This is a genomic window from Serratia symbiotica (assembly GCF_000821185.2).
Taxonomy (GTDB): domain Bacteria; phylum Pseudomonadota; class Gammaproteobacteria; order Enterobacterales; family Enterobacteriaceae; genus Serratia; species Serratia symbiotica.
Genome location: NZ_CP050855.1, coordinates 1,378,035 through 1,491,465, shown reverse-complemented (window position 1 = coordinate 1,491,465; position 113,431 = coordinate 1,378,035). Strand labels below are relative to the sequence as shown.

Below are 113,431 nucleotides of genomic sequence, written 5' to 3'. Positions count from 1 at the left end.
ATCCTGCTGCATTGGCAGCAGGCCAAAATCTGGCGGTTGGGTGTCTCGCTGGACGACTTCGGCTCAAAAAGCACCGGGCGTTATCAGGGGGCATTGACCCTATCGCTGGATAACCCATTATCGCTCAGTGATCTGTTCTACATTTCCGGCACCCGTGCGCTGCAACCCGGTAATGACAAAGGCAGCAAAAACGTCACCGCCCACTATTCGGTGCCGTTCTGCTACGCGATGCTGTCGGTCACTGTCAGTGATGTTGATTATCACCAGACCGTGGCCGGGGTGAGTGGGGATTACCGTTACCACGGTGACAGCCAGAATCTGACGGTACAACTGGGCCATGTACTGCACCGTAACGGTACCCAGAAAACCAGCTTTAGCTACGATATCCTGATACGTAGGTCGAAGAATTATATCAATGACACTGAAATAGAAGTGCAGCGCCGCCGCACAGTGGGTTGGCGTATAGGCTTGCAACACCGCCACTTTATTCAACAGGCGACGTTGGACGCCGGGATCAGTTACCAGCGTGGCACCCGCTGGTTCGGTACGCTCCCCGCGCCGGAAGAGTCCTACGGCGCAGCGACCGCGCTGAGCAAGATTATCCAGCTCTCCAGCCAGTTGAACGTGCCGTTTGCGCTGGGTAAACAGACATTCCGTTACAACCTGAACTATCAGCGCCAGATGAGCTACACCCCGCTGACGCCGCAGGATCAGTTTGCCATCGGGGGACGCTTTACGGTGCGGGGTTTTGATGGCGAACACACCTTGAACGCCAACGGCGGCTGGACGGTGCGTAATGAGCTGGCCTGGACGACGCCAGTGCCGAATCAGGAACTGTATCTGGGGGCTGACTATGGGCATGTCAGCGGGTATGGTACCGATAACTTGGTCGGAACCCACCTGGCCGGTAGCGTAATCGGTGTACGTGGCAGCGCCTTCAGCAGCCGCTACGACCTGTTTGCCGGTGTGCCGCTCTCAAAGCCTGACGGTTTCAAGACCAGCCCGGTGACGCTGGGTTTCAACCTGAACTGGAATTTCTGAGGCACCGACGATGCAGATAGGGACTTATGATGTGCATGCCCCGCTGATATTGGGCGGCGACCGCAGTGAAGCCGAAGTATTGGGGGCCGCCGTGTGGTTGTGGATGCATTCATCCCAGCATCGGGATTTCCCGCTGTATACATTGCCCACGGTGCTGCTGCCGATTATCAAGCACCAGCACTATATGTTGGTCAGTCGTGATGCTAACCCCCTATTTTTTATAAGCTGGATGTGGTTGAACGACCAGGCTGAACAGCGCTATCTCACCAGCGCAGAGGTGCAAATACGGGAAGGCGACTGGGCAAGCGGTAACCGTTTATGGATCCGGGACTGTATCGCTCCGTTTGGTGAAATACGCGCCATGAGTCGCCTGGTCACCGAAACGCTGTTCCCCGAACACTGTTTTCGTTCCCTTTATCACCGTGGAGCACAACGCGGTAAACGCGTGATGAATTTCAAAGGTGACCAGGTCAGCCACCAACAAGCCCGCGCCTGGCGTATGGCCCACCCATTATCTGTTTCTCTTCCCGAATACCCGCAAGACCGGTCAAGGATGTTACCGTGAACAAGAATCTCTATCGCATCGTTTTTAATACCGCCCGTGGCATGCTGATGGTGGTGCCCGATATCGCCGGGGCTGGCCGCGCGGGGGCCGCGTCATCGCCCTCCGGTAGCGGCCACACCCTCAGCCAGGTGATCGGTAAAGTTCATGGCGTGTGCTTTGCGTTGCTGCTGGCCCTCGGGGCCATCCAGTCGGTGCAGGCGGGGATCGTTGCCGATGGTAGTGCGCCGGGCAACCAGCAGCCGACCATTATCAGCAGTGCCAATGGCACGCCGCAGGTCAATATCCAGACGCCCAGTGCAGAGGGAGTTTCCCGCAACGTCTACAGCCAGTTCGACGTTGAGGCCAAAGGTGTGGTGCTCAACAACAGTGCCCTCAATTCCCAGACCCAGATCGCCGGGATGATCACCGCCAATCCCTGGTTGGCGAAGGGTGAAGCCAAAGTGATCCTCAATGAGGTTAACGCCCGCGATCCAAGCCAGCTAAACGGCTTTATCGAAGTGGCCGGCCAGAAAGCTCAGGTGGTGATCGCCAACCCGGCAGGTATCACCTGTAGCGGCTGCGGTTTTATCAACGCCAACCGCGCCACCCTGACCACCGGCCAGGCGCAGATGCTGAACGGCCAACTGACGGGTTACAACGTCGAACGCGGCGAGATTGTGGTGCAAGGCAACGGGCTGGACAGCAGCCTGCAAGATCACACCGACCTGATCGCCCGCTCGGTCAGAATCAATGCTGGGGTGTGGGCCAATGACCTGGCAGTAACCACCGGACGCAACAGCGTGGATGCCGCACATCAGTCGGTCAGCGCTAAAACCACCGACGGCAGCCCCCGCCCGTATGTCGCTGTGGATGTGTCCCAACTGGGCGGAATGTATGCCAATAAAATCCTGCTGCGCGGCACCGAGACTGGGGTGGGCGTGCACAACGCTGGGGTGCTCAATGCCATCGCCGGTGATGTGGTGGTCAACGCTGACGGTACCCTCACCAACAGCGGAGCGATGACGGCCTCTCAGACAATCCAGGTGACGACCACCGGGGATATCAATAACAGCGGTAAACTGTACGCTGGAACAGATACCCAGGTTCAGAGCCGTGGCGCACTGACCAACAGCGGGATCATCGCGGCAGCGCAAAACACCACGCTGACTTCTGCCACCCTCAACAGCACTGCACAAGGAGTGCTGGCGGCAGGCATGGCCAGTGATGGCAAACTTGGCACCAGTGGCAATCTGACGCTGAACAGCCAGGGGCAGCTCACCGCCAATGGCCAGAACTCGGCGGCGGGCCATCTGTCGGCCAGCGGCACGGCGCTGGATTTCAGCGGCAGCCAGACCTATGGCAACAATATCGATCTTCAGGCCACGGTAAGCGATATTCGCACCGCCAGGGCCAATCTGGCAGCGACCCAGACACTCGCTGCGCGTACTGGCGGGATGCTCAATAACGACGGCGGCAAACTCAGTGCTGACCAGCTTTCACTGACCGCCAAAGCACTGTCCAACCAGCAGGGCACGGTGCAGCAGCTTGGCCAGCAAGACCTGATGCTAAGCCACGCCGGGGGTATCAACAACCGAGCGGGTACGATTGCCAGCAATAGCAAAAACCTGACGCTCATTACCGCCAACCTCAACAACCAGCAGGGCACCATTGTGCATGCTGGTGACGGTACGCTGGTCATCCAGGCAGCACAGATGAACGGTGATAAGGGTGCGGTACTGTCCAACGGCAGTCTGGCGCTCAGCGGTACCCGGTTGCAACTGGATAACACCACCACCCAGGCGGGAAATATTACCCTCAACGCCGGTAGCCTGTCGCACCGGGACGGGCAGATGACCCAGACCGGCAGTGGCACGCTGAACCTGAACGTCACCGACCTGTTCGACAATCTGCATGGGAAAATCTTCTCCAACGGGGCGTTATCGCTGACTGCCGGAACACTCAATAACCAGCAGGGCCAACTGATTGCCGCCGATAAACACGATCTGACGCTGACGCTTAACGGTGCGCTGAACAACCGGGACGGCCTGATTGCCGCCGATGGCCGTTTGACCTCGCTCAGCGGAGCGGTGGATAACACCGGTGGGCTGATGCAGGGCGGTTCCACGTTGAGTCTCGACAGTCGCGGTGCCGAAGTGCTGAACCGCAACAGCGGCGCACAGGGCGGTATGGTTAGCGCAGGTGATATACAGCTTTTGACCGGGAACCTCGACAATAGCCATGGTCAGATTGCGGCCAACACCCTGAATGCCCAAACCGGCACTATCAATAATGCCGCAGGCAAGATCGTGGCAGATAACGGACTGATGCTCAGTAGCGGCGCCCTCAACAACCAGGCAGGCAGCGTGCAGTCCGGCGCAGCGCTGACACTGAACACCCACAGCCAGACGATAGACAACTCAGCCAGTGGATTGATTGGGGCAACAGGGGCGCTGTCGCTCTCCAGTGGCGCGCTGGATAACCGGCGGGGCAAGCTGGTCGGTAGCGGTAACACCGCGTTACACACCGGGTTACTGGATAACCGTGGCGGTCAACTAGCCTCTCTCAGTAACCTGTCACTGCTGAACACCGGCCTGCTCAACGATGATGGGGGCCTGCTGCAAAGTGCCGCTGATTTGCTGATCGATACCCAGGGTGGGAAACTCAGTAACGCCCACAGTGGCGACCAAGGCAAGATCACCAGCCAGGGCAATCTGACGCTGAAAACCGGCGCATGGGATAACCAGCAGGGGGTGCTTATCAGCAACCAGCAACTAACGCTCATTGCTGGGGCAGTCGATAATCGGGAAGGCCAGATTGTGGCGCTCGGCAGTATCCATGCCGTGACGCAGGCGCTGAATAACGCCTGGGGGACGTTGCAGTCCGGCCAGACGCTACAGTGGAATACCCAGGGTTATGCACTCGATAACCAGAACGGCACCCTGAGTGCGCAGCGTGACCTGTCGCTGGCCACCGCCGATGTGAACAACCAGCAGGGGCTGCTGGCTTCCGGCGGGGCGATGTCACTTAATACCACCGTGTTCGATAACAGTCAGCAAGGCAACCTGTTCAGCAAAGGCACATTGGATCTCACCGCCAGCCAAATCAACAGCCAGCAGGGGCAGCTCCAGGCGCTGGGCAATATGACGCTTAACGCCGCCCAGGCGGTGATCGATAACAGGGCCGGGCGGATCCAGGGGGCGCTGAATGTCACCCTGAACGCCGCCACCATCCTAAACCAGAATACCCTCGGCGCACAAAGTGGTATCCAGGGCGGCAGCCTGATGCTGAATGCGGTGGATGTCGATAACAACCGGGGTGCGCTGCGCGTCGATGATGCGCTAATGCTCAATCTCAGCGGTAATCTGAACAACACCTCAGGACTGTTGAGTGCGCAGAACCGCCTGCAAACCCAGGCTCAGCAGGTCATCAACAGCGCCGGTGCCATGGAAGCGGGTCAGCAACTGACTCTCAACAGCGGTACTCTGACCGGGGATGGTTCGCTGCTGTCGCTGGGGGACATGTCGCTCACCCTGACACAGGACTTCTTCAACACCGGGTCAGTCCAGGCGAACCATGACCTGAGCTTGACCACCCAGGGCAATCTGCGCAACCAATCACTGATCCAGGCAGGCAATCAACTGGATCTGACGGCCACTAATCTGCTCAACAGTGCCACTGCTGAAATCAGCGCGGGTACCACGCAGGTAACGGCAACCCAGACCCTGACCAACTACGGCCTGATTGACGGTTTTTATACCCGGATTAACGGGGCTACCGTCAGCAATATCGGCAGTGGTCGCATTTACGGCGATGCGCTGGCGATAGGGGCTGGGACGCTGAACAACCTGGCGGAAAACGGCCAAGCCGCCACCATCGCTGCCCGACAACGGCTGGATCTCGGTGTCGGTACCTTGAATAACCGTGACCATGCGCTGGTTTTCAGCAATGGGGCGTTGGCGATTGGCGGTACCCTAAATGGCGATTATCAGGCCATCGGCCAGGGCGGTGTGCTCAACAACCACAGTGCGACTTTCGAGTCCGCCGGGGATATGGCGCTCAACATCGGGAAAATCAACAATATTAATGATCATTTCTCGGTGGAAAAAAACGTACTGGTTTCCCAGGAGCACATTTCCGAATACGAAGTGGCATACCTCAATAATGGCGTGCGCTATAGCGACAAAGACTACCGCATCTACATCTACCAGTCTGAAGTTAACATTCTGTGTATTGAAGGGGTGATCTGCGGCACCAGCGACGCTGATGGTTTTACCCATTACGACTATCTGCGCACCATCACCGAAGATCGCGTCAAAGAGAGCGACCCGGGCAAAATCATTGCCGGGGGCAATCTTGGCATCAATGCCAACAGCGTACTTAATGACAAGAGCCAGATTATCGCGGGCGGGTCACTGGCGTTGCAGGCCGGGTCGCTGGATAACGTTGAGGTGGCAGCCAACCGTCAGATCAGCGACGTGGGTAATGCCATCAACTATTGGCGTGAACACCATAAAGGTGCGGATGAAGGCAAATCGGACACAACCGATTACCAGCCACCGACGGTGATCCAGGGGATCACTCTGAAGCTGAGTTCACTGCTGGAATACACTCAAGGACAAGGTAGCAATCGGGTGATCGAGGGTCAGCGGAAGGCCGAGATCAATGGTGATATCCAAGGCGCGGATCCTCTGACGAACGGATCGATTGCCGGGCCGGTCGCGGGCAATCTGCTGCCAGTCGTGCCGGGGGCCATTACCCTGCCTGCGGGTAAAACCTTCGAGGTGAGCCTTGGGGGTTCGGGCAAGGTGGTGCGCCTGGTCGGGCCGAACACTCACCTGCCAGACAACAGCCTGTTCCAGACCCATCCGCAAAGCAGCCACTACCTGGTGGAAACCGATCCGCGCTTCACCAACCAGAAACAGTGGCTGGGTTCGGATTACATGATGCAGGCTCTTACCACCGACCCGGACAACGTACTGAAACGGCTGGGGGATGGTTATTACGAACAACGACTGATCCGTGAGCAAGTGATCGCCCTGACGGGCAGTCGCTACCTGGCCGGTTTCCAGAGTGACGAAGAACAGTACAAGGCCCTGATGAACAGCGGGGTGGAATTCGGCAAGAAATACAACCTAACCCTGGGTGTGGCGCTCACTGCCGAACAGATGGCGCTGCTCAGTGGCGATATCGTCTGGCTGGTGGCCAAAACGGTGACGCTGCCGGACGGCAGCACCCAACAGGTGCTGGTGCCACAGGTGTATGCCACCGTCAAGGCGGGTGACCTGGACGGCAGCGGTGCGCTGTTGGCAGGGAAAAATGTCGGTTTGAAGTTGAGCGGCGATCTGACCAACAGCGGGCGCATCAACGGCCAGCAGAGTACGCAGATCCTGGCGGAGAACATCAATAACCTGGGCGGGTTGATCCAGGGTAACGATGTGGCCCTGAAAGCGCGTACCGATATCAATAATGTTGGTGGAGTTATCGCCGGTCAACAGAGCCTGGCGGCCACCGCCGGGCGGGATATCAACGCCACCACCACCACCCGCAGTGCCGAGAGCGCCGGGGGCGATTTTGCGCGTAACACGCTGGATCGCGTCGCCGGGCTGTATGTGCAGAAAGCAGACGGCACGCTGGCGTTGCAAGCCGGGCGGGATGTGAATCTGACGGCGGCGCAGGTGGTCAACAGCGGTGAAGGCGGCAGCACTACCCTTGCCGCCAGGCGCGATCTGAACCTAAATACCGTTACCACTGGCAGCAAGGACAACCTCAACTGGGGTGACAACTGGCAGCACCATGCCAGTAGCCAGCAGCTCGGCAGTGAAGTTGTCGGCGCGGGTAACGTGCAACTGGGCGCTGGACACGACGTGAATATCACCGCTGGCAAGCTCTCTGCTGGGCAACAGCTTGGGGTGTTAGCAGGTAACGATACCAACATTCAGCATGGCAATGACACCGCCACACTGGATCAGCACTACAAAGCTACTGGCAGCAGCGGCCTGCTTTCCAAAACGACCACCGAATCACGGGATACCCTTAGCCAGCAAACCGCCACGAGCAGCCAGTTGAGTGGCGACAGTGTAAAAATGCAGGCCGGACACGACCTGACGCTGAGTGGCAGCAGCGTGGTCGCCACCCAGGATGTCACCCTGAGCGCAGGCAACAACTTGAATCTGCAAGCCGCCCGCGAACAGCGTGAAGAAACTCACCAGCTACAGGAGAAAAAAAGCGGCTTGTCCGGCACTGGTGGTATAGGCTTTAGTTATGGTACCAGCAGTGTCAAAACCACTGACGACGGTAAATCTCAGAGCAGCATCGGCAGCACGGTGGGCAGCACCCAGGGTAATGTCACCCTGAATGCGGGTAATAAGCTGGCGGTGCAAGGATCGGAGGTGCTGGCAGCCAAAGATATCAACCTGACTGGCAAGGAAGTGGCTATCCTGGCGGCCGAGAACCCGAGTATCCAGAAACATCTGGTGGAACAGAAACAGAGTGGGCTGACACTGGCGCTGTCCGGCACAGTGGGCAGCGCGGTGAATGCGGCGGTCTCCAGCGCTCACCAGGCCAGCAAAGAAAGCAGTGGTCGCCTGGCGGCGTTGCAGGGGATGAAGTCGGCACTGAGCGGGGTACAGGCTGTTCAGGCGAATCAACTGCGCGAAGCTGGGGATGAAAAAACCAGCGTGATAGGGCTAAACCTGTCGTATGGTAGTCAGTCGTCGAAATCTGAGCAGAGCACCACCCAGTCACAGAGCCAGAGCAGCCGCCTGACGGCGGGCAACAATCTCAACATTCACGCAACCGGCACCGATATCAACGTCCAGGGCAGCCAGTTACAGGCCGGGAAGGATATCAACCTGAATGCGGCGCGGGACGTCAACCTGCATTCTGCCCAGAACACCCAGACGGTGGACGGCAAGAACGAAAGCCACGGCGGTTCCGTGGGTGTGGGCGTGAACTTCGGCCAGGGCAAAAATGGCCTGACGCTGAATGCCAGCGTCAACAAGGAGCAGGGCAGTGAAAGTGGCAACATCTTGGTGCATAGCGAGAGCACGGTGAACGCTGGTAACCACCTGCACCTCACCAGTGGGCGTGACACCACCCTGACGGGTGCGCAGGTGAGCGGCGACAAAGTGACGATGAATGTCGGCCACAACCTGACATTGACCAGCGAGCGCGATAGCGACAACTACGACTCGAAACAGCAGAATGTAAGCGCGGGCGGTAGCATCGGTTTTGGTTCGGCCAGTGGTTCGCTCAATCTGAGCCGTGACAAAATGCACAGCACCTACGGCAGCGTGCAGGAACAGACAGGGGTGTTTGCCGGCAAAGGCGGGTTTGATATCACTGTAGGTAAGCATAGCCAGTTGAACGGTGCGGTGATCGGCTCGACGGCCAGTGCGGATAAGAATAAGCTCAATACTGGCACCTTGGGCTTCAGCCAAATCGAGAACCAGGCTGATTACCAGGTGGAGCACCAGGGCGTGGGTATCAGCTCGGGCGGTAGCGTTGGCGGGCAGCTTGCAGGGAACATGGCGAACGGGGTGCTGACCGGGGTGAACGGCAACGGCAGCGCCAGCTCGACCACACAATCGGCGGTGAGTGAAGGTAAGATTACCATTCGCGACAAAGACAAGCAGGTTCAGCATGTAGAAGCGCTGAGCCGGGATGTAGAGCATGCGAATCCGGGGCTGGAAAAAATCTTTGATAAGGAGCGTGAGCAGAACCGGCTGCGTGAAGCGCAGTTGATAGGGGAAATCGGCAGCCAGGCGATAGATATTGCGGCGACGCAAGGCAAGCTCCTGGCCACAAAGGCGGGTAAAGCGGAACTGGAGGCGAAAGGCATCAAGGCCCCGGGCAAGGAGGCGACAGCAGAAGAGCGAGCGGCATATGACAAGTTACTCACCCGTTCTTCCGCCTACAAAGCCACGCAAGCGCAATGGGGTACAGGTAGCGCGATCCAGCAAGGCGTTCAGGCGGCGACGGCAGCGATCCAGGGGCTGGCAGGGGGTAATCTGGCCCAGGCGCTGAGTGGTGCCGTAGCGCCATACCTGGCAGAGCAGATCCATAAACTGGCCCCGAACGAAGCCAGCCGAGCGATGGCCCACGCGGTAGTGGGTGCGGTCACCGCTTATGCCAGTGGCAACAATGCAGCGGCAGGGGCTGCGGGTGCCGTCAGTGGCGAACTGATGGCACAGCTTGTCATGAAGCAGTTGTATCCAGGGCGTGACGTCAGCGATCTGAACGAAAGCGAGAGAAAGACGATCAGTATGCTGGGAACGCTGGCGGCAGGGCTTGCCGGGGGCGTGACGGGTAACAGCACCAGCGATGTATTAGCCGGTGCACAGGCAGGTAAGAATGCGGTGGAGAATAACTATCTGAGCCAGAAACAGCAGGCCCAGAAGGATAAAGAAATCGCTGACTGCCAGACCGTGGCCTGTAAAGCCGGTGCGCAGGCGAAATGGACGGCGATAGACCTGGGGCAGGACGGCAGTTTTGCGGCGGGGATGGTGGCCGGGGTGCCGGCAGGGCTGTATGACGCTGTGGACAGCATCGTGAAAACGGCCAGCAGCCCGCAGGAAACCTATGACGCCCTGAAATCGCTGTTTAACAGCGGAGATGTGCTCGGTAACGTATCGGATGCGGTGAAGCAGTCCTACATTGACCGCATCAATCGGATGGAAACGGAGTATCAGAAAGCCGGAGCCAGCGGCTCATTTAATGCGGGCGTTGAAGGCGGTAAGCTGGTAACGGATATCGCTGGGCTGCTGGCTGGCGGTGCCGGGGTGGTTAAAGGTGGCGCGGTACTGACTGAGAAGGTTGTTGCTAAGGTTGCGGGTAAAGCTGAATCAGCGGCCGCAAATACCGGTAAAGTGACCAGCGGTGCGGAGAATGCAGCGACTTATCCGAAGCTGAAAGACGAACTGGTACAGCAGAATCTGAATAATATTGCGAAGCAGGATCCGAGGCTGGCCGCAGTAGTTCAGGGTGACAATGGCAAACTGAATTATGGTGTCGGTTCAGGTTCGGTATCAGAAGCTGATCATCTTGGTAAGATTTGGGTTGGTGATGGGGCAATACCTACAACTGATGGAAAAGGGTTGGTTAGTGTTGATGGTTTAAGGGTATACCGTTACCCTGATGCAAAACCAAATGCTCCAGTACATTTAAACCCAACGGGTACGCAAGCCAACTTTGAAACATACAAAATAAATCCAGCCACCGGAGAGCGGGTGCGCGTTGGTAATGGCCATATGAGTATTAATAAATGAAAGCAGAATTAAAAACATTGGGAAATGATTTATGCGATCTGGATGTCTATTTTCCAGAAGAAATTGATAATTTTATTATGTCATTAACTCTGACAATAGGCCCTGTGAATGAAACAGGAAGCAATTATTTTTATATAAGGGTCTGCACCCCGGAATGGCTCTGTAAGCACCACTGGCTGCCGGAACTGATGCGGCATACGCTTCTGGTACGTAAATATGATCTGGATGAAATCACCAAAACCATCACCGATTATATCGATCAGTGCGAAGGTAACGACTGGATGGAGATAGCGCAAAAGCTCTCCCGCGTCTTTGCCTGGGAATATGAAGATTACCAGCCGTAAATGAAAAATCCCGGCCATCGCGCCTAATGCTTGTCAGTTAAGCTTTTGAGGACGCCGCAACGGGTAACGTTGCGGCTTCTTTTTTACCGCTCTTGGATAATGTCTTTGCCGTCGGGCTGGCAGGACGAAGCTTTCAGCCATCGCCAGGATTTCATTCATCACTTTCGGCACCTTTCCCGGAGCCACCGCTGGCAGTATGCTCAGTTGCGCTGTTAGATACAGTGCAGCCTGTTTAAACCCTATCTGGTAAGGCTCCACGTTTTTCAGGCTGTAAGCCATCTGTGCCATCATGAACCTCAGCAGGTTATAAGCCAGCACTACACCCCAGAGTTCCTGTCTTATTAGCTCTGGCTTTCTGCTTCTCAGCGTCAGTTCATTTTGCAACAGATGCTGTTTCATTTCTCTGAAGCCCTGCTCGATTTCCCAACGCTGCCCGTAAAGGTCAACGATATCAGCTTTAGGGTAACGTAACGGATCGCACATTGACGTCAGGATCTGTATTGTTTTTCCGTTGATTTCTTTACTTATCAACCTCGCCGTCAGTGTTTGAGGCGCATCTTTCCATTTCTTACGGGCCTGAGGGGGTAAGCTGAGTTCGACCAGTTCATGTCCTGCACCCAGCTTCTCGCGCACCTGATACTGCGCGCCTTTGCGCAGTGGGATCATCCAGTGTTTTTCTGTTCCTGATGACCACCAGTGGTGAAGCAACCCGAGTGCATAGAAGCCTTTATCCAGTATCGTCAGTGAGTGGTCCTGCGTCTGCCCGGCCAATTGAGCGGCAAGGTCAACTTCGCTGGTTTCTGACACGCTGCCAAAGCTCACACCGGATAACAGATGACTGGTCACTTCCATCTGACAGACCATACGCAGCTGTGGCCAGTCGGACTGGGCATACTCATTAGCTGTTCGTCCAAAAGCAGCATCATTTTCCGGCGTGTCCGGTGTTCTCCACAGAGTGCCGTCTACAGCCATCAATGTCAGACCGTTCCAGTGGGATAACGGTGTTTTCTCGAACCAGAGTTGGCGTGTTTTCTCGAAAACCAGTCTAACCACATCTTCCCCGAGCCGCTGACGGGCTTGTACCACGGCGCTGGGTGCGACAAAAGGACGCTTACCCGGCAGCATAATATCGAGATGTGAAACCAACTGATTCATGGAAAATGAGCGGAACAAGGACATACCGGCGACAGCCCAGACCATCATCTCCATGGGGAGACGGCGCTTGCGAAGCGTCACGACCCCGGTATCAGCCAGGCACTCATCGATAAGCTCAGGTGAGAGCAAATCAGACAGTGCAGCAAACTCTTTAGGAGAGAATTTAAGAACGGCATCAAGCGCCTGACTCAGTAACATAAAAAAATCCGTAATCTCAGGGAGATTACGGATTTTCACACAGAGGTAGGATCGTTCAAGTGATCCTTAACTGATCGGCATTAGGCCATCGCGCCGGGATTTTTCATTTAATGTTCAGCCAGTTGTCCGCTTCTTCGGTCTGGCCATGACCTGAATCAGTTCCATCAGCTCACGCTGCTTGCGGGCTGACAGCTTCGGGCAGAGCTGGCGCAGGGCCTGTATCACCTCCGGCTCCGGCGAGGGCTTCTTAACGGTCAGAATCAGACAGTCCGGCAGCACCTTCACTTCCAGCGGTGTTCCCGTCTCAAAACCGGCCTGCTCCAGCCAGTGGCCCTTCAGGGTGACAGCCGGTGCCGGTTCAAACGTTCGTGAATCCCGGATATAGCTCACGGTGTAAGCTCGTGTTGTTGTGGGTGTACCCGTCCCTGACTTATGATGCGTGTCAGCCATAATCAACTCCTGTTTAGTTGCCTGTGGTTAGCGGGCTGGGGTGTTCGAGCACCTCAGTTCCGCGTCTGTTAACTACTCTGTTTTACCAATTACGTTATCCAGCATCTCTGAAACAAACTTCTGCTTCGTCATCGGCATCTGGCGGATCGCGTCGATCTGCTGCTCCAGCCGTGACGCCGGACCGCGCTTTGCTGTCCGTCTGGTCGGCAGCCCCAGCATCTCATCCAGCGACAGGTTAAGGATCTGCGCCAGCGGTGGCAGCAGTGAAGCCGAAACCTTGAGCCGCCCGCCTTCATAGTGTGCCATCGTCTGCTGGGCAATCCCCAGCTGTTCGGCCAGTTGCTGCTGGGTCAGTTGCCGTTCTTTCCTTGCCAGCGCGATCCTTGCGCCCAGCTCCCTGAAAAACTGTTCATCTCTGGTGTTCATGGCATTACGCTGCTGTCGGGTGAGTGTTGCCATGATGGTACTCCCTGTTTTAAATAACCCTGTTGACAATACTCCGTTATGGAGTACTCTGCAATGGAGTTATTTTTACTGTTTTCCTATTGACAGGTTTTTGACAGGAGTTGTGACATGCCCCGCATCCCGCAGAGAGAACTGGACGAGTTAAAGCGCAGCGTGTCGTTAGCTGTTGTTGCCGAATCGCAGGGGCATAAGCTGCGAAAGCAGGGGCGTGACCTTGTGCTGCTGTGTCCGTTCCATCAGGAAAAAACCCCGTCGCTGGTTATCAGCCCGGAGAAAAACCTGTACCACTGCTTCGGCTGCGGTGCGGCGGGGTCGGTGGTTGACTGGATGATGAAAACGGAAGGCTTCTCCCTGCCAAAAGCGGTACTGCGGCTGCGCGAGTTCGCCGGATCTGCCGCCTCTTCTTCAGCCGCTGCTCTTCCTGCTCCTTCTTCGCCGCCTGCCCGCCAGACCCTCACTGACCTGGACGATGACGGGCAGGCGCTGCTGCGTCAGGTCACGGACTGGTATCACCGCAACCTGCTGAACAGCCCGGATGCGCTGGCCTGGCTGGAGAAGCGCGGGCTGAACCATCCTGAGCTGGTCAGCCACTTCCGGCTGGGGTTCGCGGGGGCGCACGGTATCGCCGGGGCCTTACCCTCGCCGCACTCGAAGGAAGGAAAATCGCTCCGGGCAAGGCTTACAGGGCTGGGCGTGGTACGGGAAAGCAACCGTCAGGATCACTTCCGGGGCTGTCTGGTGGTGCCGGTGACGGGCTGGCCGGAGAGTTATGATCCGGCTGCCTGTGGGCGGGTGTTGCAGCTCTACGGACGGCGAACCCTGCCGGATCATCAGATTAAAAAGGGATCGGCGAAACACCTTTACCTGCCGTCACCGCTGGCCGGGGTGTGGAATGAAGCGGCGCTGAAAGGCTCGTCAGAGGTGATCCTGTGTGAGGCGCTGATCGACGCGATGACCTTCTGGTGTGCCGGTTACCGCAATGTGATCGCCGCTTACGGGGTGAACGGCTTTACTGGCGGGCATCTGGCTGCGTTGCAGTATCACGGGGTGAAGCGGGTGCTGATCGCCTTCGATCGTGACGAGGCCGGGGATCGGGGTGCGGAGGCGGTTGCCGGGGAGTTGCAGCAGGCCGGGATCGACGCCTGGCGGGTGCGCTTCCCGCAGGGGCTGGATGCTAATGCCTACGCCCTGAAAAGCGGTAACCCGGAGTCTGCGTTAGCGCTGGCTCTTGAACAGGCCAGCCGCATGAACAGCGATGCGGTGACCGCCTCTGAAGCCGTGACGGCCAGCGGTAAAAACCCGTCTTCTTTAGCTGCCCTGCCGGGCGTTCAGGCACCTGCCGTTGCCGCTGAAACCGGTGAACTCACCGCCTCCGGTGAGCTGCTGCTGCGTTCCGGGCCGCGCGTGTGGCGGGTACGCGGCTGGCAGAAAAATACCCTGTCAGACGTGATGAAGGTCAACGTGCAGGTGCTGGACGAAAGTAGCGGGGCGTTCCACGTGGACAGCTTCGATATGTACCACGCGAAGCAGCGGCAGGGGTTCGTGAGCACGGTGGCGTCAGAGCTGTCCTGTGAGCTGGCGGTAATAAAACGCGAGTGCGGCCGGGTGCTGCTGGCACTCGAAGCCCGCCAGGACGAGCAGCAGCGGGCAGCGGAAACGGAGCAGGCCTCCGGGGCGGTGACGGTCTCCGGTGAGGATGAAGCGGCGGCGCTTGAGTTGCTGAAAGACCCGCAGCTGGCGGAGCGTATCGTGAATGACCTCGCGGCCTGTGGCGTGGTGGGGGAAAGTACCAATCTGCTGACCGGGTATCTTGCGGCGACCTCGCGCAAACTGGATAAGCCGTTAGCCGTGTTAATCCAGTCGTCGTCTGCGGCGGGTAAGTCGTCGCTGATGGACGCGGTGCTGGGGCTGATGCCGGAAGAGGAGCGGGTGCAGTACAGCGCGATGACCGGGCAGAGCCTGTACTACCTGGGGGAGACCTCGCTCTCGCATAAAATCCTGGCGATAGCGGAGGAGGAAGGGGTGCGCCAGGCGGCTTACGCGCTCAAACTTCTCCAGTCGGACGGTGAGCTGAAAATCGCCAGCACGGGCAAGAACGAGCAAAGCGGGGAGCTGGTGACGCGGGAGTACAGCGTGAAAGGCCCGGTGATGCTGATGCTGACCACGACGGCCTCAGATGTTGACGAAGAGCTGCTCAACCGCTGTCTGGTGCTTACCGTTAATGAGTCACGGGAGCAGACGCAGGCGATACACGCGATGCAGCGGCGGGCGCAGACACTGGCCGGGCTGCTTCAGTCCTCTGAGAAACAGTATCTGACCCGCTTACATCAGAACGCACAGCGGCTGCTGCGTCCGCTGAAGGTGGTCAATCCGTATGCGGAGCAGCTGACGTTCCTGTCGGACAAGACGCGCACGCGGCGCGACCATATGAAATACCTGACCCTTATCCAGGCGGTGGCGCTGCTGCATCAGTATCAGCGGGCGGTGAAACGGGCTGAACATCGCGGGCAGGTGCTGGAGTATATCGACGTGCAGCCATCGGATATCACGCTTGCCAATGAACTGGCGCATGAGGTGTTAGGCAGAACACTGGACGAGATGCCGCCGCAGACGCGCAAACTGCTGTTGCTGATACAGGAGATGGTGAAAGAGATGGCACAGCGTGAGGGCTGCCAGCCCGCAGAGGTGCGCTTCACACGGCGGGATATCCGGGCATGGACAAACTGGAGCGATAACCAGCTGAAGGTGCACTGTATGCGGCTTGCTGAAATGGAATACCTGCTGCTGCACGGCGGCAGTCGCGGTCATCTGCTGCGTTACGAACTGTTGTGGGACGGCGGCAGCGGTGAGGAAAACCACCTGTGCGGGCTGCTGAACGTGGAAGAAAACGAGGGCAGAAACCGCAAGTTGGACGTTGCGGCAAGCAAGTTGCCCTCAGGTTGGGGTCATGTTGGGGCTAAGTTGGGGGATGAAAAACCGGCCTCAGAGCAGGCAGTACAGGGCTTACAGCCGAAAGTGGTTGGGGTAAACGGAAACGCGGTAATCAGGGAAAAAAAGAAAACGCCGCTGCTGCCCTCGCCCCCGTCAGTCAGTCTTCCTTCTTAGCCGTCTGCCACAGACCGCGCCAGCCCTGACAAGGGAGTGTCACCATGGCTAACCGCAAACCCCGTTCAAACCGCCTTCTCACTGTCGATGATGTCTACCGCCAGCCGGTCGGCCCGGCGTCTCACCCGAAAAGCCTGTACGCGCTGCTGCTGCGGTTCGTGCGGTGGCGGCGTGAGCGTAACTGGTCAGAGACCACGCTGAAGACGCAGACGCACCACAGCTACCGCTTTATCTGCTGGGCGGCGGAGCGCGGGCTGTACCATGCGGCAGAGGTGACGCGGCCGGTACTGGAAAGTTACCAGCGGCATCTGTACCAGTACCGCAAGAGCAACGGCGAACCGCTCTCCAGCCGCACCCAACGCACCACGCTCCAGCCGCTTCAGGTGTGGTTCAGCTGGATGGCAAAACAGGGGCTGATACTGGCGAACCCGGCTGCCGACCTGGAGTTACCGCGACTGGAGAAGCACCTGCCGCGCACGATACTGAGCGTGGAGCAGGTGGAAGACATCGTGAACCTGTGTGACCTGAGCACGTTGCAGGGTATCCGTGACCGGGCGCTGCTGGAGCTGCTGTGGTCAACGGGTATCGGCGGGGCGAGGTGGCGGTGCTGGAGACTATACAGCCCGGACTTTAACCGGAAGATACTCACTATCGTACAGGGTAAGGGAAAGGTGGACCGGGTGATCCCGGTGGGAGAGCGGGCGCTGTGGTGGCTGCGGCACTACCTGAACGGGGTGAGGCCGGAACTGCTGGTCAGCGCGGACTGTAAGGCGCTGTTCCTGGCGATGGACGGTGTGGCGGGCCTGACGGCGAACGGCATCACGAACGCGGTGGTACCGTATCTGAGAGCCGCAGGCATCGATAAAGGGAGCTGTCACCTGTTCCGGCATGCGATGGCAACGCAGATGCTGGAGAACGGAGCGGACTTACGATGGATACAGGCGATGCTGGGGCACCGTAGCGTGGAGAGCACGCAGATATATACGCAGGTGAGCATAAGAGCGTTGCAGGCGGTGCATGCCAGTACCCATCCGGCAGAGCAGGGGGAGAACCCGGAGCCGGAGGTAGCGCCAGAGGCACCGGACAGCCCGTAAGCTCTCTGTGAGTGGAGTTGTTCGCTGTGCGGCAGAGCGCCGCGTCCGTGCGGCGATCTGCCTTCATCAGTTACGGTGTGCGCGGGGGTAAACGGTCACCCGGCCAGCGTTACGCGGTGGTGCTCTCTGGTCGTCAGCGGCTGGCCGTTCGTCCGTTCAACATAATGTGCGGGTATTATGCGAAGCTCGCCGTTCTTCTTCCCCGCACCCCTTCGCCGCGTCCTGCGGCTCGTATCGCACAATACACATTATGTCGTGCGCCCCCGCGTTGTGGTGCGGGGTGTGGCCGCCGTCCCTGGCGGCGTCTTCCTTCCTGGTCGTCTTCAGCAAACGGCAACAGTGTTGTCGGCCTTATGGCCTCCGCTTAAAGGGCTTAATGCCCGCCCGGCTGCGTCTGTCCGTAACGGCTCGCAGTCGTTCCTCCTCGCTCGTTCCCGTTCCGTCCAGCTTCCGCTACCCGCCCCGGCCCGTTGTGGTCATGCAAAATCAAACCCCGGTCAGGCAACGTGCCACATGCGGGCCTCGCCAGCCCGCGCCCGGCAGATGGTTCACCGGACCACAGCGAGCTGTGACCCGGTGAACCGCCGCGCAGCAAAACGGTAATGACAGGTGCGGGAGCGCTGGTTAATATGCGCAGTGGTCTGCTCTTTAACAGTGAAAAAAGGCGCGTCGGGGCAAAAAGTTGCCTGCATAAAAACGCACTGGCAAAAAGGGGTTGTAACCGGCTGACTGCACAGGGAAAAAGCGTGTCCGCTGGCAGGCTGTGCACCGGATAACGTTGTTGTTGAGAATAACCTGATGGGCGGCACTGAGGACGGTCAGGAGAAGTTCGCTAGAGAGCATGGCAAGAATATTGCCTCTTGTGCGGATAATCCGGGTTCAGCGTCTTGCCAGAAAGGTCTGGCGATGCAGGATGCGTTGACGGTAGCATTGCCAGCAGGGCTTGGTGGCGGGATATTAGCTGCGGCCACGCCGGAAATAGCCGCGGCAGCCAAAGCCGCGATACAAGCCTGTGCGGGAAATGTGGTGCTTTGCCTTAACAATGCTGGCATTCAGGTGTCGGAAGCCATAGTGCCTGGAGGAGTCGGTGCAGGTGGCGCAGTTGGGATAGGTAAGACAGCGGCTGAAGCCACGGCAGCGAAAGCAGAGATTGTGGCGGCTAAGAATGCTGGAAAGAGCAGCACCATAAATTCGATTAAAAATACATCTGAAACACAAGTTAGTGTTGATCAAAAATTAGCTAACTATCTGTTAGACAAACAACATCCTGTCGGAGGAAGTAAGGCAGAGTGGTTCGATAGTGCTCTTGGTTTTAATAAAACAAACTCAAATGAGCTTGCGAAACAAATCGTTTTTGACTCCAGTAAAGCCGTTAAAACAGCAGAAACACAGTTTGGCACTAAATATGATCAAGTGATACCAATAACTGGCACTAACGGCAGAACGATTAACGTTAAATTTGGTTGGATCGCGAATAATGACGGTGTAGTTAGGCTCGTAACAGCTATTCCAGCTAAGAAATAAATATATTGGTATTTACTTTATGATCAAAGAATATGATGTAGTTAAAGCCAAAAAAGATTTATCTGATACTGTGCTAAAAGGATGCAGAGGAGCGGTTGTTATAATATATCAAGAACCTACTTTAGGTTATGAAGTTGAATTTGTCGATAATGAAGGTGATACATTAGATGTTTTGACGGTTTCTCCTGACGATATAGAATCATCAGGAGATCGATATTTTTTTAACTAGTTTTATTAAAGATCCCGGCCACAGAGTCGGGATCTTATTACCCGCCGCTTACTCCCCAACCAGCCGGATAATCAATTGCCCCTGCTGACAACTCACTTCAACCTTCCTGCCGGTCTCAAATCCAAGCTCCCCCATCCAGTGACCGTTGAGAATAACTATCTGAGCCAGAAACAGCAGGCTCAGAAAGATAAAGAAATCGCGGAATGCCAGACTGTGGCCTGTAAAGCAGGCACACAGGCAAAATGGATGGCGATAAACCTGGGTCAGGATGGCAGCTTTGCGGCGGGTATGGTAGCCGGGGTTCCGGCAGGGCTGTACGACACGATAGACAGCATCGTGAAAACCGCCAGCAATCCGCAGGAAACCTATGACGCCCTGAAATCGCTGTTTAACAGCGGTGATGTGCTGGGTAACGTATCGGATGCGGTAAAACAGTCCTACATTGATCGTATCGACCGGATGGAAACGGAGTATCAGAAGGCCGGAGCCAGCGGATCGTTTAACGCCGGAGTTGAAGGCGGTAAGCTGGTTACGGATATCGCCGGGCTGCTGGCTGGCGGTGCCGGGGTGGTTAAAGGTGGCGCGGTACTGACTGAGAAGGTTGTTGCGAAAACCACAGGTATGGTGGAAACAGTATTAAAATCTTCGGTTGTTAATAAAATTCTTGAAGCAGATCGAATTGGTAGTGGGCTGAAACCAGATCCTACTCATAGAGGTGCTAGTTATCTGAGCCGTGAGCAGTTAATGGATGGAAAAGTTTTCACTATCAAAGGTGGTGATGGTATAGAAAGGAAATTACTGCAAGCTGAAGGTTCTTTTAACGATAAGAAAGGTATATTTGAATATATCTATGATCATAAAGGAAACGTAACGCACCAAAGATTTATTGAAAGTGGCAGTATTACTGGTACTCCTAATCAACGGCCACCGAAGGTGAAATGATATGAATTTGTATCCAATACCATTTGATTTTATTGAAAAAAACATCGATTTATCATGGTGTGATGTGAGGTGGGGTTATGAAAATAACCTCATTACATCAGAATTGCCAATTAGAAAAGCGGAAAGAAAGGTCTTAACAGGTAGCTACTCTGTTCCTGAACTTGAATTGTCATTCGTCATACCTGATAGTTCGGATCACATAGATCATTTTTTGAAAGAAATATGTTCAGGATTTGAAAAAGAAAATGATGCTACGGTTAAAAATAAGTGGCTTTTTATTGTTCTTAGCTGGCTTTGGAATAATCGTGATCATTTTGAAGACCCATTAAATGAAGTTGAAATAATTTATTCTGATTTTAACTATCCGAGTGAAATAGAAGGTTTTGTTAAATACATGCCTCCTTCTGATGAGTATGACTCATCGGTTCACACTCAGATGGAAAATATTAATCATTTAATGGATAACTGGAAAGAATATTTAGAAAAAGAGTCAGCCATATTTAAGATTTAAAGCATAAATCCCGGCCACCGAGCCGGGATTTGACTTTATAACCCGTCAGTTACACCTTAGCTGCCCGCTTCTGCGGCCCCGCGATCACCTGGATAAACTCCGTTATCTGTCGCTGCTTGCGGGCAGAGAGTTTGTCGCACACCTGGCGCAGCGCCTGCACCACCTCCGGCTCCGCTGAGGGCGTCTTAACCCTCAGAATCAGACAGTCCGGCAGCACCTTCACTTCCAGCGGTGTTCCCGTCTCAAAACCGGCCTGCTCCAGCCAGTGGCCCTTCAGGGTGACAGCCGGTGCCGGTTCAAACGTTCGTGAATCCCGGATATAGCTCACGGTGTAAGCTCGTGTTGTTGTGGGTGTACCCGTCCCTGACTTATGATGCGTGTCAGCCATAATCAACTCCTGTTTAGTTGCCTGTGGTTAGCGGGCTGGGGTGTTCGAGCACCTCAGTTCCGCGTCTGTTAACTACTCTGTTTTACCAATTACGTTATCCAGCATCTCTGAAACAAACTTCTGCTTCGTCATCGGCATCTGGCGGATCGCGTCGATCTGCTGCTCCAGCCGTGACGCCGGACCGCGCTTTGCTGTCCGTCTGGTCGGCAGCCCCAGCATCTCATCCAGCGACAGGTTAAGGATCTGCGCCAGCGGTGGCAGCAGTGAAGCCGAAACCTTGAGCCGCCCGCCTTCATAGTGTGCCATCGTCTGCTGGGCAATCCCCAGCTGTTCGGCCAGTTGCTGCTGGGTCAGTTGCCGTTCTTTCCTTGCCAGCGCGATCCTTGCGCCCAGCTCCCTGAAAAACTGTTCATCTCTGGTGTTCATGGCATTACGCTGCTGTCGGGTGAGTGTTGCCATGATGGTACTCCCTGTTTTAAATAACCCTGTTGACAATACTCCGTTATGGAGTACTCTGCAATGGAGTTATTTTTACTGTTTTCCTATTGACAGGTTTTTGACAGGAGTTGTGACATGCCCCGCATCCCGCAGAGAGAACTGGACGAGTTAAAGCGCAGCGTGTCGTTAGCTGTTGTTGCCGAATCGCAGGGGCATAAGCTGCGAAAGCAGGGGCGTGACCTTGTGCTGCTGTGTCCGTTCCATCAGGAAAAAACCCCGTCGCTGGTTATCAGCCCGGAGAAAAACCTGTACCACTGCTTCGGCTGCGGTGCGGCGGGGTCGGTGGTTGACTGGATGATGAAAACGGAAGGCTTCTCCCTGCCAAAAGCGGTACTGCGGCTGCGCGAGTTCGCCGGATCTGCCGCCTCTTCTTCAGCCGCTGCTCTTCCTGCTCCTTCTTCGCCGCCTGCCCGCCAGACCCTCACTGACCTGGACGATGACGGGCAGGCGCTGCTGCGTCAGGTCACGGACTGGTATCACCGCAACCTGCTGAACAGCCCGGATGCGCTGGCCTGGCTGGAGAAGCGCGGGCTGAACCATCCTGAGCTGGTCAGCCACTTCCGGCTGGGGTTCGCGGGGGCGCACGGTATCGCCGGGGCCTTACCCTCGCCGCACTCGAAGGAAGGAAAATCGCTCCGGGCAAGGCTTACAGGGCTGGGCGTGGTACGGGAAAGCAACCGTCAGGATCACTTCCGGGGCTGTCTGGTGGTGCCGGTGACGGGCTGGCCGGAGAGTTATGATCCGGCTGCCTGTGGGCGGGTGTTGCAGCTCTACGGACGGCGAACCCTGCCGGATCATCAGATTAAAAAGGGATCGGCGAAACACCTTTACCTGCCGTCACCGCTGGCCGGGGTGTGGAATGAAGCGGCGCTGAAAGGCTCGTCAGAGGTGATCCTGTGTGAGGCGCTGATCGACGCGATGACCTTCTGGTGTGCCGGTTACCGCAATGTGATCGCCGCTTACGGGGTGAACGGCTTTACTGGCGGGCATCTGGCTGCGTTGCAGTATCACGGGGTGAAGCGGGTGCTGATCGCCTTCGATCGTGACGAGGCCGGGGATCGGGGTGCGGAGGCGGTTGCCGGGGAGTTGCAGCAGGCCGGGATCGACGCCTGGCGGGTGCGCTTCCCGCAGGGGCTGGATGCTAATGCCTACGCCCTGAAAAGCGGTAACCCGGAGTCTGCGTTAGCGCTGGCTCTTGAACAGGCCAGCCGCATGAACAGCGATGCGGTGACCGCCTCTGAAGCCGTGACGGCCAGCGGTAAAAACCCGTCTTCTTTAGCTGCCCTGCCGGGCGTTCAGGCACCTGCCGTTGCCGCTGAAACCGGTGAACTCACCGCCTCCGGTGAGCTGCTGCTGCGTTCCGGGCCGCGCGTGTGGCGGGTACGCGGCTGGCAGAAAAATACCCTGTCAGACGTGATGAAGGTCAACGTGCAGGTGCTGGACGAAAGTAGCGGGGCGTTCCACGTGGACAGCTTCGATATGTACCACGCGAAGCAGCGGCAGGGGTTCGTGAGCACGGTGGCGTCAGAGCTGTCCTGTGAGCTGGCGGTAATAAAACGCGAGTGCGGCCGGGTGCTGCTGGCACTCGAAGCCCGCCAGGACGAGCAGCAGCGGGCAGCGGAAACGGAGCAGGCCTCCGGGGCGGTGACGGTCTCCGGTGAGGATGAAGCGGCGGCGCTTGAGTTGCTGAAAGACCCGCAGCTGGCGGAGCGTATCGTGAATGACCTCGCGGCCTGTGGCGTGGTGGGGGAAAGTACCAATCTGCTGACCGGGTATCTTGCGGCGACCTCGCGCAAACTGGATAAGCCGTTAGCCGTGTTAATCCAGTCGTCGTCTGCGGCGGGTAAGTCGTCGCTGATGGACGCGGTGCTGGGGCTGATGCCGGAAGAGGAGCGGGTGCAGTACAGCGCGATGACCGGGCAGAGCCTGTACTACCTGGGGGAGACCTCGCTCTCGCATAAAATCCTGGCGATAGCGGAGGAGGAAGGGGTGCGCCAGGCGGCTTACGCGCTCAAACTTCTCCAGTCGGACGGTGAGCTGAAAATCGCCAGCACGGGCAAGAACGAGCAAAGCGGGGAGCTGGTGACGCGGGAGTACAGCGTGAAAGGCCCGGTGATGCTGATGCTGACCACGACGGCCTCAGATGTTGACGAAGAGCTGCTCAACCGCTGTCTGGTGCTTACCGTTAATGAGTCACGGGAGCAGACGCAGGCGATACACGCGATGCAGCGGCGGGCGCAGACACTGGCCGGGCTGCTTCAGTCCTCTGAGAAACAGTATCTGACCCGCTTACATCAGAACGCACAGCGGCTGCTGCGTCCGCTGAAGGTGGTCAATCCGTATGCGGAGCAGCTGACGTTCCTGTCGGACAAGACGCGCACGCGGCGCGACCATATGAAATACCTGACCCTTATCCAGGCGGTGGCGCTGCTGCATCAGTATCAGCGGGCGGTGAAACGGGCTGAACATCGCGGGCAGGTGCTGGAGTATATCGACGTGCAGCCATCGGATATCACGCTTGCCAATGAACTGGCGCATGAGGTGTTAGGCAGAACACTGGACGAGATGCCGCCGCAGACGCGCAAACTGCTGTTGCTGATACAGGAGATGGTGAAAGAGATGGCACAGCGTGAGGGCTGCCAGCCCGCAGAGGTGCGCTTCACACGGCGGGATATCCGGGCATGGACAAACTGGAGCGATAACCAGCTGAAGGTGCACTGTATGCGGCTTGCTGAAATGGAATACCTGCTGCTGCACGGCGGCAGTCGCGGTCATCTGCTGCGTTACGAACTGTTGTGGGACGGCGGCAGCGGTGAGGAAAACCACCTGTGCGGGCTGCTGAACGTGGAAGAAAACGAGGGCAGAAACCGCAAGTTGGACGTTGCGGCAAGCAAGTTGCCCTCAGGTTGGGGTCATGTTGGGGCTAAGTTGGGGGATGAAAAACCGGCCTCAGAGCAGGCAGTACAGGGCTTACAGCCGAAAGTGGTTGGGGTAAACGGAAACGCGGTAATCAGGGAAAAAAAGAAAACGCCGCTGCTGCCCTCGCCCCCGTCAGTCAGTCTTCCTTCTTAGCCGTCTGCCACAGACCGCGCCAGCCCTGACAAGGGAGTGTCACCATGGCTAACCGCAAACCCCGTTCAAACCGCCTTCTCACTGTCGATGATGTCTACCGCCAGCCGGTCGGCCCGGCGTCTCACCCGAAAAGCCTGTACGCGCTGCTGCTGCGGTTCGTGCGGTGGCGGCGTGAGCGTAACTGGTCAGAGACCACGCTGAAGACGCAGACGCACCACAGCTACCGCTTTATCTGCTGGGCGGCGGAGCGCGGGCTGTACCATGCGGCAGAGGTGACGCGGCCGGTACTGGAAAGTTACCAGCGGCATCTGTACCAGTACCGCAAGAGCAACGGCGAACCGCTCTCCAGCCGCACCCAACGCACCACGCTCCAGCCGCTTCAGGTGTGGTTCAGCTGGATGGCAAAACAGGGGCTGATACTGGCGAACCCGGCTGCCGACCTGGAGTTACCGCGACTGGAGAAGCACCTGCCGCGCACGATACTGAGCGTGGAGCAGGTGGAAGACATCGTGAACCTGTGTGACCTGAGCACGTTGCAGGGTATCCGTGACCGGGCGCTGCTGGAGCTGCTGTGGTCAACGGGTATCGGCGGGGCGAGGTGGCGGTGCTGGAGACTATACAGCCCGGACTTTAACCGGAAGATACTCACTATCGTACAGGGTAAGGGAAAGGTGGACCGGGTGATCCCGGTGGGAGAGCGGGCGCTGTGGTGGCTGCGGCACTACCTGAACGGGGTGAGGCCGGAACTGCTGGTCAGCGCGGACTGTAAGGCGCTGTTCCTGGCGATGGACGGTGTGGCGGGCCTGACGGCGAACGGCATCACGAACGCGGTGGTACCGTATCTGAGAGCCGCAGGCATCGATAAAGGGAGCTGTCACCTGTTCCGGCATGCGATGGCAACGCAGATGCTGGAGAACGGAGCGGACTTACGATGGATACAGGCGATGCTGGGGCACCGTAGCGTGGAGAGCACGCAGATATATACGCAGGTGAGCATAAGAGCGTTGCAGGCGGTGCATGCCAGTACCCATCCGGCAGAGCAGGGGGAGAACCCGGAGCCGGAGGTAGCGCCAGAGGCACCGGACAGCCCGTAAGCTCTCTGTGAGTGGAGTTGTTCGCTGTGCGGCAGAGCGCCGCGTCCGTGCGGCGATCTGCCTTCATCAGTTACGGTGTGCGCGGGGGTAAACGGTCACCCGGCCAGCGTTACGCGGTGGTGCTCTCTGGTCGTCAGCGGCTGGCCGTTCGTCCGTTCAACATAATGTGCGGGTATTATGCGAAGCTCGCCGTTCTTCTTCCCCGCACCCCTTCGCCGCGTCCTGCGGCTCGTATCGCACAATACACATTATGTCGTGCGCCCCCGCGTTGTGGTGCGGGGTGTGGCCGCCGTCCCTGGCGGCGTCTTCCTTCCTGGTCGTCTTCAGCAAACGGCAACAGTGTTGTCGGCCTTATGGCCTCCGCTTAAAGGGCTTAATGCCCGCCCGGCTGCGTCTGTCCGTAACGGCTCGCAGTCGTTCCTCCTCGCTCGTTCCCGTTCCGTCCAGCTTCCGCTACCCGCCCCGGCCCGTTGTGGTCATGCAAAATCAAACCCCGGTCAGGCAACGTGCCACATGCGGGCCTCGCCAGCCCGCGCCCGGCAGATGGTTCACCGGGTCACAGACGAGCTGTGCCCCGGCTCCCGCCGCGCAGAAAAGCGGTAATGACAGGAGTGCCAGCGCTGTTAAAATGCGCGGACGGATAGCGCAGGGAAAGCGGGATGATAAAGCTAAGGAAAGCCCTCACGTGGGTGCTGTGCGCGGTGATGGTTGCCGGGGCGGTAGCGTGCGCGGGGGAGAAAGGCGCGTCGGGGCAAAAAGTTAGTGTCCCGGAAGTGCAGCAGGAAAAACGGGTTGTAACTGACGGAAAGCACAGGGGAAAAGCGTGTCCGCTGGCTGACTCCGCAGCGGAAGAAGTTGTTGTGGAGAATAATCATTTGAGCAGTACTCAGGCACTGAACTTTGATAAAGAACTGTCAGATTGCCGTAAATCTGGTGGTGACTGTCAGGGCGTTATTGATAAATGGAAGGCTATTAGTGATAAGCAGAGCGCCGAAACCGATCAGAAGCTGAAGGATAATCCGCTGGAAGCCGTTGTGGTTGATAAAGACAGCGCGCAGGGCAGCGTTGATATGACAGAGCGCCCCGGCTGGCTGGGTAACTTCCCCGGCGTGGACGTAATGACTAGCGATGAAGCCAAAGCTTACGTTCAGCAGTGGAACGGTCAGGACCTGGCGAAAATAGACCAAAATAGTCCTGAATGGATGAAATATGCGGCGTTCGCATCTGATCCGGATAATCAGGCTATGCTGGTCTCCGGTGGGCTGTTGGCGAAAGATATAACCAAAGCGGCTATATCGTTTATGAGCCGTAATACCGCAACTGCTACAGTCAAAGCCTCAGAAGTCGGGATGCAGTGGGGACAGGGAAATATGAAACAGGGAATGCCGTGGGAGGATTATGTTGGTAAATCGCTACCTGCTGATGCCCGTTTGCCCCAGAACTTCAAAACCTTTGATTATTATGACGGTGCGACCAAAACCGCAGTAAGCGCTAAGTCAATGGATACTCAGACAATGGCGAAACTGGCTAATCCGAATCAGGTTTACAGTTCGATTAAAGGGGATATTAATGCTGCTGCGAAATTTGAACAGTCGGAATTATCAGGGCAAGTGCTTAATTCTTCGATGATTGCTAACAGAGAAATTCAAATAGCCATTCCTGCTAGTACAACTAAAACACAGTGGGCAGAAATTAATCGGGCTATTGAATATGGTAAGAGTCAGGGTGTAACCGTTAAAGTGACACAGGTGAAATGATGGAATTTAATCAAGAGCAGGATTACTGGGCTAGTGTGTATTACACAAAAGAGTTTTTGTGTATAGATACCTATTCTGGATTGGGACGAGCGGGGAGAGATCCTGTTTTCCCATCTCGTTTATTATCGCCTGATGCTGAGGATGAACTTGTTGGTGAGCAGATTTTACAGGCATTATCTGATAGTCGTACATTGAATGTTTTGGATGAGCGTGTTGATTTTTTTGATCTCGAAAAAGGCAAAAAGCAATACGCGGCCTGGATAGCTATGTTGATGGAAAAATATGGCTATAAATCTAAAAAAGCACTCTTCAAAGATATGAAGAACTGTGGCATTCATCTGGTAAATGACTCAATCACTATCTCCCCTACACGCCATGAAAAACTGGAAGCCTGGGGACGAACGAAAGGAGATAGTATTGAAGATGTTATTCTTTCTACAGACAGCTCCCCATCTGAAATCGGCGCAGGCTTACGGTTAGCGCTCAGTCGTTGTAAAGGTTAAACAAGAAGATCCCGGCCAACCTGGCCGGGATTATTTTACCCGCCGCTTACTCCTCAGCCAGCCGGATGATCAACTCGCCCTGCTCACAAATTACCTCCACCTTCTTCCCCGTCTCGAACCCCAGATCCCCCATCCAGTGGCCCCGCAGCGTGATCGACGGTGACGGCTGGTGCTTAATATGATCCTTAATGTAACCCACGGTATAGCGCCGGGCTTTGGTTGAGACGTGTTCTGACTTATGATGTTGCGCAGCCATAATAACTACCTCGCTTAGTTGTTGTGGTCAGCGGTCTTATCGTGTTGCAACCACGCTAAGGCCGCGCTAAATCAGGCTTACCCCAGCACCCGCCGGGCCTGATGTTTTAAAATCAGTGCATCCAGAATCGATGTCACTGACTTCAGTTCTTCTTCGTCCATCTGCTTAATCGCCTCGAACTTCAGCTTCAGTTCGTCCTGTGGCTCCCGCTCACCATCCTCAAATATCAGCCAGTCAGCAGAGACGTTAAACGTTACCGCGATGCGCTTGAGAATATCTAAAGAGGGCTGTGCTTCCCCGGACTCATAGCGGCGAACAGCGCACCACGCTCCAGCCGCTTCAGGTGTGGTTCAGCCGGATGACGAAGCAGGGCCTTATCCTGGCGAACCCGGCCGCTGACCTGGAGTTGCCGAGGCTGGAGAAGCGGCTGCCGCGCACGATACTGAGCGTGGAGCAGGTGGAAGACATCATGAACCTGTGTGACCTGAATACGGCGCAGGGGGTGCGTGACCGTGCGCTGCTTGAGCTGCTGTGGTCAACCGGCATCCGGCGCGGTGAGGTGGTCAGCCTTGAGATATACAGCGCGGACTTCAGCCGCCGCATTATCACCATCGTGCAGGGCAAGGGAAAGGTGGACCGGGTTATCCCGGTGGGAGAGCGGGCGCTGTGGTGGCTGCGGCACTGGCTGGAGCAGGTGCGCCCGGCGGTGCGGGTCAGCCCGGAGTGTAAGGCGCTGTTCGTGGCGATGGACGGGGTGGCGGGTCTGACGGCGAACGGCATCACCAACGCGGTGGTGCCGTATCTGAGAGCTGCGGGGATAGAGAAAGGGAGCTGCCACCTGTTCCGGCATGCGATGGTGACGCAGATGCTAGAGAACGGTGCAGACCTCAGATGGATACAGGCGATGCTGGGTCATCGCAGCGTGGAGAGTACGCAAATCTACACGCAGGTGAGCATCCGGGCGCTTCAGGCAGTTCATGCGAGTACGCATCCGGCAGAGCAGCGGGAAGAAGATAAACCTGACAGGCCCGACAATAGTGGTCATAATGACACCACAATTGACACCACAAAAGGAGCGGGGAATGAGCACAATCCACTTCAGAATAGACGATGAAACAAAACGGCTGGCGATACAGGCAGCAGAGCGCCATAAGATAAGTCTGACAGAGCTTATGCGCCAGCGGGCTGAAGAACTGGCAGCAGAAGAACGGCAGTATCAGGATGGTGAGCATGATGTCTGGCTGGAGCAACAGATAACCCTGGCGTTCAGTCGCTATGATGCAGGTGAAAGCCAGTTCATCAGCAATGATGAAATGAACAGCCACATGGATGAACTGAAAGCGCAGGCAGAGCGGGGTAAGCTGTGACATCAGATGTTCAGTGGGAAATACAGGCGCGGGCAGACAGAGAAGCCATCTTCCGCTATCTGTATCAGGAAGCGGGCCTGCCGGTCGCCAGCGCGACAGATGATAAGTTCGTCGGGATGGTCAGTATCCTCAGGGAAAACCCGCTGGCAGGCGTTAAGGCCGGTAGAACCGTAAAACAGCGTAAGCTGGTTGTACCCCGCTTCCCGTTCATCATCATCTATGTTGCAGAAGAAACAGTGGTTCGTATCCTGCGTGTCCTGCATACATCCCGCAAAATAGCGGGCCGTTACAGCAGAAGGTAGAGGAGCACCTCTGTGAGCCGGGTTCAGTGGATGGCAGAGCGCCGCGTCCGTGCGGCGATCTGCTTTCATCCCGTCCTGTGTGCGCGGGGGGTAAATGGCCGTGCAGCGGCACAGGCGGGGCACAACATGGCGGTTCAGGTGTGGCCGCTGCCCGGCCATTAAACATAATGTGCGGCTATTATGCGCAGCCGTCCCGGCTGGCGGCGAAGCCCGGCCCGCCGCTGGCGAGCGGGCCGGGCTTCGCACAATACACATTATGTCGTGCGCCCCCGCGTTGTGGTGCGGGGTGTGGCCGCCGTCCCTGGCGGCGCTGGCCTGTTCATCGTCTGTAAGTAACGTCCAGGCTGTTGTCGGCCTCCGGCCTCCGCTTAAAAGAAGTTCATGCCCGCCCGGCTGCGTCTGTCCGTAACGGCTCGCAGTCGTTCCTCCTGGCTCGTTCCCGTTCCGGCCAGCTTCCGCTGCCCGCCCCAATCCGTGCGGCCATGCAAAATCAACCCCCGGTCAGGCAGCGTGCCACATGCGGGCTTCGCCAGCCTGCGCCCGGCTCCCGCCGCAATGAACAACGGGTAATGACAGAGAGAAGGATGCTGTTAAAATGCGCGGGTGCAGGCATCACGCCACGGCTTGGCGGTAGCGTGTCCGGGGCCGAAAAGTGCGTCGGGGCAAAAAGTGGCTGCACCGGAAGTGCGACAGGAAAACCCGGCTGTAAGCTACGGAAAGGACAGGGTAAAACGGTGTCCGGCGGATAACTTTACAACGGAAGAAGTTGTTGTGGAGAATAACTATCTGAGCCAGAAACAGTAGGCTCAGAAAGATAAAGAAATCGCGGAATGCCAGACTGTGGCCTGTAAAGCAGGCACACAGGCAAAATGGATGGCGATAGACCTGGGTCAGGATGGCAGCTTTGCGGCGGGTATGGTAGCCGGGGTTCCGGCAGGGCTGTACGACACGATAGACAGCATCGTGAAAACCGCCAGCAATCCGCAGGAAACCTATGACGCCCTGAAATCGCTGTTTAACAGCGGTGATGTGCTGGGTAACGTATCGGATGCGGTAAAACAGTCTTACATTGATCGTATCGACCGGATGGAAACGGAGTATCAGAAGGCCGGAGCCAGCGGATCGTTTAACGCCGGAGTTGAAGGCGGTAAGCTGGTGACGGATATAGCCGGGCTGCTGGCTGGCGGTGCCGGGGTTGCTAAAGGTGGCGCGGTACTGACGGAGAAGGTGGTTACGAAGGTTGCGGGTAAAGCTGAGTCGGCAGCAGCAAATACCGGTAAAGTGACCAGTGGCGCGGAGAATGCGGCAACGTATCCGAAGCTGAAAGGCGAACTGGTACAGCAAAATCTGCATAATATTGCGAAGCAGGATCCGAGGCTGGATGCGGTTGTTAAAGGTGATAACGGGAAACTGAATTATGGTGTGGGTTCCGGTACTAAAGCCGAAGCAGATCGATTAGGTAAAATCTGGGTTGGTGATGGGGCAAGATTAACAAGTGATAAAACTGGTTTAATGAGCGCAGATGGAACTCGTGTATACCGTTTCCCTGCTTCAAAAGACAATAGTTCACATGCAATAACTGGTACTCAGGCTAATTTTGAGACTTTCAAAATAGATCCTGTGACAGGGGATAAAACTAAGATTGGCAATGGTCATCTGGATATAAAGTAGGGGATAAACGTGAAAGCTATTTTGAAAAGTATTTCAAACGATGATTACGATCTTGGTATGTATTATCCAAAAGATGAGTGTGTATTTTCTCTCCGGTTGCTACTGCGCATTGGCGCAGAAAATAGCACTGGCGCAGATAATTTTGATCTACGTGTCTGCACCCCCGAATGGTTCTGCAAGCACCAGTGGTTACCAGACCTGATGCGTCACACGCTGCTAGTGCGTAAATATGATCTGGATGAGATAACCAAAACCATCACCGATTATATTGATCAGTGTGAAGGTGAAGACTGGATGGAGATAGCGCAAAAACTCTCCCGCGTCTTTGCCTGGGAATATGAAGATTACCAGCCGTAAATGACAAATCCCGGCTCTTGTGCCTAATGCTTGTCAGTTAAGCTTTTGAGGACGCCGCAACGGGTAACGTTGCGGCTTCTTTTTTACCGCTCTTGGATAATGTCTTTGCCGTCGGGCTGGCAGGACGAAGCTTTCAGCCATCGCCAGGATTTCATTCATCACTTTCGGCACCTTTCCCGGAGCCACCGCTGGCAGTATGCTCAGTTGCGCTGTTAGATACAGTGCAGCCTGTTTAAACCCTATCTGGTAAGGCTCCACGTTTTTCAGGCTGTAAGCCATCTGTGCCATCATGAACCTCAGCAGGTTATAAGCCAGCACTACACCCCAGAGTTCCTGTCTTATTAGCTCTGGCTTTCTGCTTCTCAGCGTCAGTTCATTTTGCAACAGATGCTGTTTCATTTCTCTGAAGCCCTGCTCGATTTCCCAACGCTGCCCGTAAAGGTCAACGATATCAGCTTTAGGGTAACGTAACGGATCGCACATTGACGTCAGGATCTGTATTGTTTTTCCGTTGATTTCTTTACTTATCAACCTCGCCGTCAGTGTTTGAGGCGCATCTTTCCATTTCTTACGGGCCTGAGGGGGTAAGCTGAGTTCGACCAGTTCATGTCCTGCACCCAGCTTCTCGCGCACCTGATACTGCGCGCCTTTGCGCAGTGGGATCATCCAGTGTTTTTCTGTTCCTGATGACCACCAGTGGTGAAGCAACCCGAGTGCATAGAAGCCTTTATCCAGTATCGTCAGTGAGTGGTCCTGCGTCTGCCCGGCCAATTGAGCGGCAAGGTCAACTTCGCTGGTTTCTGACACGCTGCCAAAGCTCACACCGGATAACAGATGACTGGTCACTTCCATCTGACAGACCATACGCAGCTGTGGCCAGTCGGACTGGGCATACTCATTAGCTGTTCGTCCAAAAGCAGCATCATTTTCCGGCGTGTCCGGTGTTCTCCACAGAGTGCCGTCTACAGCCATCAATGTCAGACCGTTCCAGTGGGATAACGGTGTTTTCTCGAACCAGAGTTGGCGTGTTTTCTCGAAAACCAGTCTAACCACATCTTCCCCGAGCCGCTGACGGGCTTGTACCACGGCGCTGGGTGCGACAAAAGGACGCTTACCCGGCAGCATAATATCGAGATGTGAAACCAACTGATTCATGGAAAATGAGCGGAACAAGGACATACCGGCGACAGCCCAGACCATCATCTCCATGGGGAGACGGCGCTTGCGAAGCGTCACGACCCCGGTATCAGCCAGGCACTCATCGATAAGCTCAGGTGAGAGCAAATCAGACAGTGCAGCAAACTCTTTAGGAGAGAATTTAAGAACGGCATCAAGCGCCTGACTCAGTAACATAAAAAAATCCGTAATCTCAGGGAGATTACGGATTTTCACACAGAGGTAGGATCGTTCAAGTGATCCTTAACTGATCGGCATTAGGCTCTTGTGCCGGGATTTTTACTTAACGGTCAGCTACCGCCGCGCTTTTTCGGCTTCGCCATAACCTGAATAACATCCATCAGTTCCCGTTGCTTACGGGCCGAGAGCTTCGGGCAGAGCTGGCGCAGTGCCTGTATCACCTCCGGCTCCGGTGAGGGCGGCTTAACCGTCAGTATCAGGCAGTCCGGCAGCACCCGCACGTTAAGCGGGGTGCCGGTAGCAAACCCCGCCGCTGCCAGCCAGTTGCCCTTCAGGGTAACGGCCGGTAAAGCCTCAAATGTCCGCGAATCCCGGTTGTATCCCACAGTGTAAGCTCTTGTTGTTGAGAATAACTGGCTGAGCGTTCAGGAAGCGGAAAGAAAAGCGGTACTGGAGCGTAAAGAGAAAGCCGGAGCCATCACGCCGGACGAGAGAAATGAGCTGACAACCATCAACAAGACAGACAAAGCCCGCGACCAGGCGATAAAAGCGGTCTGTACGGATGGTAACAAGGGTGGTTCAGGCTGTGGAGCACTGATTGGCCCGGCACAGGAAGTGCTGAAGAAATACGGTGAAAACGTTACTTACTCCCTGGTTTATAAAGATCTGTACCCGCAGGATGCGAAAAACCTGGAAAGTGTATTACAGGGTCTGGATGCAGGAAGTATAAGCCGTGACCAGGCGATTACGGCAATAGCACAGGCATCGGGAGTCAGCTGGGAAACAGCGGCCAGCCGCTATGATACGGCGATGCAGGCCCAGGCGCTGACAGCAGCACTGGCCGGGACTGCTGGGCTGAAAGGTGTGACAGAAAAACCAGCCGGATCCGGTACAACCAAACCATCTCAACCAGCGACACCAAATAAAGGCAACTCTCAGGCAGAAACGAAACCATCTGGTGCGGAAAACGCAATTTCTCAGTCAGAAAGTAAATTACCTTGGAACTCTTGGCAAAATTACCCGAAACAAACAGTTGATGGGCGCCAATACGCTCAAATAGGTGATCGTCTTTACTCTCAACATGCTGTTGACAGAATGCAACTGTCAGGGCTGGGTTCACCAGCTGGGACAAGTGGGCCAGGAAGAAACATTACACCTAATATGGTTGAGCATACAATCAAAACTGGAACGCCGGAAACAAGTATCTCCAATGGTATACCAAGGACAGTTTATTGGAGTGGTGATGTTGGCGTGGTTACTGAAAATAAAAGTAATGTGATAGTCACTATTCTTCGCAGGAGTGGGCAATGAGTGAATGGATTTATCCTGATGTAATTGAAAAGCTAAGACAGTCTTGCGCTGAATTTTTGGACGGGAAGTTATCTGTATCTGAAATTCAATCAGAGATCTATAGTGCAGAAAATAGCATTATTGCGATAGATGAAAAATGGTTGCGACAGATACTGTTTAATGCGGAAAATGAGATAGAGCTTCTAACTTTCACCGTTGACGATGAACAACTGACAGACTCTGTGACTCCTATTATTCAAAATATTATTAACGCAATATCATAAAAGTAATCCCGGCTCTCACGCCGGGATTACTTTAACGGTCAGCCCACCCCCTGCTTCTGGAGACTGTAATTTAAATTGTGTATCTGCCTGTTTTTGATATGTTCACTCCAGTAACGGAGACAGGTAAATTATGGACGAAAAGAAACTTAAAGCCCTCGCGGCTGAACTGGCTAAAGGCCTTAAAACCGACGCAGATCTCAATGCGTTTTCCCGCATGCTGACGAAATTAGGGACAGGCTCGGCTGGGCGGAATCGGCTAACGTTGCCAACTGGGGCCGGGTGGTGCAGTTGTACGGGCGCAGAACGTTAGCGGATAACCAGATCAAGAAGGAGTCGTCCCGGCATCTGTATCTGCCATCACCGCTGGTCGGGGTGTGGAATGAATCGGTGTTGAAAGCGTCCTCGGAAGTGATCTTGTGTGAGGGGCTTATCGACGCCATGACCTTCTGGTGTGCCGGGTTCCGCAACGTGATCGCCGCGTAAGGTTGCAACGGCTTCACCGACGATCATCTGGCGGCGTTACAGTATCATGGCGTGAAACGGGTGTTGATCGCCTTCGATCGGGACGAGGCCGGGGAGTCAGCATCAGAGCGTTACAGGCGGTTCATGCGTCTACTCATCCGGCGGAGCAGGCGGACAGTGAGCAGGTTGATGATAATGAGTAAGTCTGAAATACTAACAATTATTAATTAATAGTAATCCAGATGGAGAAAAGACGATGCCAACCAGTGTGGCCCTGAGCCCCTACTTCGAGGCGTTCATCCGGGAACAGATAGAAAGTGGACGTTACAACAATACCAGTGAAGTTATCCGTGCTGGACTTCGCGCACTGGAGGAACGTGAACAACAGATGAAACTGGCATCACTGCAAAAAGCGGTCAGTGCAGGTATAAGCAGCGGTGAAAGTAAAGAGGCGGAACCGGTGTTCAGCCGCCTGACGCGTAAATACCGACATATGGCAGAAGGTGAGTAGAGCGAATGAAGTTGAGTCTATCGCCACTGGCAGAGCATGATATAGAAACCATCGGCGACTATATCGCCCAGGATAATCCGTTAAGGGCGATGAGCTTTACCGAGGAGTTGTATCAGCAATGCCTGCTGATAAGTGAATCGCCAGCCGTTTACCGCGAGAGGCCGGAACTGGGTCAGAGGATAAGAAGTTGTGCTTACGGACGTTACCTTATCGTGTTCAGCGTTCGTGATGTTGAAGTGAGAATAGAAAGGGTGTTGCACGGAGCCAGAGATATCAGCATGTTGTTCCCGGAGCCGCCGGAGAGTCCGTAAGCTCTGTGTCAGCGCGCCAGCTCGGCAAGGCAGCAGGCGCGCTGTTGAACCTCTTCTTCTCTTCAGCGTCAGCGCGGCGCACCTCCTGCCCTGGTCAGCCACGGCGTGTGCGGGGGTAAATGGCCGTGCGGCAAGCGCTGGGCTAGGGTGTTCTGTGTGGCTGAGGTTGCTTGCCGTCCGGCCATTCAACTGTAGTAGCTCTTACTTTATCTGACCTCTCTTGTTGTATATAAAAAATACCAGAGAGGTGAAAAATGAATCGGCCAGCAAAAATCATTAAACCTAAACTCGGTTTGTGAGAACTGGCACGACAACTGGGTAATGTTCGGGAAGCCTGTAAAATTATGGGCTACAGCAGAGACCGCTACTATCGTTTCAAAACGCTTTACGAACAAGGTGACGAGTTGGCGCTACAGGAAATCAGTCGTAAAAAACCTATCGAAAAAAATCGTGTTGAAGCTCATATCGAACAAGCCGTCGTAAATATGGCCTATGAATTCCCCGCTTATGGCCAGCACCGTGTCGCCAAGGAACTCACCCGGCAAGGAATACTGATTTCAGGCAGCGGGGTTCGTTCTGTTTGGTGACGATATGATTTGGAATGCTTTAAAAAGCGGCTCACTGCGTTGGAAACCAAGATGGTTCAGGAGGGCGGTGTTCTCACCGAGGCTCAGTTGCAGGCACTGGAGCAAGCTAAATCCCAACGAGAAGCTCACGGTGAAATAGAGACACAGTACCCAGGCTATCTGGGTGCACAAGACACCTATTATGTCGGCAATATCAAAGGGATTGGCAGAATTTATCAGCAAACCTTTATTGATACTTATAGCCGTGTTGCTGTTGCCAAAGTCTATACCGAGAAGAATGCATTGATTGCCGCAGAAATGCTCAATGAGCAAGTGTTGCCGTTCTTTGATGAGCAAGGGATAGCGTTGTTACGGATATTGACTGATCGCGGGACGGCGTTCTGTGGCAAAAAAGAGAGTCATGCGTTTGAATTATATTTGAATATTGAAGATATCGAGCATACACGACTCCAGGCTTACAGCCCGCAGACAAACGGCATCTGTGAAGGGTTTCACAAGACAATGAAAACGGAATGCTACGATGTCATGTATCGCCGTAAGATTTACCGTAAATCTGATGAAATCCAGCGAGAACTCAGCCAATGGCTCTATTTTTACAACCGTGAGCGCCCCATTCATGACGATACTGTTATGGAAAAACGCCTTGGCAGACTTGGGAAAGCAGCAAGGGTTTGGCGAAAGAAAAGCAACTTGAGAGTTTATTTATCGCATCGGACAGTCAGACTCAACTGACAAATTTGGGTCTGAAAAATGAGTGAATGTCAGATCAAGTCGCGACTAATACAGATTAAGTTTGAGCTACTACAACTCATCGCCAGCCGCCAGTTCTGGATCGGCATACTCCATTTTTTTGACACATCCTTAATCGCCAGATAAATCACTTTCCGCACTGAGTCGTCTGTCGGGAACACTTTGCGCTTTTTGATGGCTGCACGGATCACACTGTTCAGCGACTCGATAGCCTTGGTCGTGTAGATGGCTTTGCGGATTTCGGCTGGATAGCCGAAGAACGTGTTGAGATTTTCCCAGTGCGCACGCCAGCTTTTACTGCTCTGCGGGTATTTATCGTCCCAGACGCCTGCGAACTTATCCAACTCCATTAGCGCTGCTTCTTCTGTCGGAACCAGGTGCACCGTTTTCAACCCGCTGGTGACGGCTTTGTAGTCCTTCCACGACACGTATTTCAGACTATTGCGCACCCTATGGATGATGCAAAGCTGAATGTGTGTCTGCGGATACACGCTGTTTATCGCATCAGAGAAGCCTTTCAGGCCGTCTACGCAGGCAATCAGGATGTCCTGAAGTCCCCGGTTTTTAAGCTCTGTCAGCACACTGAGCCAGAACTTCGCATCTTCGTTTTCGGCCTGCCGCCGTTGTGGCGGTAGCCGACAATGCACTTGCGGGCTTGGGGTGTGGCGGGTTGTGACTTATGATGTTGCTGCACCTTCAGCCCGCGCTAAAAATCGTCTCGTTTGCTGCCTGTCTCCTGTTGTTGTGCCTGTGCAATAACCGCATCCAGCATTTCTGTCACCATCTTCTGCCGGGCCTTCGGGAGCTGGATTATCACCTCAATCTGCTGTTCCAGTCGGGATGTCGGCCCGCGCTTGCGCGGGGTGTGTTCTGTCTCTCCTCCCAGTAATCTTTCCAGAGAAACCGAGAGTAACTTCGCTACAGCGGGCAGTACGGATAATTGCAACATTAAAATACCATCTTTGGAGGTGCGGACGATTTCCTGGACTCTCAGGAGATTGTTTATGTCTTTGCTCGAAGATCGGCTTCACGCCATTAAGCTTTACTTCAAATAGGGAAAAAAGGCTGCTGCTGTGGTTCGCGAGCGGGGATATCCGACTGTCAGACAACTCAGGCGCTGGGTTCGCGCATGGCAAACGTCCGGTGAGAAAGTCGAAAGTGTAAAACGAAAACCTCGTTATTCGGATGAACAAAAGTTGGCGGCTGTTGAGCATTACCTGAATCATGGCCGTTGTCTGGCCTTCACCCGCAGAACATTAGGCTATCCCAGTGATGTAGTGCTGAATCGCTGGCTGGATGAACGTCATCCCGCCAAGCGACGGCTCATCTCCGGCATACACAAGGAGGTAAAGCGTCAGGCTGTCAGGGAGTTCTGTACTCGCCTGGTGCCTGCCCGTGACATCGCGCAAAAAATGGGTGTCAGCCGCCGGGTGTTGTACAAATAGCAGGATGAGTTTATCGGGGATGAGGTCTACTGCACCATGCGTAAACAGAATGAGCCTTCCCTTGAGGATGAGCGTGATGCTCTTCTGGACGAAGTTGCCCGGCTTCAGCAACAGATAATCCGGGCAAGGCAGGTTGTCGCAGCGGCGACCTGCTCCATTAACAGTATTGAGTAGCGATTTTATCTTTAATATCCTTACCTCTCAGTCGTTCAATTTTAGCCGCCGCTGATAACGCCGTTCATCTGAAATCTGAGCACCAATGCCAGAAAACATCGCGTCCGTTCTGGCGATAATAAGCTCGAAGGGGAACGGCTTTAAACACTAAGCCCTGCATGAAATTGAAAATTAATAGCATGCGAATTAATATTTTAATTTCATGGGAAATTAAATTTACATTAGGATATTTACCTACCGTAAATATGCACAGTCATGATTACTTCTTTATTTTTATGCTATTATATTTTACAAATAGGAAGTTTTTTTTATTCTTCTAAAATGGCACACTGACACCGATGTAATGAATTTGCATTTTAATATTTATTTTTATAAATTAAAAGTGGAAAGTAATAACATGATAATGCAAAAATGAAAAGGTAACTTTGTTTTGCCAGAAGAAAAGAAAGTATCTAAGGATAGTGATGATTTATCTTTGCTCTTAGATGATGAACTCAAAAATTTATCTGATGTAGGGGCTACTCTGGGGTATGGGCGCACTCGTTTTTATCAATGGTGTCGAGGCCGAGGGCTTCTCACGCCGATGAACACCCCTTCAATAGAAATGATCAGCGCGGGATATATGGTGACAGCGCTATCGGATACGGGTTACCCACGGGTATATGTGACTCATGATGGTGTTAACTATGTAGGCAACCTCTTCGAGACAGATATTCAAAAAGGTATGATTAAACTTTAAAAAATAAAAATTTTATCAATTTCAAATTGTTAAACATATTATTTTCCTATGTTATTACTGCTCCATTCGGTGAATTTTAGGAAGGAACCCTATTTTCCTGCCTTTTGATGGGTGAACGCTATAGGAGAAAACGATTCTCTTCTTCTGCAAGCCAAGCTGGCCAGCGATGGCCCTAATGAGCTAGGTTGTTTCCTCTTCACAGTTATCGTCGTCATACTTCAAACTGCCTGTGCGTTAGCTTTCATCGCTCACCCCAGTCACTTACTGGTGTAAGCGACTGGGGATTAATGAGCCTCATCCCTGAAGTTTAAGCTGCGGCCCAGCACAAGCGCTATTCAAATCGGTTCCCAATCGATTTGTCGCTGCGTTGCTGCAACTCAAATTATTTAGGGTATAGATAATTCCGCATTGCAGGGGATAAGCAGTGTGGTTTTGTATTGCAGCCAGGCTGATTTTAGTGGTTCTTTTCTATAAGGGCATCCAGAACATTGCCATTATCCTCATTTGGCATGGTTTAAATGATGCCTATCATCGTCGCCAGAAAGCGCTTGCAAGATCAATCAAGCTGAGCAGAAAGCAGGCTAGTCATCAAGGAAAGCTTGCTTGATGGCTTATTGACGGTAGGTGTGTTTAATTTGCTGGATACTATTTTTGAAGATTTCAGCCTGAATCGGATCCTCGATCTGTGCGATGAAGCGTTCCATGTTGATAATAACCTTCCCCTGTGTATTCTGGCCCAGCGTGGCTTTAAGACAGGCAATTTCAGTCGCCAGCGTTTCCGGGGTTACAGACGTAGTGAAGTCAACCTTGCCCATTTTTTCTCCTGATTTTTGGCGGCTGAAGCCTGAACAAAATGCGTTTTGATGCGCCTCGGTGGCGCTCTTGTCCAGCTTGGCATGCAAGTGTCAAATTAATTTTGGGGCATAAGTATAGCATAATATGTAGCGGCCATCTGCACTGAGTGCATGGGTTGGAGGGCTCATTGGTGTACCCATAATGAAATCGTGCTAGTGTGTGGTTAAATAATTAACAAGATTTTTAACCCGGTTAATAAGTAGTGGCCTGAAAGGAGAAATTGCTAAACAGCCGGAATTATTTTAATTAGCATAGCCGCATCATTCTCACTTTTATCCCGCATTTTGTACTAAATAATTGGTTTTTGCGATAACATTCGGTCGATCTGTGCGCGGAAGTATTCATAAAGAATATAAAAATCAAATAATTAATGTGAAATCATGTTTGTTTTTAACATTCTCCATGTTGCGATTGTTTACACTGATTTTATTACTGTCATGTGATTATCGATGTATCATATGGCGCTAGCCTTGGTACGAAGTTATTTTTACCGTCTGAATATCGGCACAGACGGCCAAAATTCAAAAATCAGCGCTGTTCCGCAAAGTTATTCAGGAGTATGTATTAATCTGCGTTCATTCTTGGCTGAAAAACCAGTAACATCTCTGGCGAAAACAGAGGTTGATTGCGTAACTCCCTTTTTTTGGAGATTTTTCCTTGATCAGCGTTTTTCTTGTTGATGACCACGAACTGGTGCGCGCAGGGATACGACGCATTCTTGAAGATATCAAAGGTATAAAAGTTGCCGGGGAGGCCCAATGCGGTGAAGACGCCGTAAGATGGTGCCGTGGTAACGCCGTGGATATCGTATTGATGGATATGAATATGCCAGGTATTGGCGGGCTGGAAGCCACGCGCAAAATTGTGCGTTACACGCCGGGTGCCAAAGTTATTATGCTAACTGTTCATACTGAAAATCCGTTACCTGCTAAAGTGATGCAGGCGGGTGCCGCCGGTTACCTGAGCAAGGGGGCTGCCCCACAGGATGTGATTAACGCCTTGCGCTCGGTACATGCCGGGCAGCGTTATATCGCCTCTGACATTGCTCAGCAGATGGCGTTGAGCCAGTTGGAACCGCAGACTGAAACGCCGTTCAGTTGCTTGTCTGAACGCGAGTTGCAAATCATGTTGATGATCACCAAGGGGAAAAAGGTTAATGAGATCTCAGAGCAACTGAGCCTCAGCCCTAAGACGGTGAACAGTTATCGCTACCGCATGTTCAGCAAGCTGAACATTAGCGGTGATGTTGAACTGACTCACTTGGCTATCCGACACGGGTTGTTCAATGCGGAGACGTTGTTAAGCAGTGAGTGAGCCTTTTGATGCCAAAACATTTCTAAGCACCCTAACCAGCCAGCCTGGAGTCTATCGTATGTATGACGCCACTGGCACGGTTATCTATGTCGGTAAAGCCAAAGACCTGAAAAAACGTCTCGCCAGCTACTTCCGTCAACAAATCGCTAGCCGCAAAACTGAGACGCTGGTTAAAAATATTGCACAAATAGACATAACTGTGACACATACCGAAACAGAAGCGCTGCTGCTAGAACATAACTACATTAAACAGTACCAACCACGGTACAACGTTCTTTTACGAGATGATAAATCTTATCCGCTTATTTTTCTCAGTGCGGACAGCCATCCACGGCTGGCGATACATCGCGGGGCCAAGCATGCCAAGGGGGAATATTTCGGCCCGTTTCCCAATTCCTACGCTGTACGTGAAACGTTGGTGCTGCTGCAAAAGCTGTTCCCGATCCGCCAATGTGAAAACAGTGTATACCGCAATCGATCACGTCCTTGCCTACAGTATCAGATTAGCCGTTGCCTGGGGCCTTGTGTCGCTGGGTTGGTGAGTGAAGAGGAGTACCGGCAACAGGTGGACTATGTGCGCCTGTTCCTGTCCGGTAAGGATCAACAAGTGTTGCATCAACTGATTGAGCAGATGGAAAACGCCAGCAAACGGCTAAATTTCGAAGAGGCGGCACGCATTCGTGACCAGATCCAGGCGGTGCGAAGCGTGACCGAGCGGCAGTTTGTGTCTGGCGGCAGTGACGATCTGGACGTAATCGGCGTGGCGTTCAATGCGGGTATCGCCTGTCTGCATGTGCTGTTCATTCGCCAGGGTAAGGTGCTGGGTAGCCGCAGCTACTTCCCGAAAGTGCCGGGTGGTACTGAAATCGGTGAAGTCGTACAGACTTTTTTCGGCCAATTTTACTTGCAGGGTAGCCAGGCGCGCACCTTGCCGTCTGAAATTCTGCTAGATTTCAATCTATTGCAGAAGAAACTGCTGGCCGAATCGCTTTGCGAACTGGCAGGGCGTAAAATTCAAATCCAGAACAAACCGCGCGGTGACCGCGCTCGCTATCTGAAACTGGCGCGTACCAACGCGGCGATTGCTCTGGCTAGCAAGCTTGCGCAGCAGTCAACCTTTCATCAAAGGTTGGCAGAGTTGGCAAAGGTGCTGAACCTCTGCGAAATTAACCGGATGGAGTGTTTCGATATTAGCCACACGATGGGTGAACAGACGGTGGCTTCCTGTGTGGTGTTCGACGGCGACGGGCCGCTGCGCTCAGAGTATCGGCGCTATAATATTACTGGCATTACTCCGGGAGATGACTATGCGGCTATGGCCCAGGTGCTGAAACGCCGCTATGGCAAAGCATTGGATGAGAAAAAAATTCCAGATGTCATCTTTATCGATGGTGGTAAAGGGCAGTTAGGCATGGCGATTGAGGTATTTGGTTCATTGAACGTGAGTTGGGATAAAAAAAAGCCGCTGCTAATCGGTATCGCTAAAGGTGCCGATCGTAAAGCCGGGCTAGAAACGTTATTTTTTGTGCCGGAAGGTGAGGGCGTTTCGCTGCAGTCGGATTCACCAGCGCTACATGTTATCCAGCACATTCGGGATGATTCGCACAATCACGCGATTACCGGGCATCGACAGCGAAGGGCAAAAGTAAGAAATACCAGTTCATTGGAACTTATCGATGGTGTTGGGCCAAAACGGCGACAAGTGTTGTTGAAGTATATGGGGGGGCTTCAGCCATTATTGAATGCCAGTATTGAGGAAATTGCAAGAGTGCCGGGTATCTCACAAGCACTGGCAGAAAAAATCTACAATGCATTGAAACACTGATAGCAATGTAGCAACATACTCTTAATTCTCACTCCAGCCAGATATACCCTAGCATGATGCAATTGAATATACCGACGTGGCTTACCTTGTTTCGCGTAGTTCTGATCCCATTCTTTGTGCTGGCATTCTATCTGCCATTCACTTGGGCACCGATGGTTTGCGCCATCATCTTTGTATTTGCTGCTATAACCGACTGGTTTGACGGCTTTTTAGCCCGTCGCTGGAAACAAACTACCCGATTTGGGGCGTTTCTCGACCCGGTGGCGGACAAAGTGATGGTCGCCGTGGCGTTGATACTGGTGGTAGATTACTATCACATCTGGTGGGTCACCCTGCCAGCAGCCACTATGATTGCCCGTGAAATTATTATTTCATCGCTGCGAGAATGGATGGCTGAAATTGGCAAGCGTAGCAGTGTAGCGGTATCGTGGATCGGAAAAGTGAAGACTATGGCGCAGATGGTATCGTTGATCGGGTTGCTTTGGCGTCCTGAGCGTGCTGTGGAGTATGTGGCGTTTGGTCTGTTGTACATCGCGGCGGTGCTGACTTTCTGGTCGATGTTTCAATATTTGAAGACTGCGCGAAACGATCTGATTGAACCCTGATCAAAGCGATGCAAAAATCGGCAAACGAATATGATGGGCCAACAATTTTATTGACTCATCATGTTAGGTAAGTAGAATGCACCGCATTGGATGGCTGCAAGCCACTGCCAAAGATAGCAAAAAAATCAGCAAGTTCTGATTAATGCGGGAATAGCTCAGTTGGTAGAGCACGACCTTGCCAAGGTCGGGGTCGCGAGTTCGAGTCTCGTTTCCCGCTCCAGATTCGATAAAGTCGGTATTTCCGACTCTAACCTGAAAAGGTAAGCAAAGTTAAGGCGCGTTAACAAAGCGGTTATGTAGCGGATTGCAAATCCGTTTAGTCCGGTTCGACTCCGGAACGCGCCTCCATTTCCCCTAGCCCGGGTGGTGAAATCGGTAGACACAAGGGATTTAAAATCCCTCGGCTTATGGCTGTGCGGGTTCAAGTCCCGCCCCGGGTACCACATTGATTTATAAAGATAAATTAAACCGCCGAGAGGCGGTTTTTTTGTGCCTGAAAAAAGGTGAATGGCTCCAAAATGGCTCCAGAGTGGCGATAGCGTTTTTATACTCAAAAGAAAACCCGCCGTTTAGCGGGTGCCTTGATCGCTGCAGTACAGCCATTTTTAACTGTGTGGTACCACATTGTTGAATGGCCACAACAGACATTACCGACTATGCCACGCTTATCCAAACAACAAAGAGGTTTGGCCGTTTTGCTGCGGGTGTGGCTGTACCGGATCTACGTTCTGTGGTTTGCTGATTGTTCGAGTGAAAGTTTCATGGCTAACAAATGTGCACCCACAGTTGATGTTAGTGCACTGGTTGTAACGTTCTTTTGTTGTTGATGTAATGTAACTACTGGATCGAGTGTGCGCGGCCTGGCCGCAAAGTGGACAATGCATCATGGCGGGTTTCTCCGTCACGTCCCGGCTAAGGCCGATAATACTGGTAATTATGCACAAAAACTGGCCGTTTGCATTATTCCATTTCCAGCTCGTCGATTTTAACCTCAAGATCCAGCGACGTCGTAAACCCGCTGCCGTTCAAACTGTGCGTTACTGTGACCAGCGTCCATTTTGCTTCGTCGATCTCACGCTTAAAGCCTTTGACTGTGACAGGTGCCTCCGGGTAAAGCTCTGCACGGCCTCGCGCCAGCTGGATCGAGAAAGTGGCGACGCCGCGCTGTATCCGTTCCCAGTTGGCTTTTGCCGCGCGCTGGGCGTTGTATTTTGTTGCGTAGGTATGGCGTAACACCAGGACGTTTTCATCGCTGCCGACCAAGTATTCACCCTGTTTTTCTTCCTCAACCATTGGCTTTTTCTTGCGGCGGCGCTTGACCTTGACCGGCTCGCTTTTCGCGGCGCGTGTGTTTAACCAGTTCGCCACCACGCCCGTATATGCCCCGCGATCGGTCAACGTGAATTGATGACTGTCGCCCGACTGGCGATTGATTAGCATTTCAGGGATCTGTTTGCCATTGATGGTCTGATTTTGCCCCTGTTTGAAGAACAGCAATTTGCCGTTTTTTACAGCGGCAACCGCGCCATTTTCCTTCGCTAAGCGGGTGATGAAGCTCCCGTCCGACTCGTTGGTTTGGTCGATATGAGGAATGGCGATATCAGCCATATTTTTATTGATGACCGGCGTTAGCTTGTTGCGAGTGGCGACGGTTTTCACGATATCACCCAGAGTTTTCTTGTGATAGGAGTTGTCGCGCTGCACGTTTAGCGTTTGTCGAAAATCAGCGCTGCGTGCCGTAATAGTCAACTTATCCGGCGCGCCAGAATGTCCGATTTCATCCACCACAAACAGCCCTTTATCGATCGTGCCGGTATCTTTCCAGCCGATGGCCACGGCGATGCTGACGCCGCGAGGGGGAAGCATCAGGCTGCTGTCGCTGTCGTCAAGCTCGATCTCGAGCTGGTCAGCCTCAAAGCCCCGGTTATCGGTCAGGGTCAGGCCCAGCAGTTTTTCGCTCACCTTCCCGGTAATATCGACACCGTCAATCTTCAACGTAAAGGCCGGCGTATTGCTGCCGCCGATCTTGTCCAGGGTGTCGAGCAGGCTCATGACAAAAGTCCCCCGACGGTGTCAGATACTTGAGTGGCGAGATCTTCAAATTGCTGGGATAAATCACCGAACATGTCTTTTAACCCTTCATCCGTGCGCTTCAGCGTGATGGTAAACTCTATGCGCCTGGCGGATCCGTCCTGAAAGAAAACGGTTTTGCTACGGGTCAGGCTCTCGATCACGAACATGCCATGAATCGCGCCGCTGCCTTCGATAAGCGACCACGCCTTGCCTGTTTCCGCCATCAGCTGTATCGCCATAAGCGACACTCTGCCGCCGGTCAGCTCCGGCAGCAGGACGCCGCTCAATGTGATTGTTTCATCGTCCGGCCCCAAAAACTGACTTTGTGGCCGAAGCCCGACGCGGCTGTTTGTCGGGTGTCTCCATGCCATCTGGTGCTGAAATTCCTGGTATGGAACGGTTTGAAGCATGAACACGAACATGCCTAATGCCATCATCATAATGATCATCCTCACTCAAAATCGTTATAACTGCTGTTCACCTTGGCGCGCGCCTGACGTTCTCTCGCGTCCAACTGCCTGGCGACTTCCCGCGCTATATCTAACGCGCTTTGTCCTGGCTGCGGATTGATTGTTATCGGTGCGTGGATCTCGACAATTGGCGCGTTGGTGCGCTGATAGGATGCGCTACCGGCGGAGCGGTATTGGTTCCCGGCCAAACTGTGCGGGTGTAGTGGGGCATCCGCTGCTGTTGCGCTATTCATGAATAGGGCGGCAACGGCGGCCATTGCTGCCGTATTTCGGCGGCTGGTGACGTTGGCCGGCCCGTTGACAATCTCCGGGCCGTTCTCGCCAACGATGCCGAATTTTCCCAGTGGGATCGTGCCGCCCGTGTCGTACATGCCGCTAAATCCCATAGAGGGGAAGCCGCCTGGGGGGAGCACTACCTTGCCGTCATTGCCGACGGTTGCATATTTTTGCCGTATGGCCTGAGTTGGCGCTCCGGCTTTTGCCGCTTCCGCATTGACGACGCCAAGCTTGTCGAGTAACCACGAAACGGCAGATTTCAGAGTGTCAAGTGGATGCAGTGCCATGTTGAAGGCGTTCGCTAAAAACTCGCCAAATGCCTTACCGGATGCCCCTGCGCTATCAAGTTCTTCCTTTGTTGACTTCACTGGTGTTAAGAGGTCGGTAAACCATTTCCATAACGCTTTTACTTTGTCGCCAATCCACTCAAATACTGGCATTAGCGGTGCAAATGCCTCTTTTATGGGGGCTGCTGCGGCTTTGAATCCCTCAACAACGCCGACCAAAAACGCTTTAATGGGTTGCCAATATTTGTAAATTACCAACCCAACTCCAGCAAGGGCGATAACAATTAACCCTATGGGGCTTAGCAATGCGCCAAACAGGCCACTAACCCCTGTAATAGCAAAACGCAGGAGTCGTAGTGGTGAAGTTGCCACCCACTTTAAGACGCCACCAATTTTCTGCATCCCTTGGAAAAGTCCCGGCAATGTTCTAATACCCAGCACCTGCATACTGAGTCTTAACATGGCAAAAGGCCCAAGCAGTGCCGCAATAGCCAACATGAGAGCGCCGCTTACTGTTGCCAGTATTGCCATCCCTGCTGCACCCAGAATGAAATATTTAGCCAATTGCGGGTGCTTATCAATAAAGGCTGAAACGCTGGTCAGCGCATGATTAATCAGCGTTAACCCCTTAACATACAGAGGAAGAACATTATCCCCAAGCTGCTTATAGAGATCTCGCTTTTTCGCCTCAAGTATCAGCTCTTGCCCTGGTGCTGTTTTTTCACCATTGTTAATAATGGTGTTCATATCTTGTACTTTCTTACCAGCTGCCATTTGTTTAGTAATGTTTTCGCGCTGGTTGTACATGGTTGCGAACAGATCAGATGCAGTTCTGTTAGAAAACAGATCGCTTATCTTTAACTGTATTCCTTCCTCTGATAAGCCCGGATACCTTTTTTCAATACGAGGTACAACCTCCTCCATTAAGTATTTAAATGGTGCGGAATTGAATTTATCTTGGTTTACCAGATTGAAATCTTTTACATGACCAGTTTTTGAATAGGTAACATTATCGATAAGCCCGATTTTGTCCATTTCATCTTTGCTGCGCTCTTTAATGCGTTTGCTGATCCAGTTTTGGCGCGCTGAGTTCAGGGCGTTACCGGTTCTTTCACCGCCCATTTCTTGGATTAGGTGAGAGAATGCATAAAAATATTCGTCCCGGCTGATATCTTTAGCGGCTAGACCGCCGGTTTTCATAAAATCATTGGTGTCTTTTGGCGTGACGATGGTTTGTGTGACGGCAAACGCCTTTACCGACTCATTGATAAAACTGGCGAATTGCTTTGGATCCTGAATCTCATTACGCAGCTCGGCGTTCTTCAGCATGGCATATGACAGTTCGCTGAAGGCATGGGTTTGTTCTGGCGTTAATAGCCCTTTGGCGCCCAGCATGTTGATTGCTGTTTCGGCTCGCGCCAGTTGTACTGTAGCATCCTGGGTGTGATGTTCATCGCGGGTGATGGCATAAGCCTCGCCATATAGCTTCATCAACTCGGATTGGCTATTACCGATCACTGGGTGGGTTTGGACAAAGCGCTGTGCGTCGTTGATTTGTCCGTTCGTCACGCCCTGAGCACGGAATCGCTCAACATGCTGACTGTATTGTGCCGACTCTTCCAGAACGGGTTTGATTCCGCCCAGCATCACTTTGCCGGATATCAGCATACCTGCGCCAGTACCGGCTAGCTGGTTGCGCACCCCCATTGTATTTTGATACCGTGAACGAGCATCCGAAAGCCGCTTTTGTTGTGCCGCTGCACGTTGCAATCTTTGTTCTTGCTCTTGTAACTGGCGGTTATAACGTCCAGTTTGAGAAGTTATCTGTCGAGTTGCGCCCGCACCATCTTTGACCGAAACACCCATACGGTACATTTCGGCTCTTATTTTATTCAGCTGCGCAACTTCCTTGCCCTGAGCTGATTCAAGTTTGTTAACCGCTGCCCATTGCTCTTCAAGGGCTTTTGTTTGCTTCTTCGTGGGATTTTGCTGCGCGGATAGCTCGCGCGTCATCATCTGCGCTTTTAGGCGCGCACTATCAAGTGCTGATGCAATATTTTTACTCGAAGATTGAAGCGCCTTGAAATTTGCAAGATTTGCCCCTGCTTTATCGAGGTTCTTCAGCTGCTCTTGAGTTGCTTTAACAGAAGCGGCCAGCGCTTTATTGCTGGCCTGCATGGATTTAAACGGGCGGGTGACTTTATCGACCGCGCTCAGTAAAACCTGCAATCGGAGGTTTTTGTCACTCATCACTTGCCCCACTGCGGATTATGGCTTTATGCCGCCACTCCAGCAGCTCGGCCAGCGGCATTGAGTCGGTGACGGTCGGCGGCCAGTGGAAGACGGCGGCAATATCCGCCGTCAGATCTTCTACTGTCAGCTGTTCAGGAAATCTGACCTGACCGAATTCGGTAAGAAAAAAATCGCCACAGCTTGCGACAGCTGATAAAGGTCAGCCGGATCGAGGTTGGCAACCTCAGCCGCCGTCAGGTTCGGCGTGGTAATACGCGGCAATACCCTGATCAGGGAATCTACGTCGGTTTCAATCAGCGCCTGCAAACGGGTGCCGCGCAGCGCGCCGGAATTCGGCTTGTTGATGGTCACTTCGGTGATCTGCGTGGTGCCGCGCACGATTGGAACGTCCAGGGTGATCGGTTGGTTGGTCGCCAGGTCAGCGCCGTCTGTCGTCTGTTTTTCTTTCATCACGTTATCCTAATAATTGGTGCTGTTTAGGCGGCCCCTGCGGGTCGCATGAAATACCTGTCAGCGGGCGATTACAAGCCGATGGCGCGGCGGTGCTCCGCCAGGCGATCAACGCCATCAATGATCTCGACCATGTTCACCGTGTCGATTTCCATCAGGACGCTGCCATCCCATGTCAGCTTGAAATAGGTGTTCTTGGCGCTCAGCTTGGTCTGCGTGTTGTCGCCCTGCTTGTAGTTGCCATGATCAAACTCGGAGAAACGTCCGCGCATGACTACCTCGACGGCAATGATCTCTGCGGTGTCGTCACGCTGGAACGAGCCAGCGAAGCGCAGGAGGACGCCGTCAACCTTGGCGCTCCCCCATTGCTTGTAAATCTGCGCCTCAATGCCGCCGAGCGTGATCTCTGCGTCAAGTGCGCCATCATCCAGCCCCAGATCAACGTTGGCGCTACCGTTCATGCCACCGCCCCGGAATGCCTCCAGCTTTCGCGTCAGCTTCGGCAGGGTGATTTCTTCAATAACGCCCTGATAGCTGTTGGCGTCATTGAACAGATTCAGGTACTTCAGTTTGCGTGGTAAGGCCATCGTGTCCCCCTTAACTGTTCACGTTCTGGGTGAAGTTCATCAGATACTTGTCGGTGATGCGCTGGCGCAGCAGCAGATTTTCGAGCGGCGGCACTGGCGTATAATCGTAATCCAGCACCAGTTTTCCGGCTTTCAGGGTGTCCTTGTCGTTGGCCGCTTCATCAATCCAGCAATTACCGTCAACGATGTAACCCCCGTTTTTCAGCCTGCGGAACTTGGCGTTGATGCCCTCGATAACGTCCTTGGCAAGGGAAGGGTGCAGCGGCTGATCTACGGCCCACATCTGCGCCTCTGCCATCGTGTCGGCCACCACTTGCGCGGTGCGGGTGTAGTTTTCGAACTGGAACAGCGGATCGTCGGAACAGGTGCGCGACCCCCAGAAGCGGAATCCGTCTTTGCGGATCAGCGTGGTAACATCGTTTTGGTTCAGCAAGTTGGCATCGGTGGCCGTATCCTGCAAATCCCAATAGACGTCGGCGCTGATGCCGGTCACGCCGTTAACGCCGACGTTGGACAAGGTTTTGTGCCAGCCGACCTGCTGATCAAGCTTGGCGCGCAGCCCCAGCGCGCGGGCGGTCGCGAAAGCTGTTGCTGATGCATTGGTCGTGGTATCCCAGCTTAGGAAATCCGGCCAAATCAACATCGCTTCGCGCTGGTTGAAGTTTTTGCGGTAGTCGAGCGCGTCGGATACCGTCTTGCAGCCATAGGCGCTGAGGTAGGCGAAGGCTCGGAGGCTTTGCGCCACGGCTAGCAATTCAGAGGCGACGGCTTGGTTATCGTGGCCCGGAACGCCCAGAATGCGGGGTTTAACGCCAAGTTGACTCTGTGCAGCTAACAGGGCTTTCAAGCCTGTTTTTTTGCCTTCGGTGGTCACTCCGCCGACGATATTGGTTGTCGTCTCGGCTTCGGTTTCGCCTTGGTCTACACGCACCACGACTGTGACGGGCTTGGCCTGAGCGGCGATGGCATCCAGAGAGCGGGCGAGAGTGCCGGTTTCGCCGGCCTTGCCGCTGGCGGACAGGACGTCGGTAATTAGTACGGGGGTGTTTAACGGGAATGCTTTCGCGTCGGCGTCGTCACCGGTACAGACCATGCCGACGATGGCGGTGCTGACAGTGGTGATGGTGCGTGTGCCTTCGTTGATTTCCTGCACGCGCACGCCGTGATGATAGTCTTGAGCCATTAGGCGGATCTCCTGTAACGGTGTTCCCCTATGGTGTCGGTAGTGCGCGGCTAATGCATTCGGTGGGCTTTGTGTGGTGGCTGGCACAAGGCGGCAGCTTTCTGGCTGTCATTGAGGCGATAGCCCGCATTGTTTGCAGGCTATCGTTTTTGGGTCAATGATTTTCAGCGTTTATACCGCCAATTGTTGCAAATGACTCATCATCATAAAATTTGCCGTCCTTCTCGTTGTAGAACATGCCAATTTGACAAAGGCCATCCCCATCCACCGTAAATCGAATAAGGTCGTAACCCTCTAAACTTAACGAATCGTCAGCGACAATGATGTTGTCCACCTTAGTCTCGCCGGTTTTAACTACGGCATAGCTTCCCGTTTTCATTATGAAAATTCCTCAATAATGACAATGCCCGATGCACCATCACCACCTTTGTACATCGTTCCGACATAGCTGACGTCGTAAGCGCCGCCGCCACCGGAACCCGGCGCGTTGCCACTAACCCCGCCGCCAGCCCCTGCGCGACCTCCACCCCCAAAATATGAGCAACCGCCGATGCCTGCCATCATGACAGAACCCGATTGTCCATCGGCTCCCGAACCGCCGGTGATGCGGATATCACCGGTGGTGGCGGTTCCTCCACTGCCACCTGCGGTATTTGAAACACCCGGTTTGCCGCCGCCGCCGCCACCTGGTGCCGAAAACAAGGAAGAGAAGGACGATACACCGCCACCTCCCCCGTTAGCTGCTCCCAGTCTTCCCACACCACCACTGCCAATGGTTATTACATAACTGGCTGCGCCAGTCAGCGTAAATTGGGTAATGACCGTTGCACCCGCGCCACCGCCTGCGCCAGAAAAGGTTTCGGTGTTGTTGTGAGACTGGCAGCCACCACCACCGCCGCCGCCACCCGTTAGTGTGATGCGAATAAATTTAGCGCCTAGCGTTGGCTTATAAGTCCCGCTGGCCGTGAACGTCTGCGTATTGAGTAGCAGTCCGGAAGGTTTGTCTTCCGACGTATACACCCGCGACCACTTCACGCCGTTAGCAGGTGTATTTGATGAACCAATAAATGCAATGCCTCCCCCAGATACCGCAACATAGCCAGTAGAAGGCGTCCCGTCGCAAGGAAGGCAAACAACCCCATAATCACCGCCGCCAGGCGTGCTGGTGCTACTGGCATTAATGCGATAAATCTGCGCAATGTTGCTAAAGGCGTCACTACGGTGCTGTGGGCCAACTCCCAGGCCAAAAGCCCCTACCGCCATCACATCACCTAAACTGGTTCCGGTGTTTTTTGTTGCAGCTGTACCCAACTCAAGCGCCTCTCGTGCGGCCGATTTGTCACTAACATCCGTTAGGTTTTTGGCGATTTTTAAAGATTCATCGCTGAAGGATTTTACGCTGATATCAACGTACTCACGCGTTGCAAGCACGACCGAAGGGTCAATTTTTAGGGTGATTGCCGACGTGCTCGACACAATCAAAATCATGCGGATAGTTTGTGTGCGGCCACAGCCTTCCTGTAACTGAGGCTTGTAGGTTTCTGGACAGTTTGCAACGGCAATTAGTATACCTTCGTCGTCATAAAGCCCAATCTCTCGGATCCAAAAGCCGCCTTCGTTTTCGGGAATAATCTGTTCCGCGATAATTTGGCTGGAGTTGTTTGGATCAACTTCTAGAAGATTCAACGGCGCGATGCGCTTTTGGTTGATAAGATTAGTCTGCTCCGGTTCTGGTATCGGCAGCGTTCCATTAGCATCACCTACGGCCATCTTCGTCAGGTTTAGTTTGGTGCCTAGTGCCGTCGCGTTCGCCAGCCTCGCTGCGCCCTGATTGGTTATAATGGCAAAATATTTCGCGGTCATACGTTCACTCTCATGTTATCAATCAAATTGATGGCTGCGGCCGGGTAACATTCACCGCCGACGGTAATTTTTTCCGGAGTGTATGGGTAAACGGTCAGCGCGTCGCCGTGGTAGCATGCTGAACCGACATACAGTTCCCCGGTCGAACTCAGGCTGATAGCCAACCCAGTCAGGTGGCGACTTGCCGGTTTGGCATCATCAATCAGGCGCTCAAGTTCCCGATACATTTCTTCGGTGATACCGCTATCCAGTACGCCAACGACGAGGCGGAATGTGCCTGGCTCCTCGTCAAGTTGCCACCACTCGCGCACCTCAATCAGAAAGCCGAGAGGTTCAACCACCCGACGCAATGCGCTGATGGTGCCTTTGTGCTGATGGACGAAAAATGAGGAAGCAATAACGCTGCGTTTTGTCGCCTCTGTCCACCTCTCATCCCACCTGTCGACTGACAGCGCCCACGCCAGATATGGCAGTAGATTTACCGGGCAGGTGCGCCAGTTCCACAAAGTGCGCAATGGTACTGGTACGCGTTCAATCTCAGAAAGCGCAGCAGCAGCGGCAACTTCCAGTGACGTCGAACCAACGGGTAACAATCGATCATTCATCCGAACCCCCGATAGTTATCCTGTAGCCGGTGCAGTTCGACGCCTGCGATTTATTAAGCACAATGTCTGTTTGCGGTGATGCCAGATCTACACGCTGTACGCCTTCAACATGCAGCGCCGCATAAATGGCTGATAGGCGGATATCACGTCCGAGGCGGTGCTGCGTGCTGATATAGTTCTGTAGCTTTAGCGTCGACGCCCGTCTGATGGGTTCAGACTCGGGGCCTGGGTAAACGTAGAGTGTCGCGTCAATCTGATAAGGCACGATCTCGGCTGACTGGACTATCACTCGGTCGCCCACAGGGCGCACAGTTTCGGCATTAAGTGCCTTCTCAACAATTGCCAACAATTCAGGGCTGGCGGTACCGTCACCATCACGGGATAACACGGAAATTGTCACGTGGGCAGGCAATGGGCTTTCGACCGCGACGTCAGCGACTCGCCCGTCGGCGCTTCGACCATGATATTCATAAGCGCCGACCGGCCCCGCCACACTCAAGCCCTCAAACGCTTGTTGTGCACGTAGCCGTAAATCGGCGTCGGATTCCATGACGGCAGGTGTTGGCGGGATGGTGGTATCATCCGCCGGAGTGACAGTCAGACGTTCGGTATTGTTGTTCCCGGCCATGACGTCGAGGTCATCTTCTAAGGCATAAGCCAGCATGACCGCCTGCGCGGCCTCATTTACCCGCTGGCGCAACAATATTTCACGGTATGCTGATTCTTGCAGGACTTTGACGATCGGTTCTGACTCATAACCCAAGGTGCGGCGCACCGCTTCCCGTTCTTCCTCCGGGTAAAGGCTGATCAGGCGCTCTTTTCGTGCATTAAAGATCGTTTCATAGTCCAGCAATTCAATGACATTGGGGCGTGGTAGCTGACTCAGGTCAATTGTCGCCATTATCGCCCCCTTATCGGTAATGAAAATTCAATGCGGCCGGCGGTATCGGTTCGGTTGCCGACCAGGTCAACAACCATTTTCCCGTCCATGTTCGATGTGATGTTGACGGCGGTCAGGGATATGCGATCTTCCCAGCGCAGCACCGCACAATAAACAGCGGCCATCATCTGAAGCTTGAGCGCCGGATTTTGCGGCTGGTCGATCAGGGCCGACAGCTGAGAGCCGTATTTGCGGCGCATGACGCGGCTACCGACGGGGGTAATCAAAATGTCGCTGACAGACTGGCGGATGTGGTCGATCTCGCTGATAGCCTGGCCGCTGTTACGGTTCATGCCGAGATACATCATGATGTTGGCCCCCCGGTGTTGCCGCTGCCGTTCTGTACGTTGCCGTGATAATGCAGATGGACGATCATGCCGTTGGAATTAAAGCCTCCGCCGGTGTGGGTGATATTTCCGTACATTTCACCGCCGTATTTCAGCAGCAGCGAGCCGGCGATCAGCTTGTTGGTGCATTTCACGACGGGTGCATCCAGCGTGATCATCTGGCCGGCGGTAACGACTACGACGTTTGACGTGGCGCTGATTTTCTCAGCAGCCTGGATATCGGCGTATTTCATGCCGTGCGCCGTTAGCGTGCTGCTCTCTGGTTGGTACTCAATGACCGCGCCGTCGGGAAAATCAATACATACGGCATCGGGTGAAGAGGATGGCGCAGGGTGCTGATCAGAGAACACGGCAGGCAGCACAAAGCCGGTGGTCATCTCACCGAAAATGCTCAACACGATCACTTGTTCACCTACCGACGGGGCCGACCAGAAGCGCACACGGCCGGCGCGTGGCGTCAGCCAGTTCAGCCAATCGGTTTCATTCGCGCCGGTTCGTACGCGGCATAAGCCTTTCGCCGTATCCACGTCGGACACGGTGCCGATGCGCACAATGTTAGCCAGGCGGCGGCGTAGTTCAGGGAGGATTGCATTCATACCGCCAGTGTGACGCGTGCGGGCGCGGGGGGCATGTGATGCGCCTTGTGCCATCGCTGGCACAAGGCGGCGGGGATGTGGTTATTTGGCTATGTGGGTCAAGGCCAGATCCTTGATCCATTCGATATCGTCGTCAGTAAAGCCGAGCAGTTGCCGGCGCTCATAACGCACTGTCGGGCCGTTCCGGCTGACTTTATCACGTAGGCCGTAATGGTGGACGGCGGACAAATTCGCCACGGCGGCGGCGAAGGTAACGGCGGCTTCATCGGGGCCGGATTCCGTCTTCATAAAGCGTGCGGTGCGCAAGCGCGTGAACATCTTGCGGCGGATGCGGCCCTGTTTGTCCCGGCGCTTGTTCTTGCGCGGGACGTAGGGGGAACCGTCCGGTTTTTTTTGCTCTTGAATATGCTTTTGCTGGCGCTGGCGCAATTCTTTCGCCACCTGGAGCGTGAACACGCGCCGCGACTGCGGGGAAAGCTGTTGGAGCAATACAGAAAGTGTATCGTCCAACGTCTGGAAATCGTCTAAGCGGGCCATGCTGTCATCTTCCGGCCCTGCATCCAGATCTCAAACTCGGTGACGTTGTTCGGCGGAGGTGGCGGTTCCTCAGCGTGGCTGACGTGTAGCTTGCCGTTTTCCTCTTTGACGATCACGCGCTCTGTCAGTTTCAAGTCAATGCTGATATCTCTCACCCCGTTATTCAAGAAATCCGCCTCAAAGGTGAAGCCGTCGCCGCGCTTATCCGGGTTCGCCATAATGTCCGGCTGATTGGTGCGCAGCCAATGCAGAATAGGGACGATCAACAGATTGGCGTCATCAGCGTAGTTGGTCACAATCATGTTGAGGGTGTATTGATACTCAAACGACAGCGACGGGGCGAAGGTGCTGTAAATCGTGCCCTTATCAATAAAGATATGCAGAAAATCAGGGTTTTCTCTGATGTGACTGACGGCGTCACCCAAGGCGGCGCGCAGGGAGTCCGGTTTTAACATGGCAGCTCCTACGGTTGCGCCAGGCAGATGTCGCGAATGTAGTCTTGCAGCCCGGCGATCTGTATGTTGGCGGTTTCTATTCGCGTTCTGAGGGTGAAATAATCCCGTTGAGCGGCGTCAGTAAGTCGGGCGGCGGCTGCATCAGCCATGCCGGAGGGGCCGGCGGACGAGCATGAGGCGTGGAGGCGCAGCCGGCGGCGGCCATCATCAACATCGCGTTGCAGATCATCAGTTTTATTTTTTGCATTGGTCAGCTCTCGGCTTCGGTTTTCTTCGATGCTGGCGACGGCTATTTGCATTTTATTCTGCCACTCGATCTGGCCGGCCAGTCTCTTGTTGTCGCTTCGCAACGTTTCGCGTTCCTGGCGCAGCCCCTGATTGCTGTAAACCAGAAACGCCAGCACACAAAGCGCGATCAGTGTGATGCCGGCGGCCAGGCGGGTCATTTTTGCCCCCAGGTGCAGACCTCGTGTTCAATATCGCGGCGATTCATTAAGCCTTTCCACGGCTTACCGCCGGCATAAATCCACTGGCGCAGGCCGTCGCATGCACCTGCATAGTCGCCGGCGTTCAGCTTGCGCAGCAGGGACGAGCGCTCAAAGGCGCTGACGCCCACGTTATAGCTGAAACTGTTCAGGGCGGCTTTTTGATACTCTGTCGCCGGCACTTTTACCGATCGATTGACCAATCGCTCAAAGGGGATCAGGTCTTTATCCAGGATTGCCTTGCATTCCGCCTGGGTATAGCGCTTGCCCGGCACGATATCGGCCCCGGTGTGGCCGTAACACACAGTCAGCACGCCGGCCACGTCGCGATAAGGTTCAAACTTGACGCCTTCAAGCTCAGGGATCATCAATGTGGCGATCGCCAGCGCGCCAGTGCCGGCCGCACCGAACAGCGTTTTACGCAGGGCAGGTGACATCGCCATTATTCGGCTTCCTTATTAAAAAGCCCGCGTTTCGCCGGCGGCTCGGTAATGAGGCCGGCGTTGACGCCTTTCTCATAGGCCCGCGTGCGCCGCCAGTCGAAATAGGTCTGCGTGAGATAGGTGATCAGGCCCAGGAGAAAACCGCCGATCACGGCTACCTGATTCCAGTCAACGTGGCGAAACCAGTCGATCAGCCCACCAGTGCATAAGCCGCCGGCAATGCAGTAGTTAATACCGGCGGCAATCTTTTCAGTCATGAGTTTCATTCTCCACCTCCCGCGCTGGGATTAATCCCACAATTGCAGGGTCTGAACCGATTCGGATTGAACAATGTCCGGTATGTCAACTGGGTAGCCGTGCGGCAATATCGGCCCCTGGTCTGCCAGACCTGGATTATTCAGCAATACTTGCTCGGTCACGTCCTGCGTCTTGCCGTAGTAGCGCTGGCACAGCGCATCAACGGTGTCGCCCTGGTGCGCATACACCTTCATCAGATCAGCTCTACCGTCATGCGCGGCAGCGATTGCAGGTCATTGATGGCCCAATCTGCATCGCGGCGGAGATCATCGATCGACGGTTCGATAGCGTCGGCGCGCTTTGAACCGCATGCCGTGGCGTCGAAGCTGCGAAAACGCTCGGTAACGCTGGCCTGAGTCAGACAGAACACGGCACGGCGATAAAGCTGCACGCGGGTGCTCTCGTCGTCCAGGTGATCGGCGGGAACTTGTTCCAGTTCGCTGTAGCCCGCCGGTTGTTGCTGCTTGCGCCAGTCCGCCAGCCGATCGTTGACTTCGTTGATGGCATTCCGCGCCGCTTCAAGCAGGCGCGGCTGGGTGATGGTGCCGTCCTGCCGCATGTCTTCGCGGTACTGTTTCAGGTCGATATCCGGCCAAAAGTCCGTATTTTTGATGATGGTGGTGGCCGGCGGCGTCGGCTGCTTGGCGATGTCGATTTCCAGCGCGTTGCCGGGCTTTTTGTCGCCGGGTGCGGGTTCTATTGCGATGCTGACCATGCGTTTTCCTGTTAGGTGGGCGGTGGACGGGAGCATTGATGCGGTTTAAACCTGTCGCGGCTCCCGTGCCGCCCTCGCCGGGGGCGATTCGGTTAACTTCCTGCCTGAATGACTTTTTCCAGCTGCTTGATATCCGTTTTTACGCCGGAGTTTTCATCTTTCAGCAGGGCTTTTTTCAGCATGTCCAGTGCCAGCACGGCATCGCCGTCCTGTCGCAATGCATAGCCAACAAACTTGAACAGGCGGGCTTTCACCCGATCAGGCATGTCCTGATTTGCCAGCAGTTGCTGCGCGCGTTGCAGCTGCGCCGTGTTCAGCGGCCGGCCGGCGGAAAGGTCGCGCTGTGCTGCGGCGGCGATCTCTTCAGCGAGCAGGCAACTGGTCGAGCGGTCGAAACCGTCGGGCGCAACAAGATCGTGCCGGATGGCGTATTCGCCGATATCCAGGGCATACTCCAACTCGCCAATATCCAGAATCCAGACCAGCACACGCATCAGGATCGCATCCTGCCGGCCTGCGTTGCTTTGCAGCACACCGGCCACCCACGGCATGTAGGTAGGCAGCATGCCGCGCTTCAACTCGGCTTTGGTTTCGTGGGATTCGACGCCGCTAAGCCGCGCCAGATCCTGATGCATTTTGAACAGCAACAGGTCGTAATTGCCCAGATGGCTCAGGCTTGCCGCCTCATCCAGTGAGGCGGACTGCTGCGCGGCAATGTAGTGCTTGTGTCTGCGTGCCGGGCTGCTCATGGATTAGCCCTCCGTGGTTTCCGTTGGCTGTTGCACTGGCTGCTGGCCGGCTGGTGCAGTGGCTTTCGCCTTCAGGATCTGGATGTTTTCGATCAGCGCCACACCCTCGTAGTCTTCAACGACATAGGCTTCGTTGACGGACTCGTAGTTTTCAATGCGGTCGCGCTTCGGGTTATCGATGATGTGGCGGCGGCGCGTGCCGTCTTGCCAGTAGATCGACAGGTTATCCAGTCGGGTGATGAAAATGGTGTTGTCCGGGAAGAACGGGACACGCACCGCCTGCAAGCCGCCCAAACGCTTCTGGCTGATGATGATATCGGCGGCCAAAGACTCGGTATTTGGCTGCTCCTGGTTGACGAGCGGGAAATACTTGTCCGCCAACAGGGAACGGCCAACAACGGCGACCAGTTCGGTGTCGTCCTGATACCAAGCGGCGATCAACTCGTTGACGGCATCCATCACCAGCGCATCCAGGTTGTGATAGTCGCCATCGGTGCCGATGCGAATTTTTTCCGACACGACGCTGCCATCCTCGCCCAGCACCTTATCCATCACCTGCCCAGGCGCGCCCTTGCGGACTTTTTGCAACCAGCCGATGTTGACGTCCTGCAACAGCTTGTTGAGGGTGATATCCGACGTTCTGGCGCGGCTGGTGCCGTTCCAACCGATCATGATGCGGTCGAGGCCCTGGCGTTTCACGATCTGGTTGCGAATACGGATCTGGAAGTCTTTGAATTTACTCCAGGCGTCCAGCTTGGAATATTTCAGCGCCGTGTCAAAGTTGGTCTGGGTACACACATAGCCCACTTCGTCAAGGCTGGTTGGATCCACCGGCTCACGTTCTTTGTCGTCGGTGTTGGTCGTGCTGGCGACGGGGCGGTCAATCCCCAGGCCGACTTTAGAGCCGCTTTGCTCGTCAACAGGAATGATGTTGACCTTCTTCAGAAAGCCGCTGCTATCCTGAATCTTGTCTTCCAGTCGCTGCGTTACCGTGGGGTCAACGGTGAATGTTGCTGCTACGTCTTCGGGGTCGATGTGGTTCAGGTTCGCAACCTGGCTCAGCAGCATTTTATATTGCTTGCGGGTATTCGGTTTCATTGATTATTCCTTGTTCCGGTCGTTTATGTCGATGCGGTGCTTGTTTTCGCCGACAGTCCGTTAGCAGTCGGTTAAGACGTTATCGCCACCGCCGGTAGACAGGTCGCGGCGGTGCGTGGATCGGTCAGAAGTGCTGAGGGTGCTTTTCAGCGCGGAAAGCTCGGCTTTCGCGTCTTTCAGCTGACTTTCCAGCGATTCGACGGTGGTTTGCAGACCGGAAAATGCTTCGATTTTGGTCTCAAGCCCTTGCTGGCGTTCTGCGACAAATTCCACCGCCTGATGAACGTCGGAAAAACGGCCGTCATCGGAGTGCTGTTTTTTGCTGAACATGGCCTTGATTTGGGTGAGAAGGTTCGGTTTTTCGGCGTCTGGCGCGTCAAACTCCATAACGGTTTCTTCCAGCGCCCCGAAGTGCAGCCCGCTGGTTTGCGCCAGGTTATTGGCGGTGAATTTCATGACTTCGCTACCCAGCGATGCCGGATTGTCGGTAAACGCCAGCCCGGTCAGGTAGGCTTTGCCGGTGTCGGCAAATTGCGGGTAATACTCGATACTGGTGTAAATTTTTTGCCGATCGTTGTTCAGCTTCACCAGTCCATCCGTCGCATCAACCTGCGCCATCAGCGCCAGCTTGCCTTTCAATTGGCCGGAGGTGATTTCCTCCGCCTTCAACGCGACGACGTCGCCCTGGGCCTTAAAGTCGCTGTTTGGAAAAATGCTCAGGTAATGCTCAAGGTTGGCGCGCGCCGGGCGGAATGCTGGCGAGAACGTTTCCGCCATTTCTTCGATATGCCGGCGTTCGATTTTGCGGCCGTCACTGGTCGCGCCTTCAACGGCGACGCGGAAATATTTTGATATTGGCATGGGTAAGCCCCGATCAGTCAGCAGATGGGCCGGTATTGGCCGTGTTTGGCCTATGTTGGCTGGGTCGGGATGACGGGACAACGCGGCGGCTTTGTGTGGTCGATGGCACAAGGCGCTTTAGGGGTGTTGGTTGTGGCGCGTAGGTAGCCTTTCGGTATTGAAACGTTGAAATTCAGGCCGATAAAGCATGAGCGCAATTACTATCAGCACCGATCTGGATCCCCGCCGTCAGGCCATGTACCTGTATTGGCAGGGGCTTCGGGTAACTCACATCGCCGAAATGATCGGGGAGAATCCCGTCACGGTACACAGTTGGAAACGCCGCGACAAGTGGGACGACTACGGCCCGCTCGATCAGATGCAGATCACCACTGCCGCCCGCTATTGCCAACTGATACTGAAACCGGAGAAAGAAGGGCGCGACCTTAAGGAAATTGACCTGCTGGCGCGCCAGGCCGAACGGCATGCGCGCATCGGCAAATACAAAAGTGGCGGCAATGAGGCCGATCTTAATCCCAATATTGGGAGCCGAAACGCAGGGCCGCGCCAGCGCATGCAAAAGAACGTTTTCACCGGCGAACAGCATGCCCGTCTGAAAGAAATCTTTCTCGAACAGATGTTTGCCTATCAACGGCGATGGTACGAGGCGGGGCTGTCGAAAGATTTTCGTATCCGCAACATCCTGAAATCGCGCCAGATCGGCGCGACGTACTATTTTGCACGCGAAGCCCTGATCGACGCCCTAGACACGGGGCGCAATCAGATGTTTGTTTCCGCCTCCAAGGCGCAGGCGCACCAGTTCAAAAACTACATCATCGCCTTTGCGCAAGAGGTCGATGTGGAGCTGCGTGGGGAAACGATCATCCTGCCGAACGCGGCGGAATTGCATTTCCTCGGCACCAACTCCAACACCGCCCAGGGCCGGCCCGGCAACCTGTATCTGGATGAATATTTCTGGATCCCCGGCTTCAAAAAACTGCGCCGCGCCGCATCGGGTATGGCGTCGCAAACCCGCTATCGCTCGACCTACTTTTCCACCCCATCGAGCATGACGCATGAAGCCTATTCCTTCTGGAATGGCACGCTGTTCAACAAGGGTAAGTCCAAGGATCGCCGCCGTGAAATTGACGTTAGCTATAAACGCCTGGCCGACGGCGTGCTCTGTGAGGACAAACAATTCCGCCAGATCGTCACCCTTGAAGATGCGTTGCGCGGCGGATGCGACCTTTTCGACCTCGACGAGCTGCGAGAGGAAAACAGCGATGAAGATTTTGACAACCTGTTTATGTGCAACTTCATCGACGATACATCGTCTGTCTTCCCGATGGGTGAAATGCAGCGCTGCATGGTGGACAGTTGGGAGCACTGGACGGACGTCAAGCCTTTTGCATTGCGCCCGGTAGCGTCGCGTGAAGTCTGGATCGGTTATGACCCCGCCAGTTCTGAAGATGGCGACAGCGCCGGGTGTGCGGTCATTCTGCCGCCGCTGGTTGCCGGCGGAAAATTCCGGGTGCTGGAGCGCCATCAGTGGCGCGGGATGGATTTTGCTGCGCAGGCCCGCAACATCAAGGCGCTGACCGAACGTTACAACGTGAGTTATATCGGTATCGACAACACCGGCCTGGGCCGCGCGGTGTCGCAACTGGTGCGCCAATTCTTCCCGGCGGTTAACGCCATCAACTACAGCCTGGAAATGAAAACCGACCTCGTACTGAAGGCCCGCGACGTGATCCGCTCCGGCCGCCTGGAGTTTGATGCCGGCGCGCTGGATATCGCTCAGGCGTTTATGTCCATCCGCAAGCAAATGACGGCCACCGGCCGGCGGACAACCTATGTCACCAGCCGCGCCGAAGGCGTCAGCCACGGCGATGTGGCATGGGCCGTTATGCACGCCTTATTCAATGAACCGCTCGAAGGGGCAACCGGTAGCAATACAGGTTTTATGGAGATCTACTAAATGAGCAAGCGCAACCGGGGCCGCAAGCATGCCCAGCCAACGACACATAAACAGACTGGCGCGCAACACGTTGAGGCGTTCACCTTCGGCGACCCGATCCCGATGTTGGATCGGCGCGAAATACTGGATTATCTGGAGTGCTGCGTCGTCGATCGCTGGTATGAGCCGCCAATCTCGTTCAACGGCCTGGCGAAGACATTCCGTTCAGCTGTGCATCACACTTCGTCTATCATGATGAAACGCAACATTTTAGTGAGCATGTTTAAACCTCACCCCTTGCTGTCAAAGCAGGATTTTAGCCGCTACGCTCTGGATTTTATGGTGTTCGGCAATGCGTTCATGGAGGCACGTTACAACCGCCTCGGCGGGATAATGAAGCTGGTTCCCAGCCTGGCGAAATATACCCGTCGCGGCGTCAACCCGGACTCATATTGGTTTGTTCAATCGTGGGCGGAGCCGCATCAGTTTGAAGATGGCACCATTTTCCACCTGCTTGACCCGGACATTAATCAGGAGATCTACGGCGTTCCCGAGTACCTTTCTGCACTTAACTCCATTTGGCTGAACGAGGCCGCAACGCTGTTTCGCCGGAAATACTACCTCAACGGCAGCCATGCCGGCTTTATTCTGTACATGAACGATGCCGCGCACAAACAGGAGGATATCGACAACCTGCGAAAGGCGCTGAAGGAATCGAAAGGGCCGGGTAATTTCCGCAATCTGTTTATGTACGCGCCTGGCGGTAAGCCGGACGGCTTGCAGCTTATTCCGCTGGCCGAGGTAGCGGCAAAAGATGAGTTTTTGAACATCAAGGGAGTGACGCGCGACGATCAGCTGGCGTCTCAACGCACGCCACCGCAATTGATGGGGATTGTGCCGAACAACAGCGGCGGTTTAGGGGATGTGGAAAAGGCTGCGCGAGTGTTTGCGATTAATGAAATGTCGCCATTACAGGAACGATTGTGCGAGCTAAACGACTGGGTCGGGGAAGAGGTGATCAGCTTCAATCTGTATGAACTGCTCAAAAATGACCAGTAAGTTGTTAACTTATTAAGTAAGTTGCTTGATGCGTGCAATATGAACCGCCGAAAGGCAGTTTTTGCATTCTTATGCGCTGCTATTCATATCACATCTATTAGCCGTGTGCTGTTGTGACATGTCACAGGCGTTTTTTTTCATTAAAATGTCGCGTCACACGGCTGTTGAAAATTAAAGTGTGACGTGGCAGGTTAACGCAAAGTCGCCCGGCATGCTCAATGTCGGCACTCAACCCGCAATCGCAGTTTTTGCAGAGATCGAAAGTGATTCTTTGCCAAAAAAACGCTGCATATCCTAAGTGCAACAATCCGCATAGTTCATTGCATACCTAATCACCCCTCAAAACCGCACCAGACAAGGCTTTACACACTTTTTCCAACTGCATAAAAAGTGAATTGTTAAGCATGCAGCGTGGGGGCGGGGGGGACGGCACGGAATAGGGGATCGATGGGGATCGTTTTCCCTGCCTATCCGCCGCAAACCTCACACCGCTTTCACCTGCGCATCGCTGCGAGGCGATCAGATTTGATGTGCGATCGTTGGTGCAAAGAAAAAGCGCCTCGATGTGTGGCGTATAGGCGCTTTGGTTGGGGCGGTAATGTTCAGGTTTCTATGCCGCTTAGTTGGTGTCAATCATTTTTGTGAATATTAATTCATTTTAATTGCGTCATTTGTATAGATGAATACTCGGCCTGGCACTCGGATATGGGTGAAGTTTGACGTTATGCCCGCAAGAAATACGTCTGAAAATAGGGCGCTAAATTATCTGGGTTATCAATGGTGATTCAATTACCATTTGGTATCAGCAATAAATTCAGGGCAGTAAGAGGTTACTAATAAATTCAAGAATTGCTTTGATGGTCTAAACAACTGCCTGGATACTAATGCTCCGTCAGGATGTTGCATGTTTGGCTCTTGGCGATCGATATCATAAAAGTTATGAGTGATTTCTTTAGCGTGGAATATTTTGGAATCTAGAGGTGTTGTGGCGAACGGGTTGTAGTAGATATGCAAACCGTCTAAATGTGTTTCTGTCCATTCAGATGAATGGCAAATAATTACATCTGAACCAAAAAATTGCTCATCATGGAAGAAACGTTGAGTGATGAGATAATTGAACCGGCTTAATCTATGAGCCTGCCTACCTTCTTTAGATACGAATTCGTTCACACACATGGTTTTATAACGGGTGGCCCTCACTAGCCTTGATGCGCCACTTTCAACGATGGCTTTATCAAGTGTACCGGTAGTTGAGAATATTACTGCGCTTATTTCTTTATAGGAATCATTCGTAAAAATCCCGACTTCAATAGGTGAACCATTGGGTTTGAAAGTTGAACTGACAGATCTCTGCTTACCAAAAGACAAATCATTCGAGTCAGGTGGCTCGATTCCAAATAGCACTCTGTTAATCATTGTGTTATTTTGGAGTAGAGACATCTTGCTATCAAATGGGGCTATGGCAATAACGAACGGCTTATCTTTCACATGATCCAGTGACGAGTAAGGGTTCTTTTTTTTCTCAGTGCCGATGAAGAGATCCTTCTTATCTTTCAGTTTGCCTATCAGTTTGGTGGTGGAGTGCTGAGCGTAGGTTTCCTCATCCATATACTCCTCTTGTCTAGTTAAAACCTTGCTTTTATCAGAAATAACGGCTTCGACATTGAATTGATAACCTTCAGGTGTAGTTATGCAAAAATCAGGCCTATCCTTTGTATAATCGACTGAATATCCCAACTCTTTGAATGATTTATTTAGATATAATTCCCAAAACGAAGAGTTAAACGTTGTCTGGAATTCGACAACAAATTTACGTTGCTCTCCAGATCTTTCCAGCAGGCCTTCTCCCCACGACTGGAGAACTTTGTGGACAGGTTTATAGTTTGGGTTTTCAAGAATTAACTTAAATTCTTCGCAAAGAGGTGCTTCTGTTTCAATGACATTGAAAATGTTCATTTTATCCCTTATAAGAAAAAGCTAGCAGCACATCTAATATTCTAGATGTAGAAAAGTTAGTTTGCAACTTTAAAAAATTAATGCCGTTTTTATATTTTTTTTCACAAGTGCGTGGCACATTTCCCAAGATGATTCTAGTGCGTACATTGTTTATGTTATTTATCATTAATCACAAGTGATGGATGACCCTAGGTATCCTAGCTAGCATCGACTGAATCGAAGATAGTGAACATCACTCTTCTCAATGATTATTGGGCTGAACGCGCATTATTATACGGACCAACTCGATAAACGTCAGCTTTTGGCGCAAAACTATCATTCAGATTGACTTTGGCCCAGGTTGCAATAACATTAACTCGAACCTAAGCTAAAACATGTCATTTCTTCGGTGCTGCTATTCTCGACTGGTGAAGGTTCTACAGCGTTGCCAGCATCAGCTTTTTGTAGCCGGTGGTCTGCCAACATTGCACATCCCCCTGCATACAACACCCGCCCGGCTCGCCTGGCAACGTGTCGCCGCATTTCCCGCAGCTACTTTTACGCAGCTCGGCAAGCTGTTTATGCAACAGCTTGTTGTCTTGCCGTATGAGGCCAATCAGGTATTCTGTCACATCATATGGTTCCCTCGCGATCCGGCGCTGCTGGCAACCTTCCAGAATCATCGCCATTTCCTGACTATCTAAGCGCAAGGTGATCGTGGTGATACCTGCCTCTTTATCCCGTTGTCGCTGCATGCGCTTACGTTCTGCGGCATTTATCATGTTATTTGTCTCCGTGCTGATGGGTAGATAGAAGGGCGCTCAGGATGGTAACCTGTTCTGATGATGGTAAGGCTCTATAATTATTGGCCCACCTTTCCGCTTTTCTCTTGATACGCTGGCGATCAATATAATCAGTACCCGCGAAGGTGTGACTGTAGGCGGCCCCTTCAGCAAAATTCATCCACAACTGTTCCGTGCGCGGGCCGCCGCGTGTCATTACTTGGAACTGAATAGATCGCCAATCACAAAGCAAATTGTCATATAGTGCCGATGGGTAGCCTGAAATCATCACGCTGGCTGGTATTTGTCGCAACGTGGCGATCAATTGCCGGTGATCGTCTTTGGTGTATTCATGGCGGTAACTAGCACGGCTTGTGCGTGTTTCTGGTAGATAGGGCGGATCAGCATAAATCAGTGTTCTGCCATGATGGCTAAAATCTTCTCGTTGCAAAAATCCAACTGCATCACCGTGGTATAAGTTCAATTTTGGTGGAGTTAACCCCTTATCAAGCCAGCGTGCGCGAGTTAGCCCAAAGGCGTGATCATCAAGATCAATACCTATATTGCATGCTGCTGGCGGCTTGTGAAACATCACCGCGCCGCTACCTAGGTGCGTTTCAATGTAGGTGTCATGCGGTGGCATTTGGCTGATGATCGCTTGATATGCACCACTTGCGGCTTTACTTCCTAAATACCCCATATCGATGAATCTCCATAAGTTGTAAATAACTTGGCTGCAGCACAGCTGTTCTCACCTGGGCCTGTGGCGGTACCACATAGACATAGCTGGCTGTATTGCCTGGTAACACAGTCGCTTTTGCCTATGATCGATACCTAATGGCCACAAAAGACGTTTTCGTCTATGCGAACGGCCAACATAGCTATTAATGACTATCAGCCTTCCGCTGTGCTGCATCTTTCCACCTTTCGATCAGGCTGCTGGTTTCCCTGCGTGATATTGCCTTGCGCCATGGTTCGAATGTTCCGCACCGGATGATCTCCCCGGTGTTGAGGTTGGCGCGGTAGACACTGTCGAGTACGGTCACTTCATTACCTTGGGCAAGCTGCACAGCCTGCGGCTTGCTCACTGGTACCCGCTTGATCTCTGCCCAACGTTGCACCTGTTTAGCCAATACGGCGATCCCGGCTGTAACCGGTTGTTCTGCCTGCCGGATTGTGTGCGCCGCACGTAGATAGCTGTCAGCCCTGCTGCGGTCATAATCTGAACACTCACCACTAACAATGGCTCGCGCCAATGCTTCAAACTCATCAGCAGAAGATTTTTGTCGCCGAGGCTGGTCACTGTGCAAGCTGGCTTGTAGCTGTTTTCGCTGCGCCCTGGTCAATTGACCAAAGGCCAACTGTTCGGGCTGATTATCTGGCGGATGCTCACCACCCGGATCTGTATGTTTTTCGTGCTCAGTACAGTTATTGACAGAACTCCAAGGGGCGGCGCTGCCGCCTGAAAAACCAACGTCAACGACCACGCCGTCAACGCTCTGGTGCTTTGGCACAATTATGTATTGAGTGGTGCGGGTGAATATCAACGATTCGCTGCCCGTCATCGGGCAGTAAATACCGGTAATTCTCTGGACGTCATCGCCGTAGGCATTGCCGTTTTCGGTGGTTTCATAGTTCAGACGGATACGCACATTATCGCGCTCAACCAACGGGCCTCCCTGGGCTAACACGTAGTTATCCCATTCTCCTGCATCAGCAGCCTGCCGTGCGGTTTCCAGTTCAGGGTGTAACACCAGTTCACGATCGCCCAGGCGGCGAAGTTCGCGGTATACCGTGACCGGCGCACCGCCGATCTGCTGAAACTGACGAATAGACCAGCGCGACGCCCACGCGCTAACACGGAGTGACATTTCTTTCAGGTCTTCCCCGGTTTCGTCGTCCTTCTCGCCATCCAGCGCGAAGCCGTCGATATTCTTGGAAATGTATTTCGCTATATATCCGGTAGCGCTGCCGTGGGCTTCATCGATTGGCACAACCTGAAAGCGATTTTCCTGCGCTCCCGGTTCGTGGCCGTCTTCTTTCAGGGCATAGGTACGGAAGATTTCGCGCGCCTGCTCGACGCATTCCGGGCGCATAAAAAGAAGTAAATGCCAGTGTGGCGTTGCATCGTGGTGCGGTTCGACCACGCGGAAACCAAAGACGCGGATCCCTTTTCTCTTCCACGCTGCACGGGTTCTCGCCCAGACCTTGCAAAGATATTGCTGCGTTTCGCGCGGCGACGCGCCACAGTATTTATTATTGCGGCACCCGTTATGCTGCATGGAGTGGTAATGGGAAGGCGCTGTCAGTGTGTAAAAGTCACCGGCCAGCCCTTCCAACTTCGCCAGATCCTCAAATCCGCGCATTCTCGTCATGAGTTCGCGGCGACGGTTGGCCGGATTGGCGACACTACCGGCGACTTTATCGATAAGTGAAATGCGCTCGCCCGTGTCCTGGTCTTCCAGCTCCATAGCCTTAAGGTATTCACGGTTAGCCTTTTTCTGGGCCAACCATTCCGTAAGGCACGGGGTGCTACTGTATGGGGAGGATTTTTTCTGGACGTATCCCGCTGCAATCATCAAATGCTCACGCCAACGGGCATGGATACGGCGCAGGCGGTTTAACCACCACTGTGGTGACTCAAGACGAAGAACCGCGCGTAACGCGTCCTCCGCTTCCAGTTCTTCATTGCAATACGCTGTCCAACTGGGGATCGGCGTTTTCAAATGCACCGCCAGCGACGCAATACGGCCATAGCCAGAAAGCGCCGCGAACTCAGGATCGCCAGTGCGCGCAAGCTGGTGATCGGACTCGCGTATAAACTCGCTCGTAAAGATATCGGAAAGCGTATAAGCCAGTCTTTTTAACTCTTTCTTCCCTGCCCAGAGCATACGGAAAAGCTGATCGCGGATTGTCAGAAGGATGCCAGGCATCACGCTATCAGGCTGGTAAACGCTATTCACGCTATCAATACGCGTTAATACATGGCGCTCAAAGGTGTTAATCAGCCAGTGATCTGCCGCTTTGCGGTCTTTCGCGTCCAGCGCGTCCAGCTTCGCGGCAAAGTGGCGGCGGATATACTGCGGAAGAGAAGCGAGGCGGCGGCGCAACAGCTTGCTTCGCTCCGGCTTTTCGTTCTCTTCGTACAGATTGGCGATATCAATATGCTTGCGGGTGCCGTCCGGCGTCAGGTAATCGAAACCACGGCAAGAAGGAGACAGATCATGGCCAATTGCCTGGCCTGGCTTATTCCATGCGTAAGCATACCGGGTAGTATCAACAGGGCTACCCGGAAAAGGTGGGGGCGAAGAAGGAGCGCAACGGCCACGGGTTACCGTGGTCATTGCACACTGTCCAGATATGAGGCTATGAACGCTTCGGCGACCGGCGCAACGATGGCATTACCGTAGGCGCGTAGTCGTCCCACTCTTGCGGAAGCCCCATCAGCCAGCGGGAATGTGCCGGGTTCAACTGGCCGCCACTTTTCATCCCGGCAGAAGAGCCAGTCAGCATTTCGCCAGAAGCTGTTAGTCGGCAGGGATGTTTGCAGTACACTATCTCGTGTATCTGGTCTTTGAGATTCGAGCAACCGCCTTTCTTCCTCGCTTTCGCTAATGCTTTCCGACATCTCATCGGTAAGATATCCATTGTGTTGGGTGTTGCCCAGCCCGCTAACCTTGCCGCGCCCGCCAGATTTTGAAGCCCCCTTGGCGTCTCCGGTTGTGGATTCGTATTGCATGTCGGTGTTGGCCAGCCGGTCAGCCACACCACTCGCCCCAGCAACGCGTTCAGCGGCACATTTTGGCATTCCTTCCCATCTTCCCGTGTTGTGGGTGTGGGCCACCCAGTAGGCACGGTCTCGGATATGCGGCGCACCGACGCCCGCAGCCGGGAACGGGACAAGCCCGAAGGCGTAGTCCATGGCTTCCAGGTCAGCTTGTACAAGGTCGAACCAAGCGTTCGCGTTACCGCTTGCAACCTGCTCGCCAAAGATGCACTGAGGGCGGCACTCGCTGATGAGCCAGTGAAACGCAGGCCAGAGGTGCCGCTCGTCATCAAACCCATGGCCTTTGCCTGCCGCGCTGAAAGGCTGGCACGGACAAGAGCCTGTCCAGACCGGCTTTTCATCTGGCCATCCGGCGTTGCGCAGGGCATATGACCAGACGCCGATCCCGGCAAAAAAATGGCATTGCGTGAATCCTTTAAGGTCATTTGCAGTAACGTCCTCAATTGAGCGAGTGTCAACGACACCGGGGGCAATATGCTTGGCGTCAATCAGATTGCGCAGCCATTGGGCCGCAAAGGGATCGATCTCGTTGTAATAGGCCGTCACAGTCATGCCCCCTCTGCACACTGCCCGCAGCTTTCACAGATCCCGCAATCGGCCTGATACTCGTCAAGAATGCTGAGTCCCAAAGTGCCGATCACTTCTTTGGCCCTCTGGCGGTTGCTGGTGTCAGTGCTTACAGAGCGCTGCACGTTAATTTCATGCAGGCGGAAGCGGTGGTAAATCTCGCGGGTGGTTTCGGTGTCGCTGTTGGAAATGACAACCGGCACGCCATATTTGCGATTCACTTCCAGCAGATCCGCCGCTAACTGGCGGTGATGGCTCTCTGTGAATGGCTCGGTGTGGTATTGGGTAAAATTGGCGGTATCGCTGGCAGGCAGGTACGGCGGATCACAGTAAACGAGAACGTCGCCACCAGTGACGACCTGTAGGGAACGTTCAAACGGTACGCAAAGAAATATTGCCTTAGTGTCATTGGCCTTTTCGGCAAACAGGCGGATTTCATTATCAGGAAAGTAGACGCTTTTATACTTGCCAAACGGCACGTTAAATCCGGTCTTCTTGCTGTAACGGCAAACGCCGTTATAACAATGGCGGTTCAGATAGAGGAATTGCGCAGCGCGTCCAATATTCTCCAGCGTGTGCGCACACTTACGTGTGGATCGCCTTTGAGTGTTGAAAGCAGTGCGAATTTTGCCGTAGCCCTCGGCATCGTTGAACTTTTCAAATATTTCCTGCGCGGTTTCGATAACCAAATCCATGTAACTTGTTACGCAGCGATACAGGTTAATCAGATCCGGGTTGATATCGGCCAGCACATAGCGGCGGTATTCAGTCGCAAGAAATACCGAAGCGCCGCCTACGAACGGTTCGATCAGGCAGTCAGCTTTAGGAAGGTGTGGCAGCAGATCAGGAAGGACGCGTGATTTACCACCCGCCCATTTGATGAACGGGCGGATCATAATATTGGCTCCTTATCGGCTGTCAGGCGTTGCCAAATCTCCGAAACGTAAGCCACTTGGTGTAACGCATCATCAAGCGCAGTATGCTGAACGCCTTTGAAAATAAGATTATACTTTTGGTCATAACCCAACCCGCGCCCCATTTCTACTACGGTACGAACATCAAGATCCCTCCACCAATCCCACGGTGGCGTAATGCCGACGCGCGCATAGGCGGCGCGTAAAATCACGCAATCGAATGACGCACCATTACCCCAAACACGTAAATGCTTCTTCCCAGCAGGCTGCTGATTATCCTTGATAAACTGGCATAACTGCGATAGCGCCCGGCCAACAGGCAACGCTTCATCGTTAACCAGTTCTGCACGCGCTTCACTGCTTTGCTTCAGCCACCATTTCATGGCGTACCCGTCAGGTTTAGCCCCTAACGCCATATCGCTGGCAAAATCCACGCGAACATAAAAACGGCCCCCGGTGCAGCCCGTTGAAGGCTCAAAAAAAACAGCACCTATAGAAGCTATTGGCGCGGTTGAATCCGTTCCGAGCGTTTCGAGATCGATCATTAAGTGATTCATGGCGGTTAAACTCCGTATGGCGATGAAGGTGGAGCAGGACGCAGCAATGCCGAAGTCAGGCGCTGCCGCATGTCTTGAATGAAACAGGTCACTGAGGGATCTTCGGGGGAGAGCGTTAACTTACCACTCCCGTGGGTCTTGATCGTCAATCCCTCACGCTCAATCGTTGGTAATAAAACGTTCAGGATGAAACTGTATTGGTCACGTTTAGTCATAATTTGAAGCCTCATTAAGCTTAAGCTGCCGCCTTCCAGCAAGAAGCAAGAAGCGAGCGGCATAACTACACACCACTAAAAGGAAATATCGATGGATCAAAGATAAAAAATCATCGAATGCCTCAAATCGCTTGATACTCTGCTAAATGAATCACTTCCAACAACCAGCCACGGAGGCAATAGAGAACTTCGGGGAATACATGATGCGGTAAGCATCAAACTAAAAAAGAAATACCCGTACACACCGATGGATTTTATTGCTGAGCCTTTCTGAACGAAGGCCGGTTATCCGGCCTTAATCGGCTCGTCTCGTAAGTGACTCAAATGTTTTTAATACCTTCGATAAGTGCCATGGCCTGATTGTTTTTCCTAGGCCTCTGACTGACGCTTCAGCCGCTTCCATGAGATTAATAAAGTCTTTTACGGTTAACTCATCCTCAATTGCGGAGACTGCCAGACTGGCATCATTGCTTTGTGCTAGCTGCTCCTTATATTTCTGGCACTTCGGAGTTGCCGGATAGTCAGGTGATTGCGATTCGTTTAGATGCCACTCAATCGCGCGACCTGATTGCTCAATTAAATTATCAAAAAGATCAGATCTAATAGCTGATGCCTTTTCGTTGAAATATGAAAAGGTTGAGCGTGAAAAAAGTTCAGAGGCATTGGCAATCCTGCTACGTATTACTAGCTCCACTGAACACATATGAAAAACAAGATCTGGCTCTTCTTTATCCAGGTCTTTTTCTTTGCTGGACATACTTACCTCCACTAATGGGTGAGTAAATTCGCCATCACTTAACAAAGTGACGACAGGTAGAAAAAGATTTATCTGTTACTTAATGACTACAGCAGTTTTCTAAAAAACCCTGCCAAGTCATTAAATAAACCTTTGTTTATCTTCTTCGTATAAACAAACTTACTCATACCTTTAATGAACCGTACCTTATTTGGCTCTGGCTTAAAGAAACGCCCATCAGGGCATTCTATCCAGCCGCGAGTATTGCGGTAGTGCGTAACCTGACAGCCTTGTTTAAGCAGGCTGGCAAGTGATGGATCGTTACTTTTCATATCGCATACCTGTTACAGTTGCCTGCGTGCCTTGCGTTCTACTTCTTCACGGCGGGCCTTAAATTTAGAGAACGCTTTTAATTTCTGCTGTCTTACTTTTTCACACCGCTGCCTGATTAGAAACTGAATTAAATTAACAATCAGCACAGCAAAAATAAATATGCCGAAAATCATTTCAATTTTCATAACTTTTTCCACCCTTCAGCCTTTCAATTGTTCGCATTGCTTCAGCTAAGGTAAAGTCACGGCCATAATAATTATCGACACCGCCTTTATCGGCCCATTTGTTAATTAAATAACTATCTCTCTTAATAAAATTTCTTGGCGACCTACGGATAGTGAATTCAGCCGTATACACATAAACGTTTTTGCCGACCTGAACCAGCCCAGGAATGCTACCTGCATGTGATCCGTGCTTTGAATAGCGCTTTTTCATTTTATTTAATACTCCATTATGCTCATCGGCTAATTGCTGCATGTTCTGCGCTATGACAAGCTCATCCAGGGTTGTAGCCGATTCAGCGTCACCCGCCGCCTGCGCGGTGCTCAGCAATCCCTCAAGGCCAACGCTCAACCGAAAGGCATAGTCGTTCTGAGAGAATTGGCGCACTTCTTCAGCAACTGCGGTAACGGCGCGCATGTTCTCGCTTTTAAAGCGGTACTGCTGCAACAGATCGTTAACAAGGATGCTGTAGGCAAATTTCATGCTTGCCACCTAGCGTTGTGTGTAGAGTTGTTCGATATAGCCGGTTGCCAGTGCTTGCGCATCGAACAGGCCGAACGACTGATCACCAAGGCTGATTTCATACCGTGAGATCGGATTGGTCGCCGTTCTTGGCCTGTGGGTGATAACAAACCCGCGATAGCGTGACGCGCTGCGGCTTATTTTGGTGATAGCGTGTGTTGTGCTTTGCATGGTTCGCCTCAACTGTTCTCTATCGCGTCTTTGAGCATGGCAACGAGGTTTACTTCTACCCGGTTTTTTGCGCACTTTTTCGGGCGGATAATGATCCGGCCATCCCTTACCATGGCGCGACAGGTGCTTAACGGGATTTTCACCATATCGGCATACGCTTCTAAGGACACATATCCTGTAGGGACTGTGATGTTGATAGTGGTATTACCCATGCGTCCCCCGATTATTCAGAAGCAATTGCTTCCATTCCGCGCAGATGAACCAGGCGCGCCATGCTTGAGACTGAACGGCACTCTTTAGCTGCAAGTGATTCTAATCTTTCGCGTTCTTCGTCTGACAAGCGCATCGGAACGGCTTTTTGTGACGCGATGCCCTTGGGCAGGCGTGACCGCTGATCGTGATTGACTTGTTTCATAGTGCTATATTGTGATCCACTAAGTTCCTGTGCAAATCAATTTAAGGAAGTTTTATTCCTATGTCAACATGCGGAAGGGAATTATTATTCCTCATAGCTGCAAGGCTACGTGAAGAAAGGGAAAAAATCGGCGAGAGCCAAGGTTCTATTGCGGAAAAATTTGGTGTCTCTACTCGCACCTGGGGGAAGTACGAGAGGGGGGAAACCATGCCTGATGCGCTGACCCTTTCGCGCTTAGGTGGAGAATTAGGAATAGATGTGACATACGTACTTACTGGTCAAAAAACACCGCATGCCGTGGATTCAATCTCTATGGAAGAACAAAAACTCATAGAAAATTACCGCGCTATGGATGAGGCGGCGCGTTTAAACATACAGGCGGTTGGTGATGCGTTCGCGCAATCGAAATTAAAGCTGAAAACAGGTAATTAAATAGGGATATTAAATGGAAACCATCTACTTTGTTTATATCAGTGCTGATAAAAAAGTTGCGGCATATGCAGTAAATAACCCCAGCCATTCCGAACGCTATGTACAAGGTTTTTCACCATCTGAATCAGGTTATAGAGCTTTCCGTAAAGATAGGTTTATTAAATCGTTTGAGCGGTTTGATGATGCTAAAAAACATGCTGACTTAATAGCCCCTACTATTGATGCTTCACAATATATTTTTCCAGAAAAAAGACATGATTCATTAAGAAAATATGATGCACCTGTGTTTGATGGTGAATTTGAAATCTACTTCACTGGATTCAAAAAAGCTGATAAAGATCGATTGATTGAGCGTGCAAAGCTGGCAGGCATGATAGTTAGAAGTGAGGTTACAGTAAATCTCCACCTATTATGTTATGGCTATAATGCTGGTACTAAAAAGATGGAGTTAGCGCGTATGAAAGGGACAATAGTACTTAATGAAGATGAGTTATTATCACTGATTGAAACTGGCGAAATACCAGATATTTATTCTTAAATTATGAGGGCCATAAAATGACAGTAACTAAACTGCCATCAGGAAAGTGGCTCTGCGAATGCTATCCCTATGGAAAAGCCGCAGGAAAGCGGGTGCGGAAGCAATTTGCAACAAAAGGCGAGGCGCTTTCGCATGAGCGGAAACTTTTGGCCCAAAGGAATAAAACTGAGGTAGAGATCGGCGCGGTAACATTAGCAGAGTTGGTACAGCGCTGGTATGACCTGCACGGCAAGACGCTTGAATCCGGCGAATCTCGCTTAGCAAAGCTGGAGGCAATTTGTAAACGTTTAGGTGATCCGCTGGCCCACGAAGTTGATAAAAATATGTTTGCTGTCTATCGTGAGCACCGTCTTTCTGGCGAATGGATGGCAAAGGGACGGAAGACCGTGAAAGAAGCCACAGTTAACCGTGAACAGTCATACCTACACGCCGTGTTTTCTGAGTTAAAGCGCCTGGGTGAATGGGAAGGCGGCAACCCGCTTGATGGAATACGCCAATTCAAGGAAGGGGATCAGGAATTATCATTCCTCTATGAGGATGAAATTAAGCGGTTGCTGGCCGCTTGCGATGAGTCGGAAAACAAAAGTCTTGGCCTGATTGTGCGGGTTTGCTTGGCTACAGGTTCGCGCTGGGGTGAAGCCGAAGGCATGAAGCAATCTCAGGTATTGCCTGGACGGATATCGTTCATCAATACCAAGAGCAACAAAAATCGTACCGTTCCGATCTCAAAGCGCTTACAAGAGATGTTGCCTAAAAAGCGTGGTGAGTTGTTTTCGCCTGCATATGATGCTTTCAAGCATGCACTGAAGAGGGCGGGGATCGAACTGCCTACAGGTCAGCGCACCCACGTTTTGCGGCATACATTCGCGTCACATTTCATGATGGGGGGGGGCAATATTTTAGTGCTGCAACAGATCCTCGGTCATAGCACCATCATGATGACTATGCGTTACGCGCACTTTGCCCCAGACCATTTGGAGGCGGCATTATCGCTTAATCCATTTGATAAGGTTTCTGATTAAAAACACCTTGAAAAAGTGGCTCCATAAACCGACAAACAACAATAAATAGCAACTATAGATAATTGTAAGTCACTGACTTCTAATAACTCATTGATTTTAAATGGTTATCGATATTTTTTAAAATCCCTCGGCTTATGGCTGTGCGGGTTCAAGTCCCGCCCCGGGTACCACATTGATTTATAAAGATAAATTAAACCGCCGAGAGGCGGTTTTTTTGTGCCTGCAAAACGCTAAATGGCAGCGTGACGGCAGCAAAGGTTTTCACCCCGAAGACCTTTCATGATCGTCCATGCGTCATTGACTGATACCCGATAGATGCTAACATGTGCTTACGGTATACGCCATTGACGCATAGATGATGATATTTATAGAGACTTCAATTTTTACAGAGGATGTTTTGACGCTGCTCAGCGATGAAGAGTATCGAGAGTTTCAGCTTTATCTCGCTGCAAACCCAACCGCTGGCGATGTGATCTAAGAAACCGGGGGATTGCGCGAGGTACGCTGGGCCTGCGGCGGCAAAGGGAAGCGAGGTGGTGTACGGGTAATTTATTATCACAAGTTGTCCGAGTCTCAGATCCGTTTGCTGGTGATCGACAAAAAGGGCATCAAAGATGATTTATCTGCGGATGAAAGGCGCATCCTTCGCGCATTGAATGAGAGGTGGTAACTATGGACGCTAAACTGTTCGATCGCTTGAAAGAAAGCATGGCGCAAATGAATGAAATTATTGACGGTGAGCGCGCACCTTCTCGTGAGTTTCAGGTTAGCGCTGTGCAAGTTAAAACCATTCGTCAAGCGATGGGGTTATCTCAACCCGTTTTTGCTGCGCTGATTTCTGTCAGTGTCGGGACGCTCAAAAATTGGGAGCAGGGCAGACGTGAACCAACCGGCCCAGCCAAGGCGCTATTGCGTGCGATTGAACGAGATCCGCAACATGTACTGCCGGCACTATCCTCCAAGTGATTTTAACGCCCGCATTTGCGGGCGTTTTTCTTGTGGCTATCCAAAAACCAACGAAGCTTGACCGCCGCTTTGAGGGTGAGGTGAAACAGGATCAACGTTATGCGGTTTTGAAATGACGCGGGTAAAGGTTTCATGGCTCACGAACGTGCATCCACAGTTGATATTGGTGCACTGGTTGTAGCGCTCTTTGGTCGTATTGGTGATGTAGTTCGATGATCTGGTGTGTGCGGCTTGGCCGCATTCAGGACAATGCCTCATGGCGGGGTTCTCCGTCATGTTCCCGGCTAAGGCCGGTATTTCTGGTAATTATGCACAAATGCTGCAAGCGTAAAGGCAATGCCGTATTGACGGTTAATGAGAAGTGAGATCCACTTTCCAGGGCAGAAGTTCAGCCACTTTATTACAGGGCCACTCCGGCATTTAGCGTTAGCCACCGCTGTGAAACAAATCCGTGAGCTTCAGCGCCTTCTGGGTAAGAAAACAATGGAGAACGAGAGCCTGAAAGAAGCGGTGGAGTGCGGTCAGTCGCGAAAATGGATAGCGCATGCGCCCTGGTTACCAAAGGACAAGGAATAGCACAGGTTAGCCGGGCTTTAGGCGTGTCGCGTGCGCAGTTATCCCTTCGGGTCGATCGTCCCGTCGGCTGGCAGGACGGGCGCTGTAACAGACGGAATGAGGAAGCAGATGCACAACTGCTGCCGCGTATCCTCGCGATCATCAGCGATATGCCGGGTTATGGCTATCGACGGGGGTGGGCGATACTGCGGAAACAGTCGCGCAATGAAGGGCTTCCTCCCGTGAATGCCAAACGGGTTTATCGTGTGATGAGTGAGAACCGCCTGTTGCTGCTGCACGACAAACCACAATGTCCGCAGCGGGAGCATAATGGTAAAGTCGCGGTGGCAGAAAGCGAGTTGCGCTGGTGTTCAGATGGCGTCGAGTTCGGCTGTGATGATGGCAAAAAGCTGCGGGTGACGTTCGCGCTGGACTGCTGCGACAGAGAAACCATAGACAGGGCTGCCAGCACAGGGGGTTACGACAGCCGCACGGTACAGGATGTGATGCTGGGTGCAGTGGAAAAGCGGTTCGGTAATCAGTTAGCGGAAAAATCAATCCAGTGGCTGACGGACAACGGTTCGGCTTATGTAGCGCATGAAACTCGCTGGTTCGCGAGGGAACTGAATCTGGAGCCGTGCACAACAGCAGTGAGCAGTCCACAGAGCAACGGTATGGCTGAACGGTTCGTAAAAACGATGAAAAGTGGCTATATCACCTTCATGCCAAAACCGGATGTGAGAACGGCGTTGATAAACCTGGCGGCAGCGTTCGAGCATTACAATGAAAACCATTCACACAGTGCCCTGGGATACCTCTCGCCGAGGGAATACCGGAGCCAGCGGATAACGTTAACTTAGAGACAAAAGCTGTCTGGATATAGCGGGTCAAGATCACACCAATGGCCCTATGCATGGCCGTATGTGGTTTGAAACCCACACACGGGTGGTTAGGGTATGGCGGGGATGCCAGTTACCTTAATTAACTGGCTAGCATTGGATTTTGAATGTCAGAGCGCGTTAGTCCAGTTTAGGGTGCTGATCGACCAACGTCTGTTTTTTATTTTCTAAATCGGCAATTTGCGCATTGATGTCCTCGACCTTTTGTTCGATGTTGTCATAGGTTTCCTGGAGCAGTTCTTTGGCTTCCATGCGATCAGAGGCGGCTGGGGGGGCACCGCGTAGCGGTTTGTTGGCAGTTTCTTTCATATATAGACCGGTAATCAGGCCGATCACTGCCACTACCATCAAATAGTAGGCCGGCATGTAGAGGTTGCCAGTGGATTCCACCAGCCAGGCTACCGCCGTTGGGGTAGCGCCAGCAACCAAGATTGAAATGTTGAAGGAAATCGCCAGCGCGCTGTAGCGAATATTCGTTGGGAACATTGCTGGCAATATGGAGGCCATCACGCCGGTAAAGCAGTTCAGCAGCACCGCCAGCACCAGTAAACCGACAAAAATTAAGCCAATCACGCTGCTGTTAATCAAAATAAAGCACGGGATAGCCAGCGCTACCAGACCAATGCTGCCGCCGATAATAAATGGCTTACGGCCAATGCGATCGCTGGTCAGGCCGATCACCGGTTGCACGAACAGCATGCCAATCATGATGGCGATGATGATCAATATGCCATGATCTTCCGAGTAGTGCAGATTATGCGAAAGATAGCTTGGCATATAGGTCAGCAACATGTAATAGGTCACATTGGTGGAAATCACGATACCTACGCACACCAGCAGACTTTTCCAATGTTTGGCTGCAATTTCTGTGAACGAGATCCTCGGCGGATTTTCGATGGCGTTGCGATCATCCTTCTCCATCTTGTCAACGTGTTGCTGGAACGCAGGGGTTTCTTCCAGTGCATGGCGCAGGTAGAGACCAATAATGCCCAGCGGTGCTGCGATGAAAAACGGAATACGCCAGCCCCAGTCGAGGAAGCGGGCTTCGCCAACGATGCTGGAAATCAGCACCACGACGCCGGCACCCAGCACGAAACCGGCGATAGAGCCGAAATCAAGCCAACTACCCATAAAGCCACGTCTGCGATCGGGTGAATATTCTGCCACGAAAATCGCTGCCCCGGAGTATTCTCCGCCGACGGAGAAACCCTGCGCCAGCTTGGCCAGCAACAGCAGGATCGGTGCCCAGATGCCAATAGCGGCATAAGACGGGATCAGGCCGATGCAGAAGGTGCTCACCGCCATAATGATAATGGTGATGGACAGCACTTTCTGGCGGCCAAATTTATCGCCCATGGCACCAAAGAAGATACCGCCGAGTGGGCGGACTAAGAAAGGCACCGAGAAGGTCGCCAGCGCAGCAATCATCTGTATGCCAGGAGATGCGCCCGGAAAGAAGACTTGTCCAAGGGCATAGGCTACGAAGCCGTATACGCCGAAGTCGAACCACTCCATCGCATTGCCCAACGCGGCGGCGGTAATCGCCTTCTTCAGCTTGCTGTCGTCGATGATGGTGATGTCATTAATGTGCATCGGCTTATGACGTTTTTTTCTTAACTTCATATTATCGTCCCTTAATGAAACATTAGTTGTTCGTGAATTCGCAATCCCCATCCATTTTTCTATGTTGAACCATTAGTTTGGCTAAACATATTGCTGTTCCAGGTGGCCAGCCTTCACTCTCTTCATGAAATGTGAACCGTAAATGCAAGCCCAATTTAAGCGATATCACGCTAGTTAGGGGACTAATTTTTTAGCATTTATAGCTTAACGTTATATCTTGCGGCGATCAAATTTGGTCTTTTTTCTTATAAATTTGCATAGAAATAGATTGACGGTAAGATGCGTAGCCTAAATCAGTACTCAGCGTTTTGGCTTTTGCAAAAGTGAAGGACGCGTTGGTTTCGGTAAAAACCACAGAGCACCATGGGTAAGTAAACAGAGGCAAACGGTATGCTGGATAAAAAACCATGTGTGCTATTAACCATGAGTATAACGACATTATGATGTCAAACCGGCTCGAGCCAGAGCTTAATATCTATCACTATCCAGACCATCTGCGCGCTAGCCTGGATCAACTGCCCAGGTCGCCGGGCGTCTACCTCTTTCACGGCCAGAGCGATCGTCTACCACTGTACATTGGCAAAAGCGTCAATATTCGCAGCCGAGTGATGGCGCATTTTCGCGCCCAGGGGGAAGCCAAACTGTTGCGTCAGACCCAGCGGATCAGCTTTATCACTACAGCGGGGGCATTGGGGGCGCTTCTGCTGGAAGCGCAGCTTATCAAGCAGCAGCAGCCGCTGTTCAATAAAAGGCTGCGTCGTTCAAAACAGCTATGTTCGCTACGCATAGGTGATGGGCGGGTGATGATCGTACATGCCAAAGAGATCGATTTTGCCGTTACGCCCAATCTGTACGGGCTGTTTGCCAACCGCAGCACGGCACTGGCGAAGCTGCGTGTCATCGCCGACGAACAGCGGCTGTGCTACGGTAAGCTGGGGATTGACAAATTGCCGCTAGGGGCAGCCTGCTTCCGCTTCAGCCTAGGTAAATGCGCTGGTGCCTGTTGTGGTGCAGAGTCCGAGCAGCAACATGGCCAGCGTTTGGTCACCGCGCTGGAGCAAATACGCATCAACTGCTGGCCCTACACCGGACGGGTAGCACTGGAAGAGCAGGGTGATTCGCTGCGTCAGTATCATGTGATCGATAACTGGTTTTATCTGGGATCGGTCAGTAGCCTGGAACAGGCCGATGCCTTGCAGCACCCCGCCAGCCATTTTGATAGCGATGGCTACAAGATCCTATGCAAGCCACTGATGGCTGGCCACTACCGGATTATTGAATTGCCGGGCTGAGTAATAACGTGAGACTTGTGTTATTCATTCAAATCGGTGCCAGCTTTTTTGCCTACCCGGCGGTGGAGGGGTCTTTGTTTTTCACCTTTAATCCTTTGCTAAACTGCAAACCGGTAGATTTGCTGCCTGGCAATAGGAGATTGATATACCACAGTCCGAACGGCGATGGGGGGTGTCGCAGCCCTCGCAGCGAGAGAAAAATCGTTGACCGCCGCATCCAATGTCTATCAGTCAATTATCACCACCATGCTTGGCAATTTGGATAAGGCCGATCGTGACTGAATCATTGCGATGATTGACCTGGTGTATGAGATTGCCAATGCCCGTGCCATACGGCGCTGCAACGAGTTGCAAAAACAAAAATTAAACAGGTGGATGATATCGCGTTTATGCTTGCGCAGGGTGGATAAAACTGCCTTGCCCCACTCAGGGTTTATACCTTCTCTATTGTGGCGCAGGCCTCAAGGCAACCATCTGAAACAATGCCAGATACTTTGATCGTCAATGGTTCCACCAGCGCGATACGTAGAAGGTGCTTTATTAGCGTTGGGGTTAGCTGATTTCAAATATACCCGCCATACTTCCTTCAAGTTGTCTAGGCGCTAGCTTAAGTGCCTGAGGTTCATTGATCCCCAGTGCCAGCGCTATTCAAATCGGTTTCCGACCGATTTTTCATTGCATTGCCGCTTTCCTGTCACTCGAATTATATAAGGTATATATTGCTGGATTAAGGTGCGACAAGTGCTATCTGCGGGATAAATCTGTTGCGGCCGGTCTTGCCGTACGACAGAAAAAGTGGCTTCACTCGCTGACAATTTTTACGCCGATTTTGCTGACCTGATTGCCTGCCATTTCGGCAATGGTCCAGATCAGTCCCTCCCATTCCACCTGATCACCGATCACCGGCTCACCACCAATCAACTGAATGATGAACTGCCCAAGCGTCTGCTGATCGTTCACGTTATCCTGCAAGTTCAGGCCATAAACCTGCGAGATATCGCTCAGGCAGGCGTCCGATTGCAAGATGAAATCGCCGAAGAAACGCTCGTCGAAGGTGATGGCCGGTGCTTGGCTGAACAGCCTACCGAGTACTGGCAAATCATGCTGATGGCCAATAACGCACAGGATATCTCTTTCACGCAGCCGGGTGCTGCCGCTTGGGTGCAACAGTTCTTTGCCACGGAACAGCGCGGCGATGCGCGTGTTGGGCGGCATTTTCAACTCGCGCAGTGCAGCGCCAACGCACCAGTTCTCCATCGACAGTTGATAGACGAACTGTTCCCATTGATTTTCTGGATGTACGTCTAGCCCCACTCGTGAGATCGGTGTCAGCGCAGGCGGCACGATCACTTTGGCTTTCCTGGCGGCGAATGACAGCGTGGTGCCTTGCAGTAGCAATGAGACCAACACCACAAAGAAGGCTAGGTTGAAGAACAACTGTGCATTCGGCAACTCGGCCATCATTGGAAACACTGCCAGGATCACCGGCACGGCACCGCGCAGACCAACCCAGGCGATAAAGCCACGCTCGCGCAGAGTAAAGCTGCGGAACGGCAGTAGGCCAATGAATACCGAAAGTGGGCGGGCGAACAGGATCATCCACAGTGACAGCAGCAGGGCGGGGATGGCGATTGGCAGCAGTTCATGCGGATTGAGCAACAATCCCAGCACCAGAAACATGCCGATTTGGCTCAGCCAGGCCAGGCCATCGAAGGTTTGTACAATGCCATGGCGGTTGCGGATCGGCCGGTTACCCAATAGCAGGCCGCACAGATAAACCGCCAGAATGCCACTGCCGTCCAGCGCCGTGGTCAGAGCGAAGATGAGTATGCCGCCGCTACCGGCCAATAGTGGGTACAGACCTTCGGCCAGTTTGATATGGTTGATCAGCGTCAACAGCAGCCAGCCGCCGCCGAGACCAAAAATGATCCCCATACTAAATTGCTGCATCAAGTGTAGCGGGAACATCCAGCTAAGGGTGGTTTCACCGGCGGCGATCATCGCGATCAGGGTAATGGTGAGAAACACCGCCATTGGATCATTGCTGCCGGATTCAATTTCCAACGTGGCGCTGACGCGTTCGTTGAGACCTTTGCCACCCAGCAGTGAGAACACCGCAGCGGCATCGGTGGAACCGATGATGGCACCGATCAGCAGTCCTTGCAGCAGATCGAGGTCGAACAGCCATGCGGCTGCTATCCCAGTTAGCCCCGCTGTGATCACCACACCGACGGTGGCGAGGGAAAGTGCTGGCCACAGAGCAACGCGAAAGGAACTGACGCGGGTACGCATGCCACCGTCAAGCAGGATCACCGCCAGAGCCAGGTTACTGACCAGATAGGCCAGCGGATAATTGTTGAAGACGATGCCGCCTGGGCCATCAACGCCAGCCAACATGCCGATCGCTAGGAATATCACCAGGATGGGAATGCCGAGACGAGAAGAAAATGAACTCAGCAGAATACTTGAGCCTACCAGCACGGCACCGATGACGAACAGGCTGTTAATGGTGCTAGCATCCAAAATGATGTTCTCCTGAGGCTGGGGGAAAGGGCGGTGCTTGTGAGCACGGATTCCTGATAATGATAACGTGTTTAGTGGGTAAAACGCCAAGGCTGATTGATAAAACAATCAGGCTTTTATTCTTATTTGATAAAGATACGTTGGGCAATGGCGAGGAAGCAACAGAATTCTTTCTTTTATCTATAGTTATCAGTCCAGTGTATTTACGATTTGTTAATATTCCTTACTTTCTGTGAGGCAGGAAAAGAACCAAGGTTCAGCGACCCGTTTCCTTTCCGGCTCGGAGATGCTGTCAAGTACCCATCATGACTGGCAGGGTTCAGGGCGTTATTGCCGTTTACCGGAAAATAGGAAACGCAGTATAGGAATACGTTTATGCAGTCCATATAATACCAAAGATAAAGAGAAGACAAACAGCAGACCCAGCAGGAATCCCAGCAAGTTATTACCGATACCAGGCGTCACAAACGCGCCATATATTATGGTAAGCGGATGGTGCACCAGATATATAAACAGCGAGGCGTTAACCAGATAAGAGATGCGTGGAGAGCGGTAATTTAATAAGCTGTGCCCGAAAGAGAACACCAAATGAGTCATCATAACCCCCAATAGGGCCTTGATCATCACATCTAGCTGTTGTGGGCCATATAGATGCTGGTTTAGCATATAAGCGACAAACAGCAGCAATGAAACCAGCAACACCCATCGAGAACGGCGCAGAAAAATTGCCTTCAGACACGTAAACTTAAACGCATAAGCGCCGAGGATGAAGAACGGCAGATAGGACATCATTTCCATCACCACGATGTTGAACAGAGCATTGGACAATAATTGCGGTGCGAAAATTAAAATAAGGTGGTGCCCGGTTGCATAGGACATGGCATAAACAAGAAAGAGCAGTGAGATTTTATTAGCCCAGTCGTTTTATTTATTAGCACCCCCGATTGAGATTTTTTGGTGCCTTGATTTTTTGTAACAAGTAAAAACAGGCACCGGTCAGCAGTGAGAGCGTTAATAAAAACCATAGATGAGAAACCAGCTCCAAAACAGTGACATTTATTTTCTGATAGAGAGAGAAATCATCCCCGCCGTTTAACTTGTTGGTGAAATGTTTCAGCAGATAAAACTACGGCACGGTTATTAAGGGGATCGCGCTTAGCAACGGGATCGCCACCCGTGCAAGCCTTATCTTTAGCCACTGATGACGCTCGTAGCGCTGGTAGAGCATATAGGAAAAATAGCCGGATATTACGAAAAATACCTGCATGCGGAAGGCGTGGATAAAATCATTCAGCGTCGTCAGAGAAAAGGATAGAGTGGCGCTGTTCACTGACCATACATGGCTGGAATAGATCAAGGAGAGATGGAACGGAACACCGAGCAACATCAAAGAAGCTCGGACTGAATCAAGAAAAAACTCACGTTGGTGGCTACATGTTAGTCATAGGTTACCGTGGGTGATTTAATTGGATGATTATTAACACGCACAATTAAATCGTCAAGGGTTAAGTTGTTATATGAAAATCTACTATACTGATTCTAATTTCTTATAGCGTGTCGTGTTTTGCTACGCGGGTATTTCGTCAATTGTCTAAACCTTAATCAAATAACCGCTAACATGAACCATCCATTTATCATGTTGTCGGACAACTGAAGAATCCCTAGTATGGATTGTTGTTTTTAGCACACGAATTAGGAGGGGATGTGCGAGTTAATCTATTATCCAGGCAATCACGCGCTGTGAATGTTCGTTGGTTAGGTGCCACTGTGCTACTCACGCTGCTTGCTTCACAGGCATGGGCCTTTTCCATTGATGATGTGGTCAAACAGGCGCAGACTCTGGCCGGGAGAGACTTTCAGCCTCCGAAAAGTAACCTGCCTTCTCAGTTCCGTGAGATGAAATTTGCGGACTATCAGCAGATCCAGTTCAATTACGATAAAGCTTATTGGAGTAAACTGAAAACCCCTTTTAAGCTTGAATTTTATCATCAAGGGATGTACTTCGATACCCCAGTGAAGATCAATGAAGTCACCGCCACCCGTGTAAAAGAAATCAAATACAGCCCTAACTACTTCAGTTTCGGTTCAGGTAAGCACGATCCTGAAACGTTGAAGGATCTGGGCTTTGCCGGTTTCAAAATCCTCTACCCTATTAACAGTGCGGGCAAGTACGATGAAATTATGAGCCTGCTGGGTGCAAGTTACTTCCGTGTGGTGGGCAAAGGACAGGTGTACGGGCTTTCTGCGCGTGGCTTGGTGATTGATACCGCTTTGCCGTCTGGTGAAGAGTTCCCGCGTTTTCGTGAATTCTGGGTTGAACGCCCAAAGCCGGGCGACAAGCGCCTAGTGATCTATGCGCTACTGGATTCACCGTGTGCCACTGGTGCTTACCGCTTTGTGGTCTACCCTGGCCGCGACACGATAGTGGATGTCGAGTCCAAAGTGTTCCTGCGCGATAAAGTCGGCAAGCTGGGCATTGCACCGTTGACCAGCATGTTTTTGTTTGGGTCGAGCCAGCCATCGCCGACGTTAAATTACCGTCCAGCGCTGCATGACTCCAATGGCTTGTCGATCCACGCTGGCAACGGTGAGTGGATCTGGCGTCCGCTAAACAATCCAAAACATCTCTCCGTCAGCACCTTCACCGTCGAAAGTCTTAAAGGCTTCGGCCTGTTGCAACGTGGCCGCCACTTTGAGAACTATCAAGATCTGGACGATCGTTACGATCTGCGCCCAAGTGCCTGGATCGAACCGCGTGGTGACTGGGGCAAGGGTAAGGTTGAACTGGTGGAGATCCCGATAGCAGATGAAACCAACGATAACATCGTCGCATTCTGGACCCCAGAGCTATTTCCGGACATTAAAACGCCATTGGCACTGAACTACCGTTTGCGCTTCACCCGCGATGAAGACAAGTTGCAGTCACAGGGTATCGCCTATGTCAGCCAGACCCTGCGCTCCACTGGTGAAGTGAAACAGTATAGCCTGATCCGCGAGCCTGACGGCAGCGTGGCGTTCCTGGTTGACTTCGTCGGCCCGCTGCTAACAGGTTTGGACGCCAGTGCGTCGGTTGCCTCCCAGGTTAGCATCGACGATAACGGTGAGATGGTAGAGAACAACATCCGCTATAATCCTGTGACTAAAGGCTGGCGTCTGACGCTGCGTCTGAAAGTAAAAGACAACCAGAAGCCAGTAGAAATGCGCGCTGCACTGGTCAATGGTGATAAGACCCTATCGGAAACCTGGAGCTATCAGTTACCTGCCAATGAATAAGTCGACTCAAGCTGTTAAAGATTATCTTGCGGCGATGCCTTTGACCGAAGAACGGTCAAAGGCGTTCAGCGTCCAATTGGCGGCGGATGAAGCCCAGGATTTGGCGGCGCTGCATCGCCAGATGGGGGCCTTTGATACTAGCGTCAACCGCCTGTCGGCGGATGATGTAGCGCTGGCTTCGGTCAAGATGCGGATTAAAAGCGCCTGGCCAGATGCGGTCACTGATGACGATTTCGCTACCGACCCGCAAGGGCGGTTTCTGCTTAAGGCAACGCCGCCAATCAAGCGCACCAGCATGTTTCCTGAAGCCTGGTGTACCAACCCGCTGGCACGCTTTTGGCATGCTTTGTGCGGCCGCAAAGTGCCTCGCCGCCGTGCCTCTAAAAAGGAAGCTACGGCGGAGGAGCGCTGGCGATCGGTGGGTTCGATACGTCGCTATGTGCTGCTGGTGCTGATACTGCTACAAACCGGTATCGCCACTTGGTACATGAAAACCATTCTGCCGTATCAGGGGTGGGCGCTGCTCAATCCGCTTGCCCTGTGGAACCAAGAGCTGATGCCATCCGTGCTGCAACTGCTGCCATACGTGTTACAGGCCGGTATCCTGATCCTGTTTGCCATTTTGTTCTGTTGGGTGTCCGCCGGATTTTGGACTGCGCTGATGGGCTTCCTGCAGTTGCTGATCGGCAAAGATAAGTACAGTATTTCCTCCACCATCAAAGGTGATGAGCCGCTTAATCCAGCGCATCGCACCGCGTTGATAATGCCTATCTGCAACGAAGACGTCGAACGCGTATTCGCCGGTTTGCGTGCGACCTACGAGTCAGTTGCCGCCACTGGCCAACTGGAACATTTCGATATCTATGTGCTGAGCGACAGCGACGATCCAGATACCTGCGTGGCGGAGCAAAAAGCTTGGATGGAGCTGTGCCACGATGTTGGTGGCCGCATTTTTTACCGTCGCCGCCGCCGCCGTGTGAAGCGCAAAAGCGGCAATATCGACGACTTTTGCCGCCGTTGGGGCGGTGAATACAGCTATATGGTGATCCTGGACGCCGATAGCGTGATGAGCGGGACGTGTCTTACCGATTTGGTGCGACTGATGGACGCCAACCCGAACGCCGGGATTATTCAATCGGCACCGAAGGCCGCTGGCATGGATACCCTGTATGCACGCATTCAGCAGTTTGCCACTCGGGTGTACGGGCCACTGTTTACCGCCGGGCTGCATTTTTGGCAACTGGGCGAGTCGCACTACTGGGGCCATAACGCCATCATCCGCGTGCAGCCGTTTATCGAACACTGTGCGTTGGCACCGTTGCCTGGTGAGGGGGCTTTCGCTGGCTCGATTTTGTCGCATGACTTCGTCGAAGCCGCGTTGATGCGCCGTGCAGGCTGGGGTGTTTGGATCGCCTACGATCTGCCGGGCAGCTATGAAGAATTGCCACCTAACCTGCTGGATGAGTTGAAGCGCGATCGTCGTTGGTGTCAGGGTAATTTGATGAATTTCCGCTTGTTTCTGGTGAAAGGTATGCACCCGGTGCACCGTGCAGTGTTCCTGACTGGTGTCATGTCTTATTTGTCGGCACCGTTGTGGTTTATGTTCCTGGCGCTGTCTACCGCATTGCAGGTGGTGCATAAACTGGTAGAGCCGGCGTATTTCCTTCAGCCACGGCAGTTGTTTCCGGTTTGGCCGCAGTGGCATCCAGAACTGGCCATTGCGCTGTTCTCCACCACGCTGGTGTTGTTGTTCCTGCCGAAGTTGCTCAGTGTGGTATTGATTTGGGTGAAAGGTGTGAAGCAGTACTGCGGCGCTTTCCGCCTGCTGCTCTCAATGCTGCTGGAAATGCTGTTCTCGATACTGTTAGCACCGGTACGTATGCTGTTCCACACCTTGTTCGTGGTCAGCGCATTCCTTGGTTGGGAAGTGGTGTGGAATTCACCGCAGCGTGATGACGACGATACGCCATGGGGCGAGGCGTTCAAACGCCACGGTGGGCAGATGCTGCTGGGCCTGGTGTGGGCCGGTGGCATGGCGAAGCTGGATCTGCGCTTCCTGTGGTGGCTGTCGCCGATCGTGTTCTCGCTGATCCTGTCGCCATTTGTCTCGGTGCTGTCGAGCCGTGCGACGTTGGGCATGAAGAGTAAGCGTGCCAAGCTGTTCCTGATACCAGAAGAGTACTCACCGCCGTGCGTACTGCTGGCGACTGAACAATATTTGCAACTTAACCGCCGTCGTGCGCTGACCAACGGTTTTATGCACGCGGTGGTCAACCCGTCCTTCAATGCACTGTCCACCTCGCTGGCAACGGCGCGTCACCATTTACGCGCGGCGATTGAACGCAACCGCGAAGCGCGGGTGAATGAAGCGCTGGATCTGGGGCCGGAAAAACTGGTGAAGGATAAACGCCTGGAACTGTTGAGTGATCCGGTGGCGCTGTCGCGCCTGCATCAGCGCATCTGGCAGCAGCCAGAAGGTGCTGCCTGGCGTGAGCACTACCAGCAGTTGCCCCATAACCCGCTGAGCCAGCGTTAACCGCAGGTTCTGTGGTTCTCTGACGTGGAATGCGCATGGGCGCATTCCACGATTCTTTGCCGCATTCTGCTTTACTGGAGAACGCTGCTTTTGGTCTGGGTATTTTCCAGCATGCGACGCACTGGCTTGATTAGCACCATCAGCACGGCGGCACAGATCAGCAAGGCGATGGTACAGCGGGCGAACAGACTTGGCAGCATGTCCAATTGATCGGCCTTGACATGGCCGCCGATCAGGCCGGCTGCCAGGTTGCCCAGCGCGGTGGCGCAGAACCATAGCCCCATCATCTGGCCGCGTATTCTTTCTGGTGCCAGCAGGGTCATGGTGGCCAGGCCAACGGGGCTTAGGCACAGCTCACCCAACGTCAGCATCAAAATACTGCCAACCAGCCACAGCGGCGACACGCCCGTACCACCGTTGACCAGCACGTGCTGGGCAGCCAGCATCATCAGGCCAAAGCCGGCAGCGGCAAACAAAATGCCGATACTAAATTTGGTCATGCTGCTCAGGTGCACCTGGTTACGCACCAGTGCTGGCCATGCCCAACTGAAGACTGGTGCCAGCAGGATAATGAACAGGGCGTTGATTGATTGGAACCACACTGCTGGGATTTCGACGTCGCCGATCATGCGGTGAGTATAGTCGTTGGCAAACAGATTGAACGACGTCGGTTTTTGCTCAAATGCTGACCAGAAAAAAGCGGCGGAAACCAGCAGGATAAAGCACACCAGCAAACGTGCGCGTTCCTTTCTGTTCAGGCCGGCAAAGACGAATAGGCAGATAAAGTACAGGGTGACCGATGCGGCAATCACGTACACCAGGATGCTGGCGACTGCCACAGGATGAATCACTATCACGCCTTGTGCGATCAGGGCGATAATGACTGCCACGCCAACCACCAACGTCAGCAGCCAGGCACCCACGCCGCGTCTCTTGGTTACTGGAGTGTTCCAGGTGGCATCCAGACCCACTTCGCTGTCATAACGTTTCATCGCTGGCACCGCGAATACGCGGAAGATCAGTAACGCCACTAGCATCCCGATACCCCCGATACCGAAGCCCCAATGCCAGCCGTGTGATGTGATCAGCCAGCCGGAAATTAACGGCGCGATAAACGAACCTATGTTAATGCCCATGTAGAACAGTGAGAAACCGCCGTCACGGCGCGTATCGTTTTTGCTGTATAGCGTGCCGACCATCACTGAGATGCAGGTCTTGAACAGGCCGGTACCGAGCACGATGAGCATCAGGCCGATGAAGAACAAACTGTCGCCGATGATGGCGGAGAGGGCGATCGACAGGTGGCCGAGGGCGATCAGAATCGAGCCGTACCACACGGCTTTTTGCTGACCAAGCCAGTTATCCGCCAGCCAGCCGCCTGGCAGCGCAGCCAGATACATGCTGCCAGCGAAGATGCCGACGATCGCTGAGGCGTTTGTACGCGTCAGCCCCATGCCACCGTCATAAACGGTGGCCGCCATAAACAAGATTAACAATGGGCGAATACCGTAAAACGAGAACCGTTCCCACATTTCAGTGAAAAACAGCGAACCAATCGGATAAGGATGACCGAAGAAGGTTCGGCTTTCTTTTTTATTAACAGAGGATTGCATAATGTTATTCCCAATAAAGTACGCCGTGTTGCTATAGCCGATGCGATGGTGCTTATGTGTATTTAAGAAAGATGGTTGCCCAAGGCACATTACCCGACAAAGCCGCAGCGCCTAAGGATCGAGAAAAATACGCGAGTTATGGCGTTATTTTAGCCAAGAATTTACATTTTTTATTAAAAAATCAACTATTTGATAGCTTTGTGATGGATTTTTCCAAGCGCTATATCTCATTTTTAAAGAAAAAGTTGACCCTTATTTGGCACGAAAACGCGAGATGCACAGGGAGTATGACTAAGCTGTCTGGTCATTGATCGCCAGCGGCGCTCACGTGCAATTGCGGGACACAGCTTATAGGGTAAACGGGCCATTGACCCATTTAGTAAGTTGCCACCGGGTGGCATCAGTACAGCGAAGGCGCACCTTCCGGGCGTGTTTTAAAGCGACGGTGTAGCCACATGTATTGATCCGGTGCCATCAGGATCTCTTTCTCTACCACCTTGTTCATAAAGGCGGCTGCCTCGAATTCATTATTCAACGGAAAGTGTGCTACCTCCGGCTGAATAATTAGCTCATAACCTTTGCCACCAGGCAACCGACGCGGGGTGAAGGGAATAATCGCCGGTTTTCCCATGCGTACCAGCAGGTAGCTACCCGTGGTAGTGGCGGCTTGTTCCACGGCGAATAGCGGGGCGAACACACTGCTACGTGGGCCGTAATCATGGTCTGGCGCGTACCAAATGATATCGCCTTGTTTCAGCGCGCGGATCATGCCTTTAAGGTCTTTGCGATCCAACATTGATTTATTGGAGCGCATGCGGCCCCAGGTTTGCAGCCAATCCATCAGCTTATTGTCATGTGGCCGATAGACGCCGATGCCTGGGTTATGAATGCCGAAAATGCGAGCGCCTAATTCCAGCGTCAGAAAGTGCAGGCCAATCAGCAGTACGCCCTGATGGTGAGTTTGTGCTTTTTGAATGTGCTCCAGACCGCTGATCTGGAACCAGCGCTCAATGCGCCAGTTTGGCCAAAACCAGGCCATACCGGTTTCAAACAGCCCCATACCGACAGATTCGAAGTTTTTCACCACCAGCGCATCATGCTCAGCCTGAGGCATCTTCGGAAAGCACAACGTCAGGTTACGTTTGGCGATAGCGACACGACGCTTCAGAAAGTACATCGAAAATCGCCCAAGCGAAGTACCGAGCTGATAGATAATCGGATAAGGCAGTAGCACTAGTAGGTAGAGTAAACCGATACCGAACCAGGTAAGCCAGTAACGTGGATGCAATAAAGAGCGAGTGAAAGAGGGAACTTGGGCCATGTGTTCTCAGTTTGGAAGCAGTCATTTAACGATCATAACAGAGTCATAGTAGAGTCTGGTAATCAAAGCAGCAAGGATAAGACAGTAATCTAGCGGCCTCAATATGATAAGCATAACTATTTTTTCGTGGCAAGATACTACATTCCCCAGCGTATCGGGGATAATCACTGATTCTTTACGGGATAGCACTTCCCCGGTACCCACTTTTATTTTAAGCCAATCATTCCTCTTTTTTACCAGAAAAATAAAAACGGGGTAATGTTTAGGTCATTAAGGGTATAGAATACCGAGAAGAAACTTTCGCCGAAATATTTTCAGTGTGTTTTATGCTGCGAGATGCTTTTAAGCAGGTGAGGATTTTTTACGATATCATCAAAGAGCGTTGATAAGTCTGTGCTACATTAAAATTACTAGAATGTCTTCGCTTTATCGAAACGGTCCTTAAAATAAATCACCAATTGCGATTATGTCAAATTTCAGCTCTGATTCGGCATTGTCCATTTTTCTTGTACATCTATTAATCTCAGATAAAGCAGTTCCAACAGACCGCTTTCATTAGGAAAATTGGGCGATTTAATGATCTTTTAAGTGTGGTTATTTTTATATTTATTTTCAATGCTTTAACGCATTTTTTGGTCGGGTTAAATGGTGAATTTGGAATCCATTAACTGTTTGGGTGGCAGTATTAAAACCCCATCTTTCCCTGTCAGTGTCTGACCTGATTGGAGTATTTTAATGACTTTGTCGCAATTAAAAGGTTAGGACAGGCACCATTATTTTTGAATGAATATTAACTTGAATGACTCAGAATGCATAACACTTCTATTTTATTATCGTTCGGTGACTATCTAAACGCTCACCTTTAATATGTGGGCAATGACACAGAATTATGAACAGGTTGTTGTTAGCCAACTTTGGACATGGAAATATAGCGGTAATTCCTTTCTTTTTTGACACTGTATCCATTCATATTTATAGGTAGGTTATTATCATGAATAAAAACTATACCGTTTCAAATTACCTCCTCGATCGTCTGGCTCAAATTGGTATTCGCCATTTCTTCGGTGTGCCGGGTGATTATAATTTACAGTTTCTCGATCACATTATCGATCACCAACACATCACTTGGGTTGGCTGTACCAACGAGCTTAATGCTGCCTATGCTGCCGATGGTTATGCGCGCTGCAAACCGGCGGCAGCGCTGCTAACCACCTTCGGCGTGGGTGAACTGAGTGCAGTGAACGGCATCGCCGGTAGCTATGCTGAATACCTGCCGGTGATCCACGTGGTTGGCGCGCCAACACTGCGCGCCCAGCAAGCCGGCTATTTACTGCATCATTCGCTGGGAGATGGTGATTTCGGTCATTTTGCCCGCATGGCGAAAGAGGTGACCATCGCCCAGACTTGCCTGACCCCCTACAACGCTGAGGCAGAAATCGATCGTCTGCTGACCACTGCACTATTTGAGCGCCGTCCTGTGTATCTGGTGCTTCCCTGCGATGTAGCAGACACGCCGTTGGTTTCACGGCCAGTACCAATGACGTTGCGTCAGGCCAACCTGTCTGAAATGTCACTGCAAGAATTTATCGTGGCAGCTTGTGAAAAACTACAGTCAGCATGCCGGGTCTCAGTACTGGCGGATTTTTTGGTAGATCGCTTCAATGCTGACGTGGTGCTGGATCAATGGATGAATGAAGTTAAGATGCCTCATTCCACCCTGCTGCATGGCAAAAGCGTGGTGGACGAAACTCACGCCAGCTTTACCGGCACTTACCTCGGTGCAGCCAGCTTTCCGCAAGTTAAACGATGGATAGAAGATGCAGATGTAGTGATCAACGTCGGGGTGTTGTTCACTGACATCATCACTGCTGTTTTCAGCCACCACCTGCCGATGGAGAAATGCATCACTATCCACCCATTCGAGGCGCGAGTTGGGCAACAGGTGTTCAGTCAGATCCCGATGCAAGATGCGGTTAAAGCGCTGCACCAGCTAAGCCTATCGCTGGCAAAACAGTGGCGGTTGCCGGTGATTAGTCGCCCAACACTACCGAATGCCAACGGCAGCAGACTCAATCAGCGCATCTTTTGGCGGCAAATTCAGGATTTTCTGCGGCCGGGTGATATTGTATTTGCCGATCAGGGGACCGCCTGCTTTGGCGCGGCTACGCTGACTTTGCCGCAAGGCTGTAAATTTATCGTCCAGTCATTGTGGGCCTCGATTGGCTATACCTTGGCCGCGGCGTTTGGCGCACAGATTGCCGAGCCGAACCGCCGCGTGGTGCTGTTGATTGGCGACGGTGCGGCGCAGCTTACCGTGCAGGAACTGGGATCGATGCTGCGAGATGGGCTGAAGCCAGTGATCTTCTTGTTGAACAACCAGGGGTATACCATTGAGCGTGCAATCCGCGGTTCTGAACAGCGTTACAACGATATTGCCCAGTGGAACTGGACACTATTATTACAGGCGCTGGCCAACGAACATCCGGTACAGACGCTGCAGGTCACTGAACCGGAGCAACTGCAGCAGGCACTGCTTGAAGTGGCAGATTGTCGCCAGTTAGCTTTTATTGAAGTGGTACTACCAAAGATGGATATCCCAGAATTGCTGAGTTTCATCTCGCGAGCTATCCAGAAGAGCAACACTGTTTTGTGAACAGTGTTTATGCCAATCCAGAACTAGCGATTAGTGATGAGCCGTTGCCGAACAGCAACTGAACCCGCACTTCTGATTTCATGCAATATAGGCGTTTTACTATTAAGCTCTGGCAATTCCTGCACCGCGATCATTTTCTGCTGTAGTGGGAAATAGGGATCAGAACCGCTGTTTAGGAATGCAACCCTAGAGTCAGGAAGAGGGCCTGACCAAACTTGCTGTAGAGTGCAAATGTTTCGGCCAGCGCACAGGCACCTAGGCTGATGCTGCACAGCGCGTTATTTTCGAGTATTATCTGCGCCGTGCAGTAAATCAGTCACCTCCCGAAAGACAGGAAAGTACACCATGCCAGTGTTACATAACCGAATTTCTAATGAGGAACTAAAGGCGCGCATGCTGGCTGAAACCGAGCCGCGTACCACAGTTTCTTTTTATCAATACTTTGCTATCGACGATCCCAAAGCGTTTCGTGACAACCTTTATATCCAGTTCGACAAGCTAAAGGTGTTCGGCCGCGTTTACGTGGCAAAAGAGGGCATCAACGCGCAAATTAGCGTGCCACAAAACAATTTTGCTGCTTTCAAAGATGTGCTGTTTGCCTCACACCCGGCGCTGGATCAGGTGCGTCTAAATATCGCGTTGGAAGACGACGGCAAATCCTTTTGGGTGTTGCGCCTGAAAGTGCGTGAGCGCATTGTGGCTGACGGCATTGATGACGATAGTTTTAACCCGGAAAATGTTGGTGAATATCTGCAAGCCGATCGCGTTAACCAAATGATCGATGATCCAGATACGCTGTTTGTCGATATGCGCAATCACTATGAGTATGAAGTGGGTCACTTTGAAAATGCCATTGAGGTGCCTTCAGATACCTTCCGTGAGCAACTGCCGATGGCGGTTGAGATGTTACAGGATAGCAAAGACAAGAACATTGTCATGTACTGTACTGGCGGCATTCGCTGTGAAAAAGCCAGCGCCTACATGCGACATAACGGGTTTGAAAACGTTTACCATGTAGAAGGCGGGATTATTGAATATGCGCGCAAGGCGAAAGAGCAAGGGCTACCGCTGAAGTTTGTCGGCAAAAACTTTGTGTTCGATGAGAGAATGGGCGAACGGATCACTGATGATGTGATCGCCCATTGCCACCAATGTGGCATACCATGCGATACCCATACCAACTGTAAAAACCAGGGTTGCCACCTGTTGTTTATTCAGTGTCCAAGTTGCACCGCCAAGTTTGAAGGCTGTTGCAGTGAGATCTGCCGCGAAGAGCTGGAGCTACCGCGTGAAGAGCAACGCGAACGTCGCGCTAAGCGTGGGAGTGGCATAAAGATCTTTAATAAGGCGAAAGGTCTACTGCGTACCACGATGCACCTTCCAGCACAAGAAAAAGCCGGGTCGGCCAAATGAAGAGCGCGGCGATTGCCGCGTTTTTTATGACTTCTCGCGCACACCTTCAACGGAAATAATCAATTCCACGTTCTGTGCAGTTGGGCCCAGATCGGTGATGATGCCGAAGTCTTTCAGCTTGATCTTGCCGCTGGTTTCAAAGCCAGCACAGTAACCGTCCCAAGGATCATTCTCTTGACCAATCAGCTTGGTAGCCAGCTCGTGCAGCAGCGAAAGCACGATCACGGCCCAGGCCAGGTAAAGGGTATCGGTAATGCCAGTATGCTCGGCCATGCTGCTGATGGTGGTGGGAACCTAAAACTAGCCGAACACGCTGATTGGCTAGCCACCTGCGGGGAGAAAAGATAGCCGTTGATCAGAATGCTAAACGGCATTACATACAGCGTTGGTTGAATCAGGCTGCTACTGATACGCGTAACGCGTCTGTGACGAGTCAGCAGTATGCCAATACCTTTATGGTTCTTCTGTGCCTGATGATACCAAGCATAGTAATAGCCCTGCGTTACTCTCCACAGACCAAAAGCGAACATAATGTACGCAATCAGTGCCACTAGCGCGTGGATCAACACTGAAATTGACCGCAATTTTCGGCGATGTTTTTCCAAAGCATCGTTCTTATTTACCTTACTCATTATTTGTTATATTTGCACAATCATCGAACGTCAGCGAGCAGGAAATCGAGAATAAATTTAACTATGGTGACTACTTTAGAGTATGAGTCAGTGGTTTTGCTTAATAGCACTGGAGTGAGTTAACTTAGAGCCTATCCCAGTAAGCGTAGATTGTTGCAGCCAGTTTACACACCGACTGCGCGCAATAACCGCAGCGTACATGGAGTAGGTGAGGATGGTGAGCACTGCCCAGGGCAAAAATGACACATACAAACCCTGGGCTAATATAAAGCCCGCTAGCAAAGGTTTGTAGTGGCACACTGAATTTGGCCACCTGAACAGAGGTGATATGCTCACCTCAGGACATTACAGGTGCTTCAATGAAAAAAAGAAATTTCAGTGCAGAGTTCAAACGCGAATCCGCTCAACTGGTCGTTGACCAGAACTACACCGTGGCAGATGCAGCCAGTGCTATGGATGTCGGCCTTTCCACAATGACGCGATGGGTGAAGCAGTTGCGTGATGAGCGGCAGGGAAAAATACCTAAAGCCTCTCCCATTACTCCTGAACAAATTGAAATACGTGAGCTGAGGAAAAAAATACAACGTATTGAAATGGAAAACGAAATATTAAAAAAGGCTACCGCGCTCTTGATGTCAGACTCCCTGAACAGTTCTCGATAATCGGGAAACTCAGAGCGCATTATCCGGTGGTCACACTCTGCCACGTGTTCGGGGTTCATCGCAGCAGCTACAAATACTGGAAAAACCGTCCTGAAAAACCAGATGGCAGACGAGCTGTATTACGCAGCCAGGTACTGGAACTGCATAGCGTCAGCCATGGCTCTGCTGGCGCAAGGAGTATCGCAACTATGGCAACCATGAAGGGCTTCAGGATGGGACGATGGCTCGCCGGCAGGCTCATGAAAGAGCTGGGGCTGGTCAGTTGTCAACAGCCCACTCATCGGTATAAATGCGGTGGCCTTGAACACATCGCTATCCCGAATCACCTTGAGCGGCAGTTCGCAGTGACAGAGCCTAATCAGGTGTGGTGTGGCGATGTGACCTATATCTGGACAGGCAGGCGCTGGGCCTACCTCGCCGTTGTTCTCGACCTGTTCGCGAGAAAACCGGTGGGCTGGGCAATGTCGTTCTCACCGGACAGCAGGCTGACCATCAAAGCGCTGGAGATGGCGTGGGAGGCCCGGGGAAAACCAGCCGGAGTGATGTTCCACAGCGATCAGGGCAGCCATTACACAAGCAGACAGTTCCGGCAGTCACTGTGGAGGTATCGGATCAGACAGAGTATGAGTCGGCGTGGAAACTGCTGGGATAATAGCCCAATGGAGCGCTTCTTCAGGAGTCTGAAGAACGAATGGGTACCGGTGACGGGTTACATAAACTTCAGCGATGCAGCCCACGCAATAACGGACTATATCGTTGGGTATTACAGCGCGCTCAGGCCGCATGAATATAACGGTGGGTTACCACCAAACGAATCGGAAAACCGATACTGGAAAAACTCTAACGCGGTGGCCAGTTTTAGTTGACCACTACAATTTGCAGTTTTCTGGCAATGCGGTAGTTAGGCATTTCTGCCATCCAATATTCCATCACCATCAGTTCCTGCGGACTAAACAGTGAGTGTTGACCATCATCACCTAACAGAGGGAACGGGTTTTCCCGTAGGGTACGCAGAGTGACGGGCAGGACACTTTTGTTGAATAGGAACACTTTATCGGCGATGCGCATTGGCGTTTTGTTGTATGGGTATGGCGTATCTAGATAGATAAATGATAGTGCTGATTGGCTGGCTGCCTTAAATGCCTGAAGCTGCGCATTATCTCTGTTATAGCGGCAGTAATTGGTCAGGTTCACCAAGATGTGACTTGCTTGGAAGTTGGTCAGCAATGGCATGGCCTGCTCGATACTGTGGCAGCACTTTACCGAAGCGAAACCACTGTCAGCATAATAGCTGGCGATACCGACTTGGGTGAAGCAGCATGCGTCCACGGCAAGCAGTTTCATGGTGCCCTCCTTGTTGATGGTGCTTAAAGCCGCTAGGGCATTTCGCCTGCAAAATAGGGCTTACACGAGAGAGGAACAATACGGAAATTCAACAGGCAGATATAATAATACTACTGTTAAATTTTTACTTGATATGAAAAGAATTAGCAAGTTAATAAACCTAACCTGATAGAAATTTGCCCGCTGCAGCCGGATGGCCGAAACGGGATCTGCTGGAGAGGGGCAGTTAAATCGCTGTAGTACAAAAGCGGAGAGGCCCACCGACGGTGTTTTATTTTGGGCAAACAATGTAGCCACTTCGCCCAACACGCTGGAAAATTTAAAGCCGTGACCACTTAGATCAGTGATCACCATCAGATCCTTGCACCCCGGTAGGGTGTCGATAATGAAGTCTTCGTCTGGGGTCATATCATAACTGCAAGCTTCACCTTGTAAACATACGCCTACACCCGGTAAAAACTGCCGCAGGAAACTGAAGATTTCATGACCGTCGCTGGTATAGCTGCTGAAGGATTTTCTCTGCTCTGACGCGGCAACAGGGCTTTAACCCAAGTTCCGGCTGTAACCACGGCTTTGCGGCTTCGGAAACAATCTTCCCGGTTGTTACCTCGATCCCGCCGTCAATAGGTGCTACTGCACTAACCGGGCAGTTGAACAGTTGGTGACAGCCTGCTTCATTGGTCAGTTTAATCAAGCAAGTTACTGCCCGTTCTGAACGCAGCAAACCGGCATCTGGCTCCAACACCCCACAGGGTTGGAACAGTGCTTCTGCGGTTTTTTGGATCAAAGCATTCCATAAAGCTTGAGCATGCAATACCCGTGGCACGTACTTCTCACCTTCACTGTAGGCATGCCGGATGATATGGGTATCGCCGTAATGACTGCCGTGACGGTGTGGGGGCATGGCGCTATCGAATCAGCACTTTCAGGCCAGCTTGCGATGCATAGTAGCCTATCGCTGCGCCTACTGAACCACTGCCTATCACAATTAAGTCATATTCCACGTACCTATTCTCTCTGTTTAGATGTCGCTTGGCGGATTATGATAAAAGGTCGGCTACGACAATGCATCTGTCGTGCGGCACTCAGGCAAAAAAGCGCCGAGATAGTCACGGCGCTCCAGGTTTTGGCTCAGTGAATCAATGTTTGCTTATATCGTGAGCTTGATACTCTGTAGACTGAATCTTGGCGATACCGGCTTCTAATATGTTGATTAATTGACGAGCGACATCTGTAGTGAGCCAAAGCGTTCTGTCTACTTGAGCTTCTTCGGGCGTTTGGTCTAGTGAAGACAGGTAATGAAGGCGTATCATCATGGCATCGTAAATATCGACAGTACTGATATCCCAACCCACAAGCGGGTGTGTCTGAATTACTTCATCGTTTCTGTCCATAAAGACCCCTTATTAAGTAGCAACTACCCTGAGTGACTAACGAGGATCAATGCGGCTCATCATCATGAGAGCAACTACAGTATACGCATCTGCTTGCATTGTTGGCGCTTTTCACCACCTATTTTGCAAAATAAATATTTATTCACCAATTTTATCGGTGAATTGAATGATTAATAATGGTTGGACACGAGTTGGGTGGCGGGATGCCGAAAACAAAACAGTTGGAGAACTAGGCAAGCATAGGTAAAAACAGCATTGCAATATTTATTCTGTGCTGAACCACTCGTCCGCGCTTTCCCACGTTTCTTGGCGTATTTCCTCGATCAGATCCCGATCGGTTTTCCTCCCCCGTAGCACTGAAAGCCCGTTAGCGCTGGCATAACGTACCTGAATTACGGCGTCAGGAAATTGGCGGTTCACCCGCTTGCTCAGCTCGATGGTCAGAGCCTCAATAGCTCCTGATGGCGGCGGCTTGGTTTTATCTATAGTGACTTCAACACGCATATTTGCTCCTGAAGTATTTTACTGTTTATTTATATAGTTTTCCTCTGTGGGAGCAATAATAACGCTAAATAAAGATTAGCCCTTTAGCGACCAGTTCAGGGGTTCGCCAGCAAGGAAAGGTATGACAGATTCGTTGCCCAGAGCTATCTCTGCTGGTTGAGTGGTCGGCACGCGTTGCAGCTCGATAAAATCTTCATTGACCGGTAGGCCATAGAAGCGCGGCCCGTTCAGTGAGCAGAACGCTTCAAGGTGTTGCAACGCGTCTAGTTGCTCAAAGACAGTGGCGTAGGCCGATATCGCGTTCGGGGCGTTGAACACGCCTGCGCAACCGCAGTCGGATTCTTTGCGGTGTTTGGTGTGCGGTGCTGAGTCAGTACCGAGAAAAAAACGATCTGAACCGCTGGTGGCCGCTTTACACAGCGCTGCCTGATGAATATTGCGTTTGAGGATCGGCAGACAAAACAGATGCGGACGAATGCCTCCAACCAACATATGGTTGCGATTGAACATCAGATGTTGCGGTGTGATAGTGGCACCAAGGAATCGATCGCCTTCCTGCACATATTGAACCGCTTCATTGGTGGTGATGTGCTCGAAGACGATTTTTAGTTCGGGGAACTGTAGGCGGATTGGCTCCATCACTTGTTCAATAAAGCGCGCCTCGCGGTCAAAGATATCGACAGCGACATCGGTGACTTCTCCGTGGATCAGCAGCGGCATGCCGATTTTTTGCATTTTCTCAAACAGTGAATAAATGCCTTTTACATCGCTCACGCCGTGGCTGGAGTTGGTGGTGGCGTTTGCTGGATACAGTTTGGCGGCGGTAAACACACCTTGTTCAAATCCGTTAACGAGTTCGTTAGCGGAGAGAGAGTTGGTCAGGTAGCAGGTCATCAGCGGGGTGAAGATGTCGCCCTGCGGCACGGCGGCCAGAATGCGCTGACGGTAGGCGCGAGCGGCGTCCACAGTGGTGATTGGCGGAGCCAGGTTCGGCATCACTACCGCCCGGCTAAACACCTGACTGGTATAGGGCACTACCATTTTCAGCATCTCGCCGTCACGCAGATGGATATGCCAGTCATCAGGGCGGCGAATTTTCAGGGCTTGGGGTTGTGCAGTCATGGTGCTGGCTCCGGCGGTCAGAAAACGTTTATGTATAAGCGAATAATGGGGTTATCCACGCCGGGGTGTAAGGATAAGCGGAAAATGCCCTTGATGCATCTGTTTGTTGCAGCCAAGTTCAAATCAATTGACTATTGGTCACCTAGTGGTAGGGATTTTAATGATCCTGGTGATTGAAGCGCCCGGAGCCTGGTCTTTATCATCTGGATAGGGGGAAAGAAATGGAAGTACGCGTTATTGCCAGGCGACAAGAGAAACCTGAGTTTGCGTCTGTCGTCAGCGATGCAAGATACGAGCTTATTTAACCAAGCCGCAAAAAGTTGGGTAACCTACAGAACGATCCGCTCCATGATTTGGAAAAGCCGGATATCTTCGAGCGTTGGGCTAGCAGTGAAGCCCTGGATAAACCTGGTGTAGCCAGGCATTTCCAACTGTTTGTCAGCCAGGTTGATGGCAAGTTGGATATGTTGGGTATCAAGCGGGTGAAAAAAGATAGCCTAAGCTCGGTGCAATACCGCGCTTAGGCTATATCAGACTGCCAGACAAAGTGTCCAATAGAGCGGATCACTTTAAATGGCCGTTTTTTATCAAACGGGCTAACTTTAGTCGTTAATCGGCTGCGGTTTGGCGGCCGGTGACATAGCCTGGTTCACTGCCGCATGCCCACCAGCAGTACCTTTGCCTGTGAAACTGAAGGAAGGTCTCTGCCAGTCGCTGTGCTTGCGTTCTTCTGGCAGATAAGCCAACGCAGGAGCTTTGGTCATCGGTGCACTAGCAATATGCTGACACGGTGTATTTGGCACGACTTTCACCGGAGGCTGTTGTTGCAGCGCTGAAGCCGGTTCGGCAGTGACCGGAACCGCAGCTTTCTGCATTGGCGTTTCCATCTCTGCTGGGGCTTTTTCGCTGGCTATCATTGGCTCGGATGTCTGCACTTCTGCAACCCCTGCTACGGCGGGGGCTGCCTCAGTTGCAATTACGGCAACGGTAGTTGATTGCACTATGGATGCGGCTGCAACCCCAGAGGTGGTTTTTTCAACATTGATGGTTTGCGGTTCAACGGCGTCATCGCTCACAGATACTTTGACCTCTGCTGACGTTAGCACATTGTCTTGCGTGGTCTGGTGGGCATTGGCCTTAACTTCAGTTTCTTTCGTCTGCGCTGCCTGAGCAACCGGGTAGCCTACACAAACTTTGCCTGATGCTAGCTCCGGTGAAGCGAAAGCCCCGGCCAATGGCATGGGCGATTGCAGCGGGTAACGTTCATCACGGTAACGTCGACGACGTTGACCGCTGACGCGCAAGTGGCGCGGTGAGCGTCGTGAGCGGCGCGGCATGCCGTTTTCGTTATTGCTACGGTTATCGCCCTGGGCATCATCTTCCACCTGAGCAGCCATGGTTTTCGGCAGCAGTTTAACGCTGTCTTCTACGCTTGCCTGCTGAGCCTCTTCAATTTTGGCAACCGGTGCTTTTGGTGCCAGCAGTTCTTCCGCCGCGCGATCCAATTCTTCCTCAGAGGACAGTAGGCGGACGTTCTGCGTCAAGGGACGGCGCTGACGGCGCTGCATGTTTTGCGTCTGCCGTTTGTCTGCCGGTGCCTCACCGTTATCGACAGCAGTGCTTTCCTGCGCTTTTACTTCCTGCTGAACCTGACGCTTCTCTTCCTGGCGGCGACGCTGACGTTCTGCACGTTGTTCACGACGTTGTTGTTGCTCATCACGTAGGCCCTTGGCAACTTCATCAGATACAGGCTCTTCGACAACCGGTATGTTTTGCGGCTGATTGCGGCGCGGTTCCTCGCCAGACTCGCGCGGTTCACGATTTTCGCGTCTGTCACGGCCTTCAGCGCGCTCTTTGCGACCAGAACCCTGCCGGCTGCGACGCTGTGGGCGACGGTTTTCAACGTTGTTTTCTGCCTGCGGCGCTTCAGCTAGTTTGGTTTCGATAGCTGCGGGATGCTCTTCAGAGGCGAGTAACGCCTTCAAGCCACCGAACAGGCGGTTTAACAGACCCGGCTTGGCAACAGCGATGGCGGCTGCCGATTGGGTAATCACGGGTTCCTCGGTAGGCAATGGGTTGTCAGCAGCCAATGAGAAGGTCGCCAACGCTGGCTGTTCCGGGCGTTTGCGCTCAGCCGATGCATCTTCAAGCAGTTGCATCATTTCTTCTTCATGCAGTTTCGGTAGCAGGTAGCTGAGAGTAGGGGTTTCTTCCCCCTTGCGTACGCGCAATACCGAGTAATGTGGTGTCTGCATTTGATCATTTGGCACGATGATCGCTTTCACGCCAGCCTGGCATTTTTCGATCGCGCTGACCGAATCACGCTTTTCGTTCAGCAGGTAAGAGGCAACCTGAACGGGTACGATGGCGTGAACTTCTTTGGTATTTTCCTTCAGTGCCTCTTCTTCAATCAAACGCAGGATGGACAGCGCCAGCGATTCGTTATCACGGACAGTGCCGGTTCCGTTACAGCGCGGGCAGACGTGATGGCTGGATTCGCCCAGCGACGGGCTAAGACGCTGACGCGACATTTCAAGCAGCCCGAAGCGGGAAATGCGGCCAATCTGGATGCGTGCGCGGTCTTGGCGCACTGCGTCACGCAGGCGGTTTTCAACTTCACGTTGGTGGCGCACTGGGGTCATATCAATAAAGTCGATGACGATCAGTCCACCGAGGTCGCGCAGACGCAACTGGCGGGCAATTTCGTCTGCCGCTTCCAAATTGGTATTAAACGCGGTTTCTTCGATGTCGCCGCCACGGGTAGCACGTGCGGAGTTGATGTCGATAGCAGTCAGCGCTTCAGTGCTGTCGATAACGATCGAACCGCCGGAGGGTAGGCGCACTTCACGTTGGAAAGCTGATTCAATTTGTGATTCGATCTGGTAGTGACTAAAAAGAGGAATTTCACCGCTATACAATTTGATTTTGCTGCTGAAATCCGGGCGACCCAGCGCTGAAATGTGCTCTTTGGCCAGATCGAGAATTTTCGGGTTGTCTATCAATATTTCGCCGATGTCCGGGCGCAGGTAATCGCGGAATGCGCGCACGATCACGTTGCTTTCCTGATGGATCAAAAACGGCGCAGAGCGGCCTTCGGCAGCTTTCTTGATGGCTTCCCAATGCTTCAAACGGAAGGAGAGATCCCATTGCAGCGCATCAGCGGATTTACCAACACCAGCAGTGCGAACGATCAAACCCATACCATCCGGCAGTTGCAAGGAGGAAAGCGCCTCTTTCAGTTCGGTACGGTCATCACCCTCAATACGGCGGGAAATACCACCGGCGCGCGGGTTGTTCGGCATTAGCACCAAGTAACTGCCTGCCAAGCTAATGAAGGTAGTTAAGGCTGCGCCTTTGTTGCCGCGCTCTTCTTTGTCTATCTGAACGATGACTTCTTGGCCTTCGCGCAACGCATCTTTGATGTTTGGACGACCATGGGAAGAATAGTTACTGGGGAAGTATTCGCGGGCAATTTCTTTAAGCGGAAGGAAACCATGACGTTCTGCACCGTAATCCACGAATGCTGCTTCAAGACTTGGTTCAATGCGGGTGATTTTGCCTTTGTAAATATTCGCTTTTTTCTGTTCATAGCCTGGACTCTCGATATCCAAGTCATACAGCCGTTGTCCATCTACGAGAGCAACACGCAACTCTTCCCGCTGAGTTGCGTTAATCAACATTCTTTTCATCTTAACTTACTCGTTATTTTTACATTATCGACAAAGCTGCGGGCAAAATAACCACATGGCCGGATCAGAACCGAAAACCCCAAATTTTCTTGCAAAGCCGTCAACCTCACGGTTGTCGCCTGCATAAGGGCGCATTATTTCGGTAAGCCGATATTTCTTTGTGAAGACAGCAATTTTACTTGGGGAATAGCTTCTGATTAACGTTGACAGACCTGATTCCATTTGCCGCCCAAGCTACAACCCGCAGCCCGCTAATTGTGTGATTTCGCATTACGTCTTACGCCATTGCTGCGTGTTGCGCGATCAGACAAATCCATAATTCCACCTTTTTCCTGTAACCAGAATCAACGCGGAAAGAAACTACATTATTCCATTGCTGATGCCGTTATAGCAAGGTGACTTTTCCAACGGTGGGGGAAATCGCAAACGTTCAAATCGGCATACTGTCTTGCTTATTTGCCGCCGGGGTTTCACCCGCCATCTAGAGAGACAGTTAAGCACAGAAAAAGATGTGGCGCTATTAACGCGCTCTATTTAGAATTCCGTACCATGAAAATCAACAATCCGGCAGTACAAGTAATCACGATTTCTGACGACGAAGCCGGTCAGAGAATCGACAACTTTTTGCTCGCTCGCCTGAAAGGTGTGCCGAAGAGCATGATTTACCGCATCGTGCGCAAAGGTGAGGTGCGCGTAAATAAAAGGCGTATCAAGGCTGAGTACAAGTTGGCTGCGGGCGATCTGGTGCGCGTACCGCCGGTGCGCATAGCTGAGCGGGAAGTGGTGCCGGTATCCGCCAAACTGGATAAAGTGGTTGCACTGGCCAACTGCATTTTGTATGAAGACGACCACCTGCTGATCCTGAACAAACCCTCTGGTACGGCGGTGCATGGCGGTAGCGGCCTGAGCTTTGGCGTCATTGAAGGGCTGCGCGCGCTGCGGCCAGAAGCCCGTTTCCTGGAACTGGTGCACCGTTTGGATCGTAATACTTCCGGCGTGCTGCTGGTAGCCAAGAAGCGTTCGGCGCTAAGGTCGCTGCATGAGCAACTACGGATGAAAGGAATGCAAAAGGACTATCTGGCGCTGGTGCGCGGCCAGTGGCAGTCCCACTGCAAGGTGGTGCAGGCACCATTGCTGAAAAACATTTTGCACAGCGGTGAACGTATCGTGCGCGTTAGCAGTGAAGGCAAGTCCTCGGAAACGCGCTTTAAAGTGGAAGCACGTTACGAGTTCGCCACGCTGGTTAAAGCCAGTCCGATTACTGGGCGCACCCATCAAATCCGCGTGCATGCGCTACATGCTGGGCACCCGATCGCTTTTGATGATCGCTATGGTGATCGCGAGTTTGATCGGCAACTGCTTGGCACCGGCCTCAAGCGTTTGTTCCTGCATGCGGCGGCGCTGCACTTCGAGCATCCTGCCACCGGTGAAACCGTGCGCATTGAAGCACCGATGGATGGGGCGCTGCGCCAATGTTTGCAGAGGTTGCGCCGTCAGACAGCCCAATAAACCGGTCAGGCTAGCGGGTTGACGCCTTCAGCCCGCAGCATAGCGAGCAACGCAATCAGCGGCAGGCCAACCAGCGCATTAGGATCGCGGCCTTCTAGTCTATCGAACAGGGCAATCCCCAATCCTTCACTTTTAAAGCTGCCGGCGCAATTCAGTGGCTGCTCCAGGCTTACGTAGGCGCTAATCTCCGCTTCGCTCAGCGTGCGGAAATAAACCTGAAACGGTTCGCACAGCACCTGCAAATGCCTGCTGCGGCTATTGTACAGAGCCAGACCAGTATAAAAGGTGACGATTTGGCCGCTGGCCTGGCGCAATTGGGTGCATGCGTTTTCGGCACTGTGCGGCTTGCCGGTAATTTTTCCGTCAATCACGCAGACCTGATCGCAACCGATAATCAGGTGGTTGGGATAGGCGCTGGCCAGTGCCTGAGCTTTTGCTGTCGCCAGCCTGAGCACCAGCGCCTCGGCGGTTTCATCGGCCAGTGGCGTTTCATCCACTTCCGCTGCGGCGCAGGAGAAAGCCAGTTGCAGCTTTTCCAGCAGTATTTTTCGATAGGGTGACGTGGAAGCTAGAAGTATCTTAAGCATGATTTTTTACTAACCATAGTGTGAAATCAGCCCCTATCCCATTAGGCTATTTTATTTGCCATTTTGGCTCTGGCAGTGCTCACCCTCCTCACGTACGCCATGTACGCGCCAGATGTTGCGCTTTCCCTGTCCAAACTGGCTGCAACAAACTACGCCTACTGGGATAGGCTCTAAGTACGGTATTTTAAACTGTTGGCCATGGTGAAAGCGAATATTGGTATTAAAGGTGACGTTTTGCGGCCTTTTTCTTTGACTCTACTTCGCTACAACGTTAATATGCGCGCCCTATGCAAAAGGTAAAATTACCCTTGACCATTGATGCAGTACGTACCGCTCAGAAACGCTTGGACTACGTAGGTGTCTATGCGCCTGAGCAGGTTACGCGTGTTGCCGACTCTGTGGTCAGTGTGGATAGTGATGTCGAGGGAGTGTTGTCGTTTGATATCGATAACCAACGCCTCGCGGTGATAACAGGGCAGGTGAACCTCCAGGTAACCCTGATGTGCCAACGCTGTGGTATCCCATTTGCACATCATGTTCACACAACATATTGTTTTAGCCCGGTCATCAATGATGAACAGGCTGAAGCATTGCCGGAAAGCTACGAACCGATCGAAGTTGACGAATTTGGTGAAGTCGATCTGTTGGCAATGATTGAAGATGAAATTATTCTTTCACTGCCTGTGGTTCCGTTACATGAATCTGAACACTGTGAAGTGTCCGAAGCGGAGAGGGTATTTGGTAAACTGCCTATAGAGGTGGAAAAACCAAATCCGTTTGCCGTACTAGCCAGCTTAAAGCGTAAGTAATTGAGGAGTAAGGTCTATGGCCGTACAACAGAATAAACCAACCCGTTCTAAACGTGGCATGCGCCGTTCACACGATGCACTGACTACCACCACGTTGTCTGTCGATGCAACTTCTGGTGAGACTCATCGTCGTCATCACATCACTGCCGACGGTTTCTACCGTGGTCGCAAGGTTATCGGCTAAGCTAAAGTAGCAGTACCTTGACTCGTCTAACCTTGGCGTTAGATACCATGGGTGGGGACTTCGGTCCCCGTGTTACAGTGCCCGCTGCATTGCAGGTACTGGCCTCTAATGTACAGCTTCACCTTCTACTGGTCGGCAATCCCGACGCTCTCTCCCCCTTGCTTGCCAAAGCTGATCCGGTTCTTCTGGCGCGATTGCAAGTTATACCCGCTGAGTCAGTGATTGCTGGTGATGCCAAACCTTCACAAGCGATACGTGCCAGCCGTGGTACATCAATGCGTATCGCGTTAGAGCTGATTAACGACGGCAAAGTGCAGGGCTGTGTCAGCGCGGGCAACACCGGGGCGCTAATGGGACTAGCGAAGTTGTTGATCAAGCCGCTGGAGGGCATTGAGCGTCCGGCGTTAATGACAGTGATACCTAACCAGTTGCGCAGCAAAACTGTGGTGCTGGATTTGGGGGCCAACATCGAATGCGATAGCACTATGCTGGTGCAGTTCGCGGTGATGGGGGCAGTGATGGCGGAAGAAGTCGTTGGTATCGCGCAACCCCGTGTAGCGTTGCTGAATATTGGTGAAGAAGAAACCAAAGGTCTGGATCATATCCGTGCCGCTGCCGCCATATTAAAGAATACGCCGACAATCAATTATATTGGTTATCTTGAAGGGAACGATCTGCTCACCGGTAAAACCGATGTGATGATCTGCGATGGCTTTGTAGGTAATGTCACTCTGAAAACCATGGAAGGAGTAGTAAGAGTATTCTTATCACTGCTGAAATCATCCAAAGACGGTGGCAAGCAAACGTGGTGGTTAAAATGGTTGAGCCGTTGGTTGCAAGCATGGGTGGTAAAGCGGTTCGGTCACCTGAACCCCGACCAGTATAATGGCGCATGTCTGTTAGGATTGCACAGCACCGTAATTAAAAGCCACGGCGCTGCGAACCTTCACGCGTTTGCAGCCGCAATCGAACAGGCTGTGCAGGCGGTGCAGCGGCAAGTCCCTGAAAGGATTGCTGCGCGCCTTGAAGCTGTATTACCTAAGAGTGACTGATCGTACATGTATACAAAGATTCTCGGTACGGGGAGTTATTTACCCGTAAAAGTGCGCACCAATGCTGATCTGGAAAAAATGGTGGATACCTCTGACGAGTGGATCGTCACGCGCACCGGTATTCGTGAGCGGCGTATCGCCGCCGCTGATGAAACCGTAGTGACGATGGGTTTCCAAGCGGCTGAAGAAGCGCTGGAAATGGCGGGTGTAGCGAAAGAGGACATCGGACTGATCGTGGTGGCGACTACCACCTCAACCTACGCATTTCCTAGTGCCGCTTGCCTGATACAGCAAATGCTGGGCATCAAGGCGTGCGCCGCGTTCGATCTGGCAGCAGCTTGTGCTGGCTTTACCTACGCGCTCAGCGTGGCCGATCAGTACGTGAAAAATGGCGCGGTGAAGCATGCGCTGGTGATTGGCGCAGATGTTCTGTCACAGACATTGAACCCTGAAGATCGTGGTACCCTTATCCTGTTCGGTGATGGTGCGGGTGCAGTGCTACTGGGCGCATCTGAAAAGCCGGGCATCATGTCAACCCACCTGCATGCCGATGGCAGCTATAGCGGCATGCTGACCTTGCCGTTTAAAGATCGTCAGGATCAGGACAAACCGGCCTATGTCACCATGACGGGTAACGAAGTATTCAAGGTTGCAGTTAACGAACTGTCAAATATTGTCGATGAGACGTTACAGGCCAATAATCTGGAACGCAGTGCGCTGGACTGGCTGGTGCCACATCAGGCCAACCTACGCATTATCAATGCTACGGCAAAAAAACTGGACATGAGCATGGATAAGGTGGTGGTGACGCTAGAACGTCATGGCAACACCAGTGCTGCTTCAGTTCCGATAGCATTGGATGAAGCAGTGCGCGACGGGCGAATTCAGCGTGGCCATTTGCTACTGTTGGAAGCCTTTGGTA

General features: G+C 52.7%; 108 protein-coding genes, 3 tRNA genes and 15 pseudogenes (2 of these 126 only partly in view). 60 read left to right on the top strand and 66 right to left on the bottom strand.

Annotated features, from left to right (window positions below; translation table 11 throughout):
- The 4 genes in view from SYMBAF_RS07535 to SYMBAF_RS07520 are tightly spaced (at most 10 nt apart) and all read left to right on the top strand, a layout consistent with a single transcriptional unit that may run on beyond the window.
- On the top strand, positions 1–1,041 hold the 3' portion of the coding sequence (locus SYMBAF_RS07535) for a ShlB/FhaC/HecB family hemolysin secretion/activation protein (protein ID WP_237162960.1). It extends 600 nt beyond the left edge of the window; the window shows 1,041 of its 1,641 coding nt (coding positions 601–1,641); its start codon lies beyond the left edge, outside the window; the stop codon is at positions 1,039–1,041.
- 10 nt (positions 1,042–1,051) lie between these two features.
- Complete coding sequence (locus SYMBAF_RS07530) at positions 1,052–1,606, top strand: toxin-activating lysine-acyltransferase (protein ID WP_040265639.1); 555 nt, start codon at positions 1,052–1,054, stop codon at positions 1,604–1,606.
- On the top strand, positions 1,603–10,851 hold the full coding sequence (locus SYMBAF_RS07525) for a hemagglutinin repeat-containing protein (RefSeq protein ID WP_052447813.1): 9,249 nt from the start codon (positions 1,603–1,605) through the stop codon (positions 10,849–10,851). Before SYMBAF_RS07530 ends, SYMBAF_RS07525 begins: the two co-directional genes overlap by 4 nt.
- Positions 10,848–11,195, top strand: a complete 348-nt coding sequence (locus tag SYMBAF_RS07520; protein ID WP_040265641.1) for an immunity 8 family protein — start codon at positions 10,848–10,850, stop codon at positions 11,193–11,195. The genes SYMBAF_RS07525 and SYMBAF_RS07520 overlap by 4 nt, the downstream gene beginning before the upstream one ends.
- Before the next feature lie 33 nt (positions 11,196–11,228).
- Here the strand turns inward: SYMBAF_RS07520 and SYMBAF_RS07515 are convergent, their stop codons facing one another.
- The 3 genes from SYMBAF_RS07515 to SYMBAF_RS07505 all read right to left on the bottom strand — a co-directional run bounded on the left by SYMBAF_RS07515 (position 11,229) and on the right by SYMBAF_RS07505 (position 13,457).
- A complete protein-coding gene (locus SYMBAF_RS07515; protein ID WP_040263633.1) occupies positions 11,229–12,548 on the bottom strand; it encodes an IS4 family transposase in 1,320 nt (439 codons plus the stop codon).
- Between the two features lie 114 nt (positions 12,549–12,662).
- Positions 12,663–12,998, bottom strand: a complete 336-nt coding sequence (locus SYMBAF_RS07510; RefSeq protein WP_040265643.1) for a SymE family type I addiction module toxin — start codon at positions 12,996–12,998, stop codon at positions 12,663–12,665.
- Positions 12,999–13,070: 72 nt separating this feature from the next.
- Positions 13,071–13,457, bottom strand: coding sequence for a helix-turn-helix domain-containing protein (locus SYMBAF_RS07505; RefSeq protein WP_040265644.1), 387 nt, complete (start codon positions 13,455–13,457; stop codon positions 13,071–13,073).
- Positions 13,458–13,571: 114 nt separating this feature from the next.
- On the opposite strand from SYMBAF_RS07505, the gene SYMBAF_RS07500 reads away from it, so the two are divergent.
- From SYMBAF_RS07500 to SYMBAF_RS07480, 5 genes are all read left to right on the top strand, one after another.
- Positions 13,572–16,568 (top strand): CHC2 zinc finger domain-containing protein, encoded by a 2,997-nt coding sequence (locus SYMBAF_RS07500; RefSeq protein ID WP_185899924.1) that lies wholly within the window; start codon positions 13,572–13,574, stop codon positions 16,566–16,568.
- 44 nt (positions 16,569–16,612) lie between these two features.
- Positions 16,613–17,662 carry a site-specific tyrosine recombinase XerC gene (gene xerC / locus SYMBAF_RS07495; protein WP_040265650.1) on the top strand — a complete coding sequence of 350 codons (1,050 nt, stop codon included), beginning with the start codon at positions 16,613–16,615 and terminating at the stop codon, positions 17,660–17,662.
- Between the two features lie 77 nt (positions 17,663–17,739).
- Positions 17,740–18,030, top strand: coding sequence for a hypothetical protein (locus SYMBAF_RS07490; protein ID WP_160289807.1), 291 nt, complete (start codon positions 17,740–17,742; stop codon positions 18,028–18,030).
- 430 nt (positions 18,031–18,460) lie between these two features.
- Positions 18,461–19,186, top strand: coding sequence for a DUF6883 domain-containing protein (locus SYMBAF_RS17655; RefSeq protein WP_237162948.1), 726 nt, complete (start codon positions 18,461–18,463; stop codon positions 19,184–19,186).
- A gap of 19 nt (positions 19,187–19,205) precedes the next feature.
- Complete coding sequence (locus SYMBAF_RS07480) at positions 19,206–19,415, top strand: DUF4926 domain-containing protein (RefSeq protein WP_082026982.1); 210 nt, start codon at positions 19,206–19,208, stop codon at positions 19,413–19,415.
- A gap of 48 nt (positions 19,416–19,463) precedes the next feature.
- Here the strand turns inward: SYMBAF_RS07480 and SYMBAF_RS07475 are convergent, their stop codons facing one another.
- Positions 19,464–19,550, bottom strand: coding sequence for a SymE family type I addiction module toxin (locus SYMBAF_RS07475; RefSeq protein ID WP_082026983.1), 87 nt, complete (start codon positions 19,548–19,550; stop codon positions 19,464–19,466).
- Between the two features lie 9 nt (positions 19,551–19,559).
- Here SYMBAF_RS07475 and SYMBAF_RS18375 point away from each other — a divergent pair.
- Positions 19,560–20,357, top strand: a pseudogene (locus tag SYMBAF_RS18375) (VENN motif pre-toxin domain-containing protein); the annotation flags it as partial.
- 1 nt (position 20,358) lies between these two features.
- A complete protein-coding gene (locus SYMBAF_RS07465; RefSeq protein WP_040265646.1) occupies positions 20,359–20,868 on the top strand; it encodes a DUF2247 family protein in 510 nt (169 codons plus the stop codon).
- A gap of 49 nt (positions 20,869–20,917) precedes the next feature.
- On the opposite strand, the gene symE is transcribed toward SYMBAF_RS07465, so the two are convergent.
- Both symE and SYMBAF_RS07455 read right to left on the bottom strand, forming a co-directional pair.
- Entirely contained in the window at positions 20,918–21,256 is a 339-nt protein-coding gene (symE, locus tag SYMBAF_RS07460) for an endoribonuclease SymE (protein ID WP_040265648.1), read from the bottom strand.
- Between the two features lie 72 nt (positions 21,257–21,328).
- Entirely contained in the window at positions 21,329–21,715 is a 387-nt protein-coding gene (locus tag SYMBAF_RS07455) for a helix-turn-helix domain-containing protein (protein WP_040265644.1), read from the bottom strand.
- A 114-nt stretch (positions 21,716–21,829) separates the two neighbouring features.
- On the opposite strand from SYMBAF_RS07455, the gene SYMBAF_RS07450 reads away from it, so the two are divergent.
- The 5 genes from SYMBAF_RS07450 (at position 21,830) to SYMBAF_RS07425 (ending at position 28,180) form a co-directional block, all read left to right on the top strand.
- Positions 21,830–24,826 (top strand): CHC2 zinc finger domain-containing protein, encoded by a 2,997-nt coding sequence (locus SYMBAF_RS07450; RefSeq protein ID WP_185899924.1) that lies wholly within the window; start codon positions 21,830–21,832, stop codon positions 24,824–24,826.
- A gap of 44 nt (positions 24,827–24,870) precedes the next feature.
- On the top strand, positions 24,871–25,920 hold the full coding sequence (xerC, locus tag SYMBAF_RS07445) for a site-specific tyrosine recombinase XerC (RefSeq protein WP_040265650.1): 1,050 nt from the start codon (positions 24,871–24,873) through the stop codon (positions 25,918–25,920).
- Between the two features lie 77 nt (positions 25,921–25,997).
- Positions 25,998–26,288: a hypothetical protein gene (locus SYMBAF_RS07440; RefSeq protein ID WP_160289807.1), complete on the top strand. Its 291-nt coding sequence runs from the start codon at positions 25,998–26,000 to the stop codon at positions 26,286–26,288.
- A gap of 291 nt (positions 26,289–26,579) precedes the next feature.
- The gene (locus tag SYMBAF_RS17650; RefSeq protein WP_226020080.1) at positions 26,580–27,677 is read left to right on the top strand and encodes an endonuclease toxin domain-containing protein; all 1,098 of its coding nucleotides are present in this window, start codon (positions 26,580–26,582) and stop codon (positions 27,675–27,677) included.
- The gene (locus SYMBAF_RS07425; RefSeq protein WP_040265651.1) at positions 27,677–28,180 is read left to right on the top strand and encodes a contact-dependent growth inhibition system immunity protein; all 504 of its coding nucleotides are present in this window, start codon (positions 27,677–27,679) and stop codon (positions 28,178–28,180) included. The genes SYMBAF_RS17650 and SYMBAF_RS07425 overlap by 1 nt, the downstream gene beginning before the upstream one ends.
- Positions 28,181–28,226: 46 nt before the next feature.
- Here the strand turns inward: SYMBAF_RS07425 and SYMBAF_RS07420 are convergent, their stop codons facing one another.
- On the bottom strand, positions 28,227–28,436 hold the full coding sequence (locus SYMBAF_RS07420) for a SymE family type I addiction module toxin (protein ID WP_226020081.1): 210 nt from the start codon (positions 28,434–28,436) through the stop codon (positions 28,227–28,229).
- Between the two features lie 77 nt (positions 28,437–28,513).
- Positions 28,514–28,753, bottom strand: a pseudogene (locus SYMBAF_RS07415) (helix-turn-helix domain-containing protein); the annotation flags it as partial.
- Between SYMBAF_RS07415 and xerC (SYMBAF_RS07410) the strand changes: the two are divergent.
- The 6 genes and pseudogenes from xerC (SYMBAF_RS07410) to SYMBAF_RS07385 form a co-directional block, all read left to right on the top strand.
- Positions 28,732–29,550: pseudogene (xerC, locus tag SYMBAF_RS07410) on the top strand (site-specific tyrosine recombinase XerC); the annotation flags it as partial. The pseudogenes SYMBAF_RS07415 and xerC (SYMBAF_RS07410) sit on opposite strands and share 22 nt — an antisense overlap.
- Positions 29,519–29,803 carry a damage-inducible protein J gene (locus SYMBAF_RS07405; protein ID WP_040265653.1) on the top strand — a complete coding sequence of 95 codons (285 nt, stop codon included), beginning with the start codon at positions 29,519–29,521 and terminating at the stop codon, positions 29,801–29,803. The pseudogene xerC (SYMBAF_RS07410) and the gene SYMBAF_RS07405, both read left to right, overlap by 32 nt.
- Entirely contained in the window at positions 29,800–30,105 is a 306-nt protein-coding gene (locus SYMBAF_RS07400; protein ID WP_040265654.1) for a type II toxin-antitoxin system RelE/ParE family toxin, read from the top strand. The genes SYMBAF_RS07405 and SYMBAF_RS07400 overlap by 4 nt, the downstream gene beginning before the upstream one ends.
- Before the next feature lie 12 nt (positions 30,106–30,117).
- Positions 30,118–30,267 (top strand): hypothetical protein, encoded by a 150-nt coding sequence (locus SYMBAF_RS07395; RefSeq protein ID WP_160289808.1) that lies wholly within the window; start codon positions 30,118–30,120, stop codon positions 30,265–30,267.
- A 609-nt stretch (positions 30,268–30,876) separates the two neighbouring features.
- Positions 30,877–31,776, top strand: a pseudogene (locus tag SYMBAF_RS07390) (DUF6862 domain-containing protein); the annotation flags it as partial.
- A gap of 9 nt (positions 31,777–31,785) precedes the next feature.
- On the top strand, positions 31,786–32,133 hold the full coding sequence (locus SYMBAF_RS07385) for an immunity 8 family protein (RefSeq protein WP_040265655.1): 348 nt from the start codon (positions 31,786–31,788) through the stop codon (positions 32,131–32,133).
- A gap of 33 nt (positions 32,134–32,166) precedes the next feature.
- Here the strand turns inward: SYMBAF_RS07385 and SYMBAF_RS07380 are convergent, their stop codons facing one another.
- Positions 32,167–33,486: an IS4 family transposase gene (locus tag SYMBAF_RS07380; protein WP_040263633.1), complete on the bottom strand. Its 1,320-nt coding sequence runs from the start codon at positions 33,484–33,486 to the stop codon at positions 32,167–32,169.
- A 113-nt stretch (positions 33,487–33,599) separates the two neighbouring features.
- Entirely contained in the window at positions 33,600–33,875 is a 276-nt protein-coding gene (locus SYMBAF_RS07375; RefSeq protein WP_052447815.1) for a SymE family type I addiction module toxin, read from the bottom strand.
- Between the two features lie 31 nt (positions 33,876–33,906).
- On the opposite strand from SYMBAF_RS07375, the gene SYMBAF_RS17645 reads away from it, so the two are divergent.
- The 8 genes and pseudogenes from SYMBAF_RS17645 (at position 33,907) to SYMBAF_RS07345 (ending at position 37,692) form a co-directional block, all read left to right on the top strand.
- Positions 33,907–34,800: a DUF6862 domain-containing protein gene (locus SYMBAF_RS17645; protein ID WP_323373120.1), complete on the top strand. Its 894-nt coding sequence runs from the start codon at positions 33,907–33,909 to the stop codon at positions 34,798–34,800.
- Positions 34,797–35,063: a hypothetical protein gene (locus tag SYMBAF_RS07365; protein WP_040265657.1), complete on the top strand. Its 267-nt coding sequence runs from the start codon at positions 34,797–34,799 to the stop codon at positions 35,061–35,063. Before SYMBAF_RS17645 ends, SYMBAF_RS07365 begins: the two co-directional genes overlap by 4 nt.
- Positions 35,064–35,193: 130 nt before the next feature.
- A pseudogene (locus SYMBAF_RS18370) lies at positions 35,194–35,325 on the top strand (IS256 family transposase); the annotation flags it as partial.
- Positions 35,301–35,654: pseudogene (locus SYMBAF_RS07360) on the top strand (toprim domain-containing protein); the annotation flags it as partial. The pseudogenes SYMBAF_RS18370 and SYMBAF_RS07360, both read left to right, overlap by 25 nt.
- Positions 35,642–35,728: pseudogene (locus SYMBAF_RS18365) on the top strand (tyrosine-type recombinase/integrase); the annotation flags it as partial. The pseudogenes SYMBAF_RS07360 and SYMBAF_RS18365, both read left to right, overlap by 13 nt.
- 53 nt (positions 35,729–35,781) lie before the next feature.
- Positions 35,782–36,036 carry a type II toxin-antitoxin system ParD family antitoxin gene (locus tag SYMBAF_RS07355; protein WP_040265659.1) on the top strand — a complete coding sequence of 85 codons (255 nt, stop codon included), beginning with the start codon at positions 35,782–35,784 and terminating at the stop codon, positions 36,034–36,036.
- A gap of 5 nt (positions 36,037–36,041) precedes the next feature.
- The gene (locus SYMBAF_RS07350; protein WP_040265660.1) at positions 36,042–36,347 is read left to right on the top strand and encodes a type II toxin-antitoxin system RelE/ParE family toxin; all 306 of its coding nucleotides are present in this window, start codon (positions 36,042–36,044) and stop codon (positions 36,345–36,347) included.
- A 302-nt stretch (positions 36,348–36,649) separates the two neighbouring features.
- Positions 36,650–37,692, top strand: a pseudogene (locus SYMBAF_RS07345) (IS481 family transposase).
- A gap of 3 nt (positions 37,693–37,695) precedes the next feature.
- Here SYMBAF_RS07345 and SYMBAF_RS07340 read toward each other — a convergent pair.
- Positions 37,696–38,298, bottom strand: a pseudogene (locus SYMBAF_RS07340) (IS256 family transposase); the annotation flags it as partial.
- Between the two features lie 92 nt (positions 38,299–38,390).
- Positions 38,391–38,633 (bottom strand): hypothetical protein, encoded by a 243-nt coding sequence (locus SYMBAF_RS07335; RefSeq protein WP_052447816.1) that lies wholly within the window; start codon positions 38,631–38,633, stop codon positions 38,391–38,393.
- Positions 38,634–38,688: 55 nt separating this feature from the next.
- Between SYMBAF_RS07335 and SYMBAF_RS17640 the strand changes: the two are divergent.
- The 3 genes and pseudogenes from SYMBAF_RS17640 to SYMBAF_RS07315 form a co-directional block, all read left to right on the top strand.
- Positions 38,689–39,252: pseudogene (locus tag SYMBAF_RS17640) on the top strand (IS3 family transposase); the annotation flags it as partial.
- A 481-nt stretch (positions 39,253–39,733) separates the two neighbouring features.
- Entirely contained in the window at positions 39,734–40,042 is a 309-nt protein-coding gene (locus SYMBAF_RS07320; RefSeq protein ID WP_040265662.1) for a hypothetical protein, read from the top strand.
- 424 nt (positions 40,043–40,466) lie between these two features.
- On the top strand, positions 40,467–40,649 hold the full coding sequence (locus SYMBAF_RS07315) for a hypothetical protein (protein ID WP_040265663.1): 183 nt from the start codon (positions 40,467–40,469) through the stop codon (positions 40,647–40,649).
- 4 nt (positions 40,650–40,653) lie between these two features.
- Here SYMBAF_RS07315 and SYMBAF_RS07310 read toward each other — a convergent pair whose 3' ends face one another.
- A complete protein-coding gene (locus SYMBAF_RS07310) occupies positions 40,654–40,857 on the bottom strand; it encodes a DUF2594 family protein (RefSeq protein ID WP_040265664.1) in 204 nt (67 codons plus the stop codon).
- 697 nt (positions 40,858–41,554) lie between these two features.
- Between SYMBAF_RS07310 and uvrY the strand changes: the two genes are divergently transcribed.
- From uvrY to SYMBAF_RS07280, 6 genes are all read left to right on the top strand, one after another.
- Positions 41,555–42,211 (top strand): UvrY/SirA/GacA family response regulator transcription factor, encoded by a 657-nt coding sequence (gene uvrY / locus SYMBAF_RS07305; protein WP_040265665.1) that lies wholly within the window; start codon positions 41,555–41,557, stop codon positions 42,209–42,211.
- Positions 42,204–44,036 (top strand): excinuclease ABC subunit UvrC, encoded by a 1,833-nt coding sequence (uvrC, locus tag SYMBAF_RS07300; protein WP_082026986.1) that lies wholly within the window; start codon positions 42,204–42,206, stop codon positions 44,034–44,036. Before uvrY ends, uvrC begins: the two co-directional genes overlap by 8 nt.
- Before the next feature lie 56 nt (positions 44,037–44,092).
- Positions 44,093–44,641 carry a CDP-diacylglycerol--glycerol-3-phosphate 3-phosphatidyltransferase gene (pgsA, locus tag SYMBAF_RS07295; protein WP_040266229.1) on the top strand — a complete coding sequence of 183 codons (549 nt, stop codon included), beginning with the start codon at positions 44,093–44,095 and terminating at the stop codon, positions 44,639–44,641.
- A gap of 144 nt (positions 44,642–44,785) precedes the next feature.
- Positions 44,786–44,861 (top strand) — tRNA-Gly (locus tag SYMBAF_RS07290).
- A gap of 54 nt (positions 44,862–44,915) precedes the next feature.
- Positions 44,916–44,989 (top strand) — tRNA-Cys (locus SYMBAF_RS07285).
- A 9-nt stretch (positions 44,990–44,998) separates the two neighbouring features.
- Positions 44,999–45,084, top strand: a tRNA-Leu gene (locus SYMBAF_RS07280).
- A gap of 222 nt (positions 45,085–45,306) precedes the next feature.
- Here SYMBAF_RS07280 and SYMBAF_RS07275 read toward each other — a convergent pair.
- From SYMBAF_RS07275 to SYMBAF_RS07160, 24 genes are all read right to left on the bottom strand, one after another.
- Complete coding sequence (locus tag SYMBAF_RS07275; RefSeq protein WP_082026987.1) at positions 45,307–45,528, bottom strand: ogr/Delta-like zinc finger family protein; 222 nt, start codon at positions 45,526–45,528, stop codon at positions 45,307–45,309.
- A 73-nt stretch (positions 45,529–45,601) separates the two neighbouring features.
- Positions 45,602–46,693, bottom strand: a complete 1,092-nt coding sequence (locus SYMBAF_RS07270; protein WP_040265667.1) for a phage late control D family protein — start codon at positions 46,691–46,693, stop codon at positions 45,602–45,604.
- On the bottom strand, positions 46,690–47,154 hold the full coding sequence (locus SYMBAF_RS07265) for a phage tail protein (RefSeq protein WP_040266230.1): 465 nt from the start codon (positions 47,152–47,154) through the stop codon (positions 46,690–46,692). Before SYMBAF_RS07265 ends, SYMBAF_RS07270 begins: the two co-directional genes overlap by 4 nt.
- An 11-nt stretch (positions 47,155–47,165) precedes the next feature.
- A complete protein-coding gene (locus tag SYMBAF_RS18160) occupies positions 47,166–49,997 on the bottom strand; it encodes a phage tail tape measure protein (RefSeq protein WP_082026988.1) in 2,832 nt (943 codons plus the stop codon).
- On the bottom strand, positions 49,990–50,112 hold the full coding sequence (locus SYMBAF_RS07255; RefSeq protein ID WP_072008420.1) for a GpE family phage tail protein: 123 nt from the start codon (positions 50,110–50,112) through the stop codon (positions 49,990–49,992). Before SYMBAF_RS07255 ends, SYMBAF_RS18160 begins: the two co-directional genes overlap by 8 nt.
- Positions 50,113–50,123: 11 nt before the next feature.
- Positions 50,124–50,450, bottom strand: coding sequence for a phage tail assembly protein (locus SYMBAF_RS07250; RefSeq protein ID WP_052447817.1), 327 nt, complete (start codon positions 50,448–50,450; stop codon positions 50,124–50,126).
- A 71-nt stretch (positions 50,451–50,521) separates the two neighbouring features.
- Positions 50,522–51,037, bottom strand: a complete 516-nt coding sequence (locus SYMBAF_RS07245; protein ID WP_040265668.1) for a phage major tail tube protein — start codon at positions 51,035–51,037, stop codon at positions 50,522–50,524.
- 10 nt (positions 51,038–51,047) lie between these two features.
- Positions 51,048–52,220: a phage tail sheath protein gene (locus tag SYMBAF_RS07240; RefSeq protein WP_040265669.1), complete on the bottom strand. Its 1,173-nt coding sequence runs from the start codon at positions 52,218–52,220 to the stop codon at positions 51,048–51,050.
- 154 nt (positions 52,221–52,374) lie between these two features.
- Positions 52,375–52,599 (bottom strand): hypothetical protein, encoded by a 225-nt coding sequence (locus SYMBAF_RS07235; RefSeq protein ID WP_040265670.1) that lies wholly within the window; start codon positions 52,597–52,599, stop codon positions 52,375–52,377.
- A complete protein-coding gene (locus SYMBAF_RS18155) occupies positions 52,599–54,083 on the bottom strand; it encodes a phage tail protein (protein WP_040265671.1) in 1,485 nt (494 codons plus the stop codon). The genes SYMBAF_RS07235 and SYMBAF_RS18155 overlap by 1 nt, the downstream gene beginning before the upstream one ends.
- A complete protein-coding gene (locus SYMBAF_RS07225) occupies positions 54,080–54,688 on the bottom strand; it encodes a phage tail protein I (RefSeq protein WP_040265672.1) in 609 nt (202 codons plus the stop codon). The genes SYMBAF_RS18155 and SYMBAF_RS07225 overlap by 4 nt, the downstream gene beginning before the upstream one ends.
- Positions 54,681–55,589: a baseplate assembly protein gene (locus SYMBAF_RS07220; RefSeq protein ID WP_040265673.1), complete on the bottom strand. Its 909-nt coding sequence runs from the start codon at positions 55,587–55,589 to the stop codon at positions 54,681–54,683. Before SYMBAF_RS07220 ends, SYMBAF_RS07225 begins: the two co-directional genes overlap by 8 nt.
- On the bottom strand, positions 55,589–55,936 hold the full coding sequence (locus SYMBAF_RS07215) for a GPW/gp25 family protein (RefSeq protein ID WP_040265674.1): 348 nt from the start codon (positions 55,934–55,936) through the stop codon (positions 55,589–55,591). Before SYMBAF_RS07215 ends, SYMBAF_RS07220 begins: the two co-directional genes overlap by 1 nt.
- Positions 55,933–56,571: a phage baseplate assembly protein V gene (locus SYMBAF_RS07210; protein WP_040265675.1), complete on the bottom strand. Its 639-nt coding sequence runs from the start codon at positions 56,569–56,571 to the stop codon at positions 55,933–55,935. Before SYMBAF_RS07210 ends, SYMBAF_RS07215 begins: the two co-directional genes overlap by 4 nt.
- 81 nt (positions 56,572–56,652) lie before the next feature.
- Positions 56,653–57,108 (bottom strand): phage virion morphogenesis protein, encoded by a 456-nt coding sequence (locus SYMBAF_RS07205; RefSeq protein WP_040265676.1) that lies wholly within the window; start codon positions 57,106–57,108, stop codon positions 56,653–56,655.
- Positions 57,096–57,563, bottom strand: coding sequence for a phage tail protein (locus tag SYMBAF_RS07200; RefSeq protein ID WP_040265677.1), 468 nt, complete (start codon positions 57,561–57,563; stop codon positions 57,096–57,098). Before SYMBAF_RS07200 ends, SYMBAF_RS07205 begins: the two co-directional genes overlap by 13 nt.
- 8 nt (positions 57,564–57,571) lie before the next feature.
- Entirely contained in the window at positions 57,572–58,009 is a 438-nt protein-coding gene (locus SYMBAF_RS07195; RefSeq protein WP_040265678.1) for a lysis system i-spanin subunit Rz, read from the bottom strand.
- Entirely contained in the window at positions 58,006–58,491 is a 486-nt protein-coding gene (locus SYMBAF_RS07190) for a lysozyme (protein WP_040265679.1), read from the bottom strand. Before SYMBAF_RS07190 ends, SYMBAF_RS07195 begins: the two co-directional genes overlap by 4 nt.
- Positions 58,491–58,757, bottom strand: coding sequence for a phage holin (locus tag SYMBAF_RS07185; protein WP_040265680.1), 267 nt, complete (start codon positions 58,755–58,757; stop codon positions 58,491–58,493). Before SYMBAF_RS07185 ends, SYMBAF_RS07190 begins: the two co-directional genes overlap by 1 nt.
- Positions 58,758–58,778: 21 nt before the next feature.
- A complete protein-coding gene (locus SYMBAF_RS07180) occupies positions 58,779–58,982 on the bottom strand; it encodes a tail protein X (RefSeq protein ID WP_040265682.1) in 204 nt (67 codons plus the stop codon).
- Positions 58,982–59,539, bottom strand: a complete 558-nt coding sequence (locus tag SYMBAF_RS07175; RefSeq protein WP_237162944.1) for a head completion/stabilization protein — start codon at positions 59,537–59,539, stop codon at positions 58,982–58,984. Before SYMBAF_RS07175 ends, SYMBAF_RS07180 begins: the two co-directional genes overlap by 1 nt.
- A gap of 56 nt (positions 59,540–59,595) precedes the next feature.
- On the bottom strand, positions 59,596–60,252 hold the full coding sequence (gpM, locus tag SYMBAF_RS07170) for a phage terminase small subunit (RefSeq protein ID WP_040265684.1): 657 nt from the start codon (positions 60,250–60,252) through the stop codon (positions 59,596–59,598).
- Between the two features lie 3 nt (positions 60,253–60,255).
- Positions 60,256–61,350, bottom strand: coding sequence for a phage major capsid protein, P2 family (locus tag SYMBAF_RS07165; protein WP_040265686.1), 1,095 nt, complete (start codon positions 61,348–61,350; stop codon positions 60,256–60,258).
- 60 nt (positions 61,351–61,410) lie between these two features.
- A complete protein-coding gene (locus tag SYMBAF_RS07160) occupies positions 61,411–62,211 on the bottom strand; it encodes a GPO family capsid scaffolding protein (RefSeq protein WP_040265688.1) in 801 nt (266 codons plus the stop codon).
- A gap of 187 nt (positions 62,212–62,398) precedes the next feature.
- Here SYMBAF_RS07160 and SYMBAF_RS07155 point away from each other — a divergent pair, with 187 nt between their 5' ends.
- Together SYMBAF_RS07155 and SYMBAF_RS07150 are read left to right on the top strand one after the other, a co-directional pair.
- Entirely contained in the window at positions 62,399–64,168 is a 1,770-nt protein-coding gene (locus tag SYMBAF_RS07155) for a terminase large subunit domain-containing protein (protein WP_040265690.1), read from the top strand.
- Positions 64,169–65,206: a phage portal protein gene (locus SYMBAF_RS07150; RefSeq protein WP_040265692.1), complete on the top strand. Its 1,038-nt coding sequence runs from the start codon at positions 64,169–64,171 to the stop codon at positions 65,204–65,206.
- Positions 65,207–65,995: 789 nt separating this feature from the next.
- Here SYMBAF_RS07150 and SYMBAF_RS07145 read toward each other — a convergent pair.
- From SYMBAF_RS07145 to SYMBAF_RS07070, 15 genes are all read right to left on the bottom strand, one after another.
- Positions 65,996–67,162 (bottom strand): hypothetical protein, encoded by a 1,167-nt coding sequence (locus tag SYMBAF_RS07145; protein ID WP_040265694.1) that lies wholly within the window; start codon positions 67,160–67,162, stop codon positions 65,996–65,998.
- 416 nt (positions 67,163–67,578) lie between these two features.
- On the bottom strand, positions 67,579–67,923 hold the full coding sequence (locus SYMBAF_RS07140; RefSeq protein WP_040265696.1) for a hypothetical protein: 345 nt from the start codon (positions 67,921–67,923) through the stop codon (positions 67,579–67,581).
- A 1-nt stretch (position 67,924) separates the two neighbouring features.
- Complete coding sequence (locus SYMBAF_RS07135; RefSeq protein ID WP_040265699.1) at positions 67,925–68,623, bottom strand: DNA adenine methylase; 699 nt, start codon at positions 68,621–68,623, stop codon at positions 67,925–67,927.
- 184 nt (positions 68,624–68,807) lie between these two features.
- Positions 68,808–71,267, bottom strand: coding sequence for a replication endonuclease (locus SYMBAF_RS07130; RefSeq protein WP_237162942.1), 2,460 nt, complete (start codon positions 71,265–71,267; stop codon positions 68,808–68,810).
- Complete coding sequence (locus SYMBAF_RS07125; RefSeq protein ID WP_040265701.1) at positions 71,264–72,262, bottom strand: DNA cytosine methyltransferase; 999 nt, start codon at positions 72,260–72,262, stop codon at positions 71,264–71,266. The genes SYMBAF_RS07130 and SYMBAF_RS07125 overlap by 4 nt, the downstream gene beginning before the upstream one ends.
- Complete coding sequence (locus SYMBAF_RS07120; protein WP_052447818.1) at positions 72,259–73,173, bottom strand: DNA adenine methylase; 915 nt, start codon at positions 73,171–73,173, stop codon at positions 72,259–72,261. The genes SYMBAF_RS07125 and SYMBAF_RS07120 overlap by 4 nt, the downstream gene beginning before the upstream one ends.
- Positions 73,170–73,748 (bottom strand): 3'-5' exonuclease, encoded by a 579-nt coding sequence (locus tag SYMBAF_RS07115; RefSeq protein ID WP_040265703.1) that lies wholly within the window; start codon positions 73,746–73,748, stop codon positions 73,170–73,172. Before SYMBAF_RS07115 ends, SYMBAF_RS07120 begins: the two co-directional genes overlap by 4 nt.
- Before the next feature lie 5 nt (positions 73,749–73,753).
- Positions 73,754–74,026, bottom strand: coding sequence for a hypothetical protein (locus SYMBAF_RS07110; protein WP_237162940.1), 273 nt, complete (start codon positions 74,024–74,026; stop codon positions 73,754–73,756).
- A gap of 232 nt (positions 74,027–74,258) precedes the next feature.
- Positions 74,259–74,720, bottom strand: a complete 462-nt coding sequence (locus tag SYMBAF_RS07105; protein ID WP_040265705.1) for a hypothetical protein — start codon at positions 74,718–74,720, stop codon at positions 74,259–74,261.
- An 86-nt stretch (positions 74,721–74,806) separates the two neighbouring features.
- Complete coding sequence (locus SYMBAF_RS07100) at positions 74,807–75,031, bottom strand: phage filamentation protein Fil family protein (RefSeq protein ID WP_040265706.1); 225 nt, start codon at positions 75,029–75,031, stop codon at positions 74,807–74,809.
- Between the two features lie 12 nt (positions 75,032–75,043).
- On the bottom strand, positions 75,044–75,217 hold the full coding sequence (locus SYMBAF_RS07095; RefSeq protein ID WP_162835910.1) for a hypothetical protein: 174 nt from the start codon (positions 75,215–75,217) through the stop codon (positions 75,044–75,046).
- Entirely contained in the window at positions 75,207–75,737 is a 531-nt protein-coding gene (locus tag SYMBAF_RS17625; protein WP_237162939.1) for a DUF4761 family protein, read from the bottom strand. Before SYMBAF_RS17625 ends, SYMBAF_RS07095 begins: the two co-directional genes overlap by 11 nt.
- 9 nt (positions 75,738–75,746) lie before the next feature.
- A complete protein-coding gene (locus tag SYMBAF_RS07080) occupies positions 75,747–75,947 on the bottom strand; it encodes a hypothetical protein (protein ID WP_040265708.1) in 201 nt (66 codons plus the stop codon).
- An 8-nt stretch (positions 75,948–75,955) separates the two neighbouring features.
- Positions 75,956–76,159: a hypothetical protein gene (locus SYMBAF_RS07075; protein ID WP_040265710.1), complete on the bottom strand. Its 204-nt coding sequence runs from the start codon at positions 76,157–76,159 to the stop codon at positions 75,956–75,958.
- An 11-nt stretch (positions 76,160–76,170) separates the two neighbouring features.
- Positions 76,171–76,362, bottom strand: coding sequence for a hypothetical protein (locus tag SYMBAF_RS07070; RefSeq protein ID WP_040265711.1), 192 nt, complete (start codon positions 76,360–76,362; stop codon positions 76,171–76,173).
- Positions 76,363–76,422: 60 nt separating this feature from the next.
- Between SYMBAF_RS07070 and SYMBAF_RS07065 the strand changes: the two genes are divergently transcribed.
- From SYMBAF_RS07065 to nadS, 5 genes and pseudogenes are all read left to right on the top strand, one after another.
- Positions 76,423–76,794 carry a helix-turn-helix domain-containing protein gene (locus SYMBAF_RS07065; RefSeq protein WP_040265713.1) on the top strand — a complete coding sequence of 124 codons (372 nt, stop codon included), beginning with the start codon at positions 76,423–76,425 and terminating at the stop codon, positions 76,792–76,794.
- 13 nt (positions 76,795–76,807) lie between these two features.
- On the top strand, positions 76,808–77,332 hold the full coding sequence (locus tag SYMBAF_RS07060; RefSeq protein WP_040265715.1) for a BRCT domain-containing protein: 525 nt from the start codon (positions 76,808–76,810) through the stop codon (positions 77,330–77,332).
- 17 nt (positions 77,333–77,349) lie between these two features.
- Positions 77,350–78,354, top strand: coding sequence for a phage integrase (locus SYMBAF_RS07055; protein WP_040265717.1), 1,005 nt, complete (start codon positions 77,350–77,352; stop codon positions 78,352–78,354).
- Between the two features lie 358 nt (positions 78,355–78,712).
- A pseudogene (locus tag SYMBAF_RS17620) lies at positions 78,713–79,024 on the top strand (type II toxin-antitoxin system RelE/ParE family toxin).
- A 2-nt stretch (positions 79,025–79,026) separates the two neighbouring features.
- Positions 79,027–79,320 (top strand): NadS family protein, encoded by a 294-nt coding sequence (nadS, locus tag SYMBAF_RS07050; RefSeq protein ID WP_040265719.1) that lies wholly within the window; start codon positions 79,027–79,029, stop codon positions 79,318–79,320.
- Positions 79,321–79,356: 36 nt separating this feature from the next.
- Here the strand turns inward: nadS and SYMBAF_RS07045 are convergent, their stop codons facing one another.
- On the bottom strand, positions 79,357–79,578 hold the full coding sequence (locus SYMBAF_RS07045) for an ogr/Delta-like zinc finger family protein (protein ID WP_082026991.1): 222 nt from the start codon (positions 79,576–79,578) through the stop codon (positions 79,357–79,359).
- 168 nt (positions 79,579–79,746) lie between these two features.
- Between SYMBAF_RS07045 and SYMBAF_RS07040 the strand changes: the two are divergent.
- Positions 79,747–80,726 (top strand): annotated as a pseudogene (locus tag SYMBAF_RS07040) (IS3 family transposase); the annotation flags it as partial.
- Positions 80,727–80,894: 168 nt separating this feature from the next.
- Here the strand turns inward: SYMBAF_RS07040 and proP are convergent.
- Complete coding sequence (gene proP / locus SYMBAF_RS07035; RefSeq protein ID WP_040265721.1) at positions 80,895–82,397, bottom strand: glycine betaine/L-proline transporter ProP; 1,503 nt, start codon at positions 82,395–82,397, stop codon at positions 80,895–80,897.
- Positions 82,398–82,837: 440 nt separating this feature from the next.
- On the opposite strand from proP, the gene cho reads away from it, so the two are divergent.
- Positions 82,838–83,689, top strand: coding sequence for an excinuclease Cho (cho, locus tag SYMBAF_RS07030; protein ID WP_040266245.1), 852 nt, complete (start codon positions 82,838–82,840; stop codon positions 83,687–83,689).
- 801 nt (positions 83,690–84,490) lie between these two features.
- On the opposite strand, the gene SYMBAF_RS07025 is transcribed toward cho, so the two are convergent.
- Together SYMBAF_RS07025 and mdoC are read right to left on the bottom strand one after the other, a co-directional pair.
- Positions 84,491–86,212 (bottom strand): potassium/proton antiporter, encoded by a 1,722-nt coding sequence (locus tag SYMBAF_RS07025; protein WP_040265725.1) that lies wholly within the window; start codon positions 86,210–86,212, stop codon positions 84,491–84,493.
- 327 nt (positions 86,213–86,539) lie between these two features.
- A pseudogene (mdoC, locus tag SYMBAF_RS07020) lies at positions 86,540–87,599 on the bottom strand (glucans biosynthesis protein MdoC).
- A gap of 317 nt (positions 87,600–87,916) precedes the next feature.
- On the opposite strand from mdoC, the gene SYMBAF_RS07015 reads away from it, so the two are divergent.
- On the top strand, positions 87,917–89,485 hold the full coding sequence (locus SYMBAF_RS07015) for a glucan biosynthesis protein G (protein ID WP_082026992.1): 1,569 nt from the start codon (positions 87,917–87,919) through the stop codon (positions 89,483–89,485).
- Positions 89,478–92,021, top strand: coding sequence for a glucans biosynthesis glucosyltransferase MdoH (gene mdoH, locus SYMBAF_RS07010; RefSeq protein ID WP_040265729.1), 2,544 nt, complete (start codon positions 89,478–89,480; stop codon positions 92,019–92,021). The genes SYMBAF_RS07015 and mdoH overlap by 8 nt, the downstream gene beginning before the upstream one ends.
- Positions 92,022–92,092: 71 nt before the next feature.
- Here the strand turns inward: mdoH and SYMBAF_RS07005 are convergent, their stop codons facing one another.
- On the bottom strand, positions 92,093–93,634 hold the full coding sequence (locus tag SYMBAF_RS07005) for a peptide MFS transporter (protein ID WP_040265730.1): 1,542 nt from the start codon (positions 93,632–93,634) through the stop codon (positions 92,093–92,095).
- A 56-nt stretch (positions 93,635–93,690) separates the two neighbouring features.
- Between SYMBAF_RS07005 and SYMBAF_RS07000 the strand changes: the two genes are divergently transcribed.
- A complete protein-coding gene (locus SYMBAF_RS07000) occupies positions 93,691–93,945 on the top strand; it encodes a hypothetical protein (protein ID WP_152609143.1) in 255 nt (84 codons plus the stop codon).
- A gap of 89 nt (positions 93,946–94,034) precedes the next feature.
- Here the strand turns inward: SYMBAF_RS07000 and SYMBAF_RS06995 are convergent, their stop codons facing one another.
- A complete protein-coding gene (locus SYMBAF_RS06995) occupies positions 94,035–94,955 on the bottom strand; it encodes a Kdo(2)-lipid IV(A) acyltransferase (protein WP_040265733.1) in 921 nt (306 codons plus the stop codon).
- Between the two features lie 991 nt (positions 94,956–95,946).
- Between SYMBAF_RS06995 and SYMBAF_RS06990 the strand changes: the two genes are divergently transcribed.
- Positions 95,947–97,608 carry an alpha-keto acid decarboxylase family protein gene (locus tag SYMBAF_RS06990; RefSeq protein WP_040265734.1) on the top strand — a complete coding sequence of 554 codons (1,662 nt, stop codon included), beginning with the start codon at positions 95,947–95,949 and terminating at the stop codon, positions 97,606–97,608.
- 345 nt (positions 97,609–97,953) lie between these two features.
- Positions 97,954–99,021: an oxygen-dependent tRNA uridine(34) hydroxylase TrhO gene (gene trhO, locus SYMBAF_RS06985; RefSeq protein ID WP_040265736.1), complete on the top strand. Its 1,068-nt coding sequence runs from the start codon at positions 97,954–97,956 to the stop codon at positions 99,019–99,021.
- Positions 99,022–99,045: 24 nt separating this feature from the next.
- Here the strand turns inward: trhO and SYMBAF_RS06980 are convergent.
- A pseudogene (locus tag SYMBAF_RS06980) lies at positions 99,046–99,219 on the bottom strand (YceI family protein); the annotation flags it as partial.
- 793 nt (positions 99,220–100,012) lie between these two features.
- On the opposite strand from SYMBAF_RS06980, the gene SYMBAF_RS06975 reads away from it, so the two are divergent.
- A protein-coding gene (locus tag SYMBAF_RS06975) for an IS3 family transposase (RefSeq protein WP_152609001.1) occupies positions 100,013–101,181 on the top strand; the annotation gives its coding sequence in 2 pieces (ribosomal slippage) (positions 100,013–100,262 and positions 100,262–101,181; 1,170 coding nt in all).
- Here the strand turns inward: SYMBAF_RS06975 and SYMBAF_RS06970 are convergent.
- The 5 genes and pseudogenes from SYMBAF_RS06970 to pyrC form a co-directional block, all read right to left on the bottom strand.
- Positions 101,174–101,659, bottom strand: coding sequence for a LuxR family transcriptional regulator (locus SYMBAF_RS06970; protein WP_237162937.1), 486 nt, complete (start codon positions 101,657–101,659; stop codon positions 101,174–101,176). The two genes, SYMBAF_RS06975 and SYMBAF_RS06970, sit on opposite strands and share 8 nt — an antisense overlap.
- 225 nt (positions 101,660–101,884) lie before the next feature.
- Positions 101,885–102,663 (bottom strand): annotated as a pseudogene (locus SYMBAF_RS06965) (FAD-dependent oxidoreductase); the annotation flags it as partial.
- 135 nt (positions 102,664–102,798) lie between these two features.
- Positions 102,799–103,053, bottom strand: a complete 255-nt coding sequence (bssS, locus tag SYMBAF_RS06960) for a biofilm formation regulator BssS (RefSeq protein WP_040265739.1) — start codon at positions 103,051–103,053, stop codon at positions 102,799–102,801.
- A 264-nt stretch (positions 103,054–103,317) separates the two neighbouring features.
- Positions 103,318–103,557: a DNA damage-inducible protein I gene (gene dinI / locus SYMBAF_RS06955; protein WP_040265740.1), complete on the bottom strand. Its 240-nt coding sequence runs from the start codon at positions 103,555–103,557 to the stop codon at positions 103,318–103,320.
- 75 nt (positions 103,558–103,632) lie between these two features.
- A complete protein-coding gene (gene pyrC, locus SYMBAF_RS06950) occupies positions 103,633–104,679 on the bottom strand; it encodes a dihydroorotase (RefSeq protein ID WP_040265742.1) in 1,047 nt (348 codons plus the stop codon).
- A gap of 320 nt (positions 104,680–104,999) precedes the next feature.
- On the opposite strand from pyrC, the gene SYMBAF_RS06945 reads away from it, so the two are divergent.
- Entirely contained in the window at positions 105,000–105,203 is a 204-nt protein-coding gene (locus tag SYMBAF_RS06945; RefSeq protein WP_226020114.1) for a hypothetical protein, read from the top strand.
- A gap of 78 nt (positions 105,204–105,281) precedes the next feature.
- On the opposite strand, the gene rne is transcribed toward SYMBAF_RS06945, so the two are convergent.
- Positions 105,282–108,368, bottom strand: a complete 3,087-nt coding sequence (gene rne / locus SYMBAF_RS06940) for a ribonuclease E (RefSeq protein WP_040265744.1) — start codon at positions 108,366–108,368, stop codon at positions 105,282–105,284.
- 549 nt (positions 108,369–108,917) lie between these two features.
- On the opposite strand from rne, the gene rluC reads away from it, so the two are divergent.
- Complete coding sequence (rluC, locus tag SYMBAF_RS06935) at positions 108,918–109,877, top strand: 23S rRNA pseudouridine(955/2504/2580) synthase RluC (protein ID WP_040265746.1); 960 nt, start codon at positions 108,918–108,920, stop codon at positions 109,875–109,877.
- 5 nt (positions 109,878–109,882) lie between these two features.
- On the opposite strand, the gene SYMBAF_RS06930 is transcribed toward rluC, so the two are convergent.
- Entirely contained in the window at positions 109,883–110,464 is a 582-nt protein-coding gene (locus SYMBAF_RS06930; protein ID WP_052447820.1) for a Maf family protein, read from the bottom strand.
- A 287-nt stretch (positions 110,465–110,751) separates the two neighbouring features.
- Between SYMBAF_RS06930 and yceD the strand changes: the two genes are divergently transcribed.
- The 4 genes in view from yceD to SYMBAF_RS06910 are tightly spaced (at most 17 nt apart) and all read left to right on the top strand, a layout consistent with a single transcriptional unit that may run on beyond the window.
- The gene (gene yceD, locus SYMBAF_RS06925; protein WP_040265747.1) at positions 110,752–111,273 is read left to right on the top strand and encodes a 23S rRNA accumulation protein YceD; all 522 of its coding nucleotides are present in this window, start codon (positions 110,752–110,754) and stop codon (positions 111,271–111,273) included.
- A 16-nt stretch (positions 111,274–111,289) separates the two neighbouring features.
- On the top strand, positions 111,290–111,457 hold the full coding sequence (gene rpmF / locus SYMBAF_RS06920; RefSeq protein ID WP_004943042.1) for a 50S ribosomal protein L32: 168 nt from the start codon (positions 111,290–111,292) through the stop codon (positions 111,455–111,457).
- 17 nt (positions 111,458–111,474) lie between these two features.
- A complete protein-coding gene (gene plsX / locus SYMBAF_RS06915) occupies positions 111,475–112,509 on the top strand; it encodes a phosphate acyltransferase PlsX (RefSeq protein WP_082026993.1) in 1,035 nt (344 codons plus the stop codon).
- A 6-nt stretch (positions 112,510–112,515) separates the two neighbouring features.
- On the top strand, positions 112,516–113,431 hold the 5' portion of the coding sequence (locus tag SYMBAF_RS06910; protein ID WP_040265750.1) for a beta-ketoacyl-ACP synthase III. Its footprint extends 38 nt past the window's final position; 916 of the gene's 954 nt are visible here — the first part of the coding sequence; the start codon lies at positions 112,516–112,518; its stop codon lies off the right edge, out of view.

Excerpts from the sequence above, each read along its gene's own strand:
- SYMBAF_RS07530 (WP_040265639.1), top strand. The coding sequence starts at position 1,052 with ATGCAGATAGGGACTTATGATGTGCATGCCCCGCTGATATTGGGCGGC.
- SYMBAF_RS07520 (WP_040265641.1), top strand. The coding sequence starts at position 10,848 with ATGAAAGCAGAATTAAAAACATTGGGAAATGATTTATGCGATCTGGAT.
- SYMBAF_RS07515 (WP_040263633.1), bottom strand. The coding sequence starts at position 12,548 with ATGTTACTGAGTCAGGCGCTTGATGCCGTTCTTAAATTCTCTCCTAAA.
- SYMBAF_RS07510 (WP_040265643.1), bottom strand. The coding sequence starts at position 12,998 with ATGGCTGACACGCATCATAAGTCAGGGACGGGTACACCCACAACAACA.
- SYMBAF_RS07505 (WP_040265644.1), bottom strand. The coding sequence starts at position 13,457 with ATGGCAACACTCACCCGACAGCAGCGTAATGCCATGAACACCAGAGAT.
- SYMBAF_RS07500 (WP_185899924.1), top strand. The coding sequence starts at position 13,572 with ATGCCCCGCATCCCGCAGAGAGAACTGGACGAGTTAAAGCGCAGCGTG.
- xerC (WP_040265650.1), top strand. The coding sequence starts at position 16,613 with ATGGCTAACCGCAAACCCCGTTCAAACCGCCTTCTCACTGTCGATGAT.
- SYMBAF_RS17655 (WP_237162948.1), top strand. The coding sequence starts at position 18,461 with ATGGGCGGCACTGAGGACGGTCAGGAGAAGTTCGCTAGAGAGCATGGC.
- SYMBAF_RS07480 (WP_082026982.1), top strand. The coding sequence starts at position 19,206 with ATGATCAAAGAATATGATGTAGTTAAAGCCAAAAAAGATTTATCTGAT.
- SYMBAF_RS07475 (WP_082026983.1), bottom strand. The coding sequence starts at position 19,550 with ATGGGGGAGCTTGGATTTGAGACCGGCAGGAAGGTTGAAGTGAGTTGT.
- SYMBAF_RS07465 (WP_040265646.1), top strand. The coding sequence starts at position 20,359 with ATGAATTTGTATCCAATACCATTTGATTTTATTGAAAAAAACATCGAT.
- symE (WP_040265648.1), bottom strand. The coding sequence starts at position 21,256 with ATGGCTGACACGCATCATAAGTCAGGGACGGGTACACCCACAACAACA.
- SYMBAF_RS07455 (WP_040265644.1), bottom strand. The coding sequence starts at position 21,715 with ATGGCAACACTCACCCGACAGCAGCGTAATGCCATGAACACCAGAGAT.
- SYMBAF_RS07450 (WP_185899924.1), top strand. The coding sequence starts at position 21,830 with ATGCCCCGCATCCCGCAGAGAGAACTGGACGAGTTAAAGCGCAGCGTG.
- xerC (WP_040265650.1), top strand. The coding sequence starts at position 24,871 with ATGGCTAACCGCAAACCCCGTTCAAACCGCCTTCTCACTGTCGATGAT.
- SYMBAF_RS17650 (WP_226020080.1), top strand. The coding sequence starts at position 26,580 with ATGATAAAGCTAAGGAAAGCCCTCACGTGGGTGCTGTGCGCGGTGATG.
- SYMBAF_RS07425 (WP_040265651.1), top strand. The coding sequence starts at position 27,677 with ATGGAATTTAATCAAGAGCAGGATTACTGGGCTAGTGTGTATTACACA.
- SYMBAF_RS07420 (WP_226020081.1), bottom strand. The coding sequence starts at position 28,436 with ATGGCTGCGCAACATCATAAGTCAGAACACGTCTCAACCAAAGCCCGG.
- SYMBAF_RS07405 (WP_040265653.1), top strand. The coding sequence starts at position 29,519 with ATGAGCACAATCCACTTCAGAATAGACGATGAAACAAAACGGCTGGCG.
- SYMBAF_RS07380 (WP_040263633.1), bottom strand. The coding sequence starts at position 33,486 with ATGTTACTGAGTCAGGCGCTTGATGCCGTTCTTAAATTCTCTCCTAAA.
- SYMBAF_RS07365 (WP_040265657.1), top strand. The coding sequence starts at position 34,797 with ATGAGTGAATGGATTTATCCTGATGTAATTGAAAAGCTAAGACAGTCT.
- SYMBAF_RS07355 (WP_040265659.1), top strand. The coding sequence starts at position 35,782 with ATGCCAACCAGTGTGGCCCTGAGCCCCTACTTCGAGGCGTTCATCCGG.
- SYMBAF_RS07350 (WP_040265660.1), top strand. The coding sequence starts at position 36,042 with ATGAAGTTGAGTCTATCGCCACTGGCAGAGCATGATATAGAAACCATC.
- SYMBAF_RS07335 (WP_052447816.1), bottom strand. The coding sequence starts at position 38,633 with ATGTTGCAATTATCCGTACTGCCCGCTGTAGCGAAGTTACTCTCGGTT.
- SYMBAF_RS07310 (WP_040265664.1), bottom strand. The coding sequence starts at position 40,857 with ATGGGCAAGGTTGACTTCACTACGTCTGTAACCCCGGAAACGCTGGCG.
- pgsA (WP_040266229.1), top strand. The coding sequence starts at position 44,093 with ATGCAATTGAATATACCGACGTGGCTTACCTTGTTTCGCGTAGTTCTG.
- SYMBAF_RS07275 (WP_082026987.1), bottom strand. The coding sequence starts at position 45,528 with ATGATGCATTGTCCACTTTGCGGCCAGGCCGCGCACACTCGATCCAGT.
- SYMBAF_RS07270 (WP_040265667.1), bottom strand. The coding sequence starts at position 46,693 with ATGAGCCTGCTCGACACCCTGGACAAGATCGGCGGCAGCAATACGCCG.
- SYMBAF_RS07265 (WP_040266230.1), bottom strand. The coding sequence starts at position 47,154 with ATGATGATGGCATTAGGCATGTTCGTGTTCATGCTTCAAACCGTTCCA.
- SYMBAF_RS18160 (WP_082026988.1), bottom strand. The coding sequence starts at position 49,997 with ATGAGTGACAAAAACCTCCGATTGCAGGTTTTACTGAGCGCGGTCGAT.
- SYMBAF_RS07250 (WP_052447817.1), bottom strand. The coding sequence starts at position 50,450 with ATGAAAGAAAAACAGACGACAGACGGCGCTGACCTGGCGACCAACCAA.
- SYMBAF_RS07245 (WP_040265668.1), bottom strand. The coding sequence starts at position 51,037 with ATGGCCTTACCACGCAAACTGAAGTACCTGAATCTGTTCAATGACGCC.
- SYMBAF_RS07240 (WP_040265669.1), bottom strand. The coding sequence starts at position 52,220 with ATGGCTCAAGACTATCATCACGGCGTGCGCGTGCAGGAAATCAACGAA.
- SYMBAF_RS07235 (WP_040265670.1), bottom strand. The coding sequence starts at position 52,599 with ATGAAAACGGGAAGCTATGCCGTAGTTAAAACCGGCGAGACTAAGGTG.
- SYMBAF_RS18155 (WP_040265671.1), bottom strand. The coding sequence starts at position 54,083 with ATGACCGCGAAATATTTTGCCATTATAACCAATCAGGGCGCAGCGAGG.
- SYMBAF_RS07225 (WP_040265672.1), bottom strand. The coding sequence starts at position 54,688 with ATGAATGATCGATTGTTACCCGTTGGTTCGACGTCACTGGAAGTTGCC.
- SYMBAF_RS07220 (WP_040265673.1), bottom strand. The coding sequence starts at position 55,589 with ATGGCGACAATTGACCTGAGTCAGCTACCACGCCCCAATGTCATTGAA.
- SYMBAF_RS07215 (WP_040265674.1), bottom strand. The coding sequence starts at position 55,936 with ATGATGTATCTCGGCATGAACCGTAACAGCGGCCAGGCTATCAGCGAG.
- SYMBAF_RS07210 (WP_040265675.1), bottom strand. The coding sequence starts at position 56,571 with ATGAATGCAATCCTCCCTGAACTACGCCGCCGCCTGGCTAACATTGTG.
- SYMBAF_RS07205 (WP_040265676.1), bottom strand. The coding sequence starts at position 57,108 with ATGGCCCGCTTAGACGATTTCCAGACGTTGGACGATACACTTTCTGTA.
- SYMBAF_RS07200 (WP_040265677.1), bottom strand. The coding sequence starts at position 57,563 with ATGTTAAAACCGGACTCCCTGCGCGCCGCCTTGGGTGACGCCGTCAGT.
- SYMBAF_RS07195 (WP_040265678.1), bottom strand. The coding sequence starts at position 58,009 with ATGACCCGCCTGGCCGCCGGCATCACACTGATCGCGCTTTGTGTGCTG.
- SYMBAF_RS07190 (WP_040265679.1), bottom strand. The coding sequence starts at position 58,491 with ATGGCGATGTCACCTGCCCTGCGTAAAACGCTGTTCGGTGCGGCCGGC.
- SYMBAF_RS07185 (WP_040265680.1), bottom strand. The coding sequence starts at position 58,757 with ATGAAACTCATGACTGAAAAGATTGCCGCCGGTATTAACTACTGCATT.
- SYMBAF_RS07180 (WP_040265682.1), bottom strand. The coding sequence starts at position 58,982 with ATGAAGGTGTATGCGCACCAGGGCGACACCGTTGATGCGCTGTGCCAG.
- SYMBAF_RS07175 (WP_237162944.1), bottom strand. The coding sequence starts at position 59,539 with ATGCTCCCGTCCACCGCCCACCTAACAGGAAAACGCATGGTCAGCATC.
- gpM (WP_040265684.1), bottom strand. The coding sequence starts at position 60,252 with ATGAGCAGCCCGGCACGCAGACACAAGCACTACATTGCCGCGCAGCAG.
- SYMBAF_RS07165 (WP_040265686.1), bottom strand. The coding sequence starts at position 61,350 with ATGAAACCGAATACCCGCAAGCAATATAAAATGCTGCTGAGCCAGGTT.
- SYMBAF_RS07160 (WP_040265688.1), bottom strand. The coding sequence starts at position 62,211 with ATGCCAATATCAAAATATTTCCGCGTCGCCGTTGAAGGCGCGACCAGT.
- SYMBAF_RS07155 (WP_040265690.1), top strand. The coding sequence starts at position 62,399 with ATGAGCGCAATTACTATCAGCACCGATCTGGATCCCCGCCGTCAGGCC.
- SYMBAF_RS07150 (WP_040265692.1), top strand. The coding sequence starts at position 64,169 with ATGAGCAAGCGCAACCGGGGCCGCAAGCATGCCCAGCCAACGACACAT.
- SYMBAF_RS07145 (WP_040265694.1), bottom strand. The coding sequence starts at position 67,162 with ATGAACATTTTCAATGTCATTGAAACAGAAGCACCTCTTTGCGAAGAA.
- SYMBAF_RS07140 (WP_040265696.1), bottom strand. The coding sequence starts at position 67,923 with ATGATAAATGCCGCAGAACGTAAGCGCATGCAGCGACAACGGGATAAA.
- SYMBAF_RS07135 (WP_040265699.1), bottom strand. The coding sequence starts at position 68,623 with ATGGGGTATTTAGGAAGTAAAGCCGCAAGTGGTGCATATCAAGCGATC.
- SYMBAF_RS07130 (WP_237162942.1), bottom strand. The coding sequence starts at position 71,267 with ATGACCACGGTAACCCGTGGCCGTTGCGCTCCTTCTTCGCCCCCACCT.
- SYMBAF_RS07125 (WP_040265701.1), bottom strand. The coding sequence starts at position 72,262 with ATGACTGTGACGGCCTATTACAACGAGATCGATCCCTTTGCGGCCCAA.
- SYMBAF_RS07120 (WP_052447818.1), bottom strand. The coding sequence starts at position 73,173 with ATGATCCGCCCGTTCATCAAATGGGCGGGTGGTAAATCACGCGTCCTT.
- SYMBAF_RS07115 (WP_040265703.1), bottom strand. The coding sequence starts at position 73,748 with ATGAATCACTTAATGATCGATCTCGAAACGCTCGGAACGGATTCAACC.
- SYMBAF_RS07110 (WP_237162940.1), bottom strand. The coding sequence starts at position 74,026 with ATGCCGCTCGCTTCTTGCTTCTTGCTGGAAGGCGGCAGCTTAAGCTTA.
- SYMBAF_RS07105 (WP_040265705.1), bottom strand. The coding sequence starts at position 74,720 with ATGTCCAGCAAAGAAAAAGACCTGGATAAAGAAGAGCCAGATCTTGTT.
- SYMBAF_RS07100 (WP_040265706.1), bottom strand. The coding sequence starts at position 75,031 with ATGAAAAGTAACGATCCATCACTTGCCAGCCTGCTTAAACAAGGCTGT.
- SYMBAF_RS07095 (WP_162835910.1), bottom strand. The coding sequence starts at position 75,217 with ATGAAAATTGAAATGATTTTCGGCATATTTATTTTTGCTGTGCTGATT.
- SYMBAF_RS17625 (WP_237162939.1), bottom strand. The coding sequence starts at position 75,737 with ATGAAATTTGCCTACAGCATCCTTGTTAACGATCTGTTGCAGCAGTAC.
- SYMBAF_RS07080 (WP_040265708.1), bottom strand. The coding sequence starts at position 75,947 with ATGCAAAGCACAACACACGCTATCACCAAAATAAGCCGCAGCGCGTCA.
- SYMBAF_RS07075 (WP_040265710.1), bottom strand. The coding sequence starts at position 76,159 with ATGGGTAATACCACTATCAACATCACAGTCCCTACAGGATATGTGTCC.
- SYMBAF_RS07070 (WP_040265711.1), bottom strand. The coding sequence starts at position 76,362 with ATGAAACAAGTCAATCACGATCAGCGGTCACGCCTGCCCAAGGGCATC.
- SYMBAF_RS07065 (WP_040265713.1), top strand. The coding sequence starts at position 76,423 with ATGTCAACATGCGGAAGGGAATTATTATTCCTCATAGCTGCAAGGCTA.
- SYMBAF_RS07060 (WP_040265715.1), top strand. The coding sequence starts at position 76,808 with ATGGAAACCATCTACTTTGTTTATATCAGTGCTGATAAAAAAGTTGCG.
- SYMBAF_RS07055 (WP_040265717.1), top strand. The coding sequence starts at position 77,350 with ATGACAGTAACTAAACTGCCATCAGGAAAGTGGCTCTGCGAATGCTAT.
- nadS (WP_040265719.1), top strand. The coding sequence starts at position 79,027 with ATGGACGCTAAACTGTTCGATCGCTTGAAAGAAAGCATGGCGCAAATG.
- SYMBAF_RS07045 (WP_082026991.1), bottom strand. The coding sequence starts at position 79,578 with ATGAGGCATTGTCCTGAATGCGGCCAAGCCGCACACACCAGATCATCG.
- proP (WP_040265721.1), bottom strand. The coding sequence starts at position 82,397 with ATGAAGTTAAGAAAAAAACGTCATAAGCCGATGCACATTAATGACATC.
- cho (WP_040266245.1), top strand. The coding sequence starts at position 82,838 with ATGATGTCAAACCGGCTCGAGCCAGAGCTTAATATCTATCACTATCCA.
- mdoH (WP_040265729.1), top strand. The coding sequence starts at position 89,478 with ATGAATAAGTCGACTCAAGCTGTTAAAGATTATCTTGCGGCGATGCCT.
- SYMBAF_RS07005 (WP_040265730.1), bottom strand. The coding sequence starts at position 93,634 with ATGCAATCCTCTGTTAATAAAAAAGAAAGCCGAACCTTCTTCGGTCAT.
- SYMBAF_RS06995 (WP_040265733.1), bottom strand. The coding sequence starts at position 94,955 with ATGGCCCAAGTTCCCTCTTTCACTCGCTCTTTATTGCATCCACGTTAC.
- SYMBAF_RS06990 (WP_040265734.1), top strand. The coding sequence starts at position 95,947 with ATGAATAAAAACTATACCGTTTCAAATTACCTCCTCGATCGTCTGGCT.
- trhO (WP_040265736.1), top strand. The coding sequence starts at position 97,954 with ATGCCAGTGTTACATAACCGAATTTCTAATGAGGAACTAAAGGCGCGC.
- SYMBAF_RS06970 (WP_237162937.1), bottom strand. The coding sequence starts at position 101,659 with ATGAAACTGCTTGCCGTGGACGCATGCTGCTTCACCCAAGTCGGTATC.
- bssS (WP_040265739.1), bottom strand. The coding sequence starts at position 103,053 with ATGGACAGAAACGATGAAGTAATTCAGACACACCCGCTTGTGGGTTGG.
- dinI (WP_040265740.1), bottom strand. The coding sequence starts at position 103,557 with ATGCGTGTTGAAGTCACTATAGATAAAACCAAGCCGCCGCCATCAGGA.
- pyrC (WP_040265742.1), bottom strand. The coding sequence starts at position 104,679 with ATGACTGCACAACCCCAAGCCCTGAAAATTCGCCGCCCTGATGACTGG.
- rne (WP_040265744.1), bottom strand. The coding sequence starts at position 108,368 with ATGAAAAGAATGTTGATTAACGCAACTCAGCGGGAAGAGTTGCGTGTT.
- rluC (WP_040265746.1), top strand. The coding sequence starts at position 108,918 with ATGAAAATCAACAATCCGGCAGTACAAGTAATCACGATTTCTGACGAC.
- SYMBAF_RS06930 (WP_052447820.1), bottom strand. The coding sequence starts at position 110,464 with ATGCTTAAGATACTTCTAGCTTCCACGTCACCCTATCGAAAAATACTG.
- yceD (WP_040265747.1), top strand. The coding sequence starts at position 110,752 with ATGCAAAAGGTAAAATTACCCTTGACCATTGATGCAGTACGTACCGCT.
- rpmF (WP_004943042.1), top strand. The coding sequence starts at position 111,290 with ATGGCCGTACAACAGAATAAACCAACCCGTTCTAAACGTGGCATGCGC.